Consider the following 115,343-nt stretch of genomic DNA (forward strand, 5'->3'; position numbering starts at 1 on the left):
ACCTTTTCTATTAAGTTCTCTCTCATCAACTTCACCGAATTGCAAATCTTCAATAGCTAATTCTAACATTTTTACACGTTCTGATTCTATTAAATAAGATTCGTTATGTTCTTTAAGTGGTGATTGATAACTTGGTAAGAAAATGAATTTATCAGGTTGAACAAATTGATATGCTTCACTCGCAACTAACATATGTCCAATATGAATTGGATTAAATTGACCTCCATAGATCATGAGCTTTTTCATAATATTATGGTAGTTCTAATCTCTTATTTTCTTTAGATTCTTTATATAAGACAATAATATTACCGATAAGTTGTACGAGTTCAGCACCTGCTTGTTCAGCAATTGATTCAGCTACTTCTTTATGATCATCCATATTATTTTGTAAGATATGAATTTTGATCAATTCTCTTTTTTCAAGTACGTCTTGCACTTGTTCTATCATATTGTCATTTAATCCGCCTTTTCCAATTTGGAAAATTGGATCTAAATGATGCGCTTCTTTTCTTAAATATCTCTTTTGTTTACCTGTTAACATAATGATCTCCTTTTAAGTTCCTCTTGTACTTTATTTCTCATTGATTCTATATGGGCTTCTTGTCCCGTCCATATTTTAAAACTTTCTGCGCCTTGATAAACGAACATATCCAATCCGTTATATATTGCAATACCTGCTTGTTCACATGCTTGCAGTAGCGGTGTCTTGTCAGGAATATAGATAATATCACAAACTAAACTATTTTTACTTATCTTCTCCACAGGAATAATGAATTCACTATGCTGTGTATTCATGCCAACCGGTGTCGTATTAATAATAATATCAAATGTATGAAGAACAGATTGAACATCTGTCAGACTTATAGTTTCAATATCAATTTGCCAATTATCAAATCTAGACATCGTTCTATTTGCCACTGTTATTTTATGATTCGTAAACTTCTGCATTTCCGAAACAATACCTTTACTCGCACCACCAGCACCAAGTACTAAAATTTTACGATCTTGAATGCTACCGTAATGTTCAATTAAACCTTTAACAAAACCAATACCATCTGTATTATACCCAATCCATTTATTATCTTGTATTAGAACTGTGTTAACAGCACCAATATGCTTAGCATTTGAAGATACTTCATCTAAATAAGGCAAGATGGATTCTTTATGAGGTATTGTAATATTAAAGCCGTCTAAAGCTTTTTCATTTATTATTTCTTTAATATGTTTAAATTGTTCTGGTGGAATATCTAAAGCACCATATTCATCTTCCCTACCTAATGCTTCAAAACTTGCTGCGTGCATAATCGGTGAAAGCGAATGGTTAATAGGATGTCCGATAACTCCAAACTTCATTTAATTCACCTCTTATAAAATAGATGTTCTTAATGTAACTTCGACTTCTTTAGGCGCCGTAACATGTATTTCTGCACCTGCATCTACAGTTACAAATCCTAATCCTGAAATCATAACATCTTTTCTTTCAGATTCGGTTGTAATCTCAGTTGTTTTTAAGTTGTCGAAGTTAAAGTTTGATGGATCATATGGTGGTTTAAGAAGCTCACCAATTTGACGTTTCCATAAATCTTCAGCGTTTGATAACTTTGTTCTATGAATGTTTAAGTCGTTTGATACAAAACATGTTAAAGAACGTCTACCGCCACTTACATAATCTACTCTAACTAAGCCACCTAAGAATAAGCTTTGTTCTTCGTTTAATTGATAAACTTTTGGCTTAATTTCTTTTTTAGGCAAAACAACTTTCAATTCTTTATCTGTAACGTAATGCGTCATTTGATGACTTTGAATAATACCAGGTGTATCAAACATATATGAATCATCATCTAATGGAATATCAATCATATCTAATGTTGTACCAGGAAAATGACTTGTTGTAATCACTTCTTTTTCACCGACACTCTTTTCAATCAATCTATTGATTAATGTAGATTTACCAACGTTTGTTGTACCCACTACATAAACATCTTTACCATCTCTTACTTTCTCGATAGTTGATAGTAAATCATCAATTCCTTGATTTTTATATGCAGAAATCAATACAACTTCGTCAGGATTAAGTCCAAAATCTTTCGCACGATTTCTTAACCAAATTTCAACTCTTCTTTTATTAATAGCTTTAGGTAAGATATCCATTTTATTCGCGACAAGTACGACTTTTTTCTTACCTACTATATCTTTTAAGCGATGTATCATAGATCCTTCTAAATCAAATACATCCACAACATTGACAATAAGACCATCTTCATTGTGAAGAGATTTCAACATGTTTAGAAAATCTTCACTTGTTAAATCAACATCTTGGACTTCGTTATAATTTTTAAGTCTAAAACATCTTTTACAAATGACATCTTCTTTATTCAAACTTGATTGTGGAACGTATCCAGCTTCATTTGGATTTTCAGATTGAAGTGTTGCACCACAACCAATACATTTAGCAAACTCTGTCAAATTTATTCCTCCCAGTTAATTAAACCTTTTCTCTTAAAGTAATTTAAAAATCTTCTTTCTATTAATCGATTGAATTTCGTAACGAAACCATCTGTCTTTTTCACAGGTACGACCATAATTGTATATAATCCGTTTCTATTTCCACCAAACACATCTGTTAACATTTGATCACCAATAACAACTACTTCAGACTTATTGACGTTCATTAATTTAGCTGCTTGTCTAAAAGCTTTACCACGTGGTTTACGTGCTTTAAAAATATAATCAATATTTAATGTTGATGAAAATGACGCAACACGTTCTTGATTATTATTAGAAACAATCGTAACTGTTATACCATTATCTTTCATATTTTCAAACCAATTTCTCACTTCATCAGTTGGATCTTTAACATCCCAACCTACTAATGTATTATCTAAGTCTGTGATAATTGCTTTTATATTTTTAGATTTTAAATGTTCAGGTTCGATATTAAATACTGATTGAACATATTCATTTGGTAAAAAATATTTTGTAAATAATCCCATTATTACACCTCAATATTATCTTTTATTTTAACATAAATCATATATACATTCCTTTAGTTGAATACAAAATAAAAGTGTTGCAAATCACTTATGATTCGCAACACTAAATATTATTCTGTAATTTCACGGTCAGAAGATTTTTCAACTTCTGTATTCGCATAAATCACATAACCAACAAGTGCTGTAGCAATGACAGCGATAGCCATTAATATTAACATGAAACTGCCTCCTTATGCCACTCTATTTAATAATAATTTTACAATTTTACTAGAATTGACGCAAGCTACTTTTAAAAATTCTTCAAAAGTAACATCAGATTCTTTATCTGCTAAATCTGAAACAGCTCTCGTAACAATAATAGGCACATTATATTGGTAACAAGTTTGCGCAATTGCACCAGCTTCCATCTCTACGACACTTGCAGTAGGAAAGTTAGATTTAATCACTTTACGCTGATCAATTGAGCCAATGAAACTATCACCTGTAGCAACCTCACCAACAATACCATTTAAATCAAGCTGTTCTATTGATGATTTCGCTAAGTCGATTAATTTACTATCAGTTTCATAAAATTCTGGCATACTTGGTACTTGTCCCAATTTATAGCCAAATGCCGTTGCATTGACATCATGATAATAAACTTTATTACTAATAATGATATCACCAATATTTAATTCGCTATCAACAGAACCTGCTGACCCTGTATTAATGATTAAATCTGGTTTAAATTCATTGATTAGTAATGTTGCTGTAATTGCAGCATTTACTTTACCAATACCACTTTGTGCTAATACAACTTGTTTATCTTCTATATTACCTTTATAAAAAATAACATGTGCAATTTGGATTGTTTCTCTATTTTCAATAGATGACTTTAATATTTCTACTTCTTCTTCCATTGCTCCAATAATACCAATCATGCTTTATCACTCCATCATATTCATTCAATATTTATATTAACATAATTAGTATACTTTGAAATACGTTTTTAACTATTCCATAAACTTTGTAAGCCTTGTAATGATAATACCCCTGCTATTAATGTTGTAACAACAGCAACAACACCAATTACAATCATCCAAGTTGGGTGTTTATAGTCACCAACGATACTTTTCTTCTTAGAAGCAATTAAAATTGTTCCTAAAGTTACTGGTAAAATTAAACCGTTCAATGCACCAGCAATAATTAATAATTTAACCGGCTTACCAATTGTTAAGAATACAATAGATGAAACAACTATGAAAATAATAATAACTAAGTTTCTATGATTTTTAATAGATGGATGCAATGATTGAATAAATGTTGTACTTGTGTATGCACAGCCAATTACTGATGATAATGCTGCTGCAAATAATACAACACCGAATACTTGTTTACCGACAGGTCCTAATACATGTTCAAATACAGAAGCTGGTGGATTGTCTGGATTTAAAGTGAATCCTGTAACAACAACACCAAGTACTGCTAAGAATAAAAATGTTCTCATTATACCCGTTGTTAAAATACCTGAAATGGCCGCTCTATTTACAAATGGTATATAACCTTTTCCAGTGATACCTGCTTCTAACAATCTATGAGCACCTGCAAATGTAATATAACCACCAACAGTTCCACCAACCAATGTGATGATTGGTACAATGAGTTTACTAATATCATCAGGTACAATCATTTTTTGTGCCGCTTCGACAACTGGTGGTTTCGTTAATACCATTACATAAGCAACAATGGCAATCATGAGTACACCTAATATTTGTGTAATAATATCTACGACTTTTTGTGCGTTTTTAACAACAAATATTAAAATTGCTAATACGCCTGTAATACCTGCACCAATTCTTACATCTAAACCGAATATCGCATTAAGTCCTAGCCCAGCACCTGCAACGTTACCGATGTTAAATGCTAGCCCACCAATAGCGATTAATATTGCGATAAATGTACCTAACCCCTTAAACACATCATTCGCGATATCTTGTCCACCTTTACCTACAACTGTGATAACACGCCAAATATTAATTTGTGCACCGATATCAATCAGAATAGATGCAAGTATTGCAAATGCAAAGCTTGCAAGAAATTGCTCAGTAAAAACTGCCGTTTGAGTTAAAAATGCTGGTCCAATAGATGAAGTAGCCATTAAGAATACTGCACCCCATAGAATTCTTCTATGTTTATTTGTTATTTCAAACGGTTGATTTAACTCCTCATACCCTTTATTTTGCTTCATACGCTTTCCTCCTATTTCATTGCACTAATTTCTATGCCTTCAGCTTTAAACTGTCGAATAATTTCTTGAACAAAATCTAAAGCATGTTGTCCGTCTCCATGTACACATATTGTATCTGCTTCAATCGGAATTTCATTTCCATTTATCGTGATAACTTTAGATTCTTTAACCATTTTAATAACTTGTGCGACAGCTTGGTTTGTATCTTTAATAAGCGCACCTTCTTTTTTCCTAGAAACTAATTGGCCATTATCCTCGTATGCACGATCAGCAAATACTTCACTCTTATATGTTAAATTATGACGTTTACATGATTCGATTAGTTCACTATTAGATAAACCAACGAATAATAACTGATCATCAAAATCTTTCACCGCTTTAACAATTGCATCGGCAATTTCTGGATCTTTAGCACCCATTTGATATAACGCACCATGTGGCTTAACATGGTGTATTTTTGTTTCGTGTATTTTACAAAATCCAGCTAATGCACCTAATTGATAAATCACTAAATCATAAACTTCTTCTGGTGTAACATCTATGTTTCTACGCCCAAATCCAATTAAATCTTGAAAACCTGGATGAGCACCTATATGTACATCATGTTGAACCGCCAATTTAACTGTTTCATTCATAACGTGTTGATCTCCTGCATGAAAACCACAAGCGACATTTGCAGAAGTGATTAAAGGTAATATACTTTCATCATTACCAAGTTTATAGTTACCAAAGCTTTCTCCTAAATCACAATTCAAATCAACTTGTACCACAATACCCTCTCCTTAAACGATTTTATGTTCATGTAGAAACTTAATGGTTATATCATTTTTAATATATGGTTCATAACTCAACACGCGATATAAAAAGTCTAACGTTGTCGGAAAACCATCAATGACCGTTTCTTCTAACGTACCTTTCATTTTTTCAATTGCTTCAAGTCTATCTTCACCTTTAACAAGTATTTTAGCGACTAATGAATCATAGTATGGTGGAATTTGATAACCATCATATAACATACTGTCTACTCTCGTATTAAATCCATTAGGTAAATGTAAAGCTTGAACAACACCTGCTGCTGGGCGGAATTGTTTTTCTGGATTTTCTGCATTTATACGACATTCAATCACATGCCCATCAAAATGGATATCCTCTTGATTAATAGATAACTTCTCACCATTAGCTACTAATATTTGTTGCTTAATTAAATCAACACCTGTTAATAATTCTGTGACTGTATGTTCAACTTGAATGCGTGTATTCATTTCTAAGAAATAATAGCCGTCATCAGTTAGTAAAAATTCAATTGTTCCAGCACTTTCATAATTACAAGCTTTAGCGGCTTTTACAGCATCTGTGTGTAACGAATTTCTTGTACTTTGATCTAATGCTGCACAAGGTGCTTCTTCGATTAACTTTTGGTTCTTTCTTTGAATTGAACAATCTCGTTCACCGAGATGAATTGCTTCACCATGTTTGCTCGCGAGTATTTGAACTTCCACATGTCTAGCTTCATCAATAAATGTTTCAATATACACACGTTTATCTCCAAAGTATTTTTCGCCTTCAGATTGAGCCTCTTTAAAGAATTGTTCAAGTTGGTCAGGTTCTTGTACGATTCGAATACCTTTACCACCACCGCCACTAGCAGCCTTTAACACAAATGGATATCCTATTTTTTGAGCAACTTCTTCTGCTTCTTTAACTGTCTTTACTTCTCCAATAGACCCAGGAATAATAGGTACGTTCGCGTTGTACATCGTTTCTCTTGCTTTTATTTTATCTCCCATTAAATCGATCGTGTTATAACTAGGACCAACAAAGATAATATTTTCTTCATCTACTCTTTTTCTAAAAGTCGTGGATTCTGATAAAAATCCATAACCAGGATGAATCGCATCTGCTTTACTCATCTTACAAGCTTCTAAAATGCGTTCAATATCTAAATAACTATCACTTGATTGACTTGGTCCAATACAAATGGCTTCATCTGCTAATTGCACATGTAAACTATCTTTATCTGCTTTGGAATATATTGCGATTGTTGTGATATTCATCATTCTACATGTTCTAATGATTCTTACCGCAATCTCGCCTCTGTTTGCAATCAGTAAACGCTTAATCATATAAATCCCCCTTATTTCAATGTGATAATCGTTTGTCCGTATTCAACAGGATCCCCATGATTAATTTGTATATCATTAACGATACCGTCATACTCACTTATAACTTCATTGAGTACTTTCATTGATTCGATATAACCGACAACTTGACCTTTTTTCACTTCATCTCCAACTTTGACAAGTGGATTTTGTAATGTTTCTTCATCTTGTAAATAAAATGTTCCAAGGATTTCCGCTTCTATTGTATTAAGCTGTTCTTCTTGTTTTGAAGTTGGCGTGTTTTCTTCAACATTATTGACTGGTGTTGTAGTCACGTTATTTGATGTTGATTTTAAATCTAACTCGACTTCGACCGTTTCATCTTTATATTTCATATAATTTACTTGATTTTGTTTCATGAGTTTAATAAGTTCTTCTATCTTTTCTATATTCATGACTGATTCCCCTTTATAAGTTTTGCTATATTTTTAGATTTAGGACGAATATTGCTTAAATCTTTATATTTTTTCAGTTTAATATCATCTATATCTGCTTCTAATTGTTTAATATATGTTTGATATTCAAGCGTGGCATCTTCAAACGAAATCCATTTAAAAGTAATGCTATCATTTGCTTTTAATTGAGAAAGCTTTTCTCTACCTATAAAACTAACTGTAGCAATCTTTGTATAACCACCTATCGTCTGACGATCATTAAGCAATATAATCGGTTGACCATTAATAGGAACTTGTACACTACCTGGTGCAATCGGTTCAGAAATAATATCTGCGTTATGTTTATGTTTAAGCGGTTCATCCCCATTTAATCGATAACCCATACGATCTGACATTTCTGATATTGTATATGATTGATTAACAAGTTGGTCATGTGCTTCTAATGTAAATTCATCAAATTGTAGCCCTTCCATAATTGGAATGATGTTTGCATCTTCTAATTGATTGATATTAAACGTATTACCTATAATGTCATGGTTTATAGTTTTATCTTTGAATTTCAAAACATCATTTCTGTTTAATGTTCTTCCATTCATGCCACCTATGCCACTTCTACTATGTGTTGATACACTGTCTAATATCGGTTCGATATTTAAAGATTTATGAAAAGCTAAATAGCCTCTTGCCCCAGATGTAATAGTCTTTATATTGAGCACTTGTCCTTTTTCTACATAAATTGCTGTATTTACTGGTATTGGTTGATCATCAAGCTGTATATCTGCAGCATATGCAACAAATACGACGATATTCGGTTCTTCAAATTTTAATGTAGGTCCATTTAATGTCACTTCTAATACAGGTGCATTTTCATTATCCACTAAAGCATTCGCGATACTGTATAAATATTGATTCATAACACCCGCTTCAGAAAATCCATCTTTTTCAAATTTTGATCGACCTATATCTTGAACAGTCGTAAACAAACCTGGTTTTATACATTTCATTACAAATCACCTACTAACTGACTATAATCAAATATGCCATTTACAATCTCGTCTTCAATTCGCGTAAATTCTTCTTGATGAATAGCTTTAAAAGCAATATAGTCTCCAGCTTCGTATAAAATCATAGGCTCTCGATCTAAGTTAAAAACATCTATTGGTGTGCGACCAATAATTTGCCATCCGCCTGGTGATGATTTCGGATAAAGTCCAGTTTGATTATTTGCAATTCCAACAGATCCTTGGACGATTTTACTTCTTGGCGTTTCCTTTCTAGGTGTATGTATTTTCTCATTTAGTCCTCCTAAAAATGGAAAGCCAGGTAAAAATCCAATTGCATAAATTAAATAATTTTCTTCAGTATGTATTTGAATCACTTCTTCTTCTGATAATTGTGCATGTTCAGCAACAATATTTAAATCTGGACCAAATTCACCACCATATACAACTGGTAATGTTATCAACTTTTTTGAATGTGATGCATTTTCTTGATTAAGATTTAAATGATGTAAGTCTAGTTCATGAAGGACTGTTTCGTATGTATATTGTTTCGCATCAAATGCAACCATGATTGATCGATATGATGATGTCACACTTATAACAGCTGGATGTTGCAATGATTCAATATGTAATGCAATCGTCGAAATTTTATTCCTTATTTCTGGACTGATTTCATTTTGTTCATAAATCATAAAATGCGTCTCACTCACTTGCTTAATATCCAATTTTACCACCCCTTTGTTAACGCTTTTAATAATCAGATAATTAAATCAATTATACTTTATCATAATACCATGATTTATATAAAAAAAAGCTGTAAAAACGTTTGTTTCATACGTTTCTACAGCTTTCCTTCTAAATTATAATACGATTAATCGATTTTTACGATTTTAACTTTCATTTCGTTACCATTTGGTAATGGAACATTTACTTCTTCGTTTAATTTTTTACCAATTAAAGCTTTAGCAATTGGAGACTCATTAGAAATTTTACCTTCAAATGGGTCTGCTTCTGCTGAACCAACAATTTTGTAGCTTTCTTCTTCGTTACCTGGAACTTCAGTAAATGTTACAGTTCTTCCGATTTGGACAACATTTTTTGAACCATTATCTTCAATAATTTGTGCATGACGAATCATGTTTTCGATTTTTTGAATTTCTTGTTCAATGAAACCTTGCTCATCTTTAGCTGCATCGTATTCAGAGTTCTCAGATAAGTCACCAAAACTACGTGCTACTTTTATTTTTTCAACGACTTCTGGTCGCTTAACTGTTTTTAATTCTTCAAGTTCTTTTTCTAATTTGTTAAAACCTTCCTGTGTCATAGGAAATTCTTTTTGTGTTTCCATTCTTCCATCTTCCTTTACTTTATAATTATTTAAATATTTTTAACTAACGATTGAATTTTCGTAGTCATAATATCAATAGCTACCTTATTACTACCACCTTCAGGGATGATGATATCCGCATATTTCTTCGTTGGTTCAATAAATTGGATATGCATCGGTCTTACAACTGATAAGTATTGATCAATTACTGACTCCATCGTACGTCCTCTTTCTTTAATGTCTCTCGTTAAACGACGTAAAATTCTTAAGTCAGCATCAGTATCAACATAAATCTTAACATCCATTAAATTACGTAAATCTTCATTTTCAAGCGCGAATATACCTTCAAGTATAATAACATCTTTAGGTTCGAATCTAATCGTCTTATCGCTTCTCGTGTGATTTGAATAATCATACGTAGGCACTTCAATTGCATGTCCATCTTTAATTCTAGTTAAATCTTGTTTTAATCTTTCATTATCGAAAGCGAATGGATGATCATAGTTAGTCTTCAATCTATCTTCAAAAGACATATGCGATTGATCTTTATAATAGTAATCTTGTTCTATTAATGCAACACTATATCCATCTAAATTTTTCATAATTTCGGATGTTACAGAAGTCTTACCTGAACCAGAACCCCCTGCAATACCTATAATTGTAGTCTTTCCCATCAAACGATTCCCTTTCTCATCATGTTATTTGGATAAATCTGACGATCCACTTTTATTTGAATGACTTGAAGTGGATGTCTGGCTGCGTCGAGTTCTTCACCATTTTCATCATATATCTTATCTATGACTTGAGTGAAGTTTTCAATTTCAGGTCCAAAAAATTCAATTTCTTGTCCTGGCTTGAAATAATTTCTTTGTTGGATGGTAGCTATTTGTGATACTTCGTCATAGTCTAACACTAATCCACAAAAATCAAAAGGTGTTTTTTTATTTGATTCGTGTCCAAACATTTGTTCTTCGTAATGTGGTACACCTTCGAAGAAAGCTGGTGCTGTATCTCTATTCGCACATTTATCTAATTCAATCAACCATCTAGGATCGATTTTAAAGTTTTCTGGATCCTCAGCATAGCGATCAATTACTTTACGATATACAGATACAACAGTAGCAATATAATGAATAGATTTCATACGACCTTCAATTTTTAGAGAATCTATACCGATGTCCATCATTTTAGGTATTGATTCGATTAATTTCAAGTCTTTTGGACTCATTGCAAAAGGCGTGATCTCATTACCATCGAAATATGGCTCTAATTCTCCATCTTCTTCTACTGATATTAAATCGTAATCCCATCTACAACTTTGACAACAACCACCTCTATTTGAGTCTCTTGCTGTCATATGATTACTTAATGTACATCTACCAGAATATGCAATACACATTGCTCCATGTATAAATGTTTCTATTTCAATATCAACTTTTTCTTTCATTTCGCGCATTTCTTCAGCACTCGTTTCACGAGCTAGAACGACTCTCTCAAGTCCTTCTTCTTTCCAATATTGAACTGCACGATAATTTGATAAAGATTGTTGTGTACTTAAATGGATTTCTAAATTAGGTGCCACACGTTTACACGTTTCTATAATAAGTGGATCAGCAACTATAATACCATGTGCACCCGTTTCATTTAGATTTTTTAAATATTCTTCTAGTCCTGGAATATTTTCATCATGAGCAAAAATATTTGTTGTAACATAAATTTTTGCGCCATATTTTGCTGCAAACTGAACGCCTTCTTTAATTTCTTCCATCGTAAAGTTATCAGCATTTGACCTTAAACCATATTCTTGTCCACCTAGGAACACAGCATCCGCACCATAATGAACAGCAATTTTGAGTTTTTCTAAATTTCCTGCAGGCGCTAGAAGTTCTGGTTTTTTTATCTTTGTTTGACGACTTGCGCCAATAGGTTCTAGAACTTTCATATATATCATTCCTTTAATATAACTTAATAAACTGTTTGTTTGAACATAAATCCTTGATCCATTGGACGATGATCTTTTTGAACCTCTTCTATTGGTTCAACTAACATAAATTTTTCATCTTCATATAACTCTGGATCTTCGTTATATAAGTCAATCGCTTGTCTATATTGCTCAGTCGCGATATTAATATATTCTTCTGTTTGAAGTACGCCGTCAATCTTAAACGCATCAATTTGTGCTTCTAATAAATCCTCTAAGTCTTCGATTAAGCAAATATCATTCGGACTCATAATGTGTGTACCATTATAATCTTCATATATTGGATATTTATTACTTCTTTCTTCATCATATAAAAGCATGTCTTTATTTTCTTTACGATTTTCAATTTTCATAACTTTATCTTGATACATAAAGTAATTACCAAGTAATTTTCTTTTAGACTGGAACATACAAGTCATGCCGTGTACTTGAACTTCTATTTCGACATTACTTTTTTCTTTAATTTCTAGTACTTCTTCAATACTTAACTCACGAGCCAACACTGCTCTAGCTGAACCTCTATCACCCCAATAATTACATTGAAAATGATTTGTCACGATTGTTTCAGCATTCCAATTTAAAGGTATAGGATTCTCACGATTTTTCATTGCCATAACTACTGCTGGATCGCCAAAAATGATTCTATCTGCTTTTAATTCATGTAACAAATCAATATAAGATTCCAAATCATCAATATGTTCATTATGAAAAATACCATTTACCGCTACGTATGCTTTTTTACCATGATCATGGATAAGCTTAATGGCTTCACGAAGTTCTGGTTCTTTAAATTCACCAGCAAGTCTTAATCCAAATTTTTCTTCACCAATGACAAATGCATCAGCACCTAATTTAATTAATTGTTCAATATGTTCAACGGACTTAGGTGTCACTAGTAATTCTGTCATTACAACTTCTCCTTTTTAGAAATGGCCATACCATCACCAATATTAATCAATGTCGTTTTATAATTTTCATGATTCATTAACCAATGATTATATTTTTGAACTTTTTTTACCATTTGTTTAACGTTTCTGTTTCTTACAATTTCAATATTACTGACAAAACCATGGTATAAAATATTGTCAGTAATAATGATGCCATCATCTTTAAGCAGTGGTTCATATAGTTCAAAAAACTTTTGTGATTGAGCTTTAGCAGCATCGATAAAAATCATATCAAATGACTGGTCGGTAGGTAACAATTCAAAAGCTTCTAATGCATCAGAAAAGATAACATTTATTTGGCTTTCATAACCAAAGTCTTTAATATTTGAAATAGCTTGTTCATACATTTCTTCTTTTCTTTCAATCGTCCACACATTAATACCCGGATCACATGAAGCAAAATGCATCGCGCTATATCCAATTGCCGTTCCAATCTCTAGAATACTTTTCACATCTTTAATTCTAATTAATTGTTTAACAAACTCTGTGGAGATTTTGTCCATTATTGGAACATTATATTGTTCAGCATAATGCCTTAATTCATCGATATTTGATGAATTTTGAAACAACAATTGTTCGATATATTCTATATCTTTTTCCATGTCATTACTTCCTTACACTCGAATATAATAAAAAACCCAACTAGTCTCCTGACTAGTTAGTATGTATCAGTCATATCTACAATATGATTTCATAAACATTAGATATTTTACCATATTTTCGAATAAAAAGTAAGTATATATGCAAACAAGAACGCTTTTAAAATTTAAAAGCGTTCTTGTTTATATTATTTTTCTCTATTCTTTTCTTGTTCTTTTAAATTCTCTGCAAATAATACTTTTCCCTTTTTGGTTGTTGTATAGTAAAAATAATCTGTTTCCGGAGGGTTTACCGTTGTTCTAGCTGTTTCATCAGATATATTACATATTGGACCTATTGGTAGCCCTTTATGTGCATATGTGTTATATTTTGAATCATTTTTATAATCTTTATCTGATAATGCTTCAGTTGTTTCTTTTTTATTTGCATATCTTACTGTCGCATCTGAATTCAAAGCAATTTGTGGATTGTTTTCAATTCTGTTTAACAGTACCGAAATATATCTCGATTTATCTGTAACGTTTTTCATTTCCGATTCTACAATTGAAGATAACGTTAAATACTCATGGAAAGTAATCATCTTTTCTTCATAGTTACTCGTGTATTTAAAGCCGCCATTTTCATTATATATTTTGTAAGTTGTACGGTATGTTTCATTCAACATTTCATTTGTAACGTCATCAATCGTTACATCTTTTTTTGAAAACTGATACGTACTTGGTGCTAAATAGCCTTCTAATGGGTATCTTAAGTTTTTATTTAATACTTCGTCCGTTAACATATCGGTATATTTTTTTTGATATTTTTTCACAAAATCTTGATCTCTCATTTTCTTCAAAAAGCTTTCGCGACTAATAGAAGTATTTTCTTCTAAAATGCCTGCAATTAATTCTATATTCGAACCTTCTTTTACATCATATTGGATCGCTGTTTTTAAATACACTTTTCCAGTTTCTAAACTTTTCGCAATATCTCTAGGTGACATTGAAGGAGAAAACTTATATTCCCCTGCTTGAAAGCTAGAAATATTATTGAGTTTCAAATAATATTTGAAAATAGTAGCATTTCTAATTATTTTTTTATCGGATAACTCTTGGCTTAACATTTCAGTATTTGTGTTTGGATTAACATTTACAATAACTTGCTCATTGCTGTCGGCGTTAACAGGTTTAACATTAATACCTACTACAATTAAGCCTATTATAGTAATTAATATAAGTAATAAAAAGAGGATGCTTATGATTGTTAAACTAATATACTTAGATAATAATCTCGCATCTTTATATATACTATTTTTTTCCATATGTAACTCCTTATGTAAAATAAATACCCCTAATGATTATATCACATTAGGGGTAAAGTGTACTATTACATATTAAATTTTAAACATCGTCCATTTCAGTATTAACGATTTCTTCAATCATATCCCACTCTTCGTCAGTTTCAACTGGTAATAATTTACCACCTTCACCGTCGTCATTTGCTTCATTAATCATTGGGATTAATTCAATTTCTTCATCATCCGCTGTACCTTCTTCAGCTAAGATGATGTATTCTTTCTTGAATTCTGGGTGATAGAATTCTAATACTTTACGGTATAAGACTTCGTTATTATTTTCGTCTATTAATGTTAATAATTCTTCCTCATTGTTAATTTCTAAATGTCCTTCGTGATTATGTTTAGTCATTATTCATTCTCCTCATCAATTATTTAATAGAATCTAGGTAACCTTGTAATATAAATACAGCTGCCATTTTGTCTATTACTTTTTTTCTTTTCTTTCGAGAAACATCTGCTTCTAATAATGTGCGTTCAGCACCAACTGTGCTTAGTCTTTCATCCCACATTACCATTTTTAATTCTGGTCTTTCTTGTTGAAGTAAATCTTTGAATTGAATGGATGCCTCTCCGCGAGGACCAATAGAATTGTTCATATTTTTTGGCAATCCTATAATGACAGTATCAACATCATATTCATCAATGATTTTTATAAGTTGGTCAATTCCAAAATCTTCGTTTTCTTCGTTAATGCGGAGTGTATCTATACCTTGAGCTGTCCAACCCATCGCATCACTTACAGCTACACCTATTGTTTTACTACCGACGTCTAAACCTATTATCCTGTTTTTAAGCATTGAATTCATTTTCTTGCTTTAAATAGTGTGATACAAGCTCTTCCATAATATCATCTCTATCTAAACGTCTTATTTGATTTCTTGCTTCGTTGTGTCTAGGTATATAAGCTGGATCGCCAGAAAGTAAATAACCGACTATTTGATTTACTGGATTATAGCCTCTTTCTTCTAAAGTTCGATAAACATTTTGTAGTACTGTTTTGACATTTTCTTTTGGAAAATCATCATAGTTAAATTTCATAGTTTTATCAAAATTATTCATCTTTATTTACACTCCCTAACTCCATTAACTTAATATTAATTATATCATATTCTAATTACACGTAAAATTATAGCGTTTTAATGTAGTCTTTAACAAACTGTAATGCTTCTGTTACTTTAGAAGGATCTGTTCCGCCACCTTGAGCCATATCAGGGCGACCGCCACCTTTACCGTTTGTAATTTGAGCAGCTTCTCTAATAATGTCACCAGCTTTAACTTTATCCGTTAAATCTTTTGGTACTGAAGAAACAAGTGAAACTTTATCTCCATTGACACTTGCTAATAATAGAACTGTATCTTGCATTTTAGATTTATAATCATCCATGATTGATCTTAATACTTTTGAATTTTCAGCTTCAACTAATTGTGAAAGTACTTTAATGCCATTAATTTCTTCAACACTGTCTTCAATATTGCCTGATTTTAATTCTGTAATTGTTTTGTTCTTTTGTTGAACTTCTTTTTCTAAGTCTTTATTATGTTGTTGAATTTGTTCGATTTTTTCAATTGTTCTTGCTTGGTCTTTAATTTTGACATGTTGCATAACATCTTTAAGGATTGTTTCTGTTTCTTTTAATGTTTCATATGCTTTTCTACCTGTTACAGCTTCGATTCTTCGAACACCTGCACCTGTACCTGATTCTGAAACAATTTTGAAGATACCAATTTCACTTGTGTTACGTACGTGTATACCACCACATAACTCAATTGAGTATGATGACATTTCAACAACTCTTACAACATCACCATATTTTTCTCCGAATAGTGCCATAGCGCCTTTTTCTTTAGCTTGTTCTATTGGCATTTCTTCAATAACTACAGGAATATTTTGCCAAATTTTTTCGTTAACAATTTTTTCGATAGTTTCTAATTCTTCTTGTGTAACTTGGCCAAAGTGTGAGAAGTCAAATCGTAATCTATCACTTTCAACTAATGAACCCGCTTGATTAACATGCGTACCTAAAACTTCTTTTAAAGCTGCATGTAATAAGTGAGTTGCTGAGTGGTTTTTGATAATTGATTTACGATCATCTTTATTAACAATAGCTTCTACAGTTTCACCAACATGAACTTGTCCAAATGTTACATGTCCTGCATGTAAATTTTGACCATTAGGTGCTTTTATAACTTCTGTCACTTCAATTTCAAATTGATTATGACGAATAATACCTTTATCCGCTACTTGACCACCTGATACTGCATAAAATGGTGTTTCTCTTAAAATAAATTGGATGTTTTCTCCACTTTCTACTTCATCAACTAATTCCCCATTAAATATAATATCTGTAATTTCTGTTTGTGTTTCTGTTACGTCATATCCAACGAATTTACTTGGCGTGTTGATGCTACCAAGTACTTCATTTTGAACTTGCATTGATTGCGTCTTTTGACGTGCAGCTCTCGCTCTTTCACGTTGTTGATGCATCTCATTTTCAAAACCTTCATTGTCTATTGAAATGCCTTCTTGTGCAGTGATTTCTTCAGTTAACTCGATTGGGAAACCATACGTATCATATAATTTAAATGCATCTGATCCTGATAATACATTACCTTGTTGCTTAGCTGATGCCATCATTGTGTTTAAAATTGCTAAACCTTCTTCAAGTGTTTCATGGAAACGTTCTTCTTCAGATTTCACAACTTTTTTAATGAAGTCACTTTGCGCTTTAACATTTGGATAATACGGTTCCATAATATCTGCTACGATATCAACTAATTTATATAAGAATGGCTCGTTAATATTAAGTGATTGACTGAAACGAACAGCTCTTCTTAGTAATCTTCTTAATACGTATCCTCTACCTTCATTTGCAGGTAACGCACCGTCACCAATCGCAAAACTGATCGTTCTAATATGGTCTGAAATAACTTTAAATGCGATATCTTGTTCTTTATTCTCTAAGTATTTTAATCCACTAACCGCTTCGACTTGTTCAATAATTGGAATAAATAAGTCTGTATCATAGTTCGTTGGTACATCTTGAGAAATAGATGTCATACGCTCAAGACCCATACCTGTATCAATATTTTGATTTGGAAGTGGCGTATAAGTATGGTCAGCATTATGATTAAATTCACTAAACACTAAATTCCAAACTTCTAAATAACGTTCATTTTCTCCACCTGGATACATTTCTTCAGCTGGATCTTCTTTCCCGTATGTGTCGCCTCTGTCATAGAATATTTCAGTGTTAGGTCCAGATGGTCCTTCACCGATGTCCCAGAAGTTACCTTCAATTCTAATAATTCTACTTTCTTCAAGTCCAATTAAATCATGCCATAAATCATATGCTTCTGTATCTTCCGGATGAATCGTTACATATAATTTTTCTGGATCCATTGCCATCCATTTATCACTCGTTAAAAATTCCCAAGCATATTCAATTGCTTCACGTTTAAAGTAATCACCAATTGAAAAGTTTCCTAACATTTCAAAGAATGTATGGTGTCTTGCAGTAAAACCAACATTTTCAATATCATTTGTTCTAATTGCTTTTTGAGCATTTACAATTTTAGGATTTTTAGGGATTTCTCGACCATCAAAATATTTTTTTAATGTCGCAACACCTGAGTTTATCCATAATAAAGTATCGTCATCAATAGGCACTAAAGGTGCAGATGGTTCTACCATATGTCCTTTTTCAACAAAAAAGTCAATATACATTTGTCTGATTTCACTAGCTTTTAATTTTTTCATTGTCTTCACTCCTCAATTAAAATAAAAAAAAACGTCCATCCCCTAAAAAAGGGACGAACGTATCGCGGTACCACCCTAGTTATGACTATAAGTCATCACTTTAAGTTTATTAAACTTTTATAAAAGAAGTAGCGTTCAATAATCATTGTCATGTTTCTCACCAACCAACATGTCTCTTAAACAATCAATTATTTACTCGATTTCTTTTTTGTATTCTATTTGATTATAATCACTCGATTTTTAGATGTCAATTATTTCATAAAATCATATGGTGTTTTATCATTCATATTAATCATCGGATCTATTTCAAACATATTATCTTCAGTTAAAATAATATGTTTCGTTTGAATAGATTCTGTTTCAGACTCCGTATCTTCTTCAACATCAGTATCGAAATACATTTTTAATTTCGTATCAAACGAAGTCATTCTCTCATGACCTAGCGTTTGAATACCTTGATTAAAGGCTTGCTCTTCACCACACACAACAAGCGACTGTTTCGCACGTGTAAGTCCAGTATATAGAATGTTTTTTTGTAACATTCTAAAGTATTGTCTGACGATAGGCATAATGACTATAGGGAATTCCGACCCTTGGGATTTATGAATTGAACAACAATAAGCATGTGTAATTTCTGATAAATCTTGTTTAGTGTATGTTATGTCATTCCCTTCATAATCCACAATGACGACATCTTTACCGAGTGCATTTTCTTCTGCTTTATAAACACCCGTCACTACACCAATATCACCATTAAATACATTATCATCTGGTCGATTAATAAGTTGTAGTACTTTATCATTTTCACGATATTCAATATCACCATATTGAAGGAATCTTGTATCTTCATCTTTCGGATTTAATATATCTTGCAATAATTCATTTAATTTATTAATACCAGCTGGTCCACGGTATATTGGGGCTAGCACTTGAATATCTTGCATATTATATCCTTTATTAACAGCACCTTGAACGACCTTTTCTACAACTGTCGCAATTTGATTACTACTGCACGGAATAAATGAACGGTCGTGATGTTTTTCATTAATTGAAACAGGCAATCCATTTTTTATTTTATGCGCCAAGTCTATGATGGATGATCCTTCTTGTTGTCTATAAACTTCTGTTAAGTTCACTCTCGGTATGACTTTAGAATCAATTAAATCTTTAAAAATCTGACCCGGACCAACTGATGGTAATTGATCTTCATCACCTACAAATATGATTTGGGCATAATCAGGGACTGCTCTTAAAAATTGGTACATTAACCATGTATCTACCATAGACATTTCATCTAGAATAATTAAATGGGCGTGAATATCATTATCTAACACATCATCTGGTTGCGTATCTTTACTCCATCCAATTAATCTATGAATTGTCATCGCTTCTAGTCCAGTTGATTCACTTAATCGTTTAGCGGCACGGCCAGTCGGTGCTGCTAACACAATTGGAAAGTCTGTTCCCTCTTGATAATCATCATAATTCAAACTTACACCATGTATTTCAGAATACAACTCACAAATGCCTCGAATAACTGTTGTCTTACCTGTTCCGGGTCCACCTGTTAAAAGCATCATTTTATGATTAATGGCTGTTTCTAACGCTAATTTTTGACCATCTGCATATGAAACATCATTCATATCTTCAATTTGACCAATGTGTAATTGAAGATCACTTTTCTCAATTTCTTTAAGTTCATCTTGATGTTGATAAAGTCTATGAATAATTTGCACACTTTTTGCTTCTGAATAATAAAGTGAAGGTAAAAAACAATTATCATTTTCGATAATAAGTTTATTTTCTTCACTCATTTCGATAATGACACCATTTATTTGATCTTTAGTTACAACTTCAGGTTGATTATGATTTAACAATTCATACGCCCCGTTAACCAAAATATCAACAGGTAAAAATGTGTGACCATTCTGTAATGATTGCTGGTCTAAAAAGTAACTTACACCCGCTACAAGTCGATCATGATGATCTTTAGAAATCCCAACTTGTTCAGCTATTTGATCAGCTCTTTGAAACCCGATACCATTTATATCCATCACTAAACGATAAGGAGATTGTTTAATAATATTAAGTGTTTCTTCTTTATAAAATTGATAAATAGCCATCGCGAGTTTAGGTCCGAACCCAAGTTCATTAAGTTTAATCATAATGCGTTCAATGGCTTGATTCTCACGTATGGATTCTGCAATCGTATCTCTTTTTTGTTTGTTGAGTTTAGGTATTTCTTTAAGAACATCGGGGTCATCTATTATTTTCTGAAGTGCATCTTCACCTAGTTTGTCCACAATAGTTTCTGCTGTTTTCTTACCAATACCTTTAAATAAATCACTTGATAAGTAATGAATAACACCTTGTTTTGTTTGTGGTAATTCTTTTTCAAATGTTTCAGCTTGTAGTTGTTTACCGTATTTCGGATGGTTTGTTACTTTACCTTTGAAAAGGTACGTTTCTCCTTCAACTATTTGAGGTAAGTAACCAACAATTGTGACTTCTTGATCAAAATCTTCATTTGAATCCATCACATCGACTTTAATAACGGTATAATAGTTATCACTGTTTTGAAAAAGAATTCTAATAACTTCACCTTTTACATGTGAAAGATCAAATAAAGATAAGTTTTCCAATGTTAGTCCTCCTCTTCTAATAATTGTTCAAACATGTTAATAGCATGACCACTTAATAAATGATCTGGTTGGATGTCGACTGCTTTTCTAAAATAAACAAGTGCTTCTTCAGCGTTTTCGTTTTTCATATATTTAGCCAAACCTAAATTGTATAATGCATCTACATGTTCAGAATCTTTTTCTAATACTTTTTCTAGTTGCACTATGGCCTCATCGAACATTTCTAATTGGCATAAAGTTAATCCGTATTGGAAACCAATTTCTACATCATCTTCATTTAGCTCGTGAGCTCTCATTACATACGGCATAGCTTCAGTATGTGCACCTAATTCGTTGAAACTCATTCCTAACATAAAGTTAGTATCTGCATCATTAAGCCCTCTTTTAATCGCATGTTGATATAACTTAATCGCTTCTTCAAATCGCTGCTGGTTGTAGTATAAATTTGCAAGACTATAATAAGCACCACCGTGACTTTCGTTTACAGTGATAGCTTTTTGAAAGAATTTTTCAGCTCTTTCAATATCATTTGCTTCTGCTAATATTGTCCCTGCATTGATATAATTGGTTACTTCTTTTGGATCTTCTTCTATATTTTCAAATAAATGCGACAATGCTTCGTCGAATTTTTTATTTTGAATTAATTTAACAATTTGTTCTTCACTATGCATGTTGTGACTCCTTTAAATATCATTACTTGCTATTATAACAAAAATAAAAATAGACTGAGACATAAATTTATCTCAGTCTATATATTTTATACCATATAATCTAATTGCTTTTCTGTTTTATAAACTTCATCGATTGTTGCGCCACCTAAACAAACATCACCGTCATATAATACGACAGCTTGACCAGGTGTAATTGCACGCACTGGTTCGTCAAATATCACTTTAATTTGATTGTCAGAAATTTTTTCTACAGTTACTTGTGTATCTTTTTGTCTATATCTGAATTTTGCTGAACATTTAACCGGTTGTGAAAAATCAAGATCATTCACAAATGAAATATCAGAAGCGATTAAATAGTCACTATATAATGCTTCATGATGGAAACCTTGTTCAACATATAGAATGTTTTCTTTTAAATTTTTATCGACTACAAACCAAGGATCTCCGTCTCCACCTATACCAAGACCGTGTCTTTGGCCAATAGTGTAATACATTAAGCCACTATGTTCACCCATGTCAACACCGTCTAATGTTTGCATTTTACCGTTTTGTGCAGGTAAATATTGAGATAAGAATGTTTTAAAGTTTTTCTCACCAATAAAACAGATACCAGTAGAGTCTTTCTTTTTAGCAGTTGCTAAGTTTTGTTCTTCAGCAATTTTTCTTACTTCACTTTTTTCTAATTCACCAATTGGGAACATCACTTTAGATAATTGATCTTTTGTAAGTTGATTTAAGAAATAAGTTTGATCTTTGTTGTTATCTACACCACGTAGCATTTCTACTTTATCACCATCACGATTAACACGTGCGTAATGACCTGTAGCAACATAGTCCGCACCAAGTTTAAGCGCATGATTTAAAAATGCTTTAAATTTAATTTCTTTATTACACATTACATCTGGGTTAGGCGTTCTACCTTTTTTATATTCGTCTAAGAAATACGTAAATACTTTGTCCCAATATTCTTGTTCAAAGTTAACTGCATAATAAGGTATATCTAATTGGTTACATACTTCAATGACATCATTATAGTCTTCAGTAGCTGTACATACACCATTTTCGTCTGTGTCATCCCAATTTTTCATAAAAATACCAACTACATCATAACCTTGTTCTTTTAGTATATGTGCAGTTACCGAGCTATCTACGCCCCCGCTCATCCCAACGACAACGCGGGTAGATTGATTATTCATTTTCTTCCTCCTTAAATTGTTGATATATTTTCATTATCGTACTTACGATATAATTAATTTCTTCTTCAGTTGTTAATGAACTGAAACTAAATCTTACTGATTGTTTCACTCTATTATCTTCACCGAACATCGCTTCTAGAACGTGAGATGGTAATGTTGAACCGGCTGTGCATGCAGATCCACTCGAAACATATATATTTGCCATATCTAGTAACGTTAACATCGTTTCAACTTCAATAAATGGGAAATATAAATTTGTGATATGACCAGTTGTATCTGTCATACTACCATTCAATTCAAACGGAATTGCACGTTGTTGTAAACCTACAATGAGCTTTTCTTTTAAGTTCATTAAATGGATATTACTTTCATCCATATGTTCATAAGCGTCTTTCAGCGCTGTTGCCATACCACATATATATGGAACATTCTCTGTACCTGCTCTTCGCTTTACTTCTTGTTCGCCACCTTGTATAAACGTTTCGAACTGAACACCCTGTTTTACCAACAATGCACCTATTCCTTTTGGTCCGCCAAATTTATGCGCAGTTATGCTTAACATATCAACTGGCATTTCATCAAATTCAATTGGCATATGACCGATAGCTTGAACAGCATCAACATGAAATACGATATCCGTATTCTCTATGACTTCTGCAATATCATACATAGGTTGAACTGTGCCGACTTCATTATTCACTAACATAATTGACACTAATGTTGTATCAGGTCGGATTGCTTGTCTCAAAGCATCTATATCGACAATACCTTCTGAATTTACATCTATATACGAAACATCGAAACCTTCACGTTCAAGTTCTTCAAAGACATGCAGTACAGAATGATGCTCTAATCTACTCGTTATAATATGTTGACCTATATGTTTTCGTTTTCGTGCTATACCTTTTATTGCTGTATTATTAGACTCCGTTGCCCCACTTGTAAAAATAACTTCTTGAGGCTTTGCACCTAATAATGTAGCAATCTCTCGTCTTGATTGATCTAAATACTTTCTGCCGTCTCTCCCTATTGAATGAATAGATGACGGGTTTCCAAAGTGTTCAGATAATATTTCTGTTATTTTTTCAGTTACAACGGGCTTAACTGGAGTAGTTGCTGCATAATCTGCATATACTTTCATGTTGAACGTCCTTTCTTAGTTTTCAATGTACCTATTCTAGCACCATTTTTATGAAAAGACTAGAACTCTGTTTCACGATTTCTTTCATCTGTGTATTGTTCTAATTCTTTTAATTGATGTTTCATAGATTCTGTATTAATTGGATCTTTAACTTGAACATTTTCATGCGTCATTTGATAATTTTTTATCGTCCATATTTGATCTTTAATTTGTGATTTAAAATAATCATCATGAGATACAATAAGGACCGAACCTTGAAATGATTGTATTAATTGAATGATTTTTTCTTGCATGCCAATATCAAAATAATTTGTCGGCTCATCTAAAATCATAATATGAGGATTTGAAAAATATAATTTCACAAATTGTAACCTACATTTTTCACCCATCGACAGTGTTTCAACGACATCATTTATTCTATCTTTATCAAAATAAAAGCTTGCTAGTATGGTTCTTGCATCAGCTTCTTTCATTTCAGGGATTTCTAATATTTCATCTAAAACAGTATGGTGCATATTTAAGTTCTCAAAATCTTGAGAGAAATATCCAATTTCTAATTCTGGATGAACAGTTATATCACCTTTAGTCGGCTCGAGTTCGCCGAGTATCAATTTGATTAAAGTTGATTTACCTGTACCATTTCTGCCTTCTATAATCACATTTTGATTTCGCTTAATATAGAATGAAACATCATCAAATATCTTTCTATTCTCATAAGCAAACGAAACATGATTAAATTGAACTAAATAATTTGATTTAAAATCATGATGTTGTATTGAGAAAGCTTTCTCTTTTTTATTTGGATTAGCGATATGCTCTTGATCAAGTTTACGATTTAATTGTTGTTCTTTTGATTTAAACCGTTTCGCTAACTTACTTAATTGTTTTTGTTGATATGGACTTCTCACAGAAGCACTTTGTTCTGCTTTTTGATACCATGCTTTATATTTTTTGATTGTTTCTTCAATAGCTGCTTGTTCTTTTTGTTGCTTTTCATACTGTTGCTTTAAACTTTCATGCTCAATATCTTTTTGTTGTTTGTATTTGTCGTATTTACCGATATATTTCTTAACACCATCACGACTCAATTCTAAAATAGCATCTGGCGTTTCATTTAAGAATGTTCGGTCATGAGAGACAAATAATATAGCTCGTTGTTCTTGTTTAAAAGCCTTCGTCAACCATTCCTTCATTTCTAAATCCATATGATTTGTTGGTTCATCTATTAATAATAATGATGCCTTAGACATTTTCACTTTTAAAAATGATACTTTTGTCTGTTCTCCACCACTTAAAGTAGCAATTTTCTGTTCTAGTTGTTCCTCTTTTATTCCGAGCTTTTTTGCTTCTGTTACGATTTCACCTTCAATAAGGTATCCATCTAATTCAATATATTTATTAATCATATCTGTATGATTAAGTTGCAACCTAACCTTTGCGATTTCAGGATAAGATTCAATTATATAATCCATAACAGTCCAATCATAATAAGGTGTTAAATCTTGTTCCATCATCGCTGAATCAACCGTTTGATCTTGGTGAATCACTTTTAATAATGTTGATTTTCCAACACCATTAACACCAACGATTGCTAGATGTTCATGGTCCTCTATTGAAAAAGTCAACTTGGGTATTAATACTTTATGTTCAACTTCTAATGCCTTTTCTTCAAATAAAAATAGCATAATGTAGCCTCCTCTACCCATGTATTACACATGAAGACGCACCATTACACTATTCTCAGTTTGTAACGGCAACATCATATTATAGACATACTTATCCAATCATCATTGCGTAACACAATGGTTTTTTACGTTATTTACTATTAGCGCAAAAAATTATTGGATATCCATGCCTATTGTTGATGCCACCTCTCTGTAAATTTGCATTAATTATAACTTTTAGTTACATATTAGTCAAATGTTGTTGAGCAATTAAATAGTACAACATAAATACAGTTGATATACTTCCAATATATAATTATGTAAGGAGCGTCACAAAATGAAATCAAAATTCCCAGTTTCTGCATTAAATCTAGTTCCACTTAGAAAAGGTGAAACGGAACAAGATGCCATTAAGAATATGGTATCACTTGCACAAAATGTAGAAAAATTAGGCTATGAACGTTACTGGATTGCAGAACATCATAATGCACCAAATTTAGTAAGTTCTGCAACTGCTTTACTCATTCAACATACACTTGAACATACAGAGTCTATTCAAGTAGGTTCTGGCGGTATCATGTTACCTAATCATGCGCCACTTATTGTTGCTGAACAATTTGGAACAATGGCTACAATGTTTCCTAATAGATTGAATCTTGGCTTAGGACGAGCACCAGGTACAGATATGATGACCGCTTCTGCACTAAGAAGAGATTCACATAAAGGTGTGTATACATTTGGTGACGATATTAAACAATTACTACAATATTTTGGTCCTGAAGAACAACAATCATATGTAAGACCATATCCAGGTGTAGATACAAACATTCCGATTTATGTGTTAGGATCTTCAACGGACTCTGCACATTTAGCTGCTCGATTAGGTTTACCTTACGTCTTTGCAGCACACTTTGCACCAGATCAAATGGCTCAAGCAATCGAAATATATAGAGACTTATTTGAGCCATCTGAATATTTGGATGAACCATACATGACCGTTTGTTTAAATGTCATTGTCGGTGAAACAGATGAAGAAGCGACTTATTTATCTTCAACTATGCACTTAATGTTCTTAAGCATAGTAAGAAATGCGCGCATGCCATTACAACCACCTACTGATCAACTTGAAAACATTTGGTCACCACAAGAAAAATATATGGCACAATCTAAAACAAACACATCTTTCATTGGTAGTGAAGAAACTGTAAAACAACAATTGATAGATTTCCAAAACAAATACAATGTAGATGAAATTATGGCAGTTAGCTATATTTATGATTTAGATAAACAATACCAATCTTATGAATCATTCAAGAAAATTGTAGATGATGTTTACGGTGAAGCATAAAAAAACGATCATAAAGTGATGATTCATCACTTTATGATCATTTTTTTATTTTAAATTACTTTGTATAAATTGTTGAACGTTGCTGTTAAAGAGCACGCCACTATTATGGCTATCTGGTACGCCACCATAATGTAAACCAATAACTTGGTTATTTGCATTAAAGATTGGTGAACCTGAATTACCACCATAAGTACTTAAGTCGTAAGATACATCACTACCTGAAGCAGATAACACATTACCTTTACTTTCCCATAATGTCGCGATAGGTTTATCTCCTGGATAACCTGTTACTGTGATGTTATCACCTTTTTTAACTGAAGATGTATCTGCGATTGTCGCTGCTTGAACAGCGTCACCAATAGATTGACCTTCACTATTTTTACCGACTGTAACAACTGCCAAATCTTCACCGCCTGGCGCTACTTTATAATCAGTTGCTGTAAATGTTCCTGCTGGGAAATTTCCATCGCCATTTGCTGCTGGTGAGAATTTTAGTACAGAAGCATCACCATTAGTTGCATCTACAACGTGTTTATTTGTAAGAACGGTATTTTTACCGACAACTACACCTGATGCAATTGATGTACCTCCGATATCAGCGAATGCAATCGATTGATAATGTGCAGACGTTGTATTCGTAATTTGTGTACGATCATTTTTCGGTAATATAACTCTAGATGATGGACCATCTGTCTTTGCGTTAACTTCAAACGGTAATGTAATGAAACTTAATAATAAAACTGCTACTACACTTAATATGTATCGTTTTAAATTTTTCATATACTCTCCCCTTTGTTGTAGTGTACAACTATCTTAATATGAAAGTAATCTTAAAGGAGAATATTACACTACTTAACACATATTCATGCTTAACTGTTAAAATAACGAAATATTTTTTGCAGTTAGGCATAAAATCCATACAGTTAAGAAATAAAAAATAAGATAGCAATCTTCAATATTCGTCTTGAAGATTGCTATCCTATTTAATTTGTAAACTAGATATAGAACATATAGCCTTCTAGTTCATCTTCATTTGTATAATTTGCTAAGTATTCTAGTGTTGTATTATCTAGAACTTCTTTTACAGCGTCTCTAATACGAATCCACAATTGTTGTTGTGCAGGTGGCTCGTCTTCTATACCTTCAACAGGTGTAATTGGCCCTTCTAACAATCTAATCACATCACCAGCTGTAATTTCTGATGGTGCTTTTTGTAATTGATAGCCCCCTTTGGCACCTCTTACACTTTTAATAAGACCAGCATTACGTAGCGGTCCGACTAATTGTTCTAAATATAAATCACTTAAATTGTTTTCTTCAGCGATTGACTTTAAAGATGTACATCCTTGACCATAACGCTTAGTCAACGATATCATAAGTGTTAAGCCATATCGTCCTTTAGTAGAAATTTTCATGTACTACACCTCTTATTTTCTAAAAAAATATTATTAATTCATTTTATCATTTTTTGTACACTTTGAGTAATTAGAAAGGTTGATTCCAAATGAAAAACGAACCATTAGCTTATAGAATGCGTCCTCAAACAATCGACGATGTGATAAGCCAAGAACATTTAGTAGGTCCAAAAGCCATTATTAGAAGAATGGTTAACACTAAAAAGTTAACTTCTATGATTTTTTATGGACCTCCGGGAATTGGAAAAACGAGTATCGCCCAAGCTATTGCCGGAAGTACTCAATATAAATTTAGACAACTTAATGCCGTCACTAACACTAAAAAAGATATGCAACTTGTCGTTGAAGAAGCTAAAATGTCTGGACAAGTTATACTTTTACTAGACGAAATTCATCGCTTAGATAAAGCAAAACAAGATTTCTTATTACCTCATTTAGAATCAGGCAAAATTGTACTTATTGGTGCAACGACGTCAAACCCATACCATGCTATCAATCCAGCTATACGAAGTAGAACGCAAATCTTTGAACTTTACCCTCTTAATGAAGATGATATCATAATTGCTTTAAAAAGAGCGATTGAAGATGAAGAAAATGGCTTAGCATCATACACTCCTATTGTAGACAAAGGCGCTTTAGAATATTTCGCAAAAGCAAGTTACGGTGATGTGAGAAGTGCATTAAATGGGCTAGAACTCGCTGTACTCAGTGCTGATGTTCAAGATGATAAACGTCATGTCACTATTGAAGATGCGAAAGTTTGTATTCAAAAGAATGCTTTCCAACACGATAAAGATGGCGATCAACATTATGATGTTATGAGTGCATTCCAAAAATCCATTAGAGGTAGTGATGTCGACGCAGCGCTTCATTATTTAGCTAGATTAATTGAAGCGGGAGATTTACCAACTATTGCTAGACGCCTTCTTGTGATTAGCTATGAAGATATCGGTTTAGCTTCTCCGGGTGCTGCAGCTAGAACATTATCAGCTATTGAAGCGAGTGAACGCCTCGGCTTTCCAGAAGCACGTATACCATTAAGTCAAGCGGTCATCGAGCTATGCTTATCACCTAAATCTAATTCAGCTATTGTATCTATTGATGAAGCTCTATCAGACATCAGAAAAGGTAAAGCTGGGTTAGTTCCGAAACATTTGAAAGATGGACACTATCAAGGTGCAAAAGAATTAGGCAATGCAATTGGTTATAAATACCCTCATAACTATGAAAATGGATATGTACAACAACAATATTTACCTGATACTTTAAAAGGCAAACAATATTATCAACCTAAACTCACATCTAAATCTGAACAAAAATTAGCAGAAATATATCGCAACTTAAAAAAATGAGGCTGGACGTATCCAGTCTCATTTTTATTATCAAAGCTGCTTTTTATTTATCTTTGATTCTTTTTACTGGGATATCTTTCAAAATATCATTCACAACATAGCTCGCACAAATTAAACCAACAACACTTGGTACAAAAGCATTTGATGATGGTGGCATTTGCGCCTTTCTAACTTTCGCGTTTTTATCGCCTACAACTTCTTTTACATCTTCTCTTATCATAATAGGACTTTCATCACTAAATACAACATTAATACCTTTATGAATGCCCATTTTTCTTAATTTTAGACGTATAATTTTCGCCATAGGATCTGTATGTGTTTTAGAAATATCAGCTATTTCAAATTTAGTAGGGTCTGTTTTGTTTGCAGCACCCATACTTGAAATAACGTTAATACCTCTTTCCAAACACTCTTTCATAAGGTGAACTTTATACATAATTGTATCACTAGCATCTACAAAGTAATCAATGTCGTATTCATTAAATAAAGCTTCGTAAGTTTCTTCAGTATAGAACATATGCAATGAAGTGACTTTACAATCTGGATTAATTAATTTAATACGCTCTTCCATTAAATCTACTTTAGATTGACCAATTGTTGTTGTTAATGCATGTAATTGTCTATTTACATTTGTGATATCTACATCATCTTTATCTATTAATATGATATGACCAATATTAGTTCTCGCGAGTGCTTCAGCAGCAAATGAACCTACACCGCCTACGCCAAGGACAACTACAGTTTTACTTTTTAATAAATCTAAGCCTTCTTTACCAATCGCTAATTCATTTCTTGAAAATTGATGCTTCATCATTATTTACTCCTTTACACAAAAATACGCAAGACATAAAGTCTTGCGTACCGATAGAATCCAATTGTGCCGTAATATTAAATGCTAGATCATTTTGGCCTGCTATATACAGGTGGGTGCCCTGTTTCTTATTTTGCATGTCCTCCTTACGAGGCGTATGCGCTATTAAGAAAACCAATTAGGCTCCCTTGATCAAAAGTGTTAGGTCAAAATATAAAAAGCTTATTACGAACACTTCAGATGACTACCTTATAAATTTATTTTATCATAATTCTTCTAAATAACAAGTATTTATACTTTTAATTATTTTTCATCTAAATCAAGTTGCAAATGTAATTCATGTAACTGACTTTTAGACACTTCACTTGGTGCATCCGTTAATAGACAAGAAGCACTTGCTGTTTTAGGGAATGCGATTGTATCTCTTAAGTTTGTTCTTCCTGACAATAACATAACTAATCTATCTAAACCTAAAGCAATTCCGCCATGTGGTGGTGCACCATATTTGAACGCTTCAATTAAGAATCCAAATTGTTCTTGTGCTTGCTCTTCAGTGAAGCCAAGCGCTTTAAACATTTTTTCTTGTAGTTCTGATTTATGAATTCTAATAGATCCTCCACCTAATTCAAAACCATTTAAAACGATATCGTATGCATTCGCTTCAACATTTGTTGGATCAGTTTCAAGCATTTCTTCATGCTCTTTTTTAGGTGCAGTAAATGGATGGTGCGCTGCAACATAACGTTCTGATTCTTCATCGTATTCAAATAATGGCCAATCTGTTACCCATAAGAAATTATATTTGTTTGGATCAATTAAACCACGATCTTTACCAAGTTTATTTCTTAACTGCGCTAAACTTGCTGCTACGACATCTTTTTTGTCTGCTACAAATAATACTAAGTCTCCTGCTTTAGCTTCAGTTTGGTTTAATAATTCAGCTGTAATGTCTTCATCAAAGAATTTGCTAATTGGACCGTTTAAGCCTTCTTCTGTTACTTTAACCCAAGCTAAACCTTTAGCACCATAAATACTTGCAAATGATTGTAATTGGTCGATATCTTTTCTAGAGTAGTCGGCTGCACCATCTTCAACAACGATTGCTTTAACTTCTCCACCATTTTCAACTGCAGATTTAAACACTTTAAAGTCCATTTTTGAAGCAAGTTCTGATAAGTTAATCAGTTCCATACCAAATCTTGTATCTGGCTTGTCAATTCCGTATCTTTCCATTGCTTCAGCGTATGTCATACGTGGGAATGGTGTTGTAATATCAATACCTTTTACATCTTTCATGATACGTTTCATAAGACCTTCGTTCATTTTGATAACGTCTTCTTGATCTACAAAGCTCATCTCGATATCGATTTGCGTAAATTCAGGTTGTCTATCCGCTCTTAAATCTTCGTCTCTAAAACATTTAACGATTTGATAGTATTTATCAAATCCACCAATCATTAATAATTGTTTAAATATTTGTGGAGATTGAGGTAAAGCATAGAACTCTCCATCATGTACACGAGATGGTACTAAATAGTCTCTCGCACCTTCTGGCGTAGATTTAGTTAGTACAGGTGTTTCTACTTCGTAAAACTCACCTTCATCTAAGTAATTTCTTACTGCACGTGTAATTTGATGTCTCATTTTGAATGTTTGAGCTAAACTTTCTCTTCTTAAGTCAATATAACGATATTTTAATCTTACATTTTCATCAATATCATTCATATCTGTAATAGAAAATGGTGGTGTTTCAGATTCATTTAAGATTGTAATTTCAGAAACTTGTACTTCTACTTTACCAGTCTTGATTTTGTCATTAATTGATTTTTCATCTCTTTTTGTTACTAAACCTTTAACTTGAATGACATATTCAGAACGGATTTTCTCAGCAACACTTAAAGCTTCTTGAGAGAAGTCTGGGTTAAAGACAATTTGTACAACGCCTTCGCGGTCACGTAAATCAACAAATATTAAACCACCTAAGTCACGTCTTTTTTGTACCCAACCATTTAAAGTAACGGTTTGACCAATATATTCTTCAGTTATTTTACCAGCATATGTTGTTCTTTTTTCCATTATGATTCCACCTTTAAATAATTCTCTAATTCTGATAATGAAACAAGTGTCTTGTCACCAGTTTCCATATTCTTAACTTCCACTTCTTGTTTTTCTAATTCATTTTCACCTAATACAATCGTGTATCTCGCATTTAATCTATCGGCTTGTTTCATTTGACCTTTTAATTTACGTTGTAAATAGTCTTTATCACAACTAATACCAGCCATTCTTAATTGATTGATTAATTGAACTGACAATCTATCCGCTTCTTCACCCATTGTCGCAATAAATAAGTCGATAGTATCTTCTTCTTCGATTTCAATACCTTCAGCTTCAAGCGCTAGTAACAAACGTTCAATACTTAATGCAAAACCTATACCTGTTTCTTTAGGACCATCAAGTAATTCTAGTAAGCCGTTATATCTACCGCCACCACATAAAGTTGTAATAGCACCAAATCCTTCAGCGTTACTCATTACTTCGAATGCTGTGTGTGTATAATAATCTAAACCACGCACTAAATTCGTATCTATTTCATATTCGATACCTAGTTCGTCTAATAAACATTTTACCTCTTCGAAATATTGTTTAGAATAATCATTTAAATATTCCGTAATTTTAGGTGCATTTTTAACTGCTTCTTTATCACGGTCTACTTTACAATCCAATATACGCATTGGATTTGTGTGTAATCGACTTTGACAATCGCTACAGAAAGTATCAATTACTGGTTCAAAGTGCGCTTGTAATGCCTTCGTGTAATCAGCTCTTGATTCTGCATCACCAATACTATTGATGACTAGTTTTAAGTCTTTTAATCCGAAAGATTTGTAAATGTGTACGAGCATTGAAATGATTTCAACATCAATTGCAGGATTTTCTGATCCTATCGCTTCTACACCGAATTGAACAAATTGACGATAACGCCCTTTTTGTTTTCTTTCATATCGGAACATTGGACCATTGTAATAAAACTTAACAGGTTGATTCGGTTCACCTTGCATTTTGTTTTCGATGTAACTTCTAACAACACCTGCTGTGCCTTCAGGTCTTAATGTAATGCTTCTATCACCCTTATCTTTAAATGTGTACATTTCTTTTTGTACAACATCTGTTGAATCACCAACACCTCTACTAAAAAGTTCAGTACTTTCAAATATTGGTGTTCTAATTTCTTTATAATTATATATTTTCATTAACTCATGTAATTTGTTCTCAATGTGTTGCCATTTATAAGTATCTTTTGGTAATAAATCTTGTGTACCGCGTGGTATATTAATCATAATATTTCCTCCTTTAAAATATAAAAAGTCCCTTGTATGCATATACATACAAGGGACGAATTATCCGTGTTGCCACCCTAATTAGTATTTAATGATTCATTAAATACTCACTTAACAACATTATAACGGATGTTAACCGATCTTATTTTCGTAAGATTCCCTCTTCTTGTGTTCAAAAGTATACGCAGTATTCATATAACTTTCAGCAAATGTTATACTCTCTGTTTCCTACTATAACGGTATACTATTCAAGAATAAACGGTATATAATCTATTTCATAATTTATATTAATATTAAACCCATAATCTGTAGTAGTCAATATCTAATTTGAAAAGTAAACTTTCAAACCGTCAACAATACCTGTTTCTACAATGTGTCTATATTTTCTATCAACAATTAAATCTTCATCTGTAGGATTACTAATATAACCTAACTCTAGCAATACGGCAGGCATTTTAGTTTGACGAATCACTTGGAAGTTTTCGTTTCGTACACCTCTATCAGATAGTATAGATTTTTGATTGATTGAAGTTTGTAACGTATCTGCAAATTCTTTTTGAGAATCATGATGGTAATAAACTGTTAAACCATGTGGTGCTGATGAATCTAATGCATCATTATGGATACTAATAAAGACATCTCCATCACCTTGTCTATCTTTTAATTTAACATATTCATCTTTTGTTCTCGTCATTTTTACTTTAGCGCCTTCAGCTTCAAGCATTTCTTTAAGTTCTTTTGCAGTTTTTAATGTAATGACTTTTTCAGTTACATCTTTATGTTTTGAACTCGATGCTCCTTGGTCACTTCCACCATGACCAGGATCTAAAATAATCACTTTTCCTTTTAATGGTTTTAATACTGGATTAACATCTTCTTTAATATCAAGATTTGTATGCCAACCAGCAATCCAGCCTTTTTCATTTTGATCATTTTTAACTTCGAACCATTTTCCTTCTCTATCTGTTATATCAAAATTATCTCCCTTTTTTACATCAAAGATAATTGGATAATAAGCGGCAGGTCCAGTTCTTAACTCACCATCTTCTTTCATAGATAATGTTTTAGGTTCGTCCTCTTTAGGAATCAATAAATAAATAATAATGATTAACAAAACAATCAGTAAAATGGCAACACTGATGACAGGAACAGGCTTTATTCTCCTCTTTTTAAACCATAAATTAATTCGGTTCATTGAATGTTACCATCCTTACTTTCGAATATAATCGTAATTGGTCCATCATTAATTAATGACACATCCATATGTGCGCCAAACTCTCCTGTTTTCACGTTAATATTATAAGAAGCTAACTGTTCATTAAAATATTCATATATCTTCAATGCTTCATCTGGGCTTTTAGCATTCGTAAATCCAGGTCTATTCCCCTTTTTTACTGAAGCATATATTGTAAATTGTGATATCGACAAGATTTCACCACCGACTTGGTGTATATCTAAATTCATTTTACCTTCTTGATCTTCAAAAATTCTTGTCTTTGCTATTTTCTTAGCGATAACATCTGCATCTGCATAAGTAGATTCTTGTCCAACACCGACTAATAATAAGAATCCTTGTTTAATTTCATTTTGAGTATTTTCAGATGTCACTTTAGCTTGGCTTACTTTTTGTAGAACAACTTTCAAAAAATTTCACCTCTTAATTCCATACACGACTTACTGTATAAATATCGCCTAATTGTTTAATTCGATCAACAATTCTATATACGTCATTCACATTTTTAACCATTACGCTAATGTTAATAACAGCATTTTTATCTATATCAGCTTTACCTGAAACTTTTACTAATTGTACTTTTATTGCATTCACAACTTGAAGTACTTCGTTTAATAATCCATTTCTGTCGTAACCCGTAATTTCTAAGTCTACTTGATAATTTTTTTGTTCATTTGTATTTTTAACCCATTCAACATCGATTAATCGTTCGTTTTCGTTAACGATGTTCGGGCAATCTTTACGATGAACTTTAACGCCATGACCTTTTGTAATATAGCCAATGATTTCATCACCAGGTATTGGATTACAACATTTAGAAAGTTTAATAAGCATGTTATCTAAACCTTCGACATAGACACCAGTATCTGTTCTAATATCTTGTTTAATAGGAATGGATTTATTGACTTCTTGCACTTGGTTAAGCGATTGTTTCTTACGTTCAAGTCTAAGCTTTTCTGTAAGTCTGTTAACAGCTTGTAAGGCAGTTATACCACCAAAACCAACTGCAGCATATAAATCATCTTCATTTGAAAAATTATATTTTTCGTTAACAAGTTTAATGTTTTCAGCATTTAATACTTCATCTACATTGTAGCCATGCTCTTTAATTTCCGCTTCAATCATGAATTTACCTTTTTCAATATTGGCAGAGCGGTCTTGTTTCTTGAAGAAACTGCGGATTTTACTTTTCGCACTTGAAGATCGAACGATTTTTAACCAGTCTCGACTTGGCCCATATGAATGTTTACTCGTTCTAATCTCGACAATATCACCAGTAGATAACTTATAATCAATAGGAACGATTTTGCCATTAACTTTCGCACCTATCATTTTATTACCTACTTCACTGTGAACAGCGTAAGCAAAATCAATTGGAACTGCGCCATATGGTAATTCAACTACATCACTTTCAGGTGTAAAGACATACACTTTATCACTTTGAAGGTCATATTTTAATGATTCCATAAATTCTTCTGCATCAGGTGAAGTATTGTCAGTTTCAGCTATTTCTTGTAGCCAACTCATTTTTTGTAAATATTCTTCTGATTTATTGCTTAAATTTTTGCCTTCTTTATATGCCCAGTGTGCAGCAACCCCATGTTCTGCAATTTCATGCATTTCAAATGTTCTGATCTGTATCTCTAACGGATCTCCATTTGGACCAACGACTGTAGTATGCAACGATTGATACATATTCTGTTTAGGCATAGCAATATAGTCTTTAAATCGACCAGGCATTGGTTTCCATAATGTATGGACAAGACCTAGCACAGCATAACAATCTTTGATTGACGGGACGATTACTCTTATTGCAAGTAAGTCGAAAATTTGTTCGAATTGCTTTTTCTGTTTGACCATTTTTCTATAAATACTATAGATATGTTTAGGTCTACCGCTTATATCGCCAGAAATATTCATAACTTCCATTTCAGACTCTATATCTTTAATAGCATTTGCGATATACGTTTCTCGTTCGCTTCTTTTCTTTTTCATCAAATTAACAATTCTAAAATATTGAACACTATCAATATATCTTAATGAGATGTCTTCAAGTTCCCACTTAATTGTATTGATACCTAATCTATGCGCAAGTGGTGCATAGATTTCTAACGTTTCTTTAGCAATACGTTTTTGTTTTTCTTTAGGCATCGCTTTTAAAGTTCGAACATTATGTAATCTATCTGCTAATTTAACTAATATAACTCGGACATCTTTGGCAATTGCTATAAATAATTTTCTATGATTTTCAGCTTGTTGCGTTTCTTTAGATTTATATTTAACTTTTTTTAATTTTGTAACACCATCTACAATTATGGCTACTTCTTCATTAAACATTTCTACCAAATCATCATACGTATAAGGTGTATCCTCAATTACATCATGAAGGAATCCAGCAACTATAGTTGGACCATCCAATTTCATTTCGGTTAAAATACCCGCTACCTGAATAGGATGCATGATATATGGCAAATTATTTTTTCTAATTTGTCCTTGATGTGCTTTAAAAGCCAAATCATAACTCTTTTCTACTAAACGATATGCGTCTTCAGATAAGTAACTTTTAGCTTTATATAAAACATCATCAGCACTGTATGGATATTCTTTATTCATAGGGACACCACCTCATCAAATAAAATTCTCTTGAATATTACTATTATAGCAATTTTCAATAGTAATATGCCACCGTTAATTATAATAATTAAAAATAAAATAGCCACAAAGTGACTATTTTATTCATCGTATGAAATTAACGAAACAACATCGTAACCTTTTAATTTTTCAATGCCGTTTAAATATTTAAGTTCAATTAAAAATGCGATACCCACTACGATTCCACCTAATGATTCTACTAAGTGAATTGCCGCTTCAATTGTACCACCTGTTGCTAATAAATCATCTGTAATCAATACACGTTGACCTGGTTTGATTGCATCTTTGTGCATCGTTAACACATTTGATCCATATTCAAGGTCATATTCATAACGAATTACTTCACGTGGTAATTTCCCTTCTTTACGTACTGGTGCAAAGCCAATACCCATTGCATATGACACAGGACAACCAATAATAAACCCTCTTGCTTCTGGTCCTACTACAACATCAACTTGTTTGTCTTGAGCATATTGTACGATTTGGTCAGTGGCATACTTGTATGCTTCACCATTATCCATAATTGTCGTAATATCTTTAAAGTTAACACCTTGTTTTGGCCAATCTTGTACTTCCGAAACGTATTGTTTTAAATCCATTATACTTCCTCCTCAACATCACTTAACAATGAATGCATCCACTTAATTAATGATTGGCTATCATTGTACAACAATGTCTTTTCTATTTCTATTTGTTGTTTTCTTGCTTGATATAACGGTGCGTTTTGAATGTCATTTTTTCCCGCATCTTTATTTATTTCAATTATACCACGATTCATTGTAATAAAGTTTAACTCATAAAAGCAATTTAAAATGAATTTCAATTGATCAGGTTTAATTTTTAATGCTTCACATAATTTCATACCATCATTTTGAATATTTGTTGATTGATTCATATATAAAGCTTTATAAGCTTGCTTGAATTTTTCATCACTAGGAATACCCTCAAAGTATGAATTTGTTTGCCCTTTAAATACTAAATAATATTTTTCGGCTGTAATATTAGATAAAGTTTGTTTGAATGATTCTAAATCTTGTGGTAAATCTCTCAACACACACGTTTCGACTTCATTTGGATACGCATCACCATAATGTATATATTGCTCATTTATTTTCTCTGATGATGGGTTAATGACAAACAATGCATTTTCTTGATCAATTTTTAACAAGTCATGTTTATTTTTACTTCTATAATCAAAAATAGCATGGTCATTACTCAACGCTAAATCTTTAAGAATAATTTGTGGTGATTGATGTCCATTCCATTCATTAACATTTAAACTACCTGCAACATTGATTGTCGTGTCATTAGAAATATCATGAATGAGATGTCCAGCATTCCAATGTAAAGCTGCAATATTTTTGTCTGTTAATGTTAATTTAAGGTGTTTATTACCTTGACCGATACCTTTAACAGATTTAACCGGAACATTACTAATTGAAAATAGTGGTGCTAATAAATCTGTACCAAAAGGTCTTAATCTTTCTAAATCAAATATGTTATCAACCGTAATATCTGAAGTTTCTATTTCTGCATCAACGATTAACTGTGGTAATAATTTTTTACCTTCTGTTATGTTGTGCATATCTTCATTCAAAGCTTTCTTCAATGGTTCAATCGCGTCAATATCTAATGTCATACCAGCCGCCATATGGTGACCACCAAATTTACGAATCAAGTCACTATGGTTTGTTAGAAATTCAAACATTGAAACTTGTTCAATGCTTCTTGCTGAACCTTTAGCGTGGTTTTGCTCAATATCAACATTTAATACAATTGTCGGTAAATGATACTTCTCGACTATTCTTGAAGCCACAATACCTAATACACCTTCATTCCAATCTTCTTTTGCAAGTATTAGAAATTGGGCATTTTGTTGCATTTCAATTTCAGCTAGCTCCATAGCTTCATTCGTAATATTTTCAACAATTGCTTTACGTTCTGTATTAAATTGGTCGACTTCCTCAGCTAAGAACATCGCTTCATCGTCATCATCGCTCATAAGCAATTCTCCAGCTAATCGAGCATCATCCAATCTACCAACTGCGTTCAGTCGAGGTCCAATAATAAATCCAACTGTTTGTTCACTCACTTCATCCGTAAAATCAGCTACGGATAATAAACTTTTTATCCCTGGTAAAGGTTGTTCATTTAATATACGCAACCCTTGTTTAACCATATATCTATTTTCATCCGTTAAGCTCACTAAGTCGGCAATCGTACCGATAGCAACTAAACCTAAGAACGCATCTGGTATATCTGCTTTAAGTGCTTTAGAAAGTTTATATGAAACACCTACACCAGCTAAATATTTAAACGGATAATTAAAATCAGGATGCATAGGGTGAACAATCGCATATGCATTAGGCTTTGTTTCGCCAAATTCATGATGGTCTGTCACAATCACATCAATACCAAGTTCATTGGCAATATCAATTTCGTGATGACCTTGAATACCATTATCCACTGTAATGATAAGAGAAACACCTTCATCATGTGCATTTCTAAACGCCGCCTCACTCGGTCCATATCCTTCAGTAAATCTATTCGGAATATACCAACCTACTATAGCGCCCATTGATTCTAAAGTCTTGACGAGAATCGTTGTAGATGTAACACCATCTGCATCATAATCACCATATACTAATATTCTTTCATCATTTTCAATAGCTTTATGTATTCTCGAAGTTGCCTTTTCCATATCGCTTAATGACATAGGATCGTGGAATAACACTTCATTAGATAATAAACTTTCAATTTGTTCTTCAGACGTATAGGCTTTTGAAATTAAAGTTTTTTCTAAAAGTGGCGAAATTTTATATTTTTTTATGATTTGCGGATCAATATTTTGATTGAGCTCTGATTTTTTCCATTGATAACAAGCTTTAGTCATATCAAATCTCCTCATTTCTACTCAAAACATTATACATGAAATATCATACTTTCTCTACTAAACAAATAAAACATAATTAAAGAGTATGTATGAATAAAAAGGCAGCTGTTAGTTACAATTTGACAGGATTTTGTAATTATAGGGTTCCATAGTTACAATTCTATGGACTTTTGTTACTATAGGCCCCCTTACTTACAATTCCAACGACTTTTGTTACTATGGCCCTCCTTAGTTACAATTCCCCCGACTTTTGTTACTATGCCGCTAAGCTAAATCTTTATCATTTACAATAAAACAAAAAAAGTACCTGCCCTTTTAATAAGGACAGGTACGCGATTTATTAAACTAATATTTTTTCATCGTTAGATTTCTTCTCAGTATATACAACTAATTTACCATTTTCTGATTTTTTAAGTTGTCGTTTTTTCAAGATACCCCATAAAGGTACTGCGACGAATACTGATGAGAACACACCGGATACTAAACCGATTAATAGTGCTAATGAGAAGTTGAAGATACTTGATGAACCAAGTATTAATAATGCGACAACTACTATAACAACTGTTAATACGGTATTGATTGATCTTGTCATCGTTTGTCTAATAGATGAGTTAATGATCATATCAATTGTTTCTGGTTTCGTTATCACTTTCACTTTACGTAAATTTTCCCTTACGCGGTCAAATGTAACGATTGTGTCATTAATTGAATAACCAATTATCGTTAGAACTGCTGCAATGAATGTAATATCCACTTCGAGTCTGAATAAACTGAATACTGCTACAATCATAAATACGTCATGTAATAACGCAAGTACAGCGGTAGTACCCATTCTCCACTCAAATCTAAAGGATACGTATAAAACAATTCCTAATGCTGCATAAAGCATTGCTTTTAATGCGTTTCCAGCTAACTCTTGACCAACAACTGGTGAAACCGTACTTACGTTTGGATCATGACCCAATGATTTACCAAAGTCAGATTTAACTTTTTGTATTTCAGATTTGTTTAATGCATCTTTAAATTGTACAGTTGCCATTTTGTTTCCAGTTCCACTTGTTGTAACTTGTGACGGATCTAATCCCATATCTTTAAACTGTTTAGAAACTTGTTCAGTCTTGATAGCTTGATCAGATTGTAAGTCAACACGTGTACCACTTGTGAAATCAATACCTAAATTCAATCTGAATATCGATACGATAATGGCACCAACGATAATTGTAATAATACTAAATGTTAATAATGGTTTAGCAAGTTTTACGAAATTAATTTTGTCATAGACTGTTCTTAAATCATGAACATCTAATCTTTCACTAATATCATGTCTATCTTTCTTAGAAACACCAAACCAATTGTATTTTTTCTTGAAGTAATTTGAGTTTACTAATAAACCTAATAATATTCTTGTGAAGAATACTGACGTTACGAAACTCATTAGAATCGCAAGTAATAACATTGTTGCGAAACCTTTTACTGAACTTTCACCAAATACAAATAATACGAGCGCTGCTAAAATTGTTGTTAAGTTAGCATCTAATATCGTAATAAATGAAGAACCTGAACCTTTTTTGAAAGCTTGTTGTAAAGTCCTTCCGATCCGCAATTCATCTTTTATCCGTTCGTACATGATGATGTTAGCATCAACGGCCATACCTACACCTAAAACTAAGGCTGCAAGTCCAGGCAATGTTAATACCCCTGAAATAAAGTTAAATGCTAATAATGTTAAGTAAACATAAGCACTTAATGTAATAACAGCTACAACACCAGGTAATCGGTAATAAATCAACATGAATAAGAATATAATACCTACACCTATTGTAGAAGCAAGTACTGTTTCATCTAATGCATCTTTACCGAATTGCGCACCTACTGATGTAGAATACACTTCATCTAATTTAACAGGTAGTGAACCTGAATTTAATAAATCTGCTATTTGTTTTGCTTCTTTAACACCTTGTTCACCATTGAATCCACCAGAGATTTCAACATTTTCTGAGTTGATTGGTTGGCTTACAGTTGCTGCAGAAATATATTTCGGCTCTTTACCTTCTTGTTCTTTCTTAGCTTCTTTCTCGTAACTGTCCCCTTTTTCATAGTCCATCCAAATGACCATTAAGTTAGGATTCATTTTAGAAACTTTTTCAGTTACTTCTTTGAACTTTTTGGCATCTTTAAGCTTAAGTGTAACGGCTACTTCGTTTGTATTGTCTTTAAAGCCTTGCTTAGCGCCACCTTGAACTAAATCTTTACCAGATAGTAAAACTCTATCCTTTGCATCTCTGATTGTTAAATTCGCTTGTGTAGAAAGCACTTCTCGAGCTTCATTCTGGTCTTTAATACCAGCTAATTGAACTCGAATACGATTACCTTCCTCAACTTGAATTTTCGGCTCAGAAACACCCAATACGTTTACACGTGACTCTAAAGTCTTTGCAGTAGATTTAACCGCATCATTATCAATCTTATCACCTTTGTCTAAAGGATTAACTTGATATAATACTTCAAAACCACCTTGTAAGTCTAGACCTAAATTTACATTCTTTGTTATATCTTTTGTTGTTGATCCTATTAAACTAAAAACCAACACTGCAAGAAGTAAAAAGGCTATAATTCTACTCCGCTTTTTCACGATAACACCTCTTACATATATTTAATTCACTATATATGTTATAGCATACATCAACTATAGTTGAATAGCCATAACATTCATGAATGAAAAAAAGACATGGATAACCATGTCTTTTAACATCAAATATGATACATAATAATAAACCAATTTCCTAAAAAAGCAAACTATTTTATGAAGGGTCTACTTGTTTGATAGCTGGTTTTTCAAATGTAATTTCGTGTCCTTTATCGTTTACAGAAACAACAACGATAGACTCATCAACTGCTCTAACTGTACCTTTGATACCGCCGATTGAAGTTACTTTTTGACCAACTTCTAAACGGTTTAATAATTCACGATGTTCTTTAGCACGCTTTTGTTGTGGTCTGATCATTAAGAACCAAACAAGCGCAAAAATTAAAATAATAGGTAATAATTGTACTAATACTTCCATATTCAATCTCCTTTAAAAGTTTTTGGGGTTATCTACATTTAGTCCATACTGCTCGAAAAATTCATCTTTGAAATCAAGTAATCGATCTTCTCTTATTGCTTGGCGAATGTTCTCCATAAGTTTTAATAAGAAATACAAATTATGATATGTAGTAAGACGAATTCCAAATGTTTCATCTGCTTTAATCAGATGACGCAAATATGCTTTAGTATAGTTTCTACATGTATAACAATCACACTCTGGATCAAGTGGTGATAAATCTTGCTGATATTTAGCATTTTTTATAACGACTCTACCTTGAGATGTCATACATGTACCATTTCTAGCTATACGTGTAGGTAATACGCAATCAAACATATCGATGCCCCTAATAGAACATTCGATTAATGCGTCTGGAGAACCAACTCCCATTAAATATCTTGGTTTATTAAATGGCATTAATGGTGTTGTATGTTCAACCATTCTGTACATGACAGGTTTAGGTTCACCAACAGACAAACCACCAATAGCATAGCCAGGAAAATCAAGTGAAACGAGGTCTTTAGCACTTTGCTCTCTAAGATCCTTATATTCTCCACCTTGGATAATACCAAATAAAGCTTGATCTTCAGGGCGACGATGAGCTTCTAGACATCTTTCCGCCCATCTTGATGTTCTCTCAATTGAATTTTTTACATATTCATATTCAGATGGCATTGGAGGACATTCATCAAACGCCATCATAATATCTGAACCAAGATCATTTTGAATATGCATCGCTTTTTCAGGACTTAAGAACAATTTAGAACCATTTAAATGATGTCTAAAATGTACACCTTCTTCTTCGATTTTTCTCATATCACTTAAGCTGAATACTTGAAAACCACCAGAATCGGTAAGTATAGGTCCATCCCAATTCATAAACTTATGTAATCCACCCACTTTAGAAATGATATCACTTCCAGGTTGTAACCACAAATGATAGGTATTACTAAGTATAATTTTTGCTTCCATTTGTTTAAGCTCTTCAGGGCTCATTGTCTTAACGGTTGCTTTAGTTCCAACAGGCATGAACATTGGCGTCTCAAATGAACCATGAGGTGTATGCACAATCCCGAGTCTTGCACCTGATTGCTTACAAGTCTTAATGTGCTCATATGTTACTGCAGGCATATTGTTACTCCTTTTCTATATTAAAATCATCGCATCGCCAAAACTAAAGAATCTATACTTTTCTTCAACTGCATGTTTATATGCATTTAAAATATGTTCTCTAGTTGATAATGCAGATACCAACATAATAAGTGTTGATTTTGGTAAATGGAAATTAGTAATCAATCCATCTATCGCTTTAAATTCATATCCCGGATAAATAAATATATCTGTCCAACCACTTGCTTCAACAAATTGGTCATTTTTGGAACGAATTGTTTCTAGTGTTCTTGTAGACGTTGTACCTACAGATATTATTTTATGACCACTTGCTTTTACACGGTTTAATAAATCAGCTGTTTCAGCAGTCATTTGGTAATATTCTGAATGCATTTCATGATCATCTATATTATCTACACTGACTGGTCTAAATGTACCTAAACCAACGTGTAATGTAATAAAAGCAATGTGTACACCTTTATCAGCAATTTCTTGTAATAAATGTTCAGTGAAGTGTAAACCTGCTGTAGGCGCAGCTGCAGATCCAACTGCTTTAGCATAAACTGTTTGATATCTATCTTGGTCATCCAATCGTTCTTTAATATATGGAGGTAAAGGCATTTCACCAAGTTCATCTAATCTTTCTTGTAAGATACCTTCGTATGAAAGTTTCATAATGCGTCCACCTTGTTCAAGTTCTTTGACACAAGTCGCAATGATTTTACCTTCTCCAAATGAAACAGATTGACCAACTCTAATACGTTTAGCTGGTTTAATTAATACTTCCCATTCGTTATCTTCTTGTTGCGTTAACATCAGCATTTCTACTTTTGCACCAGTTTCTTCTTTGATACCAAACAATCTTGCTGGCATCACTTTCGTATCATTTAATACTAAACAGTCACCTGGTGAAAGTTGATTGACAACTTCTTTAAACGTTAAATCTTCCAATTCACCTGTTGCTTTATTACATTTTAATAACCTACTGCTTTCTCTATCTAACAGTGGTGTTTGTGCAATTAATGATTCAGGTAAATCAAAATCGAAATCTTCAATATTCACAAACTTTGCCTCTTTCCTAATCCTTTTTAATGTCGAAGTGATCGTAACTTAATGCAGTTGCACGACGACCTCTTGGCGTTCTTTCTATAAATCCTTTTTGGATAAGATAAGGTTCATAAACGTCTTCAAGTGTTATACGTTCTTCACCTATCGTAGCTGCTATTGCATCTAATCCAACTGGACCACCTTTATAATTATTCAGGATACAGTGCATAATTTTATAATCTATATGGTCAAGTCCTTCTTCATCTACTTGCAACAAGTCTAAAGCATGCTTTGTAATATCCATAGAAATAGCTTCGTCACCTTCTACTTGAGCAAAATCACGCACTCTACGTAACAAACGATTTGCTATACGAGGTGTCCCTCTACTTCGTTTAGATAATTCAACCGTGCTATTTTGATCAATGTCTACTTCAAATACTTCAGCAGTACGCTTTATAATTTCTTGTAAACTATTATCATCATAATATTCTAATCTAAGATGCACACCGAAACGATCTCTCAAAGGTGCTGAAAGACTCCCTACACGCGTTGTAGCACCTACTAGCGTAAATGGTGGCAAATCGATTCTAATACTTCTAGCTTCTTCACCTTTCCCAACAACGATATCTAAAAAGAAATCTTCCATAGCAGGGTATAACACTTCTTCAACAACTCTGCTTAATCGGTGTATCTCATCTATGAAAAGTACATCTCCAGGTTGTAGCGCAGAAAGTATGGCTGCTAAATCACCGGGTCTTTCAATAGAAGGTCCGCTTGCAGTTCGTAAATTAACATTCATCTCATTAGATATAATATGCGCTAAAGTTGTCTTACCTAGACCAGGTGGACCGTAAAGTAAACAATGATCTAAAGGTTCTTCTCTTAACTTAGCAGCTTTAATAAATATATCTAAGTTTGATTTTATATTGTTTTGACCAATATATTGATTTAAAGTATCTGGTCTTAATGAAAGTTCACTTTGGATATCATCTTCGTGCCCATGTTCATCCATTAATCGCTCATCCAAAAAATCACCTCATTTACTGAATAAGTAATGCTAAACCTCTTTTAACACAAGCATCTACTGAATCAAATGATTCTTTTTCTAGGTTCTTCTTAACTTTTGTAATTTCTCGTTTAGAGTAACCTAATGCTTCTAAAGCTAACAATGCTTCTTCTAATACATCTTGACCGGCATCTTTACTTTCTGGGAATAACTCAGATTCTTCTGTGATGATTAATTTCCCTTTTAAATCAAGAATAATTTGTCTTGCTGTTTTTTTACCGATACCTGGAAACTTTGTTAAATATGATTCATTTTCATTTTCTATAGCAATTGCTACTTCATTAGGCGTGCTTGTCGCTAAAATTGCTAAAGCTGACTTCGGTCCAATACCTGTCACTTTAATTAAGCTTAAAAACATATCCTTTTCTTCAAGATTCACAAATCCATATAATAATTGGGCATCTTCACGCACAATTAATTGTGTATATACTTGCGTTTCTTTATCTAATTGAGATTGAAAACGATATGAGTTAGGTGTTTGAATTTCATAACCTATACCATTTGCCTCAACTACAATATGAGAAGGATATAATTGTGTAACGATTCCTTTTATATATGCATACATTTAGACAACTTCCTTTACATACTCATTCCAATAATTTCTACTTCATCAACATATGGACTTTCTTTAATTGCATCCATTAACTCTTCTAATGATAACTCAATATTTGCAGCATTAAGAGAAATTGTAATCGTTGCTCTATCCTTTATTGGTAGACTTTGATGTATGGTAAGTACAGAACCTTTAACTTCAGCAATTTTATTCAAGACAGTTGCGAGCATCCCCACTTCATCTTGTACATATAAAATTAACGTTAAATTTTTGGTCTGTTCTTCTAATCTATCAATTGGAAATATTGTATCTTTATATTTATAAAAAGCACTTCTAGATAAATTAAATTCTTTAACTGCATCATAAATCGTTAAATTATTATTTTTTAATAATGCATTTTTAACTTTGATTGTCTTTTGCACTGACTCTGGCAAAACATCTTCTCTGATTAAATAAAACCTTTTTGTTGATTCATTTGATTTTTTCAATTGGAACACGCCCTATTCGACAAATTCAAATTCTCCACCTAAAATTCTTACAATATCACCATTTGAAGCACCGCGTTCTCTTAAGGCATCATCAATACCCATTGAACGCATTTGTCTTGCAAATCTTCTAACTGCTGCATCACGATTAAAGTCCGTCATTTTGAATAATCTTTCAATCGAATTACCTGATACAACATAGGCACCATCGTCATCTCTTGTAATAACAAAATGATCTCGTGATTTCTCGTGTTTATAGACAACACGATGTACGCCAGTTTCTTCCTCGACTGAATCGAAGTCCATTCCTTCAGTTTCATCTAATAAATCAGCAATTTGATATAGTAGTTTATCTACATTATGACGTGTAACTGTACTAATAGGAATAATATTAACATCTTCTTGAAGTTGTTCTTTAAACATTTCTAATTGTGTTTCTGAATCTGGTAAATCCATTTTATTCGCAACAACAATTTGTGGTCTTCTAGAAAGATTTTCATTATATGATTTTAATTCTTGATTAATTGTAACATAATCTTCATATGGGTCTCTGCCTTCCATACCACTCATATCAATTATATGAACAATTACTCTTGTACGTTCAATATGTCTTAAGAATTGATGGCCTAAACCAACACCTTCAGAAGCTCCTTCTATTAATCCTGGTAAATCCGCCATTACAAATCCTCTACCATCATTTGTTTGGACAACACCTAAATTAGGTTTAATTGTCGTAAAGTGATAAGCACCGATTTTTGGTTTTGCTTTGGAAACGATAGATAATAATGTTGATTTACCAACGCTTGGATAACCAACTAAACCTACATCTGCCATAAGTTTAAGTTCTAACATGACTTCAAGTTCTTCACCAGGTTCACCATTTTCACAGAAATCTGGTGCCGGATTACTTGCTGAAGCAAATCTTGAGTTACCTCTTCCACCACGGCCACCTTTAGCAACTGTAGCGCGTTGACCATGTTCAACAAGGTCAGCTAAAATCTCTTCATTTTCAGCATTTTTAATAATTGTACCAGGTGGTACTTTTAATACTAAGTCGTCTGCTCCACGACCGTGCATATTACTACTTTGTCCATTTTCACCTTTATCAGCTTTAAATTTTCGTTGGAATCTAAAGTCTAATAAAGTACGTAAACCTTCATCTACCTCAAATACGACTGACGCACCTTTACCACCGTCGCCACCTGCTGGTCCACCAAATGGAACATACTTTTCACGACGAAAAGCTACTAAACCGTTACCGCCATCACCGGCTTTTAACGATATTTTGACCTGATCTATAAACATGTTTACACCTCTATTTCTTTTATGTTAATAAAAAATTCTAATTCTATATGATTTTGACTTTCTGATAAAACTTCAACGTTATATTTAGAAAATGATTGTTCAATTTGATTAAGATCCTGATTAGTCGCACTTAACCAAACAAGCATTGTGACAAATTCTTCTTCTACTGTAAGACTAATGTGAATATTTTTTTCATCCATATCGTTAATCACAACATACTTCAAATCATTAAATATATTTGTTAAAGTATTATCTGTTCTTTCTAAGTTTTTTTGATAATAATCGATATTTGAGTTGTCAATTTCAAATGTCCATTTAGAGCCTGACAAAGATAGTTTGTATTCAAATACATTATGAACAAATTTTCTACACGGTGCATTTAAAAACAACTGTTCTTGCTTGAGATTTTTGTATAATTCATCAATTAATAAATCAACCTCTTCATGTTTTCCTAACTGTTTATATGTATATAACAATTGGAACTGATTCACAAAATCATGTCTAGACTTTAAATACACATCTAAATTATTCATTCCATCACCTTTATTATCGTTATTCATAACACTCATTATAACATTTTAATATTATGAATAAAAAAAGAAACTGCATTTCTGAATACCTTCTTTATATATAAATCACAATATTCATGCTTATATAAATAACTGCCAACATAATGATTGAGGCTGGGACAATTATACATGTCCCAGCCTCATCTAAATATAAAGATTATTCAGCAGCTGCGTATACAGATACTTTCTTTTTGTCACGACCAAAACGTTCGAATTTAACAACGCCGTCGATTTTAGCGAATAATGTATCGTCTCCACCGCGACCTACGTTTTCACCAGCGAAAACTTTAGTTCCACGTTGACGATAAAGAATAGAACCACCAGTAACGAATTGACCGTCAGCACGTTTAGCACCTAAACGTTTTGATTCAGAGTCACGACCGTTCTTTGTAGAACCTACCCCTTTTTTCGATGCGAAAAATTGTAAGTTTAATTTTAACATGAGTTACACCTCACTTGTAATTTAGTTTAATATATTGCCCATATTCTTCTTCGATTGTTTTCAAAGAAACGATAAGGCCTTGTAATAATATTTGCGCTTGTTCATTTTCTAAGTTTACACTACGTATATGAAAATATCCACCGTCGTCACTGTAATCTATATCAGGCGACTCATCAGTTAATCCAATGATAGCATTTGTTGTACCAAAGACAACTGCTGAAGCACCGGCACAGACTAAGTCTTTACCGTATTCACCTGAATCAGCATGTCCAGACATTTCAATATCTGTAACTTGCCCTTCTTGATTCAAACTAACATCTACATTAATCATAAATTATGCGTTGATTTTTTCGATTGTTAATTTAGTGTAAGGTTGACGATGACCTTGTTTACGTTTGTAGTTTTTCTTAGCTTTGTATTTGAATACAGTGATTTTTTTACCGCGTCCTTGTTTTTCAACTTTTGCAGTAACTGAAGCACCTTCAACAACAGGTGATCCAACTTTAACTGAATCTCCACCTACAAATAATACTTGGTCAAATGTGAATGAATCACCTTCATTTACGTCTAATTTCTCAACCCAAATTGTTTGACCTTCTTCTACTTTAACTTGCTTTCCGCCAGTTTCAATTATAGCAAACATACTTGCACCTCCTAATTTTTTAAGTCACGCCATTCATAGGTGACATACGTACTTTAAGACCTATGATCGAGCGGTTGTATGTAGCTAAAAACTACTCAACTTCAATAGATTACCACCTACAGCTATTGATGTCAATAATCTTTCATTAATTAGTATTTCTTTCTAATAATTTTAATACAAATGGGAAAATGATAATTAAACATATCAAATTAAATACGACAGTTGGAATTAATCTGAATAGAATAATACTGCCTATATTGATAGAAGCAATGCCTAAAAATCCATAAAAAACCATTACCCATATTTCTAGTAATACAACTGAAGATATTAAGAGTATAACCATCATCAAAATATCTCTATAAAATACTTTAAATAATTTATCCATCATAATGACAAAAATTGCATATCCAAATGTATAGACACCGTAAATACCGCCATAATATATATCTGTAAAAATACCTGTAACGATTGCTAAAATAATAGCAACTTTAGGATTTTTGTATACAGCAATTATGAGTAAGTACAAAAATGTTAATCGAGGTACGATTATAAATGTCTCATTAAATAAAGTTAAAGGTGATAAACGTGTTAATAATGAATCTAAGTAAAATAATAAGACACCAATTAAAGGAATAACGTAAAATCTCATTATTCCTCACCACTTTCATCAGATGAAGGTATCGTTTCTGGATCACGTTTAGCAACGTATACATGGTTTAAATCTTTAATATTTGTAGATGTCTTAATATATGCGACTTTAGATAATCCATATTCATCATTTTCTACTTTCTCAACTTTACCTACTAATATACCTTTAGGAAGTTGGTCACCTAAACCATTCGTTACAACTTTAGAGCCTTTTTTGATACTGTATTTATTATCGATATCACTAATAACTAGTAAATCTTTATCTTCATCATATCGATTAATCATACCAAAGATATTATCATCATCTTGCTGTATATCTACTGAAAGCTTACTTGTTTTAACACTTGTAGATATTAACTCAACTTGTGAAGAAAATTGGTTTGCTTTTTTAATTCTACCTACTAGACCTTCACTCGTAATGACAGCCATATTTTCTTTCATGCCGCTCTTTTTCCCTTTATCAATAATGATTGTATTCATCCATTGATCCGGACTTCTACCGATTACAGTAGCTGATATTGGATTGAATTGCGAAATATCCTTCATATCCAATTCTTTTTTTAAGGCTTTGTTTTCTTTTTCTAATCTTGCTTTATCAGCTTTAATTTGATCTGTACTTTTTACTTCTTCTTTTAGTTTATCAACGTCTTCGTCTGAAGTGAAAATTCCAGAGAAGAAATCAGAAACAAAAGTAACTGGATAAGATACGATTCTTCCACCAAACGATGATGTATCACTCGCATATTGTTCACTAAGCGATGCAGATTGTGCTCTCACTGAATAACCAACAATTACAATTAATAAAACCATAGAAATTAGAAAAATCATTATTTTATTATTTTTAAAAAAATTCGACAATCCAAACACCTCTTAATCTTCAAATGACTCATTAATAATGATATTACTATTTTAGCCTACACAGCACTTTAAATAAAGTAAGAGACTGCCGAAATAAAAATTTAATATGCAGTTTTAGGTAATAATTCTATATTTGAGTGCATAGCACTTAAATCATTCATTAAATCTTGCTCTGTTTGATAAACATACATCTTTGGTTCACCAAATTTATACAAGATATACTCTGTTCCTCTTTGCCCAGCAACATAGTTGTCGTCATATCCCATACGTTCTAGTCCTGAAACATCCATGAATTCACTTTTATTGATCCAATTAAATGCTTGTTTAGTTTGACCTAATGGCACATTTTGTAACAATGGATTATCTTCAATTTTATAAGTTGCATTTGCATGTTGTGGAGCCATTTCTTCAGTTGTTTGTTCATTACTATTATCAAATGGGTTTAAATCACTCAATGCTGGTACGTTTCTATATACAATAACAATGATAATGACAATTGCTAATAACGCTAATAAATTTCTAATTAATCTAAATAACCATCTCAAAATTATAGACACCTCTCATTCATTTATATTATACGAAAATTGCTCAAATAACATCATCGGGCTTTAGACCTAAACCTTTAATCATTCTGTAGTCTGATGTATTTAATGAGTTTATTCTTTATAATGAATTCAAGAGGTGATAAATTTGGAATTAATATATATATTTTTAGCTATCTTGTTTTTAATTATCTTTTTTAGATTTTTCGTTGGATTATTAAGAGTAGTAATAAAATTAGCAATCATCGCTTTAGTTATTTACTTCATATATCAAGGCGTACTTTACTTTATGTGACCGCAATGATGAGTTTAAAAAATATAAAACAATGGCCTGGGATAATGTATCCCAGGCCATTGTTTTTGTTTAGCATGATTAATCTGATAAAGACTGCATTTGATACATTTTGTAATATTGTCCTTCTAACTTGATTAACTCATCATGATTGCCTTTTTCAATGATGCGACCTTTATCAAGAACAATAATTTGATCAGCATTCTTAATTGTTGAAAGTCGGTGTGCAATAATAAATGATGTTCGCCCTTTAGACAACACAGTCATTGCTTTTTGTATAATTTCTTCCGTTTCAGAATCAATACTTGATGTCGCTTCATCTAAAATCAAAATTTCCGGATCAAATGCAAGTGCTCTCGCAAATGATATAATTTGTCGTTGTCCAGAACTTAATGTACGACCTCTTTCAATAACTGGTTCATCAATACCTTTTTTAAAGTGTTCTAACACTCTATCTCCACCTACTGCATTTAAACTTTCAACACCTTTCTCTCGTGTTACTTTAGGATCATCTAATGTAATGTTGGATAAAATAGTCCCTGTATATAAGTATGGGTCTTGTAATACAATGCCCATATGTTTACGCATATCTCTTTTATCAGTCTTAATGGTCGGTACATCATCAATTTCAATTGTTCCATCAGTAGGATCATAGAATCTGAATAGTAAATTCATGATAGAACTTTTCCCTGATCCTGTATGTCCAACTAACGCAATTGTCTGTCCTTTTTCGACTTCTAAATTGATATTTTCCAATACATATTCACCTTCATTATAAGCAAACGATACATCCTTAAAATGAACATGACCTTCTATTTTTTCAGGCAGCTGAATTTTAAGTTCTGGCATCTTTTCTTCAGATACATTCATCATTTCAAATACTCTTACGCAAGAAACTCTTGCTTGTTCTAATTGCCCCAATACATTTAATACACCAAACAATGGATCAAACAATCTTGTTATATAATTTACAAGTATATATAACGTACCGACTGAAATTGCGACTGAAGAATTTAGAAATTGTGTTCCAAATACGACAATCAACATTAAAAACACAATACTTCTAATCGTACTTAACAAATTATGTTCTGTCAGTGAATCAAATTGTATAATTTTCTTATAATTGTTTAAATACGCTTGATTCATTTCATCGAAATCATTCATAATTTGTTTTTCTTGTTTAAATGCTTGAATGATATTCATACCATTTATAGATTCATTGATAAGTGCATTCATATCACTGTTTTTTTCTCGAATGACATAGTTGTATTTACCTGTTACTTTTTTGTACCACAATAACCAAAGTATAACGAAAGGTATTGTTATAAGTGCGACAAATCCAATTTTAATATTAATAAAGAATATCGCAATAATGACACCTATCATCGTGATAAAAGCCGAAATAAAGTTTGGTAATATAACAGTGAATAGTTCGAGTATCATTTGTGTATCATTCGTTATTCTAGCTACTACTTTTCCAGCTGGTAAATTATCAAAGTATTTTATCGGCAACTTTTGAACGTGTTCAAAGAGCTTAATTCTTAACTCTTTAATAACATCTGAGCCAGCACGTTGAAGAACGAGTGTTTGAAAATAACTTAATATTGCATGAATAAGTGACACTACAAAGAACAAACTCAATAATAGTAGCACTGGTCGTAATTGTATAATTTGTGAAGCAGATGTTTTAACATAATGATCAATAATATACATCGCGACCAATGGACCTAATAATTCAAACCCCACTGCTCCAATTAAAATAACAATTCCAATGATGAATCTTTTCTTATATTTGCTAACAAATGGAAAGAGTTGATTTATAATACTCACTTGCTATACACCTCCTTCAACCGTTGTCTTTCAAATTGAGATTTATACCAACCATTCAATTGGAGTAATTGGTCATGCGTTCCTGACTCTGTGATTTCACCATGGTCCATTACAACAATTTGATTTGCATGTTTAACACCAGATAATCGATGTGTCGCAATAATGGTTGTTTTACCTTGTCTATACTTTTGTATGTTTTGTATAATTTTCTTTTCAGTTTTTGCATCAACAGCCGATAGTGCATCATCTAAAATTAATATTTTAGGATCCATAATCAATGCTCTAGCAATCGCTATTCTTTGCTTTTGACCTCCAGAAATAGCTATACCTTTTTCTCCTACTAATGTTTCTAATCCTTGAGGTAAACGTTCGATATCTTTTTCAAAATATGCTAATTTGATCGCTTCTTCGATTTCATTATCAGTAGCATCCGATTTACCAAATCTAATGTTATCTCTAATAGATCTAGAGAATAATATATTTTCTTGTGATACATAACCAATTAAACTTCTTAAATCACTTTTTGAAATTTGATTAATATTAGTATCTCCAAGTACGATTTCTCCATCTCCAGTAGGATATTCTTTCAAAATTTGTTTGATTAACGTTGTTTTACCAGAACCAGTTGCACCAACAATACCTAAAGTTTCACCTTTACCTAGTATGATATTGATGTTGTTTAAGTTAATGGATTCGCTCGATGGATATTTAAATACAACGGAATTCATACCTATATCATGTGAAGGTATGCCTTTATTTTCTAAATCAATTACTGTTTCCGCTTCATTTAAAGTTTCTTCAACACGATCTATAGACGCATTTCCTCTTTGCATAATATTTATCAAAATACCAACTGAAAACATTGGCCATACGAGCATATTTAAATATACGGTAAATGAAATCAGACCACCGATTGTCATTTCTCCACTGTTAACGAGAAAGGCTCCATAACCTATTCCGATAACTTGACTCATAGCCGTTATAATAATCGTTATTGGTTGAAAAAATGCATCCATCTTTTCAACATTCATAAATTTTTCTACGACACTTTCAGTCATATTTTTAAAATCTTTGTTGAGTTTATCTTCTTGAACATACGCTCTTGTGACACGTACACCTTCAATAGATTCAAGTACACTATCATTCATATCACCAAATGATTTTTGTGATATTAAATATCGTTTATGGATTCTTTTACCTAATTCAATTTCTAATATGGCTAGTAAAGGTAATGGAATCAGTGCACATAAAGTAAGTTTCCATGACACTGTAATACCCATCGTTAATATAATCGTTCCCATAAATGTCGTAGAATCGATTAAAGTTAAAATCCCTATCCCTGCAGTATTTCTAATTTGATTCAAATCGTTTGTAGACTTCGCCATTAAATCTCCAGTTCGATTTTTCTCAAAAAATGTTGGACTCATAGATAAAAATTTTTGCATCAGTTTACGTCTCATAATTGATTCAAGTATTTGAGAACCTGAAAAGATTAGAGTTCTCCAAATATAATTCACGATATAAGCTAAAATTAATACAATTATAAATATAATTACTAATTGATGATATATTTGTTCAGTCAAAGAATGGTCACTTATCTTATCTATAGTCTGCCCTACTATCCATGGTGGCAATACTTCTACAACGTTCGCAATTAGCAATAGAATAATTGCAATCGAATATCTCTTCCAATGATCTTTAAAAAACCACATTAACTTTTTAATTGCTTGAAACATGTTGTCCCCCCTTAACCCCTAACATTAAACACAAAAAAGCACACGCATCCTTAAAGAAAGCGTGTGCTTAAAATACATTCTAAAGGAAGTGAATATACTACTCCCTAATGCTTCATATTTAACGTAGGGGTAGTGATGTATGATGTTGTTTGTTTATAAAATCTTCTTCTGATGTTTCTCATAAGTCACTACCTCCTCTCTCATAAATTTAAATTAATGATAGCCTTTTCAAAAATTATTGTCAATATAATATCCGAAAATTTACAATTTTATTTATTTGTTTAATATTTTGTTTAAAATGAATAATGTAATTGAAACGAGAATACCCCAAGCAATTCCTGCCACAATTGAACCAAGTATTAAATTCATTGAAAGTGCAGAACCATCTTTTGTTAAAGTAAGAATAATGGATGCTAAGAAAACACCAATGATGCCTAACACCAACGTGATGCCATAGTCTTTTCTAACAATTGGTCGCTTTTTCTTACGTTGAAATAAAGAAATGATAAATAGTAACGGTAATACGACAAATATGAACGTTATGATTTGCAAAATAAAAACTCCTTACTCATTTTTAATTACATTATAACATTGAATCATTCAGTTATATTATTAATTTCTAAGTCTTCACGCATGATATAGTCATTTTCAAATATGCTAATAAATTCTCCATCACCAATGATAATATGATCTAATAAATCGATACCCATTAAATCACAACAATATAAAATTCGCTTTGTTGTTTTAATATCTTCTAATGATGGCGTCGGATCACCACTTGGATGATTATGTGCAATGACAATTGAAGCGGCAGAATGCTTAACTGCCTCTCTTAATAAATCTCTCGGATGAACAACTGCCATATTTAACGATCCAATAAAAATCGATTGTTCATGTATAATTTGATTCTTTGTATTTAATAATAAAGCGACAAAGTGTTCTTGCTTTAAATATCTTAATTTTTCCATTAAATAATCTGCAACATCTTGTGGTTCATTGATTTCTACTTTGTCGAGAACAGTATTGCTATGCATTCTTTTAGCTAATTCAATAACTGCTAGAATTGTAATTGCCCTAGATTCCCCAATGCCATTAACACTTAGCAATTCAGATAACGTTAAATGTCTTAGCTCTCTAGTATTTTCAACTAAATTTAATACTTTATTCGCACATTCTAGACTGGAGTATTGTTTGCTTCCTGAATTAATAATGATCGCCAATAGTTCTCTATTTGTTAATTTATCTGGACCATATGATTTGAGTCTTTCTCTCGGTTTATCTTCATGTTGTAAATCTTTAATTTTAATAACCATAGTAGCCTCCTAAAAAATAATCATTAAGTTGAATTTGGAATAATTGTACAAATATAACTGCAAGTGTCATAAAAGGAACGAGTGGTACTTTTTGAATTTTATTTCGTGTGATACATACATAAAGTGTGATCAATACACCCGCAAATATAAAAGTAAACATAAAACATAATATAAAATGTGATATCGTCAAAATTAAACTTAGTAACGAAAATAATTTAATATCTCCATAACCTAGCCCTCCCTTTGATATGAAATATAATGTATGCAAAATTAATATGATAAACAGTGCGTAAAAAATTTGTTCTCGCGTTATTTCAAATAAATAAATGCTACATACTAATATAATAATGAGCATATGATTCGGAATGACAAAATGATGAAAATCATAAATAGATAAAGGTATTAAAAAGATAATTAAGAAGTAATACAAAAGAGGATTTAGTTGAACTGTTGAAAGAATGGGAATAAGAAATAGTATGCCTAAAAGGACTTCACAAATTAATAAACTTATTGGAATATCCTTCTTACAATAACGACATTTACCGCGTAATGCTACATAACTTACAATGGGTATTAAATCTATCGGTTTAAGTGATGTAAAACAGGATTCACAAACAGAACGCTTCGTTAACAAATGAAAGTTCACTTTCTTCACACCCGTAAGTTGATACATATAACTTGCAATGATTGCACCGAATATAAACATTTTGAACATGTTTTTAACTCCTTTTTGATATTAATTAATATACCAAATAACACCTCAATATTTATAATCGCATTTTGTTAGTAAATAGTTCTAATACTTTTAAACGCTTTATAAATCCATTAAAAAAACTTGAAAAACATCTAAAAATAGCATGTGTTTTTCAAGTTTTGTATAATTTTTAAAATTTTAATAACCTAGGGCTAACGCGATAAAAATACCAACTAAACATATAACTACCCAAAGTAATAATAACTTCCAAATAAATTTAACCCAAGTTGTATAAGAAATACCTGCTACAGCTAATCCACCCATTAACGAAGCTGATGTTGGGAAAATACTATTACTTACTGCATCACCATATTGGAAGGCAAGTACAGCCATTTGTCTATTGATATTCAATAAATCAGAAATTGGCACCATTAACGGCATTGTTGTCATTGCTTGACCAGAACCAGATGGGATAAAGAAGTTCAGGACCATTTGTATGATAAACATCATCCCTACCGTAATACTTGCTGGTAAATCTTGAATTGTATTTGTTAAATAATAAACAATTGTGTCGATAATTTTACCATTTTCTAATACAACGACGATTGCTTTAGCGAAGCCAACAATTAATGCTCCAAATAAAATAGACTGCATACCCTCGATTAATGCATCGAAAGTACCGTTAAAACCTAGACCAGCAATAAAACCTGCCAATAATCCGACTAGTAAGAAATTGGCACTCATTTCATTAAATGACCAACCAAATGTAAAAATGCCAAATACGTTAAAACATATTGCACTGACTAATAAAATTAAACAAAACATTTGTCGCTTTGTAAATCTACCAATTTCTTCTTGTGGTTTGATTTGATCTTTTTCTTGTTGCTCTAACTCGTATACTAAACTTTTCTTTGGATTCTTTTTAACTTTTCGAGCGTAAAACATAACGTATGCAATACCTACAATTAATACACAAATATAAATAATTGTTCTAAATTCCCATCCAGAAAAAAGTGGAATTTCTGCAATCTGTTGAGCAACACCAACTGTAAATGGGTTGAGCATTCCGCCTAGAAAGCCAGCAGCAGCACCCATGATAATCATTGCAGCACCTGTCATTGCATCATATCCGACTGCTCTAGCAATCGCTATACCGATTGGAACAAAAATAATCGTCTCTTCAGCTAAACCTATAGAGAAACCAAGCAATGAAAAAATGAACATCGTTAGTGGAATCATTAACTTACCGTTTTTACCAAGCTTATTCATCGCGGCATTAACGCCATTGGTAATGGCACCTGTCTTATGAATAATGCCAAATGCACCACCAACTAAAAATATGTAAAAGATAATATCAGCACCACTGATTAATCCTTCAGGTATTGATCTAAATATTTCTAAAAAGCCAGAAGGTTCACTATCTACTAAATGATATGTACCCGAAACAACCTCTTCCCGGTCATTAACAGACTTCCTGTCAAATTCCCCAGAAGGTATAACATAAGTCAGTAAACAACTCATAGCAATAATGAAAAGCAATATAGCATATGTATGAGGATTCTTGAACCTTATAAATTTTCCAACTATATCTTTCAAATTAATCCCCCCCTATTTATAAGTACCATCATACACTATTATCAGAAAATATTGAATATTATATAAAAATCTTCGATTTTGTTCGTGCATGCTTGCCTAGGGTATGGTTCGAGCCTGTAGTCTCTCACTCATACAATTCCCTCAGGCGTCAGCACGTCACAAAATCGTTATTAATACTATCGTTTAACTTTAAAAATTCTTATAAAGTTTTAATACCCTAAAAAATATAAGTTATTGAGATATATGATAGATGATTTAAAATATAGATTGACTAATGCATGGACTATTTAACCAAATTAGATTAAATCTCATAACTATCGAAAATGCAGAGCATATTTTATTTACACCTTACATAATGAATAAGTTGAAAAAAAATAATGTTTCGGAAGAAATTTTAAGTTTAGTACATGAAGGTACCGAACTTGAAGACCTAAAATCTTTAAATATATTATCTGATGAAGAATTATCACGATTAATTAATGAAACAGAACGTTTATTAAAAAATTATCATGATATTGAATTTAATGATAAAATATATAACAATTTTGTAATAGATAAGGATAGTACATCCAATAATTAATTCTTCATAAAAAATATTAGAACATACCTATGCATAAAAAAATGCCGGCAAAGTCGATGAATTTGCCGGCATTTTTATTAATCTTTAAATAATTTTCTTACTTCACTAATAAAGTATAAACTTCCTGTTACAACGAGTAATTCTCCGTCGTATTGTTCAATAAATTGAGGATAGTCTTGAACTTTTTCAATATGGTGGTGCTCTAAATAATCGTATACTGCATCTATTGGTAATGCTTTTGGAAAATCAAATGTTGTTACATAAAATCTATTGGCTATTTCTTCTATGCTATTCATCATTTTCCCTATTGGCTTACCATCTATTGCTGCAAATAATACATCGATTTTTTTGTCTGAATAGTATTGTTTTAATGTATCTACTAACGCATCAATACTTTCTCTATTATGGGCACCGTCTATTAAAATGAGTGGTTCTTCTTGAACTTTTTCAATTCGACCTGACCATGTTGTATGTTCTATCGCATCAATCATTGTATTAAAGTTTAATTGAATCATACCTCTTTGATACATTTCAATAAGCGTTGTAATCGCTAGTGCAGCATTTTCATGCTGATGTTGACCTATCATTTTGAGTTGAATGTTTTCTAATTCATAACTACCATATCGATACGTAAATTCAGTATCATCTGACAGTACATGAAAATCGCGATCTAGTTCTAGACCTTTATTGTAATTTTTCTCAACTACTTCTCTAACGAAATGTAAAGCATCTTTAGGCTTAATGGCATATACAAGCGGAACACTTGGTTTAATGACACCAGCTTTTTCTCTTGCAATATCCATATACGTATCGCCTAAAATATTCGTATGATCTAAACCAATACTTGTTAACACCGTCATTATTGGTTGAAATACATTCGTTGAATCATTTAAAGCACCTAATCCCGCTTCGATGATAACAAAGTCTACAGGATGTACTGTACCAAAATATACAAACATCATTAATGTAATGATTTCAAATTCAGTAGCTGGACCTAAATCAGTTTCAGATTCAAGTCGTTCAGAGATTGGTTTAACAATCTGAACTAACTCAACCAATTCATCATCTGTGATTGGTGTTCCATTAATACTGATTCTTTCATTGAAAGTGACAATAAATGGCGATGTGAAAGTACCGATTTCATAGTTATTAGCTACTAGGGCTTCTCTTAAATAACTGACAGTTGAACCTTTACCATTTGTACCGACTACGTGAACTGCTTGAATCTTTTCTTCAGGATTACCTAATTTGTCGAGCATCCACTTCATTCTTTTAACGCCTGGTTTAATACCGAACTTCGTGCGTTCATGTATCCAGTGTAAACTATCTAAATAATTCATAAGATTTCCTAGCCTTTCAGTTGTTCAATTCTTGCTAATACACCATCATATTTTTCTTGATAATTAACTTTTTTATCTTTTTCTTCGTTAATAATCTTTTCAGGTGCATTTGCAACGAATTTTTCATTGCTTAATTTTTTATTAACACGATCTAATTCTTTTTGCCATTTTTGAAGTTCTTGTTCAAGTCTTTCTATTTCTTTATCCATGTCAATTAAACCTTCTAAAGGTAATACAACTGTCGCACCAAATACAACTTCAGTCATTGCTTTTTCTGGTATATCAACTTTCGTATCAATTACTAACTCACTTGGATTACAGAAACGCATTAAATAATCTTTATTGTCTAAAAGTTGTTTTTTCACTGTTTCATCTTTAGCTTCAATGTGAATTGGTACTTCTTTAGACATTGGCGTATTCACTTCACGACGTGCTTGTCTTACAGATTTAATGATTTCAACTAATAGTTGCATAGATACTTTACTATTTTCATTTGATAATTCTGGTCTTACTTCTGGCCATGAAGCTTGAATAATTGTTTCACCTTCATGTGGTAATGCTTGCCAAATATGTTCTGTTACGAATGGCATTAATGGATGAAGCATACGCATTGTTTGATCTAACGTATAAGCCAATACTGAACGTGTCATTTGCTTTTTAGCTTCGTCATCACCATTCATTGGTATTTTACTCATTTCGATATACCAATCACAGAATTCATCCCAAATGAAGTTATATAATACACGACCAACTTCACCGAATTCATATTTATCACTTAAATCCGTAACGTTCGCAATTGTTTCATTTAAACGTGTAAGAATCCATTCATCTGCAACTGATTTTTCACCAGATAAATCTATATCTTCAAATTTGAAATCTTCACCGATATTCATAATGCTGAAACGAGACGCATTCCAAATTTTATTGATAAAGTTCCATACCGCTTCAACTTTTTCAGTAGAATAGCGTAAGTCATGACCTGGAGATGAACCAGTAGCTAAGAAGTATCTTAAACTATCTGCACCATATTCATCAATTACATCCATTGGGTCAACACCGTTACCAAGTGATTTACTCATTTTACGGCCATCTTCAGCTCTTACTAAACCATGTAATAAAACGTCATTGAATGGCTTTTTACCAGTAAATTCTAGACCTTGGAAAATCATTCTTGATACCCAGAAGAATATAATATCATATCCTGTTACTAACGTATTAGTTGGATAGTAACGTTTGAAATCTTCATTGTTTTCATCTGGCCAACCTAATGTTGAGAATGGCCATAATGCAGAACTAAACCATGTATCTAGAACATCTTCATCTTGAGTCCAGTTCTCGATATCTGCTGGAGGTTCTTCACCAACGTAAGTTTCGCCTGTTTCATTATGGTACCATGCTGGGATTTGATGACCCCACCATAATTGTCTTGAAATTGTCCAGTCACGAATGTTTTCCATCCATCTATTGAATGTTCCTTCAAAACGTTCTGGTACAAAATTAATACGACCATCTGTATCTTGATTGTCTAATGCTTGTTTAGCTAATGGTTCCATTTTAACAAACCATTGTGTAGATAAATAAGGTTCTACTACTGCGCCACTTCTTTCTGAGTGACCAACAGAATGAACATGTTCTTCTATTTTGATTAATTCGCCAGTTTCTTTTAGGTCTTCGATTAATTGTTTACGGCATTCAAAACGATCTAAACCATTATATTTACCAGCAAGCTCATTCATTGTACCGTCTTCATTCATAACATTGATTTTTTCAAGTTGATGTCTTTCACCAATTTCGAAGTCATTAGGGTCATGAGCTGGTGTAACTTTCATTGCACCACTACCGAATTCAATATCAACATAGTCATCACCAATAATCGGTAATTCACGGCCAATAATCGGTAAGATAACGGATTTACCAATTAAATGTTTGTAACGATCATCATTTGGGTTAACAACGATTGCTGTATCACCTAACATCGTTTCAGGACGTGTCGTTGCAATTTCAATTGCGCCTTCTCCGTCTTTAAAAGGATATTTAATATGATAGAAATGACCTGTAATATCTTCGTGAATAACTTCAATATCAGAAATAGCTGTTTTAGTTTGTGGATCCCAGTTAATAATTCTTTCACCACGATAGATAAGACCTTTGTTATACATATCAACAAATACTTTCTTAACTGCTTGAGATAAGCCTTCATCTAACGTAAAACGTTCACGGCTATAGTCTAATCCTAAACCTAATTTAGCCCATTGAGCTCTAATAAAGTCAGCATATTCTTCTTTCCATGACCAAGCATGCTCAAGGAATTTTTCTCTTCCTAAATCATGTCTTGTTAAACCTTGTTCTCTTAACTTACCTTCAACTTTAGCTTGAGTCGCAATACCTGCATGGTCCATACCTGGTAAATACAATGTGTCATAGCCTTGCATTCTCTTCATTCTTGTTAAAATATCTTGCAAAGTCGTATCCCATGCATGACCTAAATGCAACTTCCCTGTTACGTTTGGTGGTGGAATAACAATTGTATATGTTTCCTTTTCTTTATTTTCACCTGGCTTGAAATAATTATGATCTAACCAAAATTGATAACGGCCTTCTTCAACCTTTTTAGGGTTATACTTAGGTTCCATTTCCATTAAAATCACTCCCTTTATAATATAAAAAACCCGTCCTAATAAATAGGACGGGTTAAACCGTGGTACCACCTAAATTCAATATAATCACTTATATTGCACTCTAACGATTATCGCTCGCACACGCATTAACCTACTTAGTTTCAATTAACGTTCAATTTAAGGCTACCTTCAATCATCATTAATATGCATTTACACCAACCATGCACTCTCTATCATTAATCAATGATTTACTCTTCCTTGATAAATATTCGATTACTTTAATAATATAAGCAGAATCCATATAAGTCAATATTGATTCAATTTAATTTCCATATTTTCTAGCTCGAGCTGTTAAGAATATTTTAATTAACGGTGCAACGATCAACAGAATAAAGAATATCCTAAATATATGATAACTTGATATCATCGCAACATCTCCACCAGTTTCTAATGCTACAACGATAATTTGAGCCATACCACCAGGTGCTGCACTTAAGAATAAGTCGTTTATATTGTCGTCTATAAATAACTCAAATACAAAAACTAGTACAAATGCACCAATAATCAGTGATACATTTTGAAATGCGATAGCAAATATCGTTTTTCTCGTTAAATTATTGATTAAATCTGATATTTGAACACCAATTCTTATACCAAATAATACTTGTGCAACGACAATGATTGGATAATCCAATGAAAAGATTTGTCCCGTATATAAATTCCATACTAATAATACAAATATCGGTGCAAGTAATTGTGGCACAGGCACTTTCAATTTATAGAATATAAAATATAAAGCGATGATACCGATTAGTAGCACAAATAGACCTGTGAAATCTAACGCTGTGAATATAGATGGTGCCTTTTCAATTTGTCCTGACGCGGTACCATCATTACCATAAATGGATGAAATAATTGGAACTAATATTACGACAAACATGATTCGAGATGTTTGTGTCAGTGTAACAATTAACAAATCTGCTTTTTTATTTTCTTCAGCCATAATAACCATCTGACTTAAAGCACCTGGAATTGCACTTAACAATGCCGTTTCGAAAGTCACATTTGCAATTTTTCTAAACGCTATTGATACAATTAACGCAAGTATTAAGATAAATACTGACATTAATATAATTTGTAGCCATTCATCTTTAATATCATGAAGGACAGTAGGCGTAAATGTTGAGCCCATTTGTATCCCTAATATCAATAACCCGATATTACCTAACCATACTGGCCATTTAATCGTGCGTTTTAATACTTTAATCAATATTAAACTCGCAAATATAGGTCCAAACATCCAAGGTAATATCATGTGAATACTTTGTAACACAAAACCGAGTATAATGGCTAACAAGCATACAAATACAATGTTCCATTTATTTCTATTCATGATTAACACCTCAAAAAGATTATATCATTTATGTTTCTATATTTTGAGGTAAGTTTTATTCGTTTGTAATTCTTTCTAATGCTGTATCAAAAGCTTGAATTGTTTTTTCAATATCTTCTTTAGTATGCGCAGTAGATAGGAATGTACCTTCAAATTGTGAAGGTGGTAAGAATACGCCCTCTTGAGCCATTTCTCTATACATTTTGCTGAATAGTTCTAAATCTGATGAGTTCGCTTCATCAAAGTTAGTTACAGGTCCTTCATTTAAGAAATAACCGATCATTGAACCTGCACGATTAACCGTAATCGGAACAGAATGTTTCGCAAACACTTCTTTTAGACCTTTTTCAAGTAAATCTCCAAGTTCATTAAAGTATTGATAGCTTTCTTCAGTTAATTCACTTAGTGTTGCGTAACCACTTGTCATTGCTAACGGGTTACCTGAAAGTGTACCTGCTTGATATACATTACCGACTGGTGCTATTTCTTCCATAATTTCTCTCTTACCACCGAATGCTCCAACTGGTAGTCCGCCACCTATAACTTTACCTAAACATGTTAAATCAGGTGTTACACCAAAGTAACCTTGCGCACAATTATAGCCAACTCTAAATCCAGTCATGACTTCATCGAAAATAAGTAATGAGCCATATTCTTTCGTAATATCGCGTAAACCTTCTAAGAAGCCTTCAACTGGTGGCACGACGCCCATGTTACCAGCAACTGGTTCAACTATAACGCCTGCAATATCTTCACCAAAGTGTTCAAACGCAACTTTTACAGCTTCAATATCATTATATGGTACAGTTACAGTATTTTTAGCTGTGCCTTCTGGTACACCAGGAGAATCTGGTAAACCTAAAGTTGCAACACCAGAACCTGCTTTAATCAATAATGAATCACTATGACCGTGATAGCATCCTTCAAATTTCAATATCTTATTTCTGCCAGTATATCCTCTAGCAAGACGTAAAGCAGCTAATGTCGCTTCTGTACCTGAAGAAACCATTCTTACCATTTCAATAGATGGCACACGTTCAATAACAAGTTTAGCCATTTTATTTTCAAGTTCAGTTGATGCACCGAATGAAGTTCCTTTATCAACTGCTTCATGTAATGCAGCTTTTACTTTTTCATGTGTATGACCTAGAATTAATGGTCCCCAACTTAACACATAATCAATGTATTCATTACCATCTACATCATAAATTTTAGATCCTTGTCCGTGGTCCATAAAAATCGGTGGTGTATCTACTGATTTAAAAGCACGTACTGGACTATTTACGCCTCCTGGCATTAAATTTACGGCTTCACCATAGGCATTTATTGAACGTTCATATCTCATATTAGTAGTCTCCTCCGTCTAAATATTTACAAATATCTTTAGCAAAATAAGTAATAATCATGTCAGCTCCAGCACGTTTCATTGACGTCATTTGTTCCATCACGATTTTTTCTTCATCAATCCAGCCATTTAATGCAGCTGCTTTTGTCATACTGTATTCTCCACTTACATTGTATGCAACAATTGGTAAGTCTGATCGATTACGAACATCTCTAATGATATCTAAATAGCTAAGTGCTGGTTTAACAATCATCATGTCGCAACCTTCTTTAATATCACTTTCTAATTCTCTGAATGCTTCTAATCGATTACTTGGATCCATTTGATAAGTCTTACGATCACCAAATGAAGGTGCCCCTTCTGCTGCTTCTCTGAATGGACCATAGAAACTAGATGCGTATTTAATACCATAACTCATAATAGGAATATTTATAAATCCGGCTTGATCTAAGCCCTCTCTAATTTCAGCGACAAATCCGTCCATCATATTACTTGGCGCAATAATATCTGCCCCAGCTTTAGCTTGTGATACAGCTGTTTTTACAAGTAATTCTAATGATTGATCGTTATCTACATCTTTTGTTTCTTCGTTTATTACACCGCAATGTCCGTGGTCTGTATATTCACATAAACATGTATCCGCAACAACTAACATATCTGGGAATTTACTTTTAGATAATCGTGTTGCTTTTTGTATAATACCATCATCAATAAAAGCACCTGTTCCACAAGCATCTTTCTCATTTGGTATACCAAAGAACATAACACCTCTAATGCCTAAATCATAAGCTTCTTTAAGCTCTTGTTCTAATAAGTTTAAACTTAATTGATAAATACCTGGCATTGAAGATATTTCGTTTTTAATATTATCTTCTTCAATTACAAAAATCGGATATATTAAATCTGATTTATGAACATACGTTTCTTTCACCATATTTCTCATTACTTGAGATGATCTAAGTCTTCTATGTCTATCAAATTTCATGATTTTACCTCTTTCAAAATTGTATTTATCATGCCTTCTAATGTGTATTCTTCTGCTACTTTAGAAGGTTGATGATATGTATTTAACTTTCGCTCTGTTATCGCACCAATTACATAAACTTCAACTGAGCCCGGAATTCGATTATAGTTATCAAAATAACTAGAAACAGCTGATGAACTTGAAAAAGTAACATGCGTTATTTCTTGCTGTTGTATCAGTTCATGTACTTTTCTAACATTTTCTATATTTGTAACAGGCTCATAAAGATGCAGAACTTGTACTTGATTATCCCATTTCATAAGTTCTTTCGCCAGTTTATCTCTAGCTTGTTTACTACACGGGATTAATATAGATTGATTTGTGAACTGATCTTTAAATTCATGTAATAAACCTTCTTGAGTAAATGAATCTGGCATTAAATCCACTGGGATGTTGTACTGATCTGCTACTTTTTTTGTTTTTGTACCGATAACTGCTATACGATCGACTTCTATTTGATTTAAATATGGTTCAAATATTTTGATCGCATTTACAGACGTAAAAATAAGCCAATCATAGTGTGGTTTTAAACAAGATTGTTCAAATTTGATAGGAACAATATCAATGAACGGATAATGACGAATTTCGACATCTTCACGTTGAACAGTTCTTGTACTTGTAACCACAATGATTGGCTTCATGTTAACGACTCCTTATTATGCTTCTTCGTTCAATTTCTTAATGATTTCATATGCACCTTGTGCTTTTAGTTCTTCAGAAACTTGTTTACCTATTTCAACAGGGTCAGTTCCTTTTATTGTTGATTCATATCTTTCTTTACCGTCTGGAGACATGATTAAACCTGTAAATGAAATTTCATCATTTTCAAGTGTTGCGTAACCAGCTATTGGCACTTTACAACTACCATCCATTTCATTTAAGAATGTTCTTTCACACGTTACACATGTTTCAACATTCTCATCATGAACTGATTTAAGAATATCTAATAATTCTTGATCATCACTTCGACATTCGATACCTAGTGCACCTTGCCCTATAGCAGGTACCATCGTATCTTCTTGTAAATATTCAGTAACGATATCATCACTCCAGCCCATACGTTTTAATCCAGCTGCAGCAAGTATAATCGCATCGAAGTCTTCAGTTTCTAATTTATTTAAGCGTGTATCAATATTTCCACGAATCCACTTAATTTCTAAATGAGGATATTTTGCTAATAATTGTGCACCACGTCTTAATGAACTTGTACCAACAATACTACCTGGTTTCAAATCTGCAAGTTTGACATGGTTATTTGCGATATATGCATCAAATGGATTTTCACGTTCTGGAATACATCCTAATGTTAATTCACCAGGTAATTCACTTGGAACATCTTTTAAGGAATGAATAGCAAAGTCAATTTCATGATTGAATAATGCTTGTTGTATTTCCTTAACGAATAATCCTTTACCGCCAACTTTAGATAATTGAACATCAATAATTTTGTCACCTTTTGTAACGATTTCTTTAATTTCAATATCTAAATCTGGGTGTTTTTCTTTTAGTTTATCTATAAATTGCTGACTCTGCGTCATAGCTAATTTACTTTTTCTTGAACCTACAATAATTTTACGCATAATTTCCTCCACCATTGTTTAGTTAAACCATTGATGAAATCCTGAAAATTTTGAGACCACCAAATAATTTATCATACACACGAGAAACATCATAATATTTGCTATAACTAACGTTTTTGTGTTGATTGATTTTCTTACTCTTAAAAATAAATAAATACCATAAAGTAGTAAGACAATTAAGGAACCGACTACTTTACTATCAACCCATATTTCACTACCAATTATAATAAGTCCCCATTGAATGCCAAGTATTAAACTAATTAATAAGACTAAAAATCCTACTAATGTAAATCTAAATACATTTTGTTCTAATTGGTCAATACTGCCCATTCTAAAGAACTTTTGATTAAATTTTTTCTCTTTTAAATTTTTTCTTTGTAACAAATACAAAATTGCATGTGATGTACTCAATGCAAAAAGAACATAGCTTAAAATAGCTAAAGAAATATGTATTAAAAGTAATTCATTCATTATATTTGCAGCAGTATTTTCTGTGTCATACTGTTCTGGTCTAAATGTATGAATAACTAAAAATACAAATCCAATCAAATTGATAATAAAGACTGTTAAATCTGTGGATTTAAAATAATTTAAAACTAATGAAACAGTGATAATCATCCATGTATAAAAATAAAATCCTTCGAAAATTGTAAGTACAGGGAATTGTTTAGTTGTAAAAATATACATGCACAAAAAGATTGTTTGAAAAATCCAAACAATCCCTAGCGCATAATACCCAAACTTTCTAACTTTAGAATTCTTTTGAATAAAGTCATAAAAATAGCACCCTAAACAAATCATGTAAATAATTAATACTATTTCATGCAAACGTACAGAAATTACATCTTGCATAGCATCACCATTATTTTGTATTAAGATTCAACTGTTTTAGGAGACAATTGATCTTGTTTTAATTCTTTCTTAGTTTCATTTATTCGCTCAACTTCACTTGAGATATTGAAGATTTCTTGGAATAATTCTAATTTTTCTTTTGATTTTTTGTCCGTTGATAATTCTTTTGCTTGTGTAATCGGATCTTTTAATAGTTGATTGACGATACTCTTCATGTGTTTAGAAATAACTTTACGCTCTCTGTCAGTCATATCAGGAAGCTTTCTTTCAACACTCATCATTGTATCTTGTTGTATATGTGATGCTTTATCTCTTAATGCCGTAATGATTGGCACAACACCTAACATATTTACCCATTCATCGTGTTTATCAATTTCTTTAGCAATTAATAATTCAATTTCACGTGCTGCTTGTTCACGTTCAGCTAAATTAGCATCAACAAGTCCGTTTAAATCATCCACGTCATAATTAAACATTGAATCTAAATCATTTACACCTGGGTCTATATCTCTAGGTACCGCAATATCAATTAATACTAACGGCTTATTTCTTCTAAAACGCTCTACATCACGCATCATATCTTTAGTTAATACATAATGTTCCGCACTAGTAGAACTGATCACAATATCAGCTTCCATTAATGAACATTGTAATTCATTGATGCTTTTCGCTACACCTTTATACTGCATCGCAAGAGATTCCGCTTTTGCTACTGTACGGTTTAAAACAGTGATGTCTTTAACGCCACTACCATTTAAATTCGCAACAGCTAACTCAGCCATTTCCCCTGCACCAATGATTAATGCTTTCTTATTATCTAATTTACCTAAAACTTTTTTAGATAATTCAACAGCTGCATAAGAAACTGAAACAGCATTTGACGCAATATCAGTCTCATGATGCGCACGTTTAGCTAAAGTAATTGCTTGTTTAAACAGACGGTTAAACATCGTTCCGGTTGTAACCTCTGTTTGAGCAATTTGAAATGCGTCTTTCATTTGACCTAGAATTTGAGTCTCTCCTAGAACCATAGAGTCTAATCCAGAAGTTACTCTGAATAAATGTTCCACTGCGTCATTCTCAGTTAAAACATTTGTATATTGTTTAATTGTATCTAAAGATTGATCAAACCAATCTGCTAAAAATGACTGAATATAATATTTACCAGTGTGAATTTGATCTACAACAGCATATACTTCAGTTCTATTACAAGTCGATAAGATTACACATTCTAATATAGATTTTTGATTGTTTAGTGTTACAAGCGCATTCTCAATTTCTTGATCATTAAAAGCTAGTTTTTCACGCATTGCAACATCTGCAGTCTTATAGTTTACGCTTACTACAACAACATGCACTTCTAACGCCCCCATTAATTTATGTCCAATGTCTAAATTATAACATTTCTAATCTAGAAATGTGAGTAATTTGTTTAAATAAATTGTGACAATAATGCCCAAATATTGTCTGTCTTATCTTTGTTTAAAGATGAGTAACTAATCAATTTATCTTCAGGATCTAATTCTAAGGTTTGTCTAATGATTTTTAAATGCTTTTGTACTTTACCTTTAGGAATTTTATCCTCTTTAGTCGCAATGACTATAGTTGGTATTTCAAAATGTTTCAGATAGTTATACATCAACACATCATCTTGAGTCGGTTTATGTCTAATATCAACTAATTGAATTACACATCTTAATGCTTCTCTAGTTGTTAAATACTGCTCAATCATTTTACCAAACTGTTCTCTTTGTTTTTTACTAACTTTAGCATATCCATAACCTGGCACATCTACAAAGATAAGTTGCTCATCGATATTAAAGAAGTTTAATGTTTGTGTCTTACCTGGTTTCGATGACGTTCTTGCAACTTTTTTTCTTGAAATTAACGTATTGATAAATGTTGATTTCCCAACATTTGAACGTCCGCTAAGTGCTATTTCTGGCAAACCAGTCTCAGGATATTGTTTTGGATCTACTGCACTGATTATAATATCTACATTATTCGGATTAATTTTCATCGTTTTCTCCTACAAGTTTGTTTCTTTTATTATATCTTATCTTACTTATATTTTAAACACAGTAACGATAGGTCTATCAAATCACTTTTAAACATTAAAGAAGGCTGAGACAGTTAATAACATGTCTCAGCCTTTATAATCATATGTGATTATGCTGATGTTTTTTCATCATTGATTAAATTACCTTCACTATCATATAAGTTTGGTAATTTATGATCTCTAATTGTATCTTCAGTAATAACTACCTTACTTACATCAGAGCTAGATGGAATATCAAACATAATATCGATTAAAGCTTCTTCAATAATTGAACGAAGTCCACGTGCACCTGTTTTACGTTCTATTGCTAATTCACTAATAGCCGTAAGTGCTTGTTCATCAAATTGTAGTTCAACATCATCTAATTCAAGCATCTTAGTATATTGTTTAACTAACGCATTCTTAGGTTGCGTTAAAATATTTTTCAATGCATCAACATCTAATGTTTCAAGGTTAGCTACAATTGGAATTCTACCAATAAATTCAGGAATTAAACCATATGCCTGTAAATCTTCTGGTCTAATTTGTGATAATAATGATTCTTCGTCACTAATTTCATCACCTGAACTACTAAAGCCGATAACTTTTTCACCAAGTCTACGTTTAATAACTTCATCAATACCATCAAAGGCACCACCAAGGATAAATAGAATATTTGTTGTATCTATTTGAATAAACTCTTGGTTTGGATGCTTTCTTCCACCTTGTGGCGGTACACTTGCTGTCGTACCTTCTAAGATCTTAAGTAACGCTTGTTGTACACCTTCACCAGATACATCACGTGTAATTGACGTATTCTCTGATTTACGTGCAATCTTATCAATTTCATCCACGTAAATGATACCTTTTTCAGCACTTTCAACATCGAAATCTGCTGCTTGGATTAATCTTAATAATATATTTTCAACGTCTTCACCAACGTAACCTGCTTCAGTTAAACTTGTTGCATCTGCAATTGCAAATGGTACATTTAATGATTTAGCTAACGTTTGTGCAAGCAATGTTTTACCACTACCAGTAGGTCCGATTAATGCAATATTACTTTTCTGTAATTCAACACCATCTTCGCTTTCAGAAGGTTGTTGTACACGTTTATAATGATTATAAACAGCTACAGCTAATGATTTTTTCGCATTTTCTTGACCGATAACATAATCATTTAATTGTTCCATAATTTCTTTAGGTGTAGGAACATCAGTAAACTGTTCTGGTTCTTGTGACTTTAATTCTTCCTCTACAATTTCAGAACATAATTCTATACATTCATTACAAATATATACGCCACTACCAGCAACAAGTTTTTTAACTTGATCCTGTTCTTTACCACAAAAAGAACATTTTAAGTTTTCTTCACCATCGTTAAATTTAAACATTTTTACACCCCTATTCTTTTTAGACTATACTAAATGTTTTTTACTTTTTCAAATTAAACGGACTAAAAAAGAATAGTAGCAGAAATATTCTGCTACTATAGTTACTTTAATACCGAATAATTATTATTCTCCAGCTGATTCAGCTACTAATAAATCGATAACTTTTTGGATTTTAAGGTCATTAACTAAAATATCGTTATTACCTAATGTTGCTTTAATATCTTCAACAGATAATCCAAATTGTTCGCTCATTTTAGTGAATTCAGCTTCAACATCTGCATCAGATACTTCGATATTCTCTGCATCAGCAATAGCTCTTAAAGTTAAATTAGTTTTAACGCGTTTTTCAGCATCTTCTTTCATTTGTGCTTTAAGTTCTTCTTCTGATTGACCTGAGAATTGATAGTATAACTCAAGGTTTAAACCTTGTTGAGAAATACGTTGTTCAAATTCTTGCATCATACGATCTAATTCTGTATTAATCATAGCTTCTGGAATATCAACTTTTGCATTGTCAGTAGCTTTTGTAATAGCTTCTTCTTTTTCAGTTGCTTCTGCTTGATTAACTTTAGCTTCTTCTAAGTCTTTACGTAATTTTTCTTTATATTCATCAACTGTGCTAACTGATTCATCAAGTTCTTGTGCTAACTCGTCATCTAATTCTGGAATTTCTTTAGATTTTACTTCGTTAACTTCACATTTGAAAGTAGCTTCTTTACCAGCTAATTCTTCAGCGTGGTATTCTTCTGGGAATGTGACAACAACATCTTTGCTATCGTTAGCTTTAAGACCGATTAATTGTTCTTCAAATCCAGGGATGAATGATCCAGAACCAATTTCAAGATCATAACCTTCTGCTTGACCACCTTCGAAAGCTTCACCATCAACATAACCATCAAAGTTAATGTTAACAACGTCTCCTTCAGCGATTTCGCCTTCTTTAACTGTTAATTCAGCTTGACGGCTTACTGCATCTTCAATTGCTTGATTGAATTCTTCGTCAGTTACTTCACGATCTTGTTTCTCGATTGAAAGACCTTTATAGTCTCCTAATTCAACTTCTGGTTCAACAGTTACAGTTGCTTCAAAGATAAGTTCTTTACCTTTTTCCATTTGTGTAACGTCGATTTCTGGACGATCAACTGGGTTGATTTCTGCCTCTTCTACTGCATTACCATATGCTTCAGGTAAAATGAAATCTAAAGCATCTTGGTATAATGATTCAACACCAAATCTTTGTTCAAATAATGGTCTTGGCATTTTACCTTTACGGAAACCAGGTACATTAATTTGTTTAACAACTTTTTTGAATGCTTTGTCTAATCCTTTATCTACTTCTTCTTTAGGAACCGTAACAGTTAATAAACCTTGGTTACCTTCTTTCTTTTCCCATGTTGCTGTCATGAATAAAAACCTCCGTGATTATCCTAATTTTATAAATTTTCAACTCTTTAATTATAACATAGCTTTCTAATGTTTCAACTATAGTGTTTATATTCATTGCAATTTTTGAATGACTTCAATGAATATGTCCCAATCTTGTTGAGTCACACTTTCGTAGTTAGCGTCTATATTAAAACGTTCTGATAAAAGTTTCAAGTAACATGCAACTAAAACATCATCATTTATATCATTTAGTGTAATTGGATACATAATAATGGCATGTTGGTTTAATAAACTTTTAGCTAACTCTATAGATGCTGGGCTATCAATTTCAAGTTGATCAATTACTTTAGGAATGATATTTTGTGTAAAATTTGTTCTTTCTATACCAGGTAATTCAGTCGGTATAACAGTAATATTCTCATCTATTTTATTGAATTTAACTTCAGCTGACCATTCACTTAATCTTAAATATTCTAATATTAAACTTTGCACATTAGGATGCAATACTTCATTCTCAATAATTTGAGCTAAAGTTAAATTAAATATACCTAAGTGATGATCAATTAAATCTATAAGTAGATTAATTTGTTCTTCAAATTGTGTTTCTTGAAATGTTCTCAATACCTCTGAAGCTTTCAACTGTCTTTGGTTTAACTTTTCTTTAGCCATATCTTGTATAGGTAGCAATACCATTCTCGTAGCATGTTCGATATTTTCATCTTTAATTTGATTAATAATTTCAACTACCGTTTGATATTGTTCTAGAAAGTATAAACTTTCTACAAAATAAATAACTATTTTGTCATAGAATGGATGACCTTGATTGAGCAATATACTCGCTTCTTCTCGCAATTCAAGATAGTAACGGCAAGATTTTAAGACTTCACATTTCTTTATTGATAGGTCATCATCCATCTCAAAATGTTGCTCATACGTTTCAAACAATTCATACGCTTCATCAAATTGTTCATTTCGAATCGCAAGATTAATATTGTTAACCAGTTGTTTTTTTAATTTTGGAAATGGAATAATTTCACTCAAGGTTACTCACCTCTTCTGTATATACCATCTATAATTAGACTACTCCATGTTTCATAATTCTTATGATTCAACAATTCTGTTTGATCAGCCCACTTAATTTTTAAAGTGTCTGTTTCAACTGCTTCAACGCTAGATTTATTAACTTTTAATTTAAAAACAACACCAATATGAACTTTACCTACTTCATCTTGATCATCATTTATAAATCCAATTAACTCCATGTTAGCTACATCTTGTTTGTTTAAACCAACTTCTTCTTCAAGTTCTCTAGCAGCATTCTCTCTGATTACCTCTTCAACTGTTACAGCTTCAGGGACATCATTCATATGACCGCCTACTCCTATTGAACTTAAACCATGTAATCGGCTTTCGCCACCACCAGTTAATCTTTCATACACAAGTACTTCGTCGTCCTCATTTTCTAATATACAATATGAAATAAGTTGTTTATATGAAGGATCTTCTTCCATATCGCCACGACGTTTTGTTTCAAATTGACTAATTGTTTCATAAATATATTTAGTTTCTTCATCTTGAATAGATTTAAACCCATCAAATTGATAAGCTTCGTCTTTAAATATTAATTTACGTGGTACTACTGTAATCATTTCATCAAATTTAGACATAATAGACTCCTTATTCTTATTTCTACACTATTTTATCAAAGCGAATTTGAAGCGTAAAGAAGACGCACTTTCTACTATATTATTTCATAAAAAAAGCCATCAATAAAGTTAATAACTTTATTGACAGCTTATACAACAATGAAATGCAATTATTTAGCTAAAGCGTCTTTAGCTTTAGTAGCTAATTCAGCAAATGCTTTTTCGTCTGAAATAGCGATTTCAGAAAGCATTTTACGGTTAATTTCAATACCAGCTACTTTAAGACCATTCATTAAACGGCTATAGCTGATGTCGTTTTGACGAGCTGCCGCATTAATACGTGCAATCCATAATTTACGGAATTCACGTTTTTTCTGACGACGGTCACGGTAAGCGTAGTTACCAGATTTCATAACTTGTTGCTTAGCAACTTTATATAATGTATGTTTTGAACCAAAGTAACCTTTAGATAATTTTAAAACTTTTTTACGACGAGCTCTCGTCACTGTTCCACCTTTAACACGTGGCATGATAATTCCTCCTTAAAATGGACCATTAGTCCGCTATGTTTATTATTTTACGTACGTTAACATTTGTTTAACTCGTTTAGTATCTGATTTAGAAACTAATGAAGCTTTACGCAATTTACGTTTTGCTTTTGTAGATTTGTTTGCGAATAAGTGTGAAGTGAACGCTCTAGAACGTTTTAATTGACCTGAACCAGTTCTTTTAACACGTTTTGCTGCTCCACGATGAGTTTTCATTTTAGGCATTGAGATTTCCTCCTATAATTTCGGTTTATTTGTCGTTTGAAATTGGCGCTAACATTAAGAACATTGAACGCCCTTCCATTTTAGGTCTTTGTTCAACTGTTGCTATGTCTTTACAAGATTCTGCAAAGCGTTCTAACACACGTTGACCAATTTCTTTATGCGTGATCGCGCGACCTCTAAATCTAATCGATACTTTAACTTTATCTTCTTTAGATAAGAATTTTTGAGCATGTTTCAATTTAGTTTCGAAGTCATGTTCTTCGATAGTTGGACTTAATCGAATTTCTTTAACATTGACTACTTTTTGTTTCTTACGCATTTCTTTTTCTTTCTTCTGCTGTTCGAATTTGTATTTACCGTAATCCATAATTCTTGCAACAGGTGGTTTAGCATTAGGCGCTACGATTACAACGTCTAAATCTACTCGTTCAGCCATTTCAAGGGCTTCATATTTAGATTTAACACCAATTTGCTCACCATCTTGGCCAATTAGGCGAAGTTCTTTTGCACGAATTTTGTCGTTAACTTGAGTCTGATCTTTAGCTATGGTTGACACCTCCTAGAATTTTACGAAGTCGTCCAAGAAAAAAAGAACGAATGCATAATGCACCCGTTCTCATCCATAAACTTTAAAGGTTTATTGTACCTGCTAACTGCTTTACGCGTCACTACAGGTGAGAAGCGGGTATGCTTCTACTTGGTCCGTTTCGTATTCAACAAAACTTATCTTACCAATTATAAACCCTTATGTCAATGTTTATTTAATATTCTTTTCAAATTCTTTCATATCCACATCTTGACTTAAGTCAACTTTATCAAGTGGAATCATTTTAGTTCTATATTTTAGTTTATGGAAAATATAAAACGCTAAAAATACAGGAATACCCATATAAGTAATAAAGAATCTTCTTGGTTCGAATTCACCAGTTTGGATGAAATCAACATCTTGTCCTACGATTACAATCGCACATAAAGCAAATGCGAACAATGGACCAAATGGGAACCATTTAGCTTTATATTTTAATTTAGTCTTATCATAATCTTGTAGATCAAATGCTCTTCTAAATCTATAATGGCTGATTGCGATTCCTAACCATGCAATAAAGCCTGTCATACCTGAAGCAGCGATAATATATTCGTATGCGCCACCACTTAAATGCTCAATTGCAAATATAAGTATAACAACTACTGCTGTTGCAAATAATGCTGTGTATGGAACACCTGATTTATTTGTTTTTGAAAATACTGGTGATGCTAATTTATCTTTACTCATTGAGAATAGCATTCTAACTGAAGCATACATACCAGAGTTACCTGCTGATAATACTGAAGTTAAAATAACAGCATTCATAAATGAAGCAGCAAATGCTAAACCGGCATTCTCAAATACTAGTGTAAATGGTGATTTCGCAATTTCGTCTCCACCCATTAAGTTTGGATTTGTATAAGGAATAATCATACCAATTACAAAGATTGCTAAAATGTAAAATAATAAAATTCTCCAGAATACTTGTTTAATCGCTTTAGGTACTGCTCTTTCAGGATTTTCAGATTCTCCAGCTGTAATACCAATTAACTCAGTACCTTGGAATGAGAATCCTGCAACTAAGAATACACCTAATACAAGTAAGAATGTATTAACGTTCGAGTCACCTAAGAATGGTGCATCACCTGCTACAAAGTTATCAAATCCTAAGTATTCGCCACCTAGTAAACCAAATATCGTTAATAAACCTACACCAATGAAAATAATTACTGTAGCTACTTTAATAAATGCAAACCAGTATTCACTTTCCCCGTATACTCTAACTGAAAGTGCATTAAGGCCAAATATGATAACCATAAAAATGACACTCCATAACCATGATGGAATGATTTCTAGTGGTTCCCAGTAACTCACAACTTGAGATGCAATTGTAATATCAGCTGCAACTGTAATAACCCAGTTAAACCAATAGTTCCATCCCAATGCAAATCCTAGTGAAGGATCGACAAATCGAGTTGCGTAAGTACTAAAAGAACCTGAGACTGGTAAATAAGTCGCCATTTCTCCTAATGATGTCATAAGGAAGAAGACCATCAAGCCAACTATTGCATATGCTAGTAATGCACCACCCGGTCCAGCATCTCTAATGGCTCCGCCAGAAGTCATAAATAAACCTGTACCAATACAACCACCGATGGCTATCATAGAGATATGTCTATCTTTGAGTTTCCTTTGAATATTGTTCGTTGATTTTTCTTGATTCATTGCTATTTCCTTTCTCCATTCCACAATCGAGCCACTAAAAAAGTCGCATATCTCAAGAGATATGCGACCGATATATGAACATTCCATACAAATTGGTAGCACATCACTTAGTGTGACAGTCCAGTATCTATTAAACACTGACCCAACAAATCATATTATGGATATGATTCGTTTCGGCGATGCACCCTTTCATTATTTCAACATACGCGCCATTTCGCTTCTGAATAATTACTCTTGAACATCGCAACCTCTAACTCATTACTGAGGAATATTTAATTAAATTTCACTATTAAAACTATACCCGATGATTCTAGAAATTTCAATAGGCTATTACTTTTTTAGTCGAATTTCATCCACAATATTCCAGATGAATTCGTCTTTTTCAACTGTTTTTGAATCTTTTGATCCGTATCGACGTACATTTACTTCTTGGTTTTCTACTTCTTTATCACCGACAACGATTTGGTACGGTATTTTTTTCATTTGAGCTTCACGAATTTTATATCCCATTTTTTCGTTACGGTCGTCAATATGAACACGTACACCTTGAGATTTTAATTCATCGTTTAATGCTCTTGCATAATCGTAATGTAAGTCAACATTTACAGGTATAATTTCCACTTGTTTTGGTGCTAACCAAAGTGGGAATGCACCTTTAGTTTCTTCTATTAAGAATGCAGTAAATCTTTCCATAGTAGAAATTACGCCTCTATGAATAACAACTGGACGATGTTCTTCACCATCATTACCGATATAAGTTAAATCAAATTTTTGTGGTAATAAGAAATCTAATTGAGCAGTAGATAGTGTTTCTTCTTTACCCATTGCTGTTTTAACTTGAACGTCTAATTTAGGACCATAGAACGCCGCTTCACCGATTGCTTCTTCATATGGTAAAGCCATTTCATCGATTACTTCTTTAAGAACCGCTTGTGCTTTATTCCACATTTCGTCATCGTCAAAGTATTTTTCTTTATCTTCTGGATCACGATAACTTAATCTGAATTTATAATCCTCGAAACCGAAATCTTTATACACATCAAGTATCATGTTAACAACGCGTTTAAATTCTTCTTTAATTTGGTCTGGACGAACAAAGATATGTGCATCATTTAAAGTCATACCTCTAACACGTTGTAAACCAGATACTGCACCGCTTGCTTCATATCTATGCATCATACCTAATTCAGCTATACGAATTGGTAACTCTCTATATGAATGACGACTATTTTTATAAATCATCATGTGATGTGGACAGTTCATAGGTCTAAGCACAAGTTCTTCATTACCTAAATCCATTGGAGGGAACATATCTTCGTGATAGTGATCCCAATGTCCAGATCTCTTGTAGAAATCTACATTAGCCATAATTGGTGTATACACGTGGTCATAACCCATTGCAACTTCTTTATCTACAATATAACGTTCTAATTCACGTCTAATTGTTGCACCATTTGGTAACCATAAAGGTAATCCAGCACCAACATCTTGATTAGTAGTAAATAATTCTAGTTCTCTACCGATTTTACGGTGATCACGTTCTTTTCTTTCTTCTAATACTTTCAAGTAAGCTTTTAATTCTTTTTTATCAAAGAATGCTGTTCCATAAATACGTTGCAACATCTTATTGTTTGAGTCACCTCTCCAATAAGCACCTGCAGTAGATAACAATTTAAATTCTTTAATTTTTGAAGTTGAAGGAACATGTACGCCTCGACATAAATCTGTAAATTCACCTTGAGAATAAAGTGTTACATTTTCGTCTTCAGGAATAGCATCGATCAACTCTAATTTATACTCATCATTTTTAAAGAATGCTTTTGCTTCATCGCGACTTACAACTTTACGTTCAATTTTAAAGTTTTCATTCACAATTTGTTTCATTTCTTTTTCGATAGTTTCAAAGTCGTCACTAGAAATTTTATGTTCTGTATCTACGTCGTAGTAGAAACCACCTTCGATTACAGGACCTACACCAAACTTCACATCTCCGTATAATCTTTGTAAAGCTTGTGCCATTAAATGTGCAGTTGAATGTCTTAACACTTCTAAAGCTTCGTCGCTTCCAGGTGTAACGATTTCAATTTCCCCATCATTTTCTAAAGTTCTTGTTAAATCTACTAACTGACCATTAAATTTACCAGCCACAGCTTTCTTTCTTAAACCTGGGCTAATAGATTGAGCGATTTCTTCAGTAGTTGTGCCTTGTTCAAACCCTTTCACATTACCATCCGGAAACTTAATATTTATCTCACTCATAACGACTTCCTCCTCTTTTTTATTAAAGAACACAAAAAAGAGACCTCATCCAAAGGGACGAAATCTCTCGCGGTACCACCCTCATTAACGCACTTCACATATAAGTACGATAACTCTACATAAGATAACGGTCTTGAGCCGAATGTGGATTAACACATCATGTATTGAGGGAGTAACCATTTATATTGCATTATCTCAATTCCAGCTCAATGAGACTCTCTGTTAATGCTTTATAGACGTCATGTCCTCTAAATTTGTATATTCATTTAAGATAATTCAATTATACAACTCTACTGTAAAATATCAAGCTAAAATTAAGCGCGATAGTTTTTACCATCTAGCTCATATGGTTCAGAGATTGTTTTAATACGTTCCATTATTCGACTAGCTTTTGTTATTTCTGAACCTTGTCGTGTTTTGCTCAAATGAAATTCTAATTCATCAAAGTTAAAATTTGAACTAAAGAATGTCGGTAATTTATGGACCATTCTATAATGCAATAATGGACCCAATATTTCATCACGAACCCATGGCGTCAGTTCTTCTGCACCAATATCATCTAACATCAATACTTTAGCTTCACGAGCCGCTTCGAATCGACTACTGAACGAACCATCATTAAATCCATTTTTAAGTACTCTTATAAATTCAGGTAAATATATAATTGTAGAAGGTTGCTTTTTGACTTTTAACTGATTTGAAATTGCTCCTAATATATACGATTTCCCCGTTCCGAATGGACCATGAATATATAGCCCTTTAACTTCTTCACCTGCTACGATTTTATTGCAGATATCCATAGCTTTCTTAATGATTTGCATTCTAGACTCATTTTCGATGTATATATCTTTAATCGTCGCTTTCAACGTTTCTTCTGGCATTTGGAATGATGTCACTAAACTTGATTCAAACCTTTGTTCATCGTATTCGATTTTGTTCGGACAAGGTAAGTATCTTGTTTTGATGTGGTCATTCTCAATGTATAGTTCAGGTACATGACCTTTCACAAAGTTGATACAAGTGCCATAACTCCCACATTTCTCACAACATTTCGATTGATCTTTATATGCTTGTAATTGATCTAAATCTCTATCAATCATTTCGTTCGTTAATTCAGATTGATGTTCTTCTAAAAATGCCTTTACCTCTTTATGAGACAATGTATCTTTTTTAATTTTTTCTAATCGTTTTTGAAAATCTTTATTTTGTTTCAAATGTTGTCCAAGTGGTTCCATTATTGATCACCTTCTTTCCAAAAAGCTTCCATTTCTTTTTGAAGCGCTTGTTTTCTTTTTTCAAACGCAGCATCAGATTCATGATCATTTTGTTTCTCTTCTTTAGTTGATTCAGAAGATTTTTGTTTTAATAACCATTCTGGTGTCTTTTCAATTGATTTTAATTTATAAGGGTTATTCGCATTATTTTTACGTTCTTTTTTCTTCTCAGCTTTTTGTTTATCAAGATTTTTAACATAATGATAGGCTTCTTCAGCTGAAGATAATTTAAGTTTTTTCCAATTCGAAGCAATTTCTTCAATATATGCTTTCGGTAACTGCATATTATTTTTAAACATTACATACTCTAACAAGATGTTAATTACACCATACGGTAATTTTTCGCGTGTAATAATATCTTCAACAGTTCTCTTTTGTGCAATTGTTGGTTCAGATTGCGTAAATGATGATAACACGTCTATTGGACTTGTCGTATCCAACAATTCAAACCATGACAACAAAGAGTTCACTTCGCTGTTTTCAGAATGCGAATTTGCTTTAGGTTTTTCATTTTTTAAATCTAAAGTTGGCAATTCACCTTCATGCTCTATTTGATAGATTGTACGTGCATGTTTTCTTAAATCTTGAAGTGAAATCGTTTGGTTTTCTGTAATGGATTTTAAGATAATAGACTTCATTTCAACCGGTGTAATACCGTATAACGTAGCAATTTGTATGATGACTTCTTTCGTCTGTTTATTTAAAATTTCTTTAGAAATCAAATGATTACTCAACAATAGTTCTAACATTTCAAAATCAAATTGAACGTCTGACAAATCGAGTCCTTTACTTTTATATTCAGGTCGAATATTGATATCATCTTGTTGTTCAACATTCGTCAACTTTGGCACTTTAAATACATCAGTAAAGCTCTTTGTCACTTCATGAAAGCCTTGAGTCGTCACACTGTCATCTTTATATCTATTTTTTAATCTAATATATCTCGACTTACCAATTTGTTGATATAGAAATACAGATAATAAAGGATCATTAAAGAATTGCTCTGCTGTAGCAGGTTGCTCTAATTGATAAATAAATGATTGCGCTTCTTGATTCGTCTTAAAATACGTCTTCAGTAAGCCGATACCTTCTAACAAGTCTAAAGCATCTCTAAAGCTAGATAAATTTATTCTTAAATCATTCATAATTGTATAATGATTATACGCTTCTGTTTCATGATGATAATTAAATTGCGATAAATATAAATAAACACCAATTGCATCAGTTCCAATTAATGGCGTATATAAACTAACTAATATATCTTGATGTACATGTGTATAATTATAATTCGATTTAACATAGAAGCCATCACTTGGCTTGATACCACTAAAATATTCCGCCATTAATACTCACCTTACTTTCGGTCTTTCAATATGCCTTGCATAGACTTTAATAATTGATCGACATCTTTAAATTCTCTATATACTGATGCAAATCTTACATAAGATACTTGATCGACATCCATTAAATGTTCCATAACTTTTTCACCAATATCATTTGAAGATACTTCTGTGTTACCTTCAGATCTTAATTCTTTTTCAACTTGATTTGTAATTTCTTCTAATTTTTGATAAGCAACCGGTCTTTTTTCACAAGAACGTACTAAACCGTTTAATATTTTATCTCTATTAAATGTTTGTCTTGCGCCGTCTTTTTTTACGACGATTAAAGGTGTGAGCTCTACTCTTTCAAAAGTTGTGAAACGAAATCCACATGATTCACATTCTCTTCGTCTTCTAATTGCTACTAAATCATCCGCGTGTCTAGAGTCTACAACTTTGGAATTTTCATATTTACAGTTTGGACATCTCATTCGTTTCACCCCTCATATACTTATTACATAGGTTGATTATACAGTAGTTTGTTATTTTTTTAAACGCTCACTACTTTTCAAAATGCACTTATAGATACTTAACAGTATTATTATTAAATAAAAAACGTAATGCGGTATTTAATTTACCACATTACGTTTTAAATGTAACTTATATCACTTATGAAATTTTTTGTTCTCTCACTTCTGAAAGTATTTGAGCAATTTGTTCTGCTAGTTCAACAACTCTCATTGAGTAGCCCCATTCATTATCATACCAAGCCAGTACTTTCACTTTATTATCTGCAATGACCATTGTAGATTGTTCGTCAACGATTGCTGAATGTGGATTCGTTTTGAAATCAATTGAAACAAGTGGCTCATCATTAATATCCATTATCCCTTTTAATGGTCCATTACTAGCTTGACGTAATGCTTCATTCACTTCTTCAACTGTTACATTTTGTTTTAAATCGACAACTAAATCAACAAGAGAAACATTAGAAGTTGGTACTCTTAATGCCATTCCATGCATTTTCCCTTCTAATTCAGGTAATACAAGTGACAATGCTTTTGCTGCACCTGTTGAAGTTGGAATGATACTATCCGTACAAGAACGTGCTCTTCTCAAATCTTTATGAGGATTATCTAAGTTCTTTTGGTCATTCGTAAATGCATGTACAGTTGTCATTAATCCATTTTCGATTCCAAATGTATCATTTAAAACTTTGGCTACTGGGCTTAAACAATTTGTTGTACAAGATGCATTTGACACAATATCAAAATCATTTAAATCGAGCGCATCATCATTTACACCTCTAACAATTGTTTGAACATGTCCACCTTTAGATGGCCCCGTTAAAATAACTTTCTTAGCACCAGCGTCAATATGTGCGATTGCTTTATCTCCATGATTAAATTTACCAGTTGCTTCTATAACAATATCAATTCCTAAAGTTCCCCACGGTAATAATTTAGGATCTCTTTCAGATACAAGTAAAATTTTATGACCATCAATAATGATGCCATCTTCAACTGCTTTAATTTCTCCATCTAATTTGCCATGTGTAGAATCATATTTAATTAAATGAGCAATTGTTTCTGGTGGATATGAAGCATTAATAGCCACAATATTTAAATCATTTGATTTAAGTGCACCTCTTAAGACCATTCTTCCAATTCTTCCTAAACCATTAATTGCGATATTTTTCTTCATAGTCGAGAACCCCTTTTAATGTGATATACTATTTATTGCAATTAGTATATCACATTAAAAGTTTGTTGAAAACGTTTTCTATTATCTTTTTCTAAAATAAATTAAAAAAGTGGATGAATAACAAATGCTATTCATCCACTTTCATTTTAATCTTATTTAATTTTAATGATTTAACGCCTTACTATTAAGTAAATCATCAATATTTTGATGTAAATCCTCTAAACTTCCATTGTTATCAATTATATAATCAGCTAATGATTTCTTTTCATCTATTGGTATTTGTGATTGTATTCTTGCTTCCGCTTCTTCATCACTTAACTGATTACGTTCTTTAAGTCGTTGTATTTGAGTTTCTTGATCTGTATAAACTAACCAAGTTTCATCGACTGTATTTTGCAATTTGTTCTCAAACAATAACGGAATATCCATTATGACATTTTTACCATGACTTAATGCTTCTTCTTTTTCTTCATCCATAATTGTTCTTACTATCGGGTGAATAATATTGTTTAGTTTTTCTCGCATTGTTTGATCTTTAAATACAATAGATCCAACATATTGTCTATTCATTTCACCATCTACAATCGCTTCTTCTCCAAATACTTCTTTAACTTGTTGTAGACCAACGCTTCCTTTTTCGACTGCTTTTCGACTGGCTACATCGGCATCTACTATACAAAATCCTTTATCTTTTAAAATACGAGATACTGTAGACTTTCCAGTTGCAATACCTCCAGTTAAACCTATTACTTTCGCCATTTTCACACCTACTTTTGACAATTTGGACAATAGTGCGTGTTTCTTGTAGCAATGACTTTTTGTAATACTTGCCCGCCACATTGGCCACACACTTTTTTACCATATATTCTATGCTTTTCTTGCATTGTCCCTTTTTCACCATCTGCATTGTAGTAATCAGATATACTTGAACCACCGTTATCGATACCCTCTTGTAACACGTTAACCACTTCATCAAAGACCGCTTTACGTTCTTTTGAAGTTAAATCTTTCACTGGTCTCATCGGAAGAACGCCTGCTCTTAACAAAGCTTCACAAGCATATATGTTACCGCAACCTGATATAACTGTATGGTCCAATATCGCGACTTTAATTGGTTTATTTATAAATTTATTTGACATTACTTTATTTAAGTAATGTTGGTACGCTTCTTCAACAAACGGTTCTGGTGCAATTTTTAAGACTGAAGGATATTCACTTAAATCTTCCAATGCTCTTAATTCACCGAACCTTCTAATATCTGTGTAAATAAGTTGGAATCCGTTATCTAATTCGAAAATAACGTGCCAATGCTTTCTATGGTTATCAACTTCAATATGACTTAAATCTGGAACTGTAAAGAATGCCCCCGTCATACCAAAGTGACACATGATAACATTGCTATTTTCACCGTTATCTATTTCCATAAAAATATATTTACTTCTACGATAGACACTCATAATCTTGTATTGTTCAGTACGTTCTTTGAATACAGCTAATGAACTACCTTTTATAATTGTTTCTTTACCTGTCGATTTGCCCAATTCAACTTTTTCTGAAAAAGTTACATTTTTTATTGTGGCACCGACAATTTTAGGTTCAATCACTTTTTTAACACTTTCTACTTCTGGTAACTCTGGCATATATAATCTTCTTTCCTTTTATTATTTAGCATCATACCATGTTTGTCCTGAACTAGATTCTACACTTAATGGTACAGATAACTCGAGTGCATTATCCATGATGTCTTCTACAAACGGTTGGAATGCTTCTAATTCATCTTCTGGAACTTCAAATATTAATTCATCGTGTACTTGTAATAATAATTTAGCTTTAAAATCTTTATCTTTCATTTTGTTCGCAAATTGTACCATTGCTAATTTAATAATATCCGCCGCACTACCTTGAATTGGTGTATTCATAGCTGTTCTCTCAGCAAAACTTCTTAAATTAAAGTTACGATTTGTGATGTCTGGTGTATATCTTCTTCTGTGAAGTAGCGTTTCTACATAACCTTTTTGTTTAGCATCTTGTACGATTGTATCCATGTATTCTTTTACTTTAGGGAAACTATCTAAGTAATCATCAATAAATTGCTTAGCAGCTTTTCTTGTAATGCCTAAACTTTGACTTAAACCATAGTCACTAATACCATACACAATACCAAAGTTAACTGCTTTTGCTTGTCTTCTCATATTTGAAGTTACTTCGTCTTTACTGACATTGAACACACGCATTGCAGTTGTCGTATGAATATCTTCATTAGCAGTAAAGGCTTCTTTCATATGCTCGTCACCAGTAATATCTGCTAATACACGTAATTCAATTTGAGAATAGTCAGCAGCAAATATAACGTGATTCTCTTTACTTGGTCTAAATGCTTTTCTAATTTTTCTACCTTCTTCTAATCTTATAGGTATGTTTTGTAGATTAGGATCTACAGAACTTAAACGACCCGTTTGAGCTAATGTTTGATTAAATCTCGTATGAATCTTACCTTCAGACGTAATCATTTTTTGCAATCCTTCAATATAAGTAGATTGAAGTTTAGCGAGCTGTCTATAGACTAATATGTCTTCAATAATCGGATGTTCATTACGTAATTGTTCTAATACATCAACTGCAGTTGAGTATCCAGTCTTTGTCTTTTTAATAATTGGTAGTTTTAAATCTTCAAATAATACGACACCTAACTGTTTTGGTGAATTAATATTGAATTCCGAACCGGCATGATGATGAATTTGTTCAATCAATTTATCGATACGTACTTTCAAGTCTTCTTGCATTTCAACTAAAGTATCTTTATCAACCGTTATGCCGATATATTCCATTTCAGCTAATACACGTGCTAACGGTAATTCTAAGTCATCATGTAAACTCAATTGATCTTTTTCATCTAGTAATTGAATCATTTTATCTTTTGTTTCATAAACTGCCGTTACCTTTTTAGCGATACTTTCAAAAAGCATATCTTGTTCTGGGACGTGCAACTTTTTACCTTTGCCATATATACTTTCGTCATTCGGTACATAATAAATGCCAAATTCTGATACGACTGAGTATACATCATCAATCGTTCTAGAAGGATCTAAAATGTAACTCGCTAACATTGTATCGAACTGAATACCATTAATTTCAATACCTAATCTTTTACATAATATAATCGTTTTTTTAGCATCATATGTTGCAAATGTTACTTGATCATTTTCAAGCCATTGTTTTAATTTTTTATGTTCTTTTAAAATATCAGGAGAAACAACATATGTTTCGCCATTTGCATGAATCGCAAATCCAAGTATATCTGCTTTTAAATAATTAGCTTCGTTCGTTTCAAAATGAATTGCCGCTTCAGTTACCTTATCAAAATCAAAGTCATCAATATTAGTTGAGTATTTAATCTCTCGGTCATCTGTTGCTTCAGCACTTGCATCCATTTGATCAAGCAATTGTTTGAATTCTAATGTCTTAAATAACTTTATCTTCTCGTCATTACTTTGATCTGTAAGCTTCAAGTCATCTATTGTAACTTCAATAGGAGACTTACGATTAATCGTAGCAAGTTCTTTACTTAACTTAGCTTTATCTTCGTTATCTATTAATTTTTCTTTCATTTTTGATTTCTTTAACTCATCAATATTTTCATAAACACCTTCTACAGTCTCAAACTGTTTCAGTAATTTAATCGCTGTCTTCTCACCAATTCCAGGCACACCTGGTATATTATCTGACTTATCACCCATAAGCCCTTTCATATCAATAATTTGATTAGGTACTAAACCATCATATTTTTCAGCGATAAATTCAGGCGTATAATGATCAATATCTGTTACACCTTTTTTAGTATAATAAATCGTTACATTTTCACTTGCTAACTGAGTTAAATCTCGGTCACCCGTAATGATGATTGTCTTAATATTTTTCTCATCTGCTTCACGAGATAATGTACCGATAATATCATCCGCTTCATAATTTTCTAATTCATAATGTTTAATATGATAACTTTCCACAAGTTGACGGATATATGGTAATTGGCTTCTTAATTCATCTGGCGTCTTCTCACGACCACCTTTATATTCACTGTACATATTATTTCTGAAAGTTGTTTTTCCAGCATCAAAAGCAACCATAAAATGAGTTGGCTCTTCTTCTTTAATTATTTTATCTAAAATCATCGTAAAACCATATATAGCATTCGTATAAACGCCAGCTTTATTTGTTAATAAAGGCAAAGCAAAAAATGCTCTAAATGATAAACTATTACCATCAATCAGTACCAATTTTTCCACAATAAGATACCTCCATCTTTATATTGATTATATTTTATCATATCTCACAATATAATAAGATTGTTTCGCATAAATAAAAAAAGCGAAATACACAATGTATTTCGCATAATCATCAAAATGAAGGGGTCTATGTTTATTCTATCTGTTCATGATTAATTCAATATGAATAAATTGTAAAGATTATATGAAGATTACTTATTAAAGAGTTTCACAATAAAGTTAGATCCTTTTCCAACTTCTGATTCAACTTTAATTTGTCCATTATGTGCTTCAACAATATGTTTCGTAATGGATAAACCAAGTCCTGTTCCTCCTGAATCTCTACTACGCGCTTTATCTACACGATAAAATCTTTCAAAAATTCGTTTTTGTTCATCTTTAGATATACCTATACCATTATCTTTCACAGAAATGATTTGACCATCATCTACTTCTTTAATCGTTATAATAACTTCACTAGATTTCGGTGAATAACTTATGGCGTTCGTTAATAAATTAATCAACACCTGTGTTAATTTATCTTTGTCACCATATCCATACACTTCTTTATCGATATGATTTGTAATGTGAATGTCTTTTTTAGAAGCAACATTTGATACTGTATTAATCGAATGTTCGCCAATTTCTGTTAATGATATTAGTTCTTTCGGTATCTCGCTATTTTGTTCAATTTTTGATAACTCGAGTAAATCTTGAACAAGTGATTGAATTCGATTAGATTCATCTAACATGATATTTAAGAACATATCTAACGATTCAGGATTATTTTTAGCACCATCTAATAATGTTTCCGCAAATCCTTTTATTGATGTAATTGGTGTTCTTAATTCATGAGATACATTAGCCACAAAATCTTTTCGCATATGTTCTAATTTCTTCAACTTCGTTATATCATGCATAACGACAACTAAACCTAATAGATTTCGTTTTTTTCGAGATAATACTGGAATAACTGAAACTTCAAAGAACTTATTATGTACATCATTAATATACATTTCGACTTGTTCAAACATAGGTTTTTCTAATTTTAAAGCTTCGTTCATCATCTGTATAATCTCAACATTAGGCATTGCTTCTTTAAATAACTGTCCTTCAGAATGACTGTTTCTATCAAATAAGTCATGATACGTCTTGTTTGCAATGACAATATAACCTTCTCTATCTAACATTAAAATTGCACTTGGAATATTCTCTAAAGTCGTTTCCAATCGATTACGTTGCAATTTCTGTTCATTATTTAAATTATCTAATGTTCTAGCAAGTTCATTCGTATTAACAAAGAGTTCTTTCGTTTCTTTCACATTACTTTCCGGAACTCTAACACGATATTTACCAGAAGCCAATAATTTAGTAGCATATGTCACTTCTTTAATTGGATGAATATAAGAAGTGTTAATATATCGAACGACAAAATAGATTAAAGGTAATGTAAAACATAAGACTAACAATAAATATTTCCAAATATCTTTTTGAATAATCGCTATCGTATCTGTATGTTTTGCTATAACAACTGTATAATTTCCATACGTTCTTGCATACATGACTTCAGATTCTGACTTATCAACTGCAAAATATTCATCAAATGCATTTGCATCAGATATAGCTTGCTTTTTATTTTGATTAAATATGTTTGTATCCTTTTCACTTGAACGATATAACACACGTCCATCTTTTTGCAGTAAAATATCTTGATCAAAGACACTTAAAATATCTTTAAGATTTTCAGGATTATTTTTTGCAATATCGTAAACTTTTTTGGATTCAGTCTTTAATAATTTTTGCTGTTGTTTAGAAATTAAATCGTAACTAGAATTATGAAGGAAAAACCCTAATATAAGAAAACTTACAACAGTAACCGTTGTAAGTATAATTAGTAATTTATTATAGAACTTAATCATTATTCTTTGGTCTTTCTAACTTATAGCCTAAACCTCTCACCGTTTTAATGAATTGAGGTTGCTTAGGATTTTCTTCAAGTTTATCCCTCAAATGACTGATGTGCACATCAACTATTCTAGAGTCTCCAGCAAATTCATAATTCCAAACTGAATTCAACATATGTTCTCTAGTTATCACACGACCTTGTCTCTCAATAAGGTAAAGTAAAAGTTCGAATTCTTTTGGTGTTAATTCTAATAACTCATCATTTCTATACACTTCAAAGAAGTCAGGTCTAATTCTAATTGCACCTAGAATAATATCTTCATCATCATCTAAGTTTTTATTTTCAACTTGCCCAACGCGTCTTAATATAGCTTTAACACGTGCTACAACTTCACGAGGTGAAAATGGTTTAGTCATATAATCATCTGCACCTAATTCTAGTCCTAATACTCTATCAAATTCATCGTCTTTAGCTGTAAGCATAAGAATCGGAACTTGGTTTTTATCTGATCGAATCGTTTTACAAACTTCAATTCCATCTTTCTCAGGTAACATTACATCTAATACTACTAAATCTGGTTTCTCTTCATTTACTTTCTCTAACGCTTGAACTCCATCATAAGCTACAATTACTTGGTAACCAGCTTGTTCTATATTATATTTAAGCAATGTAACGATAGATTGCTCATCGTCTACTACCAATACTTTTTGTGACATTCAAGGTCCTCCTTAAGCGATTTAATATAATTATAACTTAAATTATTTAAAAAATAATGGTTATTTAGAGAACTTTACAAAAAGTTAACACTAGCTAAATAAAAGAGACGCATTCAAAGCAGAATGCGTCTTTTAACTGTTATTTTATTGTAAAATATTCTTTACTGCTTCAACAGATTGAGCAGATTCATCAAGTAATTGCTTTTCTTCATCAGTTAAGTCTAACTCAATGACTTTTTCAATACCATTAGCACCTAATACAGTTGGAACACCTAAATAGATGTCTTGATAACCATATTCACCTTCTAAATAAGCAATTGAAGGTAATACTCTCTTTTGATCTTTCAATATTGCTTCTGTCATTTCAATTAAAGCTGCTCCAGGTGCATAATATGCTGAACCATTACCTAGTAAGTTAACAATCTCAGCTCCACCTTTTCTTGTTCTATCAACAATTTCAGCAATTTTTTCTTCAGATAATAACTTCTCTAAAGGTACACCACCAGCTGCTGAGTATCTAATAAGTGGAACCATTGTATCTCCATGACCACCTAATACAAATCCTGTTACATCTTTAACTGAAAGATCTAATGCTTCAGCAACAAATGTTCTAAATCTAGCAGTATCTAATACGCCAGATTGACCAATCACGCGCTCTTTCGGAAATCCTGACTCTTTATATACTGTATAAGTCATTGCATCAACTGGGTTTGTTAAGACTAAGATAACGCAATTAGGTGAATATTTAACAATTTCTTTAGTAACGGATTTCATAACATTTTGATTTGTTTGTACTAAATCATCACGTGACATCCCAGGCTTTCTTGCAATACCCGCTGTAATAATGACGACATCTGAATCTTTTGTATCTTCATAATTAGCAGTACCCGTTACTTTTGAATCAAAGCCTAATACCGGTGCACTTTCTGCAATATCTAACGCTTTACCTTTTGTTGGGTTTTCAGATTGAGGCATATCAACAAGTACAATATCACCTAACTCTTTTTGAGCTGCTATAAATGCAGCTGTAGCGCCAGTAAATCCTGCTCCAATAATTGAAATTTTCTTTATTGCCATGTTGTTCATCTCCTTATAATAAAAGGAAGGTTATTAAATAACCTTCCTCAAATAACATCTATTATGGTAAATTTTTAATTAATTCATCAGCGAATTCTGAAGATTTAACTTCAGTTGCGCCATCCATTAAACGAGCAAAGTCATATGTTACTACTTTAGAAGCAATTGTAGCTTCAACAGATTGAGTTACTTTGTCAGCAGCTTCTTGCCAACCTAAGTGTTCTAACATTAATACACCACTTAATAATACTGATGAAGGGTTAACTTTATCTAAACCAGCATATTTAGGAGCTGTACCGTGTGTCGCTTCGAAAATTGCATGTCCTGTTTCGTAGTTAATGTTTGCACCAGGTGCAATACCAATACCACCAACTTGAGCTGCTAATGCATCTGAAATGTAGTCACCGTTTAAGTTCATTGTAGCAACTACATCAAATTCAGCAGGACGCGTTAAAATTTGTTGTAAGAAGATATCAGCGATAGAGTCTTTGATAATTAATTTACCTTCAGCCTCTGCATCTGATTGTGCTTTATTAGCTGCATCTTTACCTTCTTCTTCAACAATTTTATCATATTGTTGCCAAGTGAATACGCGATCTCCGAATTCACGTTCAGCTAAATCGTAACCCCATTTTTTGAATGCACCTTCAGTGAATTTCATGATGTTACCTTTATGAACTAATGTAACATTTCTACGATTATTATCGAATGCATAGTTAATTGCTGCTCTTACTAATCTTTCAGTACCTTCTTTAGAAACTGGTTTAATACCGATACCTGAAGTTTCAGGGAATCTGATATTTTTAGCACCCATTTCATTTTGTAAGAAGTCTATAACTTTTTTAGCTTCATCTGAGCCTTCTTGGAATTCAATACCAGCATAAATATCTTCAGTATTTTCACGGAAGATAACCATATCTGTATCTTCAGGACGTTTAACAGGTGAAGGAACACCCTTAAACCAACGTACTGGACGTAGACAAGTGAATAAATCTAACTCTTGACGTAAAGCAACGTTTAATGAACGAATTCCGCCACCAATTGGTGTAGTTAATGGACCTTTAATAGCGATTAAATATTCTTTAATCGTTTCTAAAGTTTCGTTTGGTAACCATTCACCAGTTTCATCGAATGCTTTTTGACCTGCTAATACTTCTTTCCATTCGATTTTCTTTTCGCCATTATATGCTTTTTCTACAGCTGCATCTAATACTCTACTTGCTGCATTCCAGATATCTGGTCCAATTCCATCCCCAATAATAAATGGGATAACTGGATTATTTGGAACATTTAAAACGCCTTGATTTGTTGTAATTTTTTCTGCTGTCATTATATGATTCCTCCATCTAAATTTGTTAGTTATATTATATTAATTAAATTAACGGTTTTCAATTGGTTCATATTTACGATCACGTTCACCAGTATATTCAGCTCTTGGTCTCATAATTCTATTTGTTCTATATTGTTCAAGAATATGAGCTGTCCAACCTGACATACGGCTAATTGCAAAGATTGGTGTGAATAAATCGTGATCAATACCCATGCTGTGATATACAGTTGCACTGTAGAAGTCAACGTTAGGTAATAATCCTTTTTCTTCTTTCATAATTTCAGCAATTCTTAAAGAAATTTCAAACAGTTCTTTTTGACCTGATTCATCTGTAATACGACGACTCATTTCTTTTAAGTACTTCGCTCTAGGGTCACCATTTTTATATACTCTGTGTCCGAAGCCCATAATTTTTTCTTTGTTTGCAATTTTTTCTTTAATGTAATCATCAGTTTTGTCGACAGTGCCAATTTCAGTTAACATTTTCATAACTTGTTCGTTAGCACCACCATGTAATGGGCCTTTCAATGCGCCAGCTGCTGCTGTCACACCTGAATACATATCAGATAAAGTCGAAACTGCTACACGTGCTGTAAATGTTGAAGCATTGAATTCATGGTCAGCGTGTAAAATTAACGCTTTGTTAAAACCTTCTACCTCAACATCAGTTGGAACTTCACCTCTTAACATATATAAGAAGTTTGCTGCATATGTTAAATCTTTTTTAGGTTTCACAACTTCTTTACCTTGTCTTACACGAGAAAATGCTGCTACTAATGATGCAACTTTTGCTTGAATTCTAATTGCACGTTCATAGTTCATTTCTTCATCAAATTTTTCAGCGTCTGGATCGAAATGCGCTAAATAAGATAATGAAGTACGTAATCCAGTCATTGGATGAACTTTATCAGTCGCATAATCTTCGAAATGTGTATACATTCTAGGGTTTAGAGTCATATATCCTAGTAGTTTCTCATTTAGTTCTGCTAATTCCTCTTTGTTTGGTAATCTTAAATTCCATAGTAAAAACATAACTTCTTCAAATAAAGCATTTTCAGTTAGATCATCTATTTCATAACCTGCATAAGTTAATTGATTATCTATGATTGAACTAATTTGAGTTTCAGAAGCAATGATGCCCTCTAACCCTTTTGCTACTTGTGCCATAATAATATCCCCCTTACTAAATAATTGCCCATATATGTAATGGCTTTCATCTATCATTATATATAATTTCTTGAGATTTGTGAATGCGAAGGACCTTTAAACTTTAAATTCTTTAGTAATTTTAGATGAATAAAAATAAACAGTTGTAATTTTATATTTTTTATAATATTGCTATAGTAAATTAAATATATCCCGAAAACGTGAACACAGAAGGATTTACGAGTGAATAATACCCTATCATTTTTATCAGAATAGGTCATTTCGTCGTTTATCCATTCATTTTTATTATTATATATGATAAAAATAATAAATCATGTTAACAGGTATCAAACAGTTGTTAAACATCCATTTTTTAATTGCTATTTTCTTACAGCAAGCGCATAATAATAACATGAAAGTTTGTATATGAAAGAGGGATAAAGTTTATATGGCTAACAATTTACAAAGGGAGTTAAGCAATAGGCATGTACAACTTATTGCGATAGGTGGTGCTATAGGTACAGGCTTATTCTTAGGTGCTGGAGAAACAATCAGTTCAGCAGGCCCTTCAATACTACTGACCTATATTATAATAGGTTTAATTTTATTTCTGTTTATGAGAGCTCTAGGGGAAATATTACTCTCAAACACTGATTTTCATTCTTTTGCAGATGTCACACATACATACATCGGCCCGTTCGCAGGATATATAACAGGATGGACTTATTGGTTCTGTTGGATTGTAACTGGTATGGCCGAAGTAACTGCAGTAGCAAAATACATAAGTTTTTGGTTTCCTGACATACCAACATGGATTACAGCATTATTTACAATACTCATATTGATGACGATGAATTTAATGACTGCTAAACTATTTGGTGAATTAGAGTTCTGGTTCTCTATTATTAAAATTACAACAATCGTAGCTTTAATCGTTGTCGGTATTATCATGATCGTAATGGCATATGAAACACCATACGGTACAGCTTCACTAACACATATTTGGGATCATAATGGTATATTCCCGAATGGAATGAATGGTTTCTTCTTATCATTCCAAATGGCAGCTTTCTCATTTGTAGGTATTGAATTAATCGGTGTTACAGCTGGTGAAACGAAAGATCCACATAAGACAATACCAAGAGCGATTAACAGTGTTCCAATTAGAATTATGCTTTTCTATGTAGGTTCACTTATTATCATCATGTCTATTACACCTTGGGACAAAATCGACCCTGCCGAAAGTCCATTCGTAAAATTATTCGGACTGATTGGTATTCCAATCGCAGCAGCAATTATCAACTTTGTTGTTTTAACAGCTGCAGCTTCATCTTGTAATAGTGGTATTTTCTCAAATAGTAGAATGCTTTATGGTTTATCACAAAATGGACAAGCAAATAAGAGCTTTGGTCAAACAAACAAAACTGGTGTCCCTTATAAAGCAACACTATTTAGTTGTTTCTTATTAATGATCTCAGTACTTTTAAACTACGTGATTAAAGATGCTGGTGAAGTATTTAAATATGTAACATCAGTTTCAACTGTTCTTTTCTTAGTAGTATGGTCATTAATCATTGTTGCTTATATTAGATATCGTAAAATATCACCAGAATTAAACAAAGCATCTGATTTCAAATTACCTGGTGGTGTTCCAGTAGCATGGATTACATTAATATTCTTTATTTTCGTATTCGTGTTATTGATGACAAATAAAGTGACATTAATCGCTATATTAATTACACCAATTTGGTTTATCATTTTGACATTCATGTACTTTAATCAAAAACGTAAAGTATTTAAATAAAGTAAATTAAAACATCTCATTTTCCTGAGCAAATCAGAAAATGAGATGTTTTTTTGTAGCCTTATTTATTATAACGGCACCAGTATTTGCACCTTTAGCTAGAACTGCTAATAACGGCATTTGCATTCATAAATAAAAAAAGAGGCTAAGATATCATATCCCAGCCTCTGTCTTATATATTATAATACGTTAGCATATCCTTCGAACACTTTGTGTTGTTTTGGATCTAATGTAATTAATGTACCATCTGCTATTTTTTCGCGAGCGCCTTCAACACCAACGATAGTTGCTACGCCTAAGTTAAGGCCAACAACTGCAGCGTGAGAAGTTAATCCGCCTTCTTCTGTTACAATTCCTTTAGCATTTTCTAAATATGGAACCATATCAGCATCTGTTGATTGTGTCACAACGATTGATTCACTTAAATCTTTACCTTTTAAATCGTCAGCAGTATTTGCTACTACAGCTTTACCTACTGTTGAATGATGACCGATTCCTTGACCTTTAGCTAATTCATCACCTACTAAATGAATCTTCATTAAGTTAGTTGTACCTGTTTCACCTGTTGGTACACCTGCAGTAATAATGATTAAATCACCATTATCAACTAAACCTGTGTTAACAGCTGTTGATACAGCATTATTTAATAATTCATCAGTTGTTTGTTTACCTTTTTTCACAACTGGTAATACGCCCCATACTAATGTCATATGACGAGCAGTTGTTTCATTAGGTGTAACAGCTATAATGTGTGAATGTGGTCTATATTTAGAGATTGTTTGAGCTGTAGCACCACTTTCAGTTGCTGCAACGATTGATTCTACATTTAAGTTTAAAGCTGTATGTGCAACTGATACACCGATTGCATTAACTAAATTCGTATCGATCATTTTTGAACGATCAGATAATAATTTTTTGTAATCTTGAGCTTCTTCAGCAGCTACTGCGATATTTTGCATTGTGCGTACTGCTTCTTCAGGATATAATCCTGCTGCAGTTTCACCAGATAACATAACTGCATCTGTACCATCGTAAATAGCGTTCGCTACGTCACTTGCTTCTGCTCTTGTACAACGTGGGTTTCTTTGCATTGAATCTAACATTTGTGTTGCTGTAATAACTGGTTTACCTAATTTATTACATTTTTGGATTAATTGTTTTTGTACCATTGGAACTGCTTCTGGTAAAATTTCAACACCCATATCACCACGAGCAACCATTAAACCATCTGAAACTTGAAGAATTTCATCGATATTTTCAATTCCTTCTTCATTTTCAATTTTAGGAATAATTTTAATAACGTTATTTTCTTTTTCTTCTAAAATTGCACGAATATCTAATACATCTGATGGACGTCTTACGAAACTAGCTGCAATAAAGTCTACACCTTGTTCGATACCGAAGCGGATATCACTAGCGTCTTTATCAGTAATACCAGGAAGGTTTACTTTAACACCTGGTAAGTTAACACCTTTTTTATTTTTTAATTCGCCAGTATTTTCTACTGCACAGTGAACTTCACCTTTAGCGATATCAATTGATTTAACTGTAAGTTCGATTAAACCATCATCAAGTAGAATTGTTGATCCAACTTCTACATCTTCTGCTAATTTTTCGTAAGTAACTGAGAACGCTTCTTTAGTACCCTCTACTTCAGTTGTTTTAACTGTTACTTCACTACCTTTAGTAAGTTCAATTAAACCATCTTTCATGTTATGAGTTCTAATTTCAGGACCTTTTGTATCTAATAAGATACCAATATTTTTATTTAATTTAGAACTTACTTTTCTAATTGTATCTATACGACCTTTGTGTTCTTCATGACTTCCGTGTGAGAAGTTCAATCTAGCAACGTTCATGCCTGCAAGCATTAATTTTTCTAACATTTCTTCTGATTCTGATGCTGGACCTATCGTACATACAATTTTTGTCTTTCTCATATTAAAATGACCTCCGTAGTTTTTCTTTTTTTATATAGATAATTGATGTGCTAAATCATACATTTTCTTGTCGATGTTATGTTCTGCTTGGAATATTTCATCAAAATGCGTACATGTTAATTCATTTTGTTGGATTCCAACTGCTTTAGCACTATCACCTTGCATAAGTAGTTCAACTGCATAACCGCCTAAACGAGAAGCAAGTACTCTATCCATTCCAGTAGGTGTACCGCCTCTTTGGATGTGGCCTAAACATGAAACGCGTGTATCAATGTTAATAAATTTCTTCAATTCTTCCCCACATTGATGACCAGTCATGACACCTTCAGCACAAATAATGATAGAATGTTTTTTCCCTCTATCCATACCATGTTGAATTTTTTCAGCGATTTCTTCAATGTCTGATTTAACTTCTGGAATTAAAATTGTTTCCGCTCCAGCTGCTAATCCTGACCATAGCGCTAAATCACCAGCGTCTCTTCCCATTACTTCAATAATAAAAGTACGTTCATGACTTGATGCTGTATCTCTTATTTTATCGACAGCATCAATGATTGTGTTAAGTGCTGTATCAAAACCAATTGTAAAGTCTGTACCATTAATATCGTTATCGATAGTACCGGGTACACCGATTGTTTTAAGATTTTTAGCTTCTTCGCTTAATCTTTGTGCACCTCTATAACTTCCATCTCCACCGATAACAACTAATCCTTCTATACCTCTTTTTTCAAGGTTTTCAATTGCTTTCGCACGCACTTCTTTTTCTTTAAATTCTGGACATCTAGCAGAATAAAGGAATGTACCACCTCTTTGAATCATGTCACCAACTGAACCTAATTCAAGTTTTTTGATATTATCATTTATTAAGCCTAAGTAACCTTGGTATACACCATAAACTTCAATATCATGATAAATAGCTTTACGAACAACTGCACGAATTGCTGCGTTCATCCCTGGTGAATCTCCACCGCTCGTTAAAACCGCAATTTTTTTCATAAATATACAGACCTCTCTTGTTATATGATTGTTAATTTAAAAATAACACAAATATTGGCTTGATTCCATTAAAACTACTGTTATTTAAATATGTAAACGTCTTCTTAAAAAAAGATTCCAACTTTTGTAATTTTTCAAAAGTTGGAATCGCTTAATTTTAATTCAATTATGCACATATACATAAATTTATGAAAAGAAATTATATCAGTATAAATGATTACTTGTCATTTTAAATATCCTAATCGATATAACTTCCTATATTACGATACTTATTAAAACGATCTTCAACTAAACTTTCTGCATTTAATGTTCTTAAGTCTGAAAGATGTTTTTCAATTGATGTCTTTATAAGTGAAGCTTGTGATTCTAGATGTTTATGAGCACCACCAAATGGTTCTTTAACAACTTCATCTACAACATCTAAATCAAATAAGTCAGGTGCTGTAATTTTCATTGTTTCAGCTGCCATTTGAGCAAGCCCAGAATCTTTCCATAACAATGCTGCTGCACCTTCTGGAGAAATAACTGAATAAGTACTATTTTCTAACATGAGTAGACGATTGGTTACGCCTAATCCAAGTGCGCCACCACTTCCGCCTTCACCAATAACAATAGAAATAACAGGTACTGTTAAAGATGCCATTTCGACTAAGTTTTTAGCAATAGATTCACTTTGTCCACGTTCTTCTGCAGCTTTACCAGGATATGCACCTTTCGTATCAATGAACGTAATGATCGGTCTATTAAACTTCTCAGCCTGCTTCATTAAACGCAAAGCTTTACGATATCCTTCTGGATGTGCCATACCAAAGTTTCTAAAAATATTATCTTTAGTGTCTTTACCTCTTTGATGACCTATAACTGTTACTGGTAACCCATTAAAGTAAGCCAATCCACCTATTAATGCTGGATCATCACGGAAAGTACGATCACCGTGAAGTTCGATAAAATCATCAAATATGTAAGGGATATAATCTAAAGTTGTAGGTCTTTCTTGTAATCTCGCAACTTGTACTCTATCCCAAGGCTTTAAATTATTATAAATGTGTTCTGTTTCTTTTGTTAAAGTGGCTTCCAATATTTCTATTTCATCTGTTAAGTCTACACCATGTTTTTCTTGATAAGATTGTAGAGATGCTATTTTTTCTTTAATTTCTTCTAAAGGTTTTTCAAATTCAAGCATTGTCTTTCACCTCGTTATGATGCATCTTAAGCACAGTACTTAAAGTTTTATACATATCTTTTCGATGTACAACTTTATCTAATTGGCCATGTTCTAGTAAAAATTCCGCCGTTTGGAAATCGTCAGGTAGTTTTTCACTAATCGTTTGTTCAATGATTCTTCTACCAGCAAATCCAATTAAAGCTTTCGGTTCTGCAAAGTTCAAATCACCTACTGACGCAAAGCTTGCTGAAACGCCTCCAGTTGTAGGGTGTGTCATATATGAAATGAATAGTAAGCCTTTATCACTATGACGTTTAATGGATACACTTGTCTTTGCCATTTGCATAAGTGAGATGATGCCTTCTTGCATTCTTGCACCACCACTTGCTGTGAACAATACAAATGGTAAATTGTGATCTGCACAATAATCGACAATTCTACAAATTTTCTCTCCTACTACTGCACCCATACTTCCCATTCTAAATCTAGAATCCATAACACAGATACCATAAGGAATACCGTCAATTGACGTTACACCTGTAACAACTGCATCATTTAAACCAGTACTTTTTCTATCTTTTTCTAATTTTTCTTCATATCCAGGAAATTCTAATGGGTTTGAAGCAGTCATACCAACATCAAACTCTTTAAATGCATCTTCATCACTCACAGCTCTAATTCTATCGTGAGCAGTTAATGCAATATGATGATCACAGTTAAAACAGACATTTAAGTTTTGTACGAGCTCTTTTGTATACATGATTTTTTTACATTTAGGGCATTTAGTCATGATACCTTCAGGCACGTCATTATCTTTACTGTTTTGAACAGTTACATATTTCTTCTTTTTCTGGCTTCGATTGAACAAGTCTTTAAACATGTCACTATCCCCCTGATTTTATTTACAATTATCTCTTTCAAATCTATCACTATATTGAGAGAGTAGCTTCCAAATCATATACATAATTTGATTATTATTATTTGAAACAAGTTCTTCTTTTGAATTTGTTTCAATGTTATTGTGTTCTTCACAGAAATTTTCAATCATCCATTTTAATTCATTGATTTCATCTAGTTGTGATTCATTATGAATTAAGAACCTTCCGATTAAATCAAAAAGTTGGTGTTGGTACATATCACTTAAGAATGTACCTTCACCTCTTCTAGTATGTATCACCCCTAAAAGTTCTAATGCTCTTAGGGCTTCTCTGATACTTGAACGTCCAACATTTAAGGTTTCACTTAAAAATCTTTCGGAAGGCAGTTTTTCACCCACTTGAATATTTTTTTCAACAATAATTGACTGAATTTGTTCGACAATCTTGATTAATCCTTTTTGCTTTTCTTTATCCAACGTGAGTCTCCTTCCAAAATTATGACAAGTCTGCTAATTCATATGTTCTACGTTCTATTTCATCAACATCAACTTCAATACGTGCCACGCCTGATTCCATACCAGCTTTTGCTACTGCTTTCGCAACGTATGGTGCAACTCTTGGATCGAATGGTCCAGGAATGACATAATCCGCGTTTAATTCTTCCTCTGAAACAAGGTTAGCAATTGCTTCTACTGCTGCTTGTTTCATTTCTTCATTTATATGAGTTGCACGAATATCTAATGCACCTCTAAAAATACCAGGAAATGCTAGTACATTATTAATTTGGTTAGGGAAATCAGAACGACCTGTACCAATAACTTTAGCACCCGCTTCTTTTGCTATATCTGGCATAATTTCAGGAACTGGGTTAGCCATAGCGAAGATAATTGGATCTTCAGCCATAGTTTCAACTAATTCTTTAGTTAATGCGCCTTCAACAGATACACCTACGAATACATCCGCATCTTTAATAACATCTGATAATTGACCTTCTGTTTTGTCTTTGTTTGTCCATTTGGCAACAAAGTCTTTAGTAGGATTCATACCATAAGGACGGTCTTCGTAAATCGCACCTCTAGAATCACACATAATCATATTTCTTACACCATAACTGTATAATAATTTAATAATTGCAATTCCTGCTGCACCTGCACCGTTTAAAACAACTTTTATATCGGATAATTTTCTGTCAGTAATTTTCAATGCATTAATCAAACCAGCAACCGTTACGATAGCCGTACCATGCTGATCATCATGAAAGACAGGTATTTTAGTTTCTTTTTTTAGACGTTCTTCAATTTCAAAACATCGAGGTGCTGAAATATCTTCTAAGTTAACGCCACCGTAGTTAGGTTCTAATAATTTAACAGTATTCACAATTTCATCAACGTCTGTCGTATTAAGTGCGATTGGCACACCATCTACACCAGCAAAGCTTTTGAATAAAACTGCTTTCCCTTCCATTACAGGAATACTTGCTTCAGGACCGATATCACCTAGGCCTAATACAGCTGTTCCATCTGTAATTACAGCTACCGCATTAGATTTCATTGTATAATCATATACTTTTCTTACGTCTTCATGTATATCTTTACATGGCTCTGCTACACCTGGAGAATAAGCAAGACTTAATTCCTCTTTATTAGTAACTTTAACTTTGGCATAAACGCCTAATTTACCTTGTTTTTCTTTATGCATATATAGAGCATCATCTCTTAATGACAAAATAATCATCCCTTCATTGTATGTATCTATCCCTTTATTATACATTAAATTTCTATAATTAAATTAAAAAATTCTTCATAGTGGTCAGACCACCATGAAGAATACTATAGCATAAATTATTTAATTAATAAAGCCTATAAAAGACGTACATTTTCATAACCTATTTGATTTATAAATTCTTCAAAGTTACCATGATTTAAGTTTAAATAGCCAAGCATTTTTGAACTATAATCTTCATCATTAAAATACGTTACTTTAATTTGTCGATTGTGGTCTTTTGTTATCCACTCTGCTAAATCTTCTACATTTCTTACGACGACTTCTTTTGTCGTATTAAATTTATGTTGTTTAAATGCATCTAATGTATCTATTTTGTTAATAATAATTTGTGTCTTACCGTTTCTTTTTTCGAATTTGCCATTGATAATTACTGGGACATTGATGATATTAGTTGTTTCAATTTGTTTATATGCATCAGGGAATATAACCCCTTCAACTTCATTTAATCCGTCTATTAAATTGACAAAAGCCATATTTTGACCTTTTTTAGTTCTAATTTTTCTTAGTGACGCAATCATTACGAGCATCGGTACTTTATTATGGTCTATTCTTAATGGATAAATCGATAAATATTGATGTTGATTGAATAACGCAATGATTGGATGCTCAGTTGCATAGAACCCTAAGTATTCTTTTTCATATTCACTTTTCATAAGATTAGGCATTTCTTCAACTTCTTTAAATTCTTTCTTTACGTTCAAACCTAATTCTTTCAATAAATTATTAGAATCTCCGACAGACTCGCTACTTTCATAAACATCGTCAATAGACTGTAACAATGTCGCTCTAGTCTGACCAAAATCATCTAAAGCACCAGCATATATAAGCGCTTGTATCAATTTCTTACTTTTAGCCTTACTTGGTAATCGATGTACAAGATCAAACATATCTTTATACGTTCCGTTTGTTTTTCTTTCATCAACAATCACTTTTACACTTTGATAACCAACGCTTTTAATTGCACCAAGTGACGTATATATTCCTTTTTTAGTTGCTTTATAAAACCATTCACTATGATTAATGGACGGTGGATATATTTTCACACCAATTCTTTTAAGTTCCGTTACCATTTGTTCTGTCTTAACTTCATTACCAACAACATTAGAAAGAATCGCAGCATAAAAGTATGTCGGATAATGTACTTTCAAATAAGTCATGATATACGCAATTTTACTATATGCTACAGCATGTGCTTTTGGATAACCATAGTCTGCAAACTTCAGTATTAAATCAAATATTTTTACAGCTGTTGATTCCTCGTAACCTCTTTCTAAGCTACCATTCACAAAATGTTTTCTTTCATTTTCTAACACTGCTCTATTTTTCTTACTCATCGCACGTCTCAAAATATCCGCTTCACCATATGAAAATCCTGCGAACTTACTTGCGATTTGCATAATCTGTTCTTGATATATAATAACGCCATATGTTGATTTCAATATATCTTTTAAATCTGGATGTAAATATTCTATCTCTGCATTTTGTCTACGTCTTTTAATATATGTTGGTATTTCTTCCATTGGTCCAGGTCTATATAAAGAGGTAACTGCTACAATATCGAGAAAATGGTCAGGCTTTAACCTTTTTAATACACTTCTAACACCTTGAGATTCAAGTTGGAAAATACCTGTTGTTTCACCTTTAGACAATAGTTGAAAGACTTTAGGATCATCAAAAGGAATTTTTTCAATATCTACAATTTGATTTTCTTGATATTTAACTTGATTGACCACTTGTTGAATAATCGATAAATTTCTTAAACCAAGAAAGTCGATTTTTAATAACCCGATCTTTTCAGTTTCAGTCATAGTCCATTGCGTTAAGACACCTGTATCACCCATCATCGTAGGTACAAATTGATGTAATGACTGATCATTAATAATGATACCTGCTGCATGTGTAGATGTATGTCTCGGTAAACCTTCTAATTGTTTACTTAGTTGAAACCATTTTTCATGCAAATGATTCTGGTTAACAAATTGTTTAAACGCATCATCTTCAAATGCTTCGTCTAATGTAATACCTAATTTATGAGGAATTAATTTTGAAATGTAATTGAGTGTAGCATCATCAAACTGCAATATTCTACCTACATCTCTTGCTACTGCTCTCGCTTGAAGATGACCATAAGTTACAATACCAGCAACACGATTATCACCGTATTTTTCTTGAACATATTGAATCACTTTATCGCGCTTAGTATCTTGAAAGTCGATATCAATATCCGGCATCGTCACACGTTCAGGGTTTAAAAATCTTTCAAATAACAAATCAAATTCAATCGGATCAATAGTAGTAATATTTAAAATAAAACTAACTAGAGATCCACCAGATGAACCACGTCCAGGACCAACTAATACATTTTGATCTTTCGCATAATTGATTAAGTCACTAACGATTAAGAAATAATCTGAATATCCCATTTTCACAATAATATCGTATTCGTATTTAAGTCGTTTTTCATATACTTCATTAAATTGTGGATACTTGGCTTTATTCATCATTAATAATTCCCAAAGATATTCATCACTTGATTGATTATTAGGCGTTTTATATTTTGGTAATAAATCTTGATGATACTCAATTTCAACCTGACATTTTTGAGCTATTTCATCTGTATTTTGTATGTACGCTTCATCTACATTAATTTGAGATATATCTTCTTTAGTTAAAAAATGATGATTTAAATTTTGTTGAAAATCACTCATCGTTAATTTTTCATTATTTTTAATTGCGTGAAGTGCGATTAAACTATCCCCATCTTCTTCATTCAAATAAAGTGCAGACTTCATAAATACTTTTTTATGATTCATATGTATCGTAGAATCATGAGAAATATATTTATCATCATCCCCAATTGTTATAGCTTGGAATAAATAATAGTTGGCTTCATTGATTTGTTTACCAATAATTATAAGTCCTTCTGAATAAGCATTAACCCATTCAATGGGTGTTGAAAATCGTTCTTTAATAGATATAGCAGATGATAACTTAATTAAATTATGATAGCCTGTTTTATTTTTAGCTAAGACCACACATTCAACTTGATTGAGTTGGTCATCTAAATAAATAGTTAATCCGAAGATTGGTTTTATATTTTCTTTTATACATGCATCATAAAATTGTAAAGCACCGTGCAGAACATTTAAATCTGTAAGAGCAAGCGCTTGATAATTTTCATTTTTAGCTTTTTGAACAACATCTGGGATTCTAATACTTGAATTAAGCAAATCATATGATGAATGAATATTTAAATGACTTACCATGCGCTCACCTCCTATATTTCAGATTTAATATCTGCTGCTAATGCATCAAACTCTTCCCAACTATATACAGATGCACCTGAAGCATTTGGATGTCCTCCACCGTTATATTTAGCTGCGATATGATTAATTTTTAGGCCTTTTGAACGAATTCTACATCTTATTTCTTTACCTTCATCAACAGCAAATACCCATGCTTTTAATCCTTTTATATCTGAAACGGTATTCACGAATAATGAAGCTTCATTAGGCTGTAAGTTGAACTGTTCAAGTATATCTTTCGTAATCTTAATTGAACAGAATCCTTCACCATCATATTTGAAATTCTGAAGGATATATCCTTGGAAGTGAAGTAAAGCTGGATCTCTTTCACTCAATTGGTTAAGTAATTTAGTACGTTCGAATTCTTTCGTCATTAACTCTGCTGCAACTTCCATTGTATGTGTAGACGTATTATCAAATAAGAATCTACCTGTGTCACCAACGATTCCTAAATATAATACTCTACTTGCTTTCTCACTTACATTTGAACCATTTAAATTCCATGATTTATTTAAATCAAAGATAATTTCACTTGTAGATGATGCTTCTGTATTTACAAAATTAATATCACCATATGAATCTACTGGTGGATGATGATCAATCTTAATTAATTCGTCACCAGTATTATAGCGACTATCATCAATACGTGGTGCGTTTGCTGTATCACAAACAATCACAAGTGCGCCATTATATGTTTCATCTGCAATTTCATCCAAATCTCCAATAAATGTTAGCGTCGGTTCAGGTTGACCGACTGCATATATATGCTTTTCAGGAAAAGCCTCTTGTAATATATATTTCAAGCCTAATTGAGAGCCATATGCATCAGGGTCTGGTCTAACATGCCTATGTATGATAATTGTTTCATATTGCTTTATTTTATTTAATATTTCTTCCATTGTGATCCTTCTTTCTTTATATTTACTTATATTTTATTAATTGATATAATTCGACTTGGTAGGAGGAATCAAACATGTCATCTGAAATTATGTCTACACTTGTTGCTTTGGCAGTAACTGTTATGATTATTGCTTTAATATTTGCTATTTTAAATTTAGCACGTTCATTTAGAACGAAACGTGACGTTAGAAAAGCGTATCATAAAGCGCGTTCAAGATTTTACTTTGGTATATTTATGATCGCATTTGCAGCAGACCAAGTATTGTTATTCCCAACATTAGTCACTTATATTATTGTTTTAGTATTATTATTCTTTGGTATTTTAAACGTATCTTATGGCTATAGAGCAAGTAAATACTTTAAAGGTAACTTACCTATCGAGAACAAAGCTTGGGAAGAATTCGAACAAAAAAAACATCAATAATATTTTAAAAAGCGTTGTATTACATAACGCTTTTTTATTTTTCGAGAATTTGACACATCAGTAATGCTTTCGCAACTGTGGCACTACCGCTCACCATTGTAACTTCGAATTTAGCAAATATTCTACCGATATCTAATGTTGTAATCTTCACTTCTACATCGTCATCGATTTGAACAGTTTTCAAATAATAAATATCTATATGTTCAATCATGATTTCTGATTTTTTCATTTTTCTTATTTCATAACGTAACGCTTCTTCAATAACTGCAATATAGACTGATTTCGTTAACATACCGAATTGATTTGTTAATTGTGGGGATATATTCACCACAACATTACCATTGTCCATTGTGATTTGTTTTGCAATTTGGTCATGAATCGTTTCACCTATTTGTGGTTGTCTACTCATTAATTGCATCGTCTTTAATACATCTTCACGAGAAATGATACCGATTAATACTTTAGAGGTTGATACAACTGGCAACAATTCAATTCCTTCCCAGATCATAAGGTGGGCACAAGTTGCGATTGTCGTATTTAAATGTGCAATGATAGGTGATTTAGTCATCAACGTTCTGATACTTTTATCTTGTTCTTCATTTACAATATCTTTACTAGTTAAAATACCTACAACTTTCATTTCGCTATCAACAACTGGAAAACGTGTATGAGATGTTTGTTGTGATAATTCATTCCAATCTCGCACTTTTTGTTTATCATCTAAATAAGAAGTTGATTCAATTGGAATCATAATATCTTCAACCATTAAAATTTCTTTTTTAATCATTTGATCATATATGGCTCTGTTAATAATATTGGCCACTAAAAATGTATCATAATTAGATGAAATAATTGGAAGTTCGTGTTCATCAGCATAGTTTATAATATCTTCATGCGCTTCAAAACCACCTGTAATTAACACGGCAGAACCTCTTTTTAAAGCTTCCATTTGTACATCTGCTCTATTACCAACAATAAGTAAAGTATTTTTAGTTAAATATTTAACGACATCATTTAATTCCATTGCGCCTATTGCAAATTTTGATAAAGTTTTATATAAGCCTTGTTTACCGCCCAATACTTGACCATCTACAATTTTAACAATTTCATTAAATGTTAAATTTTCAATTTGTTCTCTAGATTTTCTCTCAATTCTAACTGTCCCTACTCTATCAATAGATGCTACAAGCCCTTGATTATCCGCTTCTTTAATTGCACGATAAGCTGTACCTTCAGAGACATTTAAATCTTTCGCTATCTGTCTGACAGAGATTTTATGTCCAACAGATAACGATTCAATATACTCAATAATTTGCTCATGTTTCGTCATGTTTATACCCTCTATCAAATTTTATGAATTACTTTCTATTATACATTTTTAATGTCTTAAATGATATCTTAAAAATTTAATAAAAGATTGAAACACCGCTCATTAAATTAAGTTTCTTATACAGTTCATTTCTTAAACTTAAAAGCTGAGACGACAAAATCATCTCAGCTTACTAAACTATCTATCATATTCATTTATAATTCTACCGATTCACCAGGTTTTAAAATGTGAACTTCTGATTCTGTAACAGCTTTTTCAAAATCTTTAGGGTCTTGTTTAATAAAATCAAATGTATCGTAATGAATAGGTACTACTTTTTTCGGCTTGATAAATTCATTAATTGCATAACTTGCATCATCAATGCCCATTGTAAAGTTATCGCCTATTGGAATAAAACATAAATCAACTGGGTGTCTATCTGCGATTAATTTCATATCACTGAATAAACCTGTGTCACCTGTATGATAAATAGTACCTGCTTCTGTTTCTAATACAATTCCTGCTGGCATACCTAAATAGACGATTTCCCCATCTTCTTCTGTAAAGCTATTACTATGAAAGGCTTGCACATATTTTACTTTTCCGAAATTAAATTCAATATTCCCACCAATATTCATTGGATGTAAGTTTTCTAATCCGTGTTTATTTGATAAATAATCAATCGCTTCAGGTAACGCTATAACCGTTGCACCTGTTCTTTTTGCAATGCTAACAGTATCACCTAAATGATCACCATGACCATGAGTTAATATAATATAATCTGCTTCTACTTCATCTGCCGTCAAATCTGATAATGGATTCCCTGTTATAAATGGATCCACAATCACTTTATGTCCTTTACTTTCAAAATAGATTACTGATTGTCCATGAAATGATACTTTCATGAATCTCCCTCCTCAAATTGTCTTTTCCGTATATTATATACCCTAAATTTGAATTTATGAATCAAGAAGTCTAAAATAATGATGTAAGAAAGAGATTTGGGAGGAAGAATAATGGAACATAATGAAATTGCAACATTTTTAAAAGATAAAGGTGCGGACGCAGCATGGATTACAACGCCTTTAAACATCTTTTATTTAACAGGTTATTTATCTGAACCACATGAACGTCTATTTAGTTTATTAGTCACTAAAGATGGTGAAGAAACGCTATTTTGTCCAAAAATGGAAGTAGAAGAAGCTAAAAATGCAGGTTTCACTGGAAACATCGTTGGATACTTAGATACAGAATCACCATTCGATTTGATTGAACAACAATCTTATAAAACTTTCGCGATTGAATCAGAGCATTTATCAGTTAAAAGACTTCGTGAAATTGAAAAAGCATTTAATGTTGAAACAATTGTTGATATTGATCAAGTATTAAAAGATATTAGAAATGTAAAAACAAATGACGAGATTGAGTTGTTACAAGAAGCGGCTAAATATGCAGATTTAGCTATTCAAGCTGGCGTTGATAAATTAGAAGTTGGCGTTTCTGAAATTGAAGTATTAAATCATATTGAAACAACTATGAAACAACATGGTATTTCTAAGATGAGCTTTGATACTATGGTATTATTCGGCGATCATGCAGCAGCTCCTCATGGTACACCAGGAGAAAGAACTTTAAAAGAAAACGAATATGTACTATTTGACCTAGGTGTCATTTATAAAGGTTATTGTTCAGATATCACTAGAACTGTTCCATTCGGTACACCTTCTGATAAAGCACAAGAAATTTACAATGTCGTTCTTGATGCTAACAAACAAGCGATTGAAATGATTAAACCAGGTGCTAAAATTGCTGACTGCGATAAAGTAGCTAGAGATATTATTAGCAATGCTGGTTATGGTGAATACTTCCCACATAGACTTGGTCACGGACTTGGATTAAGTGTCCATGAATTCCCAGACATTTCAAGTGCAAATACGGATGAATTCAAACCAGGCATGGTATTAACAGTTGAACCTGGAATATACGTTCCTGGTGTTGCTGGTGTTAGAATTGAAGACGATATCGTTGTAACTGAAGACGGACATCGCATACTAACAGGCTACCAAAAATGATTAAAGAAGCTTGTGTAGAAACAATTTCGCAAATTGAACATGCTATTAAAAATGGTGCAAATCGAATTGAACTTTGCGATAACCTTTCAGTTGGTGGCACAACACCAAGTTACGGAATGGTAAAGATTGCAATAGAATTATGTCATCAACATAACGTTGAAGTCGCTGTCATGATTAGACCTCGTGGTGGAGATTTTAATTATAATTATTTCGAATATGAAATCATGAGACAAGATATATTACATCTGAAAGATTTGAAAGTTGATGCATTTGTATTTGGATGCTTAGATGAACACAGACATCTTGACGAATGGAAGATGAAAGCATTAAAAGAAACATGTGGTATCATACCCGCCGTTTGTCATATGGCGTTTGATTCTATTAATCCATATCATCAATTAAAATCATTAGACTGGTTAATTAAACACCAATTCAGTCGCCTACTAACACATGGCGGACCAAGTGATAGTGTGATATTTGATAACATTAACCATTTAGGAAAGTTGTTGATTCACTCAAAAGGCAATATCACAATCATGCCAGGTGGCGGACTCAATAAAGATAACTTATCACAATTAATAGAAGACATACCATTCGATGAAGTACACGGTACAAAAATCGTATAATAAGAAAAACCTGAGACGAAAT

106 protein-coding genes, 1 other RNA gene, 1 riboswitch and 4 other annotated features (1 of these 112 only partly in view) are annotated in these 115,343 nt (G+C 32.4%); of the genes, 7 read left to right on the plus strand and 100 right to left on the minus strand.

The features are described from left to right. The 27 genes from nadD to sal(A) all read right to left on the minus strand — a co-directional run. A protein-coding gene (gene nadD / locus LQ693_RS00325; RefSeq protein WP_037559799.1) for a nicotinate (nicotinamide) nucleotide adenylyltransferase crosses the window boundary here: on the minus strand, nucleotides 1-246 show its 5' end (the start). 327 nt of this gene lie to the left of the window's left edge; the window shows 246 of its 573 coding nt (coding positions 1-246); the start codon lies at nucleotides 244-246; the stop codon falls past the left edge of the window. Nucleotides 247-250: 4 nt separating this feature from the next. Then, nucleotides 251-541: a ribosome assembly RNA-binding protein YhbY gene (yhbY, locus tag LQ693_RS00330; protein ID WP_103360667.1), complete on the minus strand. Its 291-nt coding sequence runs from the start codon at nucleotides 539-541 to the stop codon at nucleotides 251-253. After that, the gene (aroE, locus tag LQ693_RS00335) at nucleotides 535-1,353 is read right to left on the minus strand and encodes a shikimate dehydrogenase (protein WP_103360668.1); all 819 of its coding nucleotides are present in this window, start codon (nucleotides 1,351-1,353) and stop codon (nucleotides 535-537) included. The genes yhbY and aroE overlap by 7 nt, the downstream gene beginning before the upstream one ends. A gap of 12 nt (nucleotides 1,354-1,365) precedes the next feature. Continuing rightward, the gene (yqeH, locus tag LQ693_RS00340; protein WP_239743597.1) at nucleotides 1,366-2,466 is read right to left on the minus strand and encodes a ribosome biogenesis GTPase YqeH; all 1,101 of its coding nucleotides are present in this window, start codon (nucleotides 2,464-2,466) and stop codon (nucleotides 1,366-1,368) included. A 2-nt stretch (nucleotides 2,467-2,468) separates the two neighbouring features. Further along, the gene (locus LQ693_RS00345) at nucleotides 2,469-2,993 is read right to left on the minus strand and encodes a YqeG family HAD IIIA-type phosphatase (protein WP_025904225.1); all 525 of its coding nucleotides are present in this window, start codon (nucleotides 2,991-2,993) and stop codon (nucleotides 2,469-2,471) included. A gap of 230 nt (nucleotides 2,994-3,223) precedes the next feature. Then, nucleotides 3,224-3,913 carry a 5'-methylthioadenosine/adenosylhomocysteine nucleosidase gene (locus LQ693_RS00350; RefSeq protein ID WP_107565849.1) on the minus strand — a complete coding sequence of 230 codons (690 nt, stop codon included), beginning with the start codon at nucleotides 3,911-3,913 and terminating at the stop codon, nucleotides 3,224-3,226. 68 nt (nucleotides 3,914-3,981) lie between these two features. Then, nucleotides 3,982-5,220: an NRAMP family divalent metal transporter gene (locus LQ693_RS00355; RefSeq protein WP_103360755.1), complete on the minus strand. Its 1,239-nt coding sequence runs from the start codon at nucleotides 5,218-5,220 to the stop codon at nucleotides 3,982-3,984. Nucleotides 5,221-5,231: 11 nt separating this feature from the next. Next, nucleotides 5,232-5,990, minus strand: a complete 759-nt coding sequence (gene pxpA / locus LQ693_RS00360; protein ID WP_103360756.1) for a 5-oxoprolinase subunit PxpA — start codon at nucleotides 5,988-5,990, stop codon at nucleotides 5,232-5,234. 12 nt (nucleotides 5,991-6,002) lie between these two features. Beyond that, complete coding sequence (gene accC, locus LQ693_RS00365; RefSeq protein ID WP_275584167.1) at nucleotides 6,003-7,343, minus strand: acetyl-CoA carboxylase biotin carboxylase subunit; 1,341 nt, start codon at nucleotides 7,341-7,343, stop codon at nucleotides 6,003-6,005. 11 nt (nucleotides 7,344-7,354) lie between these two features. Further along, the gene (locus LQ693_RS00370; RefSeq protein ID WP_103360758.1) at nucleotides 7,355-7,774 is read right to left on the minus strand and encodes an acetyl-CoA carboxylase biotin carboxyl carrier protein; all 420 of its coding nucleotides are present in this window, start codon (nucleotides 7,772-7,774) and stop codon (nucleotides 7,355-7,357) included. Continuing rightward, on the minus strand, nucleotides 7,771-8,778 hold the full coding sequence (locus LQ693_RS00375) for a 5-oxoprolinase subunit C family protein (protein ID WP_103360759.1): 1,008 nt from the start codon (nucleotides 8,776-8,778) through the stop codon (nucleotides 7,771-7,773). The genes LQ693_RS00370 and LQ693_RS00375 overlap by 4 nt, the downstream gene beginning before the upstream one ends. After that, nucleotides 8,778-9,500: a 5-oxoprolinase subunit PxpB gene (gene pxpB, locus LQ693_RS00380; RefSeq protein WP_103360760.1), complete on the minus strand. Its 723-nt coding sequence runs from the start codon at nucleotides 9,498-9,500 to the stop codon at nucleotides 8,778-8,780. Before pxpB ends, LQ693_RS00375 begins: the two co-directional genes overlap by 1 nt. A 146-nt stretch (nucleotides 9,501-9,646) precedes the next feature. Then, nucleotides 9,647-10,123, minus strand: coding sequence for a transcription elongation factor GreA (greA, locus tag LQ693_RS00385; RefSeq protein ID WP_103360761.1), 477 nt, complete (start codon nucleotides 10,121-10,123; stop codon nucleotides 9,647-9,649). Between the two features lie 29 nt (nucleotides 10,124-10,152). Beyond that, entirely contained in the window at nucleotides 10,153-10,776 is a 624-nt protein-coding gene (gene udk, locus LQ693_RS00390) for a uridine kinase (RefSeq protein WP_025904232.1), read from the minus strand. After that, a complete protein-coding gene (locus tag LQ693_RS00395) occupies nucleotides 10,776-12,044 on the minus strand; it encodes a peptidase U32 family protein (protein WP_037588390.1) in 1,269 nt (422 codons plus the stop codon). Before LQ693_RS00395 ends, udk begins: the two co-directional genes overlap by 1 nt. 23 nt (nucleotides 12,045-12,067) lie before the next feature. Next, nucleotides 12,068-12,991 (minus strand): peptidase U32 family protein, encoded by a 924-nt coding sequence (locus LQ693_RS00400; protein WP_048539665.1) that lies wholly within the window; start codon nucleotides 12,989-12,991, stop codon nucleotides 12,068-12,070. Further along, nucleotides 12,991-13,632 (minus strand): O-methyltransferase, encoded by a 642-nt coding sequence (locus LQ693_RS00405; protein WP_103360762.1) that lies wholly within the window; start codon nucleotides 13,630-13,632, stop codon nucleotides 12,991-12,993. Before LQ693_RS00405 ends, LQ693_RS00400 begins: the two co-directional genes overlap by 1 nt. A gap of 185 nt (nucleotides 13,633-13,817) precedes the next feature. After that, entirely contained in the window at nucleotides 13,818-14,933 is a 1,116-nt protein-coding gene (gene mltG, locus LQ693_RS00410; RefSeq protein ID WP_103360763.1) for an endolytic transglycosylase MltG, read from the minus strand. A 79-nt stretch (nucleotides 14,934-15,012) separates the two neighbouring features. Then, the gene (locus LQ693_RS00415) at nucleotides 15,013-15,318 is read right to left on the minus strand and encodes a DUF1292 domain-containing protein (RefSeq protein ID WP_119594419.1); all 306 of its coding nucleotides are present in this window, start codon (nucleotides 15,316-15,318) and stop codon (nucleotides 15,013-15,015) included. Between the two features lie 19 nt (nucleotides 15,319-15,337). Beyond that, nucleotides 15,338-15,766 (minus strand): Holliday junction resolvase RuvX, encoded by a 429-nt coding sequence (gene ruvX / locus LQ693_RS00420; protein WP_025904238.1) that lies wholly within the window; start codon nucleotides 15,764-15,766, stop codon nucleotides 15,338-15,340. Next, nucleotides 15,759-16,028: an IreB family regulatory phosphoprotein gene (locus LQ693_RS00425; protein ID WP_037588397.1), complete on the minus strand. Its 270-nt coding sequence runs from the start codon at nucleotides 16,026-16,028 to the stop codon at nucleotides 15,759-15,761. The genes ruvX and LQ693_RS00425 overlap by 8 nt, the downstream gene beginning before the upstream one ends. Before the next feature lie 67 nt (nucleotides 16,029-16,095). Continuing rightward, nucleotides 16,096-18,726: an alanine--tRNA ligase gene (alaS, locus tag LQ693_RS00430; protein WP_107565634.1), complete on the minus strand. Its 2,631-nt coding sequence runs from the start codon at nucleotides 18,724-18,726 to the stop codon at nucleotides 16,096-16,098. A 46-nt stretch (nucleotides 18,727-18,772) separates the two neighbouring features. Further along, nucleotides 18,773-18,938: a binding site (T-box leader), on the minus strand. Between the two features lie 39 nt (nucleotides 18,939-18,977). Beyond that, nucleotides 18,978-21,368 (minus strand): SF1B family DNA helicase RecD2, encoded by a 2,391-nt coding sequence (recD2, locus tag LQ693_RS00435; protein ID WP_025904241.1) that lies wholly within the window; start codon nucleotides 21,366-21,368, stop codon nucleotides 18,978-18,980. A 2-nt stretch (nucleotides 21,369-21,370) separates the two neighbouring features. Then, nucleotides 21,371-22,039, minus strand: coding sequence for a tetratricopeptide repeat protein (locus LQ693_RS00440; RefSeq protein WP_103360765.1), 669 nt, complete (start codon nucleotides 22,037-22,039; stop codon nucleotides 21,371-21,373). Between the two features lie 86 nt (nucleotides 22,040-22,125). Beyond that, on the minus strand, nucleotides 22,126-23,235 hold the full coding sequence (mnmA, locus tag LQ693_RS00445) for a tRNA 2-thiouridine(34) synthase MnmA (RefSeq protein WP_239743600.1): 1,110 nt from the start codon (nucleotides 23,233-23,235) through the stop codon (nucleotides 22,126-22,128). Beyond that, entirely contained in the window at nucleotides 23,228-24,376 is a 1,149-nt protein-coding gene (locus LQ693_RS00450) for a cysteine desulfurase family protein (protein ID WP_103360767.1), read from the minus strand. Before LQ693_RS00450 ends, mnmA begins: the two co-directional genes overlap by 8 nt. A 59-nt stretch (nucleotides 24,377-24,435) precedes the next feature. After that, nucleotides 24,436-26,061 (minus strand): ABC-F type ribosomal protection protein Sal(A), encoded by a 1,626-nt coding sequence (sal(A), locus tag LQ693_RS00455; RefSeq protein WP_103360768.1) that lies wholly within the window; start codon nucleotides 26,059-26,061, stop codon nucleotides 24,436-24,438. 316 nt (nucleotides 26,062-26,377) lie between these two features. Here sal(A) and LQ693_RS00460 point away from each other — a divergent pair, with 316 nt between their 5' ends. Then, nucleotides 26,378-27,388 carry an LLM class flavin-dependent oxidoreductase gene (locus LQ693_RS00460; protein ID WP_025904246.1) on the plus strand — a complete coding sequence of 337 codons (1,011 nt, stop codon included), beginning with the start codon at nucleotides 26,378-26,380 and terminating at the stop codon, nucleotides 27,386-27,388. Nucleotides 27,389-27,433: 45 nt separating this feature from the next. Here the strand turns inward: LQ693_RS00460 and LQ693_RS00465 are convergent, their stop codons facing one another. Together LQ693_RS00465 and cymR are read right to left on the minus strand one after the other, a co-directional pair. After that, entirely contained in the window at nucleotides 27,434-28,168 is a 735-nt protein-coding gene (locus LQ693_RS00465; RefSeq protein WP_107565631.1) for a trypsin-like serine peptidase, read from the minus strand. Between the two features lie 215 nt (nucleotides 28,169-28,383). Next, the gene (cymR, locus tag LQ693_RS00470; RefSeq protein ID WP_025904248.1) at nucleotides 28,384-28,803 is read right to left on the minus strand and encodes a cysteine metabolism transcriptional regulator CymR; all 420 of its coding nucleotides are present in this window, start codon (nucleotides 28,801-28,803) and stop codon (nucleotides 28,384-28,386) included. An 89-nt stretch (nucleotides 28,804-28,892) separates the two neighbouring features. Between cymR and LQ693_RS00475 the strand changes: the two genes are divergently transcribed. After that, nucleotides 28,893-30,155, plus strand: coding sequence for a replication-associated recombination protein A (locus LQ693_RS00475; protein ID WP_025904249.1), 1,263 nt, complete (start codon nucleotides 28,893-28,895; stop codon nucleotides 30,153-30,155). 43 nt (nucleotides 30,156-30,198) lie between these two features. Here the strand turns inward: LQ693_RS00475 and LQ693_RS00480 are convergent, their stop codons facing one another. The 30 genes from LQ693_RS00480 to LQ693_RS00625 all read right to left on the minus strand — a co-directional run bounded on the left by LQ693_RS00480 (nucleotide 30,199) and on the right by LQ693_RS00625 (nucleotide 60,901). Beyond that, the gene (locus LQ693_RS00480; protein ID WP_025904250.1) at nucleotides 30,199-30,966 is read right to left on the minus strand and encodes a tRNA threonylcarbamoyladenosine dehydratase; all 768 of its coding nucleotides are present in this window, start codon (nucleotides 30,964-30,966) and stop codon (nucleotides 30,199-30,201) included. 53 nt (nucleotides 30,967-31,019) lie between these two features. Beyond that, a non-coding RNA gene (ssrS, locus tag LQ693_RS00485) (6S RNA) lies at nucleotides 31,020-31,212 on the minus strand. 57 nt (nucleotides 31,213-31,269) lie between these two features. Continuing rightward, nucleotides 31,270-33,042 carry an aspartate--tRNA ligase gene (aspS, locus tag LQ693_RS00490; protein WP_025904251.1) on the minus strand — a complete coding sequence of 591 codons (1,773 nt, stop codon included), beginning with the start codon at nucleotides 33,040-33,042 and terminating at the stop codon, nucleotides 31,270-31,272. Further along, entirely contained in the window at nucleotides 33,042-34,307 is a 1,266-nt protein-coding gene (gene hisS / locus LQ693_RS00495; protein ID WP_119593980.1) for a histidine--tRNA ligase, read from the minus strand. The genes aspS and hisS overlap by 1 nt, the downstream gene beginning before the upstream one ends. 322 nt (nucleotides 34,308-34,629) lie before the next feature. Then, nucleotides 34,630-35,502, minus strand: coding sequence for an N-acetylmuramoyl-L-alanine amidase family protein (locus tag LQ693_RS00500; RefSeq protein WP_025904253.1), 873 nt, complete (start codon nucleotides 35,500-35,502; stop codon nucleotides 34,630-34,632). After that, complete coding sequence (gene dtd / locus LQ693_RS00505) at nucleotides 35,499-35,951, minus strand: D-aminoacyl-tRNA deacylase (RefSeq protein WP_025904254.1); 453 nt, start codon at nucleotides 35,949-35,951, stop codon at nucleotides 35,499-35,501. Before dtd ends, LQ693_RS00500 begins: the two co-directional genes overlap by 4 nt. A 13-nt stretch (nucleotides 35,952-35,964) precedes the next feature. Next, a complete protein-coding gene (locus tag LQ693_RS00510; protein ID WP_025904255.1) occupies nucleotides 35,965-38,154 on the minus strand; it encodes a RelA/SpoT family protein in 2,190 nt (729 codons plus the stop codon). A gap of 119 nt (nucleotides 38,155-38,273) precedes the next feature. After that, a complete protein-coding gene (locus LQ693_RS00515; RefSeq protein WP_025904256.1) occupies nucleotides 38,274-38,792 on the minus strand; it encodes an adenine phosphoribosyltransferase in 519 nt (172 codons plus the stop codon). Continuing rightward, nucleotides 38,792-41,086: a single-stranded-DNA-specific exonuclease RecJ gene (gene recJ, locus LQ693_RS00520; RefSeq protein WP_025904257.1), complete on the minus strand. Its 2,295-nt coding sequence runs from the start codon at nucleotides 41,084-41,086 to the stop codon at nucleotides 38,792-38,794. The genes LQ693_RS00515 and recJ overlap by 1 nt, the downstream gene beginning before the upstream one ends. Nucleotides 41,087-41,426: 340 nt before the next feature. Then, the gene (secDF, locus tag LQ693_RS00525) at nucleotides 41,427-43,718 is read right to left on the minus strand and encodes a protein translocase subunit SecDF (protein WP_025904258.1); all 2,292 of its coding nucleotides are present in this window, start codon (nucleotides 43,716-43,718) and stop codon (nucleotides 41,427-41,429) included. 169 nt (nucleotides 43,719-43,887) lie between these two features. Further along, a complete protein-coding gene (gene yajC / locus LQ693_RS00530) occupies nucleotides 43,888-44,151 on the minus strand; it encodes a preprotein translocase subunit YajC (protein ID WP_025904259.1) in 264 nt (87 codons plus the stop codon). Between the two features lie 12 nt (nucleotides 44,152-44,163). Then, a complete protein-coding gene (tgt, locus tag LQ693_RS00535) occupies nucleotides 44,164-45,303 on the minus strand; it encodes a tRNA guanosine(34) transglycosylase Tgt (protein ID WP_025904260.1) in 1,140 nt (379 codons plus the stop codon). A gap of 15 nt (nucleotides 45,304-45,318) precedes the next feature. Then, nucleotides 45,319-46,344 (minus strand): tRNA preQ1(34) S-adenosylmethionine ribosyltransferase-isomerase QueA, encoded by a 1,026-nt coding sequence (gene queA / locus LQ693_RS00540; protein WP_025904261.1) that lies wholly within the window; start codon nucleotides 46,342-46,344, stop codon nucleotides 45,319-45,321. A gap of 16 nt (nucleotides 46,345-46,360) precedes the next feature. Beyond that, nucleotides 46,361-47,341: a Holliday junction branch migration DNA helicase RuvB gene (ruvB, locus tag LQ693_RS00545; RefSeq protein WP_373364821.1), complete on the minus strand. Its 981-nt coding sequence runs from the start codon at nucleotides 47,339-47,341 to the stop codon at nucleotides 46,361-46,363. A 28-nt stretch (nucleotides 47,342-47,369) separates the two neighbouring features. Next, the gene (gene ruvA, locus LQ693_RS00550; protein ID WP_025904263.1) at nucleotides 47,370-47,960 is read right to left on the minus strand and encodes a Holliday junction branch migration protein RuvA; all 591 of its coding nucleotides are present in this window, start codon (nucleotides 47,958-47,960) and stop codon (nucleotides 47,370-47,372) included. Nucleotides 47,961-47,974: 14 nt separating this feature from the next. Next, the gene (locus tag LQ693_RS00555; protein WP_025904264.1) at nucleotides 47,975-48,436 is read right to left on the minus strand and encodes an ACT domain-containing protein; all 462 of its coding nucleotides are present in this window, start codon (nucleotides 48,434-48,436) and stop codon (nucleotides 47,975-47,977) included. Between the two features lie 12 nt (nucleotides 48,437-48,448). Then, nucleotides 48,449-49,738 carry a GTPase ObgE gene (obgE, locus tag LQ693_RS00560; RefSeq protein ID WP_025904265.1) on the minus strand — a complete coding sequence of 430 codons (1,290 nt, stop codon included), beginning with the start codon at nucleotides 49,736-49,738 and terminating at the stop codon, nucleotides 48,449-48,451. A 2-nt stretch (nucleotides 49,739-49,740) separates the two neighbouring features. Further along, nucleotides 49,741-50,271, minus strand: coding sequence for a Spo0B domain-containing protein (locus LQ693_RS00565; protein WP_025904266.1), 531 nt, complete (start codon nucleotides 50,269-50,271; stop codon nucleotides 49,741-49,743). A 193-nt stretch (nucleotides 50,272-50,464) separates the two neighbouring features. Further along, the gene (gene rpmA / locus LQ693_RS00570) at nucleotides 50,465-50,749 is read right to left on the minus strand and encodes a 50S ribosomal protein L27 (RefSeq protein ID WP_025904267.1); all 285 of its coding nucleotides are present in this window, start codon (nucleotides 50,747-50,749) and stop codon (nucleotides 50,465-50,467) included. A 10-nt stretch (nucleotides 50,750-50,759) separates the two neighbouring features. Further along, complete coding sequence (locus LQ693_RS00575; RefSeq protein WP_037588433.1) at nucleotides 50,760-51,080, minus strand: ribosomal-processing cysteine protease Prp; 321 nt, start codon at nucleotides 51,078-51,080, stop codon at nucleotides 50,760-50,762. A gap of 3 nt (nucleotides 51,081-51,083) precedes the next feature. Then, the gene (rplU, locus tag LQ693_RS00580; RefSeq protein WP_016911517.1) at nucleotides 51,084-51,392 is read right to left on the minus strand and encodes a 50S ribosomal protein L21; all 309 of its coding nucleotides are present in this window, start codon (nucleotides 51,390-51,392) and stop codon (nucleotides 51,084-51,086) included. 12 nt (nucleotides 51,393-51,404) lie between these two features. Then, nucleotides 51,405-51,478 (minus strand) — a sequence feature (ribosomal protein L21 leader region). Between the two features lie 59 nt (nucleotides 51,479-51,537). After that, nucleotides 51,538-52,041: a rod shape-determining protein MreD gene (gene mreD / locus LQ693_RS00585; protein WP_025904269.1), complete on the minus strand. Its 504-nt coding sequence runs from the start codon at nucleotides 52,039-52,041 to the stop codon at nucleotides 51,538-51,540. Then, the gene (gene mreC, locus LQ693_RS00590; RefSeq protein WP_025904270.1) at nucleotides 52,041-52,898 is read right to left on the minus strand and encodes a rod shape-determining protein MreC; all 858 of its coding nucleotides are present in this window, start codon (nucleotides 52,896-52,898) and stop codon (nucleotides 52,041-52,043) included. The genes mreD and mreC overlap by 1 nt, the downstream gene beginning before the upstream one ends. 101 nt (nucleotides 52,899-52,999) lie before the next feature. Further along, the gene (locus LQ693_RS00595; protein WP_025904271.1) at nucleotides 53,000-53,443 is read right to left on the minus strand and encodes a DUF4930 family protein; all 444 of its coding nucleotides are present in this window, start codon (nucleotides 53,441-53,443) and stop codon (nucleotides 53,000-53,002) included. Nucleotides 53,444-53,813: 370 nt separating this feature from the next. After that, nucleotides 53,814-55,562 (minus strand): ABC transporter ATP-binding protein, encoded by a 1,749-nt coding sequence (locus LQ693_RS00600; protein ID WP_103360771.1) that lies wholly within the window; start codon nucleotides 55,560-55,562, stop codon nucleotides 53,814-53,816. Further along, nucleotides 55,559-57,298, minus strand: a complete 1,740-nt coding sequence (locus LQ693_RS00605; RefSeq protein ID WP_025904273.1) for an ABC transporter ATP-binding protein — start codon at nucleotides 57,296-57,298, stop codon at nucleotides 55,559-55,561. The genes LQ693_RS00600 and LQ693_RS00605 overlap by 4 nt, the downstream gene beginning before the upstream one ends. Nucleotides 57,299-57,571: 273 nt before the next feature. Continuing rightward, entirely contained in the window at nucleotides 57,572-57,850 is a 279-nt protein-coding gene (locus LQ693_RS00610) for a hypothetical protein (protein ID WP_103360773.1), read from the minus strand. 44 nt (nucleotides 57,851-57,894) lie between these two features. Further along, entirely contained in the window at nucleotides 57,895-58,611 is a 717-nt protein-coding gene (gene radC, locus LQ693_RS00615; RefSeq protein WP_103360774.1) for a RadC family protein, read from the minus strand. Beyond that, nucleotides 58,601-59,326 (minus strand): prepilin peptidase, encoded by a 726-nt coding sequence (locus LQ693_RS00620; protein ID WP_239702935.1) that lies wholly within the window; start codon nucleotides 59,324-59,326, stop codon nucleotides 58,601-58,603. Before LQ693_RS00620 ends, radC begins: the two co-directional genes overlap by 11 nt. A 177-nt stretch (nucleotides 59,327-59,503) precedes the next feature. Next, nucleotides 59,504-60,901, minus strand: a complete 1,398-nt coding sequence (locus LQ693_RS00625; RefSeq protein ID WP_025904278.1) for a YfcC family protein — start codon at nucleotides 60,899-60,901, stop codon at nucleotides 59,504-59,506. A gap of 274 nt (nucleotides 60,902-61,175) precedes the next feature. Here LQ693_RS00625 and LQ693_RS00630 point away from each other — a divergent pair, with 274 nt between their 5' ends. Next, the gene (locus LQ693_RS00630; RefSeq protein WP_025904279.1) at nucleotides 61,176-61,481 is read left to right on the plus strand and encodes a DUF3969 family protein; all 306 of its coding nucleotides are present in this window, start codon (nucleotides 61,176-61,178) and stop codon (nucleotides 61,479-61,481) included. Between the two features lie 77 nt (nucleotides 61,482-61,558). Here LQ693_RS00630 and LQ693_RS00635 read toward each other — a convergent pair whose 3' ends face one another. The 31 genes from LQ693_RS00635 to LQ693_RS00785 all read right to left on the minus strand — a co-directional run bounded on the left by LQ693_RS00635 (nucleotide 61,559) and on the right by LQ693_RS00785 (nucleotide 98,138). Next, nucleotides 61,559-62,821: a bifunctional folylpolyglutamate synthase/dihydrofolate synthase gene (locus LQ693_RS00635; RefSeq protein ID WP_025904280.1), complete on the minus strand. Its 1,263-nt coding sequence runs from the start codon at nucleotides 62,819-62,821 to the stop codon at nucleotides 61,559-61,561. An 8-nt stretch (nucleotides 62,822-62,829) separates the two neighbouring features. After that, a complete protein-coding gene (locus tag LQ693_RS00640) occupies nucleotides 62,830-65,460 on the minus strand; it encodes a valine--tRNA ligase (RefSeq protein ID WP_103360776.1) in 2,631 nt (876 codons plus the stop codon). Between the two features lie 40 nt (nucleotides 65,461-65,500). Further along, nucleotides 65,501-65,713, minus strand: a binding site (T-box leader). Nucleotides 65,714-65,761: 48 nt separating this feature from the next. After that, a complete protein-coding gene (locus tag LQ693_RS00645; protein WP_025904282.1) occupies nucleotides 65,762-66,832 on the minus strand; it encodes an AbrB family transcriptional regulator in 1,071 nt (356 codons plus the stop codon). A 55-nt stretch (nucleotides 66,833-66,887) separates the two neighbouring features. After that, nucleotides 66,888-68,177: a glutamate-1-semialdehyde 2,1-aminomutase gene (hemL, locus tag LQ693_RS00650; RefSeq protein ID WP_025904283.1), complete on the minus strand. Its 1,290-nt coding sequence runs from the start codon at nucleotides 68,175-68,177 to the stop codon at nucleotides 66,888-66,890. 1 nt (nucleotide 68,178) lies between these two features. Then, nucleotides 68,179-69,162, minus strand: coding sequence for a porphobilinogen synthase (gene hemB, locus LQ693_RS00655; protein ID WP_025904284.1), 984 nt, complete (start codon nucleotides 69,160-69,162; stop codon nucleotides 68,179-68,181). After that, nucleotides 69,159-69,842, minus strand: a complete 684-nt coding sequence (locus LQ693_RS00660; protein ID WP_025904285.1) for a uroporphyrinogen-III synthase — start codon at nucleotides 69,840-69,842, stop codon at nucleotides 69,159-69,161. The genes hemB and LQ693_RS00660 overlap by 4 nt, the downstream gene beginning before the upstream one ends. A gap of 15 nt (nucleotides 69,843-69,857) precedes the next feature. Beyond that, nucleotides 69,858-70,781: a hydroxymethylbilane synthase gene (hemC, locus tag LQ693_RS00665; protein WP_119475065.1), complete on the minus strand. Its 924-nt coding sequence runs from the start codon at nucleotides 70,779-70,781 to the stop codon at nucleotides 69,858-69,860. An 18-nt stretch (nucleotides 70,782-70,799) separates the two neighbouring features. After that, the gene (locus LQ693_RS00670) at nucleotides 70,800-71,633 is read right to left on the minus strand and encodes a cytochrome C assembly family protein (RefSeq protein WP_025904287.1); all 834 of its coding nucleotides are present in this window, start codon (nucleotides 71,631-71,633) and stop codon (nucleotides 70,800-70,802) included. Between the two features lie 20 nt (nucleotides 71,634-71,653). Next, nucleotides 71,654-72,991: a glutamyl-tRNA reductase gene (gene hemA, locus LQ693_RS00675; protein WP_103360777.1), complete on the minus strand. Its 1,338-nt coding sequence runs from the start codon at nucleotides 72,989-72,991 to the stop codon at nucleotides 71,654-71,656. Nucleotides 72,992-73,065: 74 nt separating this feature from the next. Continuing rightward, a complete protein-coding gene (yihA, locus tag LQ693_RS00680; protein ID WP_025904289.1) occupies nucleotides 73,066-73,653 on the minus strand; it encodes a ribosome biogenesis GTP-binding protein YihA/YsxC in 588 nt (195 codons plus the stop codon). A 149-nt stretch (nucleotides 73,654-73,802) separates the two neighbouring features. Then, a complete protein-coding gene (clpX, locus tag LQ693_RS00685; protein ID WP_025904290.1) occupies nucleotides 73,803-75,065 on the minus strand; it encodes an ATP-dependent Clp protease ATP-binding subunit ClpX in 1,263 nt (420 codons plus the stop codon). A 123-nt stretch (nucleotides 75,066-75,188) separates the two neighbouring features. Beyond that, complete coding sequence (tig, locus tag LQ693_RS00690; protein WP_239702936.1) at nucleotides 75,189-76,469, minus strand: trigger factor; 1,281 nt, start codon at nucleotides 76,467-76,469, stop codon at nucleotides 75,189-75,191. Between the two features lie 93 nt (nucleotides 76,470-76,562). Then, entirely contained in the window at nucleotides 76,563-77,492 is a 930-nt protein-coding gene (locus tag LQ693_RS00695; protein ID WP_119475066.1) for a hypothetical protein, read from the minus strand. Nucleotides 77,493-77,494: 2 nt separating this feature from the next. After that, nucleotides 77,495-78,118 (minus strand): NUDIX domain-containing protein, encoded by a 624-nt coding sequence (locus tag LQ693_RS00700; RefSeq protein ID WP_025904293.1) that lies wholly within the window; start codon nucleotides 78,116-78,118, stop codon nucleotides 77,495-77,497. A gap of 149 nt (nucleotides 78,119-78,267) precedes the next feature. Then, nucleotides 78,268-78,627 (minus strand): 50S ribosomal protein L20, encoded by a 360-nt coding sequence (gene rplT / locus LQ693_RS00705; RefSeq protein WP_025904294.1) that lies wholly within the window; start codon nucleotides 78,625-78,627, stop codon nucleotides 78,268-78,270. Nucleotides 78,628-78,669: 42 nt separating this feature from the next. Beyond that, on the minus strand, nucleotides 78,670-78,870 hold the full coding sequence (gene rpmI, locus LQ693_RS00710; RefSeq protein WP_016910907.1) for a 50S ribosomal protein L35: 201 nt from the start codon (nucleotides 78,868-78,870) through the stop codon (nucleotides 78,670-78,672). A gap of 25 nt (nucleotides 78,871-78,895) precedes the next feature. Then, complete coding sequence (gene infC / locus LQ693_RS00715; protein WP_025904295.1) at nucleotides 78,896-79,426, minus strand: translation initiation factor IF-3; 531 nt, start codon at nucleotides 79,424-79,426, stop codon at nucleotides 78,896-78,898. Between the two features lie 23 nt (nucleotides 79,427-79,449). Beyond that, nucleotides 79,450-79,575: a sequence feature (ribosomal protein L20 leader region), on the minus strand. 52 nt (nucleotides 79,576-79,627) lie between these two features. Continuing rightward, nucleotides 79,628-81,121 (minus strand): amino acid permease, encoded by a 1,494-nt coding sequence (locus LQ693_RS00720; RefSeq protein ID WP_025904296.1) that lies wholly within the window; start codon nucleotides 81,119-81,121, stop codon nucleotides 79,628-79,630. Nucleotides 81,122-81,209: 88 nt separating this feature from the next. Then, nucleotides 81,210-81,382: riboswitch (Lysine riboswitch) on the minus strand. Between the two features lie 69 nt (nucleotides 81,383-81,451). Continuing rightward, on the minus strand, nucleotides 81,452-83,380 hold the full coding sequence (gene thrS, locus LQ693_RS00725; RefSeq protein WP_119475067.1) for a threonine--tRNA ligase: 1,929 nt from the start codon (nucleotides 83,378-83,380) through the stop codon (nucleotides 81,452-81,454). 314 nt (nucleotides 83,381-83,694) lie between these two features. Beyond that, entirely contained in the window at nucleotides 83,695-84,615 is a 921-nt protein-coding gene (dnaI, locus tag LQ693_RS00730; RefSeq protein ID WP_025904298.1) for a primosomal protein DnaI, read from the minus strand. Continuing rightward, nucleotides 84,615-85,997, minus strand: coding sequence for a replicative helicase loading/DNA remodeling protein DnaB (locus tag LQ693_RS00735; RefSeq protein WP_103360780.1), 1,383 nt, complete (start codon nucleotides 85,995-85,997; stop codon nucleotides 84,615-84,617). The genes dnaI and LQ693_RS00735 overlap by 1 nt, the downstream gene beginning before the upstream one ends. 11 nt (nucleotides 85,998-86,008) lie before the next feature. Continuing rightward, nucleotides 86,009-86,467 carry a transcriptional regulator NrdR gene (gene nrdR / locus LQ693_RS00740; protein ID WP_025904300.1) on the minus strand — a complete coding sequence of 153 codons (459 nt, stop codon included), beginning with the start codon at nucleotides 86,465-86,467 and terminating at the stop codon, nucleotides 86,009-86,011. Nucleotides 86,468-86,645: 178 nt separating this feature from the next. After that, nucleotides 86,646-87,680: a glyceraldehyde-3-phosphate dehydrogenase gene (locus tag LQ693_RS00745; protein WP_025904301.1), complete on the minus strand. Its 1,035-nt coding sequence runs from the start codon at nucleotides 87,678-87,680 to the stop codon at nucleotides 86,646-86,648. A gap of 162 nt (nucleotides 87,681-87,842) precedes the next feature. Then, nucleotides 87,843-88,439: a dephospho-CoA kinase gene (coaE, locus tag LQ693_RS00750; RefSeq protein ID WP_103360781.1), complete on the minus strand. Its 597-nt coding sequence runs from the start codon at nucleotides 88,437-88,439 to the stop codon at nucleotides 87,843-87,845. A gap of 8 nt (nucleotides 88,440-88,447) precedes the next feature. Continuing rightward, nucleotides 88,448-89,320 (minus strand): bifunctional DNA-formamidopyrimidine glycosylase/DNA-(apurinic or apyrimidinic site) lyase, encoded by an 873-nt coding sequence (gene mutM / locus LQ693_RS00755; RefSeq protein WP_025904303.1) that lies wholly within the window; start codon nucleotides 89,318-89,320, stop codon nucleotides 88,448-88,450. Between the two features lie 21 nt (nucleotides 89,321-89,341). Further along, nucleotides 89,342-91,963 carry a DNA polymerase I gene (gene polA, locus LQ693_RS00760; protein WP_025904304.1) on the minus strand — a complete coding sequence of 874 codons (2,622 nt, stop codon included), beginning with the start codon at nucleotides 91,961-91,963 and terminating at the stop codon, nucleotides 89,342-89,344. A gap of 191 nt (nucleotides 91,964-92,154) precedes the next feature. Beyond that, entirely contained in the window at nucleotides 92,155-93,861 is a 1,707-nt protein-coding gene (gene pnpS, locus LQ693_RS00765) for a two-component system histidine kinase PnpS (RefSeq protein WP_025904305.1), read from the minus strand. Further along, entirely contained in the window at nucleotides 93,854-94,564 is a 711-nt protein-coding gene (locus LQ693_RS00770) for a response regulator transcription factor (RefSeq protein ID WP_103360783.1), read from the minus strand. Before LQ693_RS00770 ends, pnpS begins: the two co-directional genes overlap by 8 nt. Nucleotides 94,565-94,708: 144 nt before the next feature. Next, nucleotides 94,709-95,641, minus strand: coding sequence for a malate dehydrogenase (mdh, locus tag LQ693_RS00775; RefSeq protein WP_239702937.1), 933 nt, complete (start codon nucleotides 95,639-95,641; stop codon nucleotides 94,709-94,711). A 61-nt stretch (nucleotides 95,642-95,702) separates the two neighbouring features. Then, nucleotides 95,703-96,971: an NADP-dependent isocitrate dehydrogenase gene (gene icd / locus LQ693_RS00780; protein ID WP_025904308.1), complete on the minus strand. Its 1,269-nt coding sequence runs from the start codon at nucleotides 96,969-96,971 to the stop codon at nucleotides 95,703-95,705. Between the two features lie 48 nt (nucleotides 96,972-97,019). Further along, nucleotides 97,020-98,138, minus strand: a complete 1,119-nt coding sequence (locus tag LQ693_RS00785) for a citrate synthase (RefSeq protein WP_025904309.1) — start codon at nucleotides 98,136-98,138, stop codon at nucleotides 97,020-97,022. 427 nt (nucleotides 98,139-98,565) lie between these two features. On the opposite strand from LQ693_RS00785, the gene LQ693_RS00790 reads away from it, so the two are divergent. Further along, the gene (locus tag LQ693_RS00790) at nucleotides 98,566-99,921 is read left to right on the plus strand and encodes an amino acid permease (RefSeq protein WP_025904310.1); all 1,356 of its coding nucleotides are present in this window, start codon (nucleotides 98,566-98,568) and stop codon (nucleotides 99,919-99,921) included. Between the two features lie 179 nt (nucleotides 99,922-100,100). Here LQ693_RS00790 and pyk read toward each other — a convergent pair whose 3' ends face one another. The 8 genes from pyk to LQ693_RS00830 all read right to left on the minus strand — a co-directional run bounded on the left by pyk (nucleotide 100,101) and on the right by LQ693_RS00830 (nucleotide 110,889). Beyond that, nucleotides 100,101-101,861, minus strand: a complete 1,761-nt coding sequence (pyk, locus tag LQ693_RS00795) for a pyruvate kinase (protein WP_025904311.1) — start codon at nucleotides 101,859-101,861, stop codon at nucleotides 100,101-100,103. Between the two features lie 30 nt (nucleotides 101,862-101,891). Further along, nucleotides 101,892-102,857 carry a 6-phosphofructokinase gene (gene pfkA / locus LQ693_RS00800; protein ID WP_025904312.1) on the minus strand — a complete coding sequence of 322 codons (966 nt, stop codon included), beginning with the start codon at nucleotides 102,855-102,857 and terminating at the stop codon, nucleotides 101,892-101,894. Nucleotides 102,858-103,095: 238 nt separating this feature from the next. Further along, nucleotides 103,096-104,040, minus strand: a complete 945-nt coding sequence (locus LQ693_RS00805) for an acetyl-CoA carboxylase carboxyltransferase subunit alpha (protein ID WP_025904313.1) — start codon at nucleotides 104,038-104,040, stop codon at nucleotides 103,096-103,098. Then, nucleotides 104,033-104,902, minus strand: a complete 870-nt coding sequence (gene accD, locus LQ693_RS00810) for an acetyl-CoA carboxylase, carboxyltransferase subunit beta (protein ID WP_025904314.1) — start codon at nucleotides 104,900-104,902, stop codon at nucleotides 104,033-104,035. Before accD ends, LQ693_RS00805 begins: the two co-directional genes overlap by 8 nt. 18 nt (nucleotides 104,903-104,920) lie before the next feature. Next, nucleotides 104,921-105,376 carry a FadR/GntR family transcriptional regulator gene (locus tag LQ693_RS00815; RefSeq protein WP_025904315.1) on the minus strand — a complete coding sequence of 152 codons (456 nt, stop codon included), beginning with the start codon at nucleotides 105,374-105,376 and terminating at the stop codon, nucleotides 104,921-104,923. A gap of 19 nt (nucleotides 105,377-105,395) precedes the next feature. Further along, nucleotides 105,396-106,625, minus strand: coding sequence for an NADP-dependent malic enzyme (gene ystJ, locus LQ693_RS00820; protein ID WP_025904316.1), 1,230 nt, complete (start codon nucleotides 106,623-106,625; stop codon nucleotides 105,396-105,398). A gap of 134 nt (nucleotides 106,626-106,759) precedes the next feature. Then, nucleotides 106,760-109,951, minus strand: a complete 3,192-nt coding sequence (locus LQ693_RS00825) for a DNA polymerase III subunit alpha (RefSeq protein WP_107573109.1) — start codon at nucleotides 109,949-109,951, stop codon at nucleotides 106,760-106,762. Between the two features lie 11 nt (nucleotides 109,952-109,962). Next, a complete protein-coding gene (locus LQ693_RS00830; RefSeq protein WP_107565387.1) occupies nucleotides 109,963-110,889 on the minus strand; it encodes a DHH family phosphoesterase in 927 nt (308 codons plus the stop codon). A 74-nt stretch (nucleotides 110,890-110,963) separates the two neighbouring features. On the opposite strand from LQ693_RS00830, the gene LQ693_RS00835 reads away from it, so the two are divergent. Beyond that, complete coding sequence (locus LQ693_RS00835; RefSeq protein WP_025904319.1) at nucleotides 110,964-111,314, plus strand: YtpI family protein; 351 nt, start codon at nucleotides 110,964-110,966, stop codon at nucleotides 111,312-111,314. Nucleotides 111,315-111,348: 34 nt separating this feature from the next. Here LQ693_RS00835 and LQ693_RS00840 read toward each other — a convergent pair whose 3' ends face one another. Continuing rightward, entirely contained in the window at nucleotides 111,349-112,644 is a 1,296-nt protein-coding gene (locus tag LQ693_RS00840) for a DRTGG domain-containing protein (RefSeq protein WP_025904320.1), read from the minus strand. Between the two features lie 194 nt (nucleotides 112,645-112,838). After that, the gene (locus LQ693_RS00845) at nucleotides 112,839-113,528 is read right to left on the minus strand and encodes a metal-dependent hydrolase (protein WP_025904321.1); all 690 of its coding nucleotides are present in this window, start codon (nucleotides 113,526-113,528) and stop codon (nucleotides 112,839-112,841) included. Nucleotides 113,529-113,639: 111 nt separating this feature from the next. Between LQ693_RS00845 and LQ693_RS00850 the strand changes: the two genes are divergently transcribed. Next, the gene (locus tag LQ693_RS00850) at nucleotides 113,640-114,695 is read left to right on the plus strand and encodes a M24 family metallopeptidase (protein ID WP_103354277.1); all 1,056 of its coding nucleotides are present in this window, start codon (nucleotides 113,640-113,642) and stop codon (nucleotides 114,693-114,695) included. Continuing rightward, entirely contained in the window at nucleotides 114,692-115,321 is a 630-nt protein-coding gene (locus LQ693_RS00855; RefSeq protein ID WP_107565388.1) for a copper homeostasis protein CutC, read from the plus strand. Before LQ693_RS00850 ends, LQ693_RS00855 begins: the two co-directional genes overlap by 4 nt. The last annotated feature ends 22 nt before the right edge of the window (nucleotides 115,322-115,343 follow it).

The organism is Mammaliicoccus sp. B-M6 (genome assembly GCF_022386965.1).
Lineage (GTDB): Bacteria > Bacillota > Bacilli > Staphylococcales > Staphylococcaceae > Mammaliicoccus > Mammaliicoccus sciuri_A.

Excerpts from the sequence above, each read along its gene's own strand:
- LQ693_RS00460 (WP_025904246.1), top strand. The coding sequence starts at position 26,378 with ATGAAATCAAAATTCCCAGTTTCTGCATTAAATCTAGTTCCACTTAGA.
- LQ693_RS00645 (WP_025904282.1), bottom strand. The coding sequence starts at position 66,832 with ATGAATAGAAATAAATGGAACATTGTATTTGTATGCTTGTTAGCCATT.
- LQ693_RS00425 (WP_037588397.1), bottom strand. The coding sequence starts at position 16,028 with ATGAATAATTTTGATAAAACTATGAAATTTAACTATGATGATTTTCCA.
- rpmI (WP_016910907.1), bottom strand. The coding sequence starts at position 78,870 with ATGCCTAAAATGAAAACTCATCGTGGAGCAGCAAAACGTGTTAAAAGA.
- LQ693_RS00500 (WP_025904253.1), bottom strand. The coding sequence starts at position 35,502 with ATGAACCGAATTAATTTATGGTTTAAAAAGAGGAGAATAAAGCCTGTT.
- tgt (WP_025904260.1), bottom strand. The coding sequence starts at position 45,303 with ATGCCTGCAGTAACATATGAGCACATTAAGACTTGTAAGCAATCAGGT.
- LQ693_RS00480 (WP_025904250.1), bottom strand. The coding sequence starts at position 30,966 with ATGAAGCATCAATTTTCAAGAAATGAATTAGCGATTGGTAAAGAAGGC.
- LQ693_RS00370 (WP_103360758.1), bottom strand. The coding sequence starts at position 7,774 with ATGAATATAGAAAAGATAGAAGAACTTATTAAACTCATGAAACAAAAT.
- LQ693_RS00855 (WP_107565388.1), top strand. The coding sequence starts at position 114,692 with ATGATTAAAGAAGCTTGTGTAGAAACAATTTCGCAAATTGAACATGCT.
- rplT (WP_025904294.1), bottom strand. The coding sequence starts at position 78,627 with ATGCCACGTGTTAAAGGTGGAACAGTGACGAGAGCTCGTCGTAAAAAA.
- nrdR (WP_025904300.1), bottom strand. The coding sequence starts at position 86,467 with ATGAGATGTCCAAACTGTAAATATGAAAATTCCAAAGTTGTAGACTCT.
- LQ693_RS00805 (WP_025904313.1), bottom strand. The coding sequence starts at position 104,040 with ATGCTTGAATTTGAAAAACCTTTAGAAGAAATTAAAGAAAAAATAGCA.
- mdh (WP_239702937.1), bottom strand. The coding sequence starts at position 95,641 with ATGGCAATAAAGAAAATTTCAATTATTGGAGCAGGATTTACTGGCGCT.
- LQ693_RS00790 (WP_025904310.1), top strand. The coding sequence starts at position 98,566 with ATGGCTAACAATTTACAAAGGGAGTTAAGCAATAGGCATGTACAACTT.
- LQ693_RS00850 (WP_103354277.1), top strand. The coding sequence starts at position 113,640 with ATGGAACATAATGAAATTGCAACATTTTTAAAAGATAAAGGTGCGGAC.
- LQ693_RS00510 (WP_025904255.1), bottom strand. The coding sequence starts at position 38,154 with ATGAATAAAGAATATCCATACAGTGCTGATGATGTTTTATATAAAGCT.
- hisS (WP_119593980.1), bottom strand. The coding sequence starts at position 34,307 with ATGATTAATATACCACGCGGTACACAAGATTTATTACCAAAAGATACT.
- aspS (WP_025904251.1), bottom strand. The coding sequence starts at position 33,042 with ATGGAAAAAAGAACAACATATGCTGGTAAAATAACTGAAGAATATATT.
- LQ693_RS00475 (WP_025904249.1), top strand. The coding sequence starts at position 28,893 with ATGAAAAACGAACCATTAGCTTATAGAATGCGTCCTCAAACAATCGAC.
- recJ (WP_025904257.1), bottom strand. The coding sequence starts at position 41,086 with ATGACTAAAGCTTGTTATCAATGGAAAAAATCAGAGCTCAATCAAAAT.
- coaE (WP_103360781.1), bottom strand. The coding sequence starts at position 88,439 with ATGGCGAAAGTAATAGGTTTAACTGGAGGTATTGCAACTGGAAAGTCT.
- aroE (WP_103360668.1), bottom strand. The coding sequence starts at position 1,353 with ATGAAGTTTGGAGTTATCGGACATCCTATTAACCATTCGCTTTCACCG.
- alaS (WP_107565634.1), bottom strand. The coding sequence starts at position 18,726 with ATGAAAAAATTAAAAGCTAGTGAAATCAGACAAATGTATATTGACTTT.
- cymR (WP_025904248.1), bottom strand. The coding sequence starts at position 28,803 with ATGAAAATTTCTACTAAAGGACGATATGGCTTAACACTTATGATATCG.
- radC (WP_103360774.1), bottom strand. The coding sequence starts at position 58,611 with ATGGTTATTAAAATTAAAGATTTACAACATGAAGATAAACCGAGAGAA.
- hemB (WP_025904284.1), bottom strand. The coding sequence starts at position 69,162 with ATGAAATTTGATAGACATAGAAGACTTAGATCATCTCAAGTAATGAGA.
- yihA (WP_025904289.1), bottom strand. The coding sequence starts at position 73,653 with ATGAAAATTAATCCGAATAATGTAGATATTATAATCAGTGCAGTAGAT.
- LQ693_RS00465 (WP_107565631.1), bottom strand. The coding sequence starts at position 28,168 with ATGAAAAATTTAAAACGATACATATTAAGTGTAGTAGCAGTTTTATTA.
- LQ693_RS00400 (WP_048539665.1), bottom strand. The coding sequence starts at position 12,991 with ATGACAGAATTACTAGTGACACCTAAGTCCGTTGAACATATTGAACAA.
- LQ693_RS00835 (WP_025904319.1), top strand. The coding sequence starts at position 110,964 with ATGTCATCTGAAATTATGTCTACACTTGTTGCTTTGGCAGTAACTGTT.
- mltG (WP_103360763.1), bottom strand. The coding sequence starts at position 14,933 with ATGGAAAAAAATAGTATATATAAAGATGCGAGATTATTATCTAAGTAT.
- ruvA (WP_025904263.1), bottom strand. The coding sequence starts at position 47,960 with ATGTATGCATATATAAAAGGAATCGTTACACAATTATATCCTTCTCAT.
- hemC (WP_119475065.1), bottom strand. The coding sequence starts at position 70,781 with ATGCGTAAAATTATTGTAGGTTCAAGAAAAAGTAAATTAGCTATGACG.
- yhbY (WP_103360667.1), bottom strand. The coding sequence starts at position 541 with ATGTTAACAGGTAAACAAAAGAGATATTTAAGAAAAGAAGCGCATCAT.
- mutM (WP_025904303.1), bottom strand. The coding sequence starts at position 89,320 with ATGCCAGAGTTACCAGAAGTAGAAAGTGTTAAAAAAGTGATTGAACCT.
- dnaI (WP_025904298.1), bottom strand. The coding sequence starts at position 84,615 with ATGGAACCACTTGGACAACATTTGAAACAAAATAAAGATTTTCAAAAA.
- tig (WP_239702936.1), bottom strand. The coding sequence starts at position 76,469 with ATGACAGCAACATGGGAAAAGAAAGAAGGTAACCAAGGTTTATTAACT.
- pfkA (WP_025904312.1), bottom strand. The coding sequence starts at position 102,857 with ATGAAAAAAATTGCGGTTTTAACGAGCGGTGGAGATTCACCAGGGATG.
- LQ693_RS00830 (WP_107565387.1), bottom strand. The coding sequence starts at position 110,889 with ATGGAAGAAATATTAAATAAAATAAAGCAATATGAAACAATTATCATA.
- LQ693_RS00605 (WP_025904273.1), bottom strand. The coding sequence starts at position 57,298 with ATGTTTCAAGCAATTAAAAAGTTAATGTGGTTTTTTAAAGATCATTGG.
- udk (WP_025904232.1), bottom strand. The coding sequence starts at position 10,776 with ATGGGAAAGACTACAATTATAGGTATTGCAGGGGGTTCTGGTTCAGGT.
- thrS (WP_119475067.1), bottom strand. The coding sequence starts at position 83,380 with ATGAGTGAGATAAATATTAAGTTTCCGGATGGTAATGTGAAAGGGTTT.
- LQ693_RS00620 (WP_239702935.1), bottom strand. The coding sequence starts at position 59,326 with ATGTTCAAAATGTTTATATTCGGTGCAATCATTGCAAGTTATATGTAT.
- icd (WP_025904308.1), bottom strand. The coding sequence starts at position 96,971 with ATGACAGCAGAAAAAATTACAACAAATCAAGGCGTTTTAAATGTTCCA.
- ruvB (WP_373364821.1), bottom strand. The coding sequence starts at position 47,341 with ATGGATGAACATGGGCACGAAGATGATATCCAAAGTGAACTTTCATTA.
- LQ693_RS00565 (WP_025904266.1), bottom strand. The coding sequence starts at position 50,271 with ATGAATAATTTAGATGTGTATTTAAAGTCTAGACATGATTTTGTGAAT.
- LQ693_RS00415 (WP_119594419.1), bottom strand. The coding sequence starts at position 15,318 with ATGACTAAACATAATCACGAAGGACATTTAGAAATTAACAATGAGGAA.
- LQ693_RS00405 (WP_103360762.1), bottom strand. The coding sequence starts at position 13,632 with ATGGAAAAAGATATAGAATATATCGAACAATTGTTGTTTCAAAATTCA.
- accD (WP_025904314.1), bottom strand. The coding sequence starts at position 104,902 with ATGTTTAAAGACTTGTTCAATCGAAGCCAGAAAAAGAAGAAATATGTA.
- LQ693_RS00770 (WP_103360783.1), bottom strand. The coding sequence starts at position 94,564 with ATGTCACAAAAAGTATTGGTAGTAGACGATGAGCAATCTATCGTTACA.
- LQ693_RS00375 (WP_103360759.1), bottom strand. The coding sequence starts at position 8,778 with ATGAAATGTATAAAACCAGGTTTGTTTACGACTGTTCAAGATATAGGT.
- LQ693_RS00350 (WP_107565849.1), bottom strand. The coding sequence starts at position 3,913 with ATGATTGGTATTATTGGAGCAATGGAAGAAGAAGTAGAAATATTAAAG.
- pyk (WP_025904311.1), bottom strand. The coding sequence starts at position 101,861 with ATGAGAAAGACAAAAATTGTATGTACGATAGGTCCAGCATCAGAATCA.
- LQ693_RS00515 (WP_025904256.1), bottom strand. The coding sequence starts at position 38,792 with ATGGATTTAAAACAATACGTTTCGGAAGTACAAGATTGGCCAAAACAA.
- LQ693_RS00720 (WP_025904296.1), bottom strand. The coding sequence starts at position 81,121 with ATGAATCAAGAAAAATCAACGAACAATATTCAAAGGAAACTCAAAGAT.
- LQ693_RS00840 (WP_025904320.1), bottom strand. The coding sequence starts at position 112,644 with ATGACGAAACATGAGCAAATTATTGAGTATATTGAATCGTTATCTGTT.
- obgE (WP_025904265.1), bottom strand. The coding sequence starts at position 49,738 with ATGTTTATAGATCAGGTCAAAATATCGTTAAAAGCCGGTGATGGCGGT.
- mreD (WP_025904269.1), bottom strand. The coding sequence starts at position 52,041 with ATGAGATTTTACGTTATTCCTTTAATTGGTGTCTTATTATTTTACTTA.
- LQ693_RS00440 (WP_103360765.1), bottom strand. The coding sequence starts at position 22,039 with ATGCATAGTGAAGAACAAATTGTTAAATTAATTCAAAATAAAAAATTC.
- rpmA (WP_025904267.1), bottom strand. The coding sequence starts at position 50,749 with ATGTTAAAATTAAACTTACAATTTTTCGCATCGAAAAAAGGGGTAGGT.
- hemL (WP_025904283.1), bottom strand. The coding sequence starts at position 68,177 with ATGAGATATGAACGTTCAATAAATGCCTATGGTGAAGCCGTAAATTTA.
- LQ693_RS00395 (WP_037588390.1), bottom strand. The coding sequence starts at position 12,044 with ATGAAAGTTCTAGAACCTATTGGCGCAAGTCGTCAAACAAAGATAAAA.
- LQ693_RS00635 (WP_025904280.1), bottom strand. The coding sequence starts at position 62,821 with ATGAATTATTTAGATAGTTTACACTGGATACATGAACGCACGAAGTTC.
- LQ693_RS00745 (WP_025904301.1), bottom strand. The coding sequence starts at position 87,680 with ATGAAGAAAAATATCGCAATTAATGGTTTAGGAAGAATTGGAAGAATG.
- ruvX (WP_025904238.1), bottom strand. The coding sequence starts at position 15,766 with ATGCTTAAAAACAGGATAATAGGTTTAGACGTCGGTAGTAAAACAATA.
- LQ693_RS00660 (WP_025904285.1), bottom strand. The coding sequence starts at position 69,842 with ATGAAGCCAATCATTGTGGTTACAAGTACAAGAACTGTTCAACGTGAA.
- accC (WP_275584167.1), bottom strand. The coding sequence starts at position 7,343 with ATGATTAAGCGTTTACTGATTGCAAACAGAGGCGAGATTGCGGTAAGA.
- mnmA (WP_239743600.1), bottom strand. The coding sequence starts at position 23,235 with ATGAATAATCAATCTACCCGCGTTGTCGTTGGGATGAGCGGGGGCGTA.
- LQ693_RS00575 (WP_037588433.1), bottom strand. The coding sequence starts at position 51,080 with ATGATTAATGTAGATGTTAGTTTGAATCAAGAAGGGCAAGTTACAGAT.
- LQ693_RS00825 (WP_107573109.1), bottom strand. The coding sequence starts at position 109,951 with ATGGTAAGTCATTTAAATATTCATTCATCATATGATTTGCTTAATTCA.
- rplU (WP_016911517.1), bottom strand. The coding sequence starts at position 51,392 with ATGTTTGCTATAATTGAAACTGGCGGAAAGCAAGTTAAAGTAGAAGAA.
- LQ693_RS00345 (WP_025904225.1), bottom strand. The coding sequence starts at position 2,993 with ATGGGATTATTTACAAAATATTTTTTACCAAATGAATATGTTCAATCA.
- LQ693_RS00670 (WP_025904287.1), bottom strand. The coding sequence starts at position 71,633 with ATGCAAGATGTAATTTCTGTACGTTTGCATGAAATAGTATTAATTATT.
- LQ693_RS00355 (WP_103360755.1), bottom strand. The coding sequence starts at position 5,220 with ATGAAGCAAAATAAAGGGTATGAGGAGTTAAATCAACCGTTTGAAATA.
- yajC (WP_025904259.1), bottom strand. The coding sequence starts at position 44,151 with ATGGAAGTATTAGTACAATTATTACCTATTATTTTAATTTTTGCGCTT.
- LQ693_RS00700 (WP_025904293.1), bottom strand. The coding sequence starts at position 78,118 with ATGTCTAAATTTGATGAAATGATTACAGTAGTACCACGTAAATTAATA.
- clpX (WP_025904290.1), bottom strand. The coding sequence starts at position 75,065 with ATGTTTAAATTTAACGATGGTGAAGAAAACTTAAAATGTTCTTTTTGT.
- LQ693_RS00785 (WP_025904309.1), bottom strand. The coding sequence starts at position 98,138 with ATGGCACAAGTAGCAAAAGGGTTAGAGGGCATCATTGCTTCTGAAACT.
- pnpS (WP_025904305.1), bottom strand. The coding sequence starts at position 93,861 with ATGATTAAGTTCTATAATAAATTACTAATTATACTTACAACGGTTACT.
- LQ693_RS00735 (WP_103360780.1), bottom strand. The coding sequence starts at position 85,997 with ATGGCGGAATATTTTAGTGGTATCAAGCCAAGTGATGGCTTCTATGTT.
- LQ693_RS00450 (WP_103360767.1), bottom strand. The coding sequence starts at position 24,376 with ATGAAAGTATATGCAGATTATGCAGCAACTACTCCAGTTAAGCCCGTT.
- LQ693_RS00630 (WP_025904279.1), top strand. The coding sequence starts at position 61,176 with ATGCATGGACTATTTAACCAAATTAGATTAAATCTCATAACTATCGAA.
- greA (WP_103360761.1), bottom strand. The coding sequence starts at position 10,123 with ATGGAAACACAAAAAGAATTTCCTATGACACAGGAAGGTTTTAACAAA.
- LQ693_RS00640 (WP_103360776.1), bottom strand. The coding sequence starts at position 65,460 with ATGGAAATGGAACCTAAGTATAACCCTAAAAAGGTTGAAGAAGGCCGT.
- LQ693_RS00845 (WP_025904321.1), bottom strand. The coding sequence starts at position 113,528 with ATGAAAGTATCATTTCATGGACAATCAGTAATCTATTTTGAAAGTAAA.